The 113,665-nt window shown below is 69.8% G+C and carries 112 protein-coding genes (1 of these 112 only partly in view); 41 read left to right on the top strand and 71 right to left on the bottom strand.

Translation table 11 applies throughout. The annotated features are described in order from the left end of the window. Positions 1 to 59 carry the 3' portion of a peptide-methionine (R)-S-oxide reductase MsrB gene (gene msrB, locus IU450_RS07455; RefSeq protein WP_195149036.1) on the top strand. It extends 385 nt beyond the left edge of the window, so only the last 59 of its 444 coding nucleotides appear in the window; its start codon lies beyond the left edge, outside the window; the stop codon is at positions 57 to 59. 279 nt (positions 60 to 338) lie between these two features. On the opposite strand, the gene hemQ is transcribed toward msrB, so the two are convergent. The 3 genes from hemQ to hemE all read right to left on the bottom strand — a co-directional run bounded on the left by hemQ (position 339) and on the right by hemE (position 3,769). Next, the gene (gene hemQ, locus IU450_RS07460; protein WP_043694486.1) at positions 339 to 1,034 is read right to left on the bottom strand and encodes a hydrogen peroxide-dependent heme synthase; all 696 of its coding nucleotides are present in this window, start codon (positions 1,032 to 1,034) and stop codon (positions 339 to 341) included. A gap of 243 nt (positions 1,035 to 1,277) precedes the next feature. After that, positions 1,278 to 2,639: a protoporphyrinogen oxidase gene (locus tag IU450_RS07465; protein ID WP_195149037.1), complete on the bottom strand. Its 1,362-nt coding sequence runs from the start codon at positions 2,637 to 2,639 to the stop codon at positions 1,278 to 1,280. Positions 2,640 to 2,713: 74 nt separating this feature from the next. After that, complete coding sequence (hemE, locus tag IU450_RS07470) at positions 2,714 to 3,769, bottom strand: uroporphyrinogen decarboxylase (protein ID WP_228834174.1); 1,056 nt, start codon at positions 3,767 to 3,769, stop codon at positions 2,714 to 2,716. Positions 3,770 to 3,901: 132 nt separating this feature from the next. Here hemE and IU450_RS07475 point away from each other — a divergent pair, with 132 nt between their 5' ends. Together IU450_RS07475 and IU450_RS07480 are read left to right on the top strand one after the other, a co-directional pair. Continuing rightward, positions 3,902 to 4,540, top strand: coding sequence for a DUF3000 domain-containing protein (locus tag IU450_RS07475; protein WP_195032673.1), 639 nt, complete (start codon positions 3,902 to 3,904; stop codon positions 4,538 to 4,540). 137 nt (positions 4,541 to 4,677) lie between these two features. Then, entirely contained in the window at positions 4,678 to 5,916 is a 1,239-nt protein-coding gene (locus tag IU450_RS07480; RefSeq protein ID WP_195149038.1) for a ribonuclease D, read from the top strand. A gap of 28 nt (positions 5,917 to 5,944) precedes the next feature. Here the strand turns inward: IU450_RS07480 and dxs are convergent, their stop codons facing one another. Beyond that, positions 5,945 to 7,843 carry a 1-deoxy-D-xylulose-5-phosphate synthase gene (gene dxs, locus IU450_RS07485; protein ID WP_195149039.1) on the bottom strand — a complete coding sequence of 633 codons (1,899 nt, stop codon included), beginning with the start codon at positions 7,841 to 7,843 and terminating at the stop codon, positions 5,945 to 5,947. Positions 7,844 to 7,989: 146 nt separating this feature from the next. Here dxs and glsA point away from each other — a divergent pair, with 146 nt between their 5' ends. Both glsA and IU450_RS07495 read left to right on the top strand, forming a co-directional pair. After that, positions 7,990 to 9,855: a glutaminase A gene (glsA, locus tag IU450_RS07490; protein ID WP_195149040.1), complete on the top strand. Its 1,866-nt coding sequence runs from the start codon at positions 7,990 to 7,992 to the stop codon at positions 9,853 to 9,855. Between the two features lie 65 nt (positions 9,856 to 9,920). Then, the gene (locus tag IU450_RS07495; RefSeq protein WP_228834175.1) at positions 9,921 to 10,595 is read left to right on the top strand and encodes an SIMPL domain-containing protein; all 675 of its coding nucleotides are present in this window, start codon (positions 9,921 to 9,923) and stop codon (positions 10,593 to 10,595) included. A 221-nt stretch (positions 10,596 to 10,816) separates the two neighbouring features. Here the strand turns inward: IU450_RS07495 and IU450_RS07500 are convergent, their stop codons facing one another. Further along, the gene (locus IU450_RS07500) at positions 10,817 to 11,116 is read right to left on the bottom strand and encodes a DUF1330 domain-containing protein (protein ID WP_195149042.1); all 300 of its coding nucleotides are present in this window, start codon (positions 11,114 to 11,116) and stop codon (positions 10,817 to 10,819) included. 89 nt (positions 11,117 to 11,205) lie between these two features. Here IU450_RS07500 and IU450_RS07505 point away from each other — a divergent pair, with 89 nt between their 5' ends. Next, entirely contained in the window at positions 11,206 to 12,009 is an 804-nt protein-coding gene (locus IU450_RS07505) for an enoyl-CoA hydratase (RefSeq protein WP_195149043.1), read from the top strand. Between the two features lie 4 nt (positions 12,010 to 12,013). On the opposite strand, the gene IU450_RS07510 is transcribed toward IU450_RS07505, so the two are convergent. Together IU450_RS07510 and IU450_RS07515 are read right to left on the bottom strand one after the other, a co-directional pair. Next, positions 12,014 to 13,462 carry a class I SAM-dependent RNA methyltransferase gene (locus tag IU450_RS07510; protein ID WP_195149044.1) on the bottom strand — a complete coding sequence of 483 codons (1,449 nt, stop codon included), beginning with the start codon at positions 13,460 to 13,462 and terminating at the stop codon, positions 12,014 to 12,016. A gap of 19 nt (positions 13,463 to 13,481) precedes the next feature. After that, positions 13,482 to 15,470 carry an APC family permease gene (locus tag IU450_RS07515; protein WP_195149045.1) on the bottom strand — a complete coding sequence of 663 codons (1,989 nt, stop codon included), beginning with the start codon at positions 15,468 to 15,470 and terminating at the stop codon, positions 13,482 to 13,484. Positions 15,471 to 15,631: 161 nt separating this feature from the next. On the opposite strand from IU450_RS07515, the gene IU450_RS07520 reads away from it, so the two are divergent. Together IU450_RS07520 and IU450_RS07525 are read left to right on the top strand one after the other, a co-directional pair. Next, complete coding sequence (locus IU450_RS07520) at positions 15,632 to 16,297, top strand: potassium channel family protein (RefSeq protein ID WP_195149046.1); 666 nt, start codon at positions 15,632 to 15,634, stop codon at positions 16,295 to 16,297. A gap of 2 nt (positions 16,298 to 16,299) precedes the next feature. Continuing rightward, complete coding sequence (locus IU450_RS07525; protein ID WP_043694450.1) at positions 16,300 to 16,971, top strand: potassium channel family protein; 672 nt, start codon at positions 16,300 to 16,302, stop codon at positions 16,969 to 16,971. A 51-nt stretch (positions 16,972 to 17,022) separates the two neighbouring features. On the opposite strand, the gene IU450_RS07530 is transcribed toward IU450_RS07525, so the two are convergent. The 3 genes from IU450_RS07530 to IU450_RS07540 all read right to left on the bottom strand — a co-directional run bounded on the left by IU450_RS07530 (position 17,023) and on the right by IU450_RS07540 (position 18,901). Then, a complete protein-coding gene (locus IU450_RS07530; protein WP_195149047.1) occupies positions 17,023 to 17,649 on the bottom strand; it encodes a sigma-70 family RNA polymerase sigma factor in 627 nt (208 codons plus the stop codon). Positions 17,650 to 17,815: 166 nt separating this feature from the next. After that, the gene (locus IU450_RS07535) at positions 17,816 to 18,520 is read right to left on the bottom strand and encodes a DUF3159 domain-containing protein (protein ID WP_195149048.1); all 705 of its coding nucleotides are present in this window, start codon (positions 18,518 to 18,520) and stop codon (positions 17,816 to 17,818) included. Between the two features lie 3 nt (positions 18,521 to 18,523). Beyond that, a complete protein-coding gene (locus tag IU450_RS07540; RefSeq protein ID WP_043694454.1) occupies positions 18,524 to 18,901 on the bottom strand; it encodes an OB-fold nucleic acid binding domain-containing protein in 378 nt (125 codons plus the stop codon). Between the two features lie 132 nt (positions 18,902 to 19,033). Here IU450_RS07540 and IU450_RS07545 point away from each other — a divergent pair, with 132 nt between their 5' ends. Next, the gene (locus IU450_RS07545) at positions 19,034 to 19,729 is read left to right on the top strand and encodes an alpha/beta fold hydrolase (protein WP_195149049.1); all 696 of its coding nucleotides are present in this window, start codon (positions 19,034 to 19,036) and stop codon (positions 19,727 to 19,729) included. Between the two features lie 10 nt (positions 19,730 to 19,739). Here IU450_RS07545 and IU450_RS07550 read toward each other — a convergent pair whose 3' ends face one another. Both IU450_RS07550 and dut read right to left on the bottom strand, forming a co-directional pair. Next, entirely contained in the window at positions 19,740 to 20,624 is an 885-nt protein-coding gene (locus IU450_RS07550) for a DUF3710 domain-containing protein (protein ID WP_195149050.1), read from the bottom strand. A gap of 5 nt (positions 20,625 to 20,629) precedes the next feature. Then, positions 20,630 to 21,130, bottom strand: a complete 501-nt coding sequence (gene dut / locus IU450_RS07555; protein WP_195149051.1) for a dUTP diphosphatase — start codon at positions 21,128 to 21,130, stop codon at positions 20,630 to 20,632. A gap of 73 nt (positions 21,131 to 21,203) precedes the next feature. On the opposite strand from dut, the gene IU450_RS07560 reads away from it, so the two are divergent. Beyond that, positions 21,204 to 21,695, top strand: a complete 492-nt coding sequence (locus tag IU450_RS07560) for a DUF3093 domain-containing protein (RefSeq protein ID WP_195149568.1) — start codon at positions 21,204 to 21,206, stop codon at positions 21,693 to 21,695. A 23-nt stretch (positions 21,696 to 21,718) separates the two neighbouring features. Here IU450_RS07560 and IU450_RS07565 read toward each other — a convergent pair whose 3' ends face one another. Next, positions 21,719 to 22,021 carry a DUF4193 domain-containing protein gene (locus IU450_RS07565; protein WP_039799153.1) on the bottom strand — a complete coding sequence of 101 codons (303 nt, stop codon included), beginning with the start codon at positions 22,019 to 22,021 and terminating at the stop codon, positions 21,719 to 21,721. A 376-nt stretch (positions 22,022 to 22,397) separates the two neighbouring features. On the opposite strand from IU450_RS07565, the gene cei reads away from it, so the two are divergent. After that, positions 22,398 to 23,075: an envelope integrity protein Cei gene (cei, locus tag IU450_RS07570; RefSeq protein WP_195149052.1), complete on the top strand. Its 678-nt coding sequence runs from the start codon at positions 22,398 to 22,400 to the stop codon at positions 23,073 to 23,075. Here the strand turns inward: cei and IU450_RS07575 are convergent, their stop codons facing one another. Next, complete coding sequence (locus tag IU450_RS07575; RefSeq protein WP_324197578.1) at positions 23,076 to 23,978, bottom strand: inositol monophosphatase family protein; 903 nt, start codon at positions 23,976 to 23,978, stop codon at positions 23,076 to 23,078. Positions 23,979 to 24,176: 198 nt separating this feature from the next. Between IU450_RS07575 and ppgK the strand changes: the two genes are divergently transcribed. The 3 genes from ppgK to IU450_RS07590 all read left to right on the top strand — a co-directional run bounded on the left by ppgK (position 24,177) and on the right by IU450_RS07590 (position 27,537). After that, entirely contained in the window at positions 24,177 to 24,935 is a 759-nt protein-coding gene (gene ppgK, locus IU450_RS07580; RefSeq protein ID WP_195149054.1) for a polyphosphate--glucose phosphotransferase, read from the top strand. Between the two features lie 192 nt (positions 24,936 to 25,127). Continuing rightward, positions 25,128 to 26,507: an RNA polymerase sigma factor gene (locus IU450_RS07585; RefSeq protein WP_195149055.1), complete on the top strand. Its 1,380-nt coding sequence runs from the start codon at positions 25,128 to 25,130 to the stop codon at positions 26,505 to 26,507. A gap of 277 nt (positions 26,508 to 26,784) precedes the next feature. Beyond that, positions 26,785 to 27,537 (top strand): rhomboid-like protein, encoded by a 753-nt coding sequence (locus IU450_RS07590; RefSeq protein ID WP_324197579.1) that lies wholly within the window; start codon positions 26,785 to 26,787, stop codon positions 27,535 to 27,537. On the opposite strand, the gene IU450_RS07595 is transcribed toward IU450_RS07590, so the two are convergent. Continuing rightward, positions 27,538 to 28,722 (bottom strand): cation:proton antiporter, encoded by a 1,185-nt coding sequence (locus IU450_RS07595; protein ID WP_195149056.1) that lies wholly within the window; start codon positions 28,720 to 28,722, stop codon positions 27,538 to 27,540. A 4-nt stretch (positions 28,723 to 28,726) separates the two neighbouring features. Continuing rightward, complete coding sequence (locus IU450_RS07600) at positions 28,727 to 29,209, bottom strand: cation:proton antiporter regulatory subunit (protein ID WP_043694470.1); 483 nt, start codon at positions 29,207 to 29,209, stop codon at positions 28,727 to 28,729. A 93-nt stretch (positions 29,210 to 29,302) separates the two neighbouring features. On the opposite strand from IU450_RS07600, the gene IU450_RS07605 reads away from it, so the two are divergent. Then, positions 29,303 to 30,493, top strand: a complete 1,191-nt coding sequence (locus IU450_RS07605; RefSeq protein WP_195149057.1) for a sensor histidine kinase — start codon at positions 29,303 to 29,305, stop codon at positions 30,491 to 30,493. Then, on the top strand, positions 30,490 to 31,137 hold the full coding sequence (locus IU450_RS07610; protein ID WP_195149058.1) for a response regulator transcription factor: 648 nt from the start codon (positions 30,490 to 30,492) through the stop codon (positions 31,135 to 31,137). The genes IU450_RS07605 and IU450_RS07610 overlap by 4 nt, the downstream gene beginning before the upstream one ends. On the opposite strand, the gene IU450_RS07615 is transcribed toward IU450_RS07610, so the two are convergent. Further along, positions 31,138 to 31,497: a DUF952 domain-containing protein gene (locus IU450_RS07615; protein WP_195149059.1), complete on the bottom strand. Its 360-nt coding sequence runs from the start codon at positions 31,495 to 31,497 to the stop codon at positions 31,138 to 31,140. It abuts the gene before it with no gap. Positions 31,498 to 31,773: 276 nt separating this feature from the next. Here IU450_RS07615 and IU450_RS07620 point away from each other — a divergent pair, with 276 nt between their 5' ends. Further along, positions 31,774 to 31,968 (top strand): DUF7455 domain-containing protein, encoded by a 195-nt coding sequence (locus IU450_RS07620; RefSeq protein ID WP_036538000.1) that lies wholly within the window; start codon positions 31,774 to 31,776, stop codon positions 31,966 to 31,968. Positions 31,969 to 32,077: 109 nt separating this feature from the next. On the opposite strand, the gene IU450_RS07625 is transcribed toward IU450_RS07620, so the two are convergent. Further along, the gene (locus tag IU450_RS07625; RefSeq protein WP_195149570.1) at positions 32,078 to 32,794 is read right to left on the bottom strand and encodes a TetR/AcrR family transcriptional regulator; all 717 of its coding nucleotides are present in this window, start codon (positions 32,792 to 32,794) and stop codon (positions 32,078 to 32,080) included. Positions 32,795 to 32,950: 156 nt separating this feature from the next. On the opposite strand from IU450_RS07625, the gene IU450_RS07630 reads away from it, so the two are divergent. From IU450_RS07630 to IU450_RS40530, 3 genes are all read left to right on the top strand, one after another. Continuing rightward, positions 32,951 to 34,717 carry a DEAD/DEAH box helicase gene (locus tag IU450_RS07630; protein ID WP_195149060.1) on the top strand — a complete coding sequence of 589 codons (1,767 nt, stop codon included), beginning with the start codon at positions 32,951 to 32,953 and terminating at the stop codon, positions 34,715 to 34,717. Beyond that, positions 34,717 to 35,271: an SWIM zinc finger family protein gene (locus IU450_RS07635; RefSeq protein ID WP_195149061.1), complete on the top strand. Its 555-nt coding sequence runs from the start codon at positions 34,717 to 34,719 to the stop codon at positions 35,269 to 35,271. The genes IU450_RS07630 and IU450_RS07635 overlap by 1 nt, the downstream gene beginning before the upstream one ends. 171 nt (positions 35,272 to 35,442) lie before the next feature. Further along, positions 35,443 to 35,895 (top strand): helix-turn-helix transcriptional regulator, encoded by a 453-nt coding sequence (locus IU450_RS40530; protein ID WP_324197580.1) that lies wholly within the window; start codon positions 35,443 to 35,445, stop codon positions 35,893 to 35,895. Here IU450_RS40530 and IU450_RS07645 read toward each other — a convergent pair whose 3' ends face one another. After that, the gene (locus IU450_RS07645) at positions 35,896 to 36,636 is read right to left on the bottom strand and encodes an SDR family NAD(P)-dependent oxidoreductase (protein WP_195149062.1); all 741 of its coding nucleotides are present in this window, start codon (positions 36,634 to 36,636) and stop codon (positions 35,896 to 35,898) included. Positions 36,637 to 36,740: 104 nt separating this feature from the next. On the opposite strand from IU450_RS07645, the gene IU450_RS07650 reads away from it, so the two are divergent. Further along, on the top strand, positions 36,741 to 37,343 hold the full coding sequence (locus IU450_RS07650) for a TetR/AcrR family transcriptional regulator (protein WP_195149063.1): 603 nt from the start codon (positions 36,741 to 36,743) through the stop codon (positions 37,341 to 37,343). A 6-nt stretch (positions 37,344 to 37,349) separates the two neighbouring features. Here the strand turns inward: IU450_RS07650 and IU450_RS07655 are convergent, their stop codons facing one another. Continuing rightward, positions 37,350 to 39,101: a DEAD/DEAH box helicase gene (locus IU450_RS07655; protein WP_195149571.1), complete on the bottom strand. Its 1,752-nt coding sequence runs from the start codon at positions 39,099 to 39,101 to the stop codon at positions 37,350 to 37,352. 191 nt (positions 39,102 to 39,292) lie between these two features. Here IU450_RS07655 and IU450_RS07660 point away from each other — a divergent pair, with 191 nt between their 5' ends. Next, on the top strand, positions 39,293 to 40,471 hold the full coding sequence (locus IU450_RS07660) for a YihY/virulence factor BrkB family protein (RefSeq protein WP_195149064.1): 1,179 nt from the start codon (positions 39,293 to 39,295) through the stop codon (positions 40,469 to 40,471). On the opposite strand, the gene IU450_RS07665 is transcribed toward IU450_RS07660, so the two are convergent. Next, positions 40,444 to 40,680 carry a DUF3039 domain-containing protein gene (locus tag IU450_RS07665; protein ID WP_043694533.1) on the bottom strand — a complete coding sequence of 79 codons (237 nt, stop codon included), beginning with the start codon at positions 40,678 to 40,680 and terminating at the stop codon, positions 40,444 to 40,446. The genes IU450_RS07660 and IU450_RS07665 overlap by 28 nt on opposite strands. Before the next feature lie 218 nt (positions 40,681 to 40,898). Here IU450_RS07665 and IU450_RS07670 point away from each other — a divergent pair, with 218 nt between their 5' ends. After that, positions 40,899 to 41,318, top strand: coding sequence for a DUF3099 domain-containing protein (locus IU450_RS07670; protein ID WP_195149065.1), 420 nt, complete (start codon positions 40,899 to 40,901; stop codon positions 41,316 to 41,318). Between the two features lie 460 nt (positions 41,319 to 41,778). Here the strand turns inward: IU450_RS07670 and IU450_RS07675 are convergent, their stop codons facing one another. Beyond that, entirely contained in the window at positions 41,779 to 43,089 is a 1,311-nt protein-coding gene (locus tag IU450_RS07675; RefSeq protein WP_195149066.1) for an MFS transporter, read from the bottom strand. 179 nt (positions 43,090 to 43,268) lie between these two features. On the opposite strand from IU450_RS07675, the gene IU450_RS07680 reads away from it, so the two are divergent. The 3 genes from IU450_RS07680 (at position 43,269) to IU450_RS07690 (ending at position 47,089) form a co-directional block, all read left to right on the top strand. Then, the gene (locus tag IU450_RS07680) at positions 43,269 to 44,012 is read left to right on the top strand and encodes a VOC family protein (RefSeq protein ID WP_195149067.1); all 744 of its coding nucleotides are present in this window, start codon (positions 43,269 to 43,271) and stop codon (positions 44,010 to 44,012) included. A 396-nt stretch (positions 44,013 to 44,408) separates the two neighbouring features. Further along, positions 44,409 to 45,926, top strand: coding sequence for a DUF7059 domain-containing protein (locus tag IU450_RS07685; RefSeq protein WP_195149068.1), 1,518 nt, complete (start codon positions 44,409 to 44,411; stop codon positions 45,924 to 45,926). A gap of 194 nt (positions 45,927 to 46,120) precedes the next feature. After that, positions 46,121 to 47,089, top strand: coding sequence for a sigma-70 family RNA polymerase sigma factor (locus tag IU450_RS07690; protein ID WP_174186797.1), 969 nt, complete (start codon positions 46,121 to 46,123; stop codon positions 47,087 to 47,089). Positions 47,090 to 47,255: 166 nt separating this feature from the next. Here the strand turns inward: IU450_RS07690 and IU450_RS07695 are convergent, their stop codons facing one another. The 3 genes from IU450_RS07695 to IU450_RS07705 form a co-directional block, all read right to left on the bottom strand. Next, positions 47,256 to 47,558: a DUF4333 domain-containing protein gene (locus IU450_RS07695; protein WP_195149069.1), complete on the bottom strand. Its 303-nt coding sequence runs from the start codon at positions 47,556 to 47,558 to the stop codon at positions 47,256 to 47,258. A 156-nt stretch (positions 47,559 to 47,714) separates the two neighbouring features. Then, positions 47,715 to 50,387, bottom strand: coding sequence for a GNAT family N-acetyltransferase (locus IU450_RS07700; RefSeq protein WP_195149070.1), 2,673 nt, complete (start codon positions 50,385 to 50,387; stop codon positions 47,715 to 47,717). Beyond that, the gene (locus IU450_RS07705; RefSeq protein WP_195149071.1) at positions 50,380 to 51,651 is read right to left on the bottom strand and encodes an acetoin utilization protein AcuC; all 1,272 of its coding nucleotides are present in this window, start codon (positions 51,649 to 51,651) and stop codon (positions 50,380 to 50,382) included. Before IU450_RS07705 ends, IU450_RS07700 begins: the two co-directional genes overlap by 8 nt. A gap of 208 nt (positions 51,652 to 51,859) precedes the next feature. On the opposite strand from IU450_RS07705, the gene IU450_RS07710 reads away from it, so the two are divergent. Then, complete coding sequence (locus tag IU450_RS07710; RefSeq protein ID WP_195149072.1) at positions 51,860 to 52,546, top strand: metal-dependent transcriptional regulator; 687 nt, start codon at positions 51,860 to 51,862, stop codon at positions 52,544 to 52,546. 3 nt (positions 52,547 to 52,549) lie between these two features. Further along, positions 52,550 to 53,530 (top strand): UDP-glucose 4-epimerase GalE, encoded by a 981-nt coding sequence (gene galE / locus IU450_RS07715; RefSeq protein WP_195149073.1) that lies wholly within the window; start codon positions 52,550 to 52,552, stop codon positions 53,528 to 53,530. 191 nt (positions 53,531 to 53,721) lie between these two features. Here galE and IU450_RS07720 read toward each other — a convergent pair whose 3' ends face one another. Beyond that, positions 53,722 to 54,801, bottom strand: a complete 1,080-nt coding sequence (locus tag IU450_RS07720; RefSeq protein ID WP_324197581.1) for a DUF4192 domain-containing protein — start codon at positions 54,799 to 54,801, stop codon at positions 53,722 to 53,724. A 452-nt stretch (positions 54,802 to 55,253) separates the two neighbouring features. Continuing rightward, positions 55,254 to 55,958 (bottom strand): sensor domain-containing protein, encoded by a 705-nt coding sequence (locus IU450_RS07725; RefSeq protein ID WP_324197582.1) that lies wholly within the window; start codon positions 55,956 to 55,958, stop codon positions 55,254 to 55,256. A 273-nt stretch (positions 55,959 to 56,231) separates the two neighbouring features. Between IU450_RS07725 and IU450_RS07730 the strand changes: the two genes are divergently transcribed. The 4 genes from IU450_RS07730 to speD all read left to right on the top strand — a co-directional run bounded on the left by IU450_RS07730 (position 56,232) and on the right by speD (position 62,222). Next, a complete protein-coding gene (locus IU450_RS07730; protein ID WP_195149075.1) occupies positions 56,232 to 57,176 on the top strand; it encodes a proteasome assembly chaperone family protein in 945 nt (314 codons plus the stop codon). A gap of 57 nt (positions 57,177 to 57,233) precedes the next feature. After that, positions 57,234 to 59,732: a DEAD/DEAH box helicase gene (locus tag IU450_RS07735; RefSeq protein WP_195149076.1), complete on the top strand. Its 2,499-nt coding sequence runs from the start codon at positions 57,234 to 57,236 to the stop codon at positions 59,730 to 59,732. A gap of 163 nt (positions 59,733 to 59,895) precedes the next feature. Next, positions 59,896 to 61,011, top strand: coding sequence for a type III PLP-dependent enzyme (locus IU450_RS07740; protein ID WP_195149077.1), 1,116 nt, complete (start codon positions 59,896 to 59,898; stop codon positions 61,009 to 61,011). Positions 61,012 to 61,019: 8 nt separating this feature from the next. Then, on the top strand, positions 61,020 to 62,222 hold the full coding sequence (speD, locus tag IU450_RS07745; RefSeq protein ID WP_195149078.1) for an adenosylmethionine decarboxylase: 1,203 nt from the start codon (positions 61,020 to 61,022) through the stop codon (positions 62,220 to 62,222). A gap of 59 nt (positions 62,223 to 62,281) precedes the next feature. Here the strand turns inward: speD and IU450_RS07750 are convergent, their stop codons facing one another. The 6 genes from IU450_RS07750 to IU450_RS07775 all read right to left on the bottom strand — a co-directional run bounded on the left by IU450_RS07750 (position 62,282) and on the right by IU450_RS07775 (position 66,949). After that, positions 62,282 to 63,661, bottom strand: coding sequence for a cation:proton antiporter (locus IU450_RS07750; RefSeq protein ID WP_195149079.1), 1,380 nt, complete (start codon positions 63,659 to 63,661; stop codon positions 62,282 to 62,284). A gap of 160 nt (positions 63,662 to 63,821) precedes the next feature. Next, positions 63,822 to 64,028, bottom strand: a complete 207-nt coding sequence (locus IU450_RS07755; RefSeq protein ID WP_195149080.1) for a tautomerase family protein — start codon at positions 64,026 to 64,028, stop codon at positions 63,822 to 63,824. 1 nt (position 64,029) lies between these two features. Further along, positions 64,030 to 64,764, bottom strand: coding sequence for an SDR family NAD(P)-dependent oxidoreductase (locus IU450_RS07760; protein WP_195149081.1), 735 nt, complete (start codon positions 64,762 to 64,764; stop codon positions 64,030 to 64,032). Positions 64,765 to 64,839: 75 nt separating this feature from the next. Then, the gene (locus IU450_RS07765) at positions 64,840 to 65,430 is read right to left on the bottom strand and encodes a TetR/AcrR family transcriptional regulator (protein WP_195149082.1); all 591 of its coding nucleotides are present in this window, start codon (positions 65,428 to 65,430) and stop codon (positions 64,840 to 64,842) included. Positions 65,431 to 65,491: 61 nt separating this feature from the next. After that, on the bottom strand, positions 65,492 to 65,986 hold the full coding sequence (locus tag IU450_RS07770) for a gamma-glutamylcyclotransferase family protein (RefSeq protein ID WP_324197583.1): 495 nt from the start codon (positions 65,984 to 65,986) through the stop codon (positions 65,492 to 65,494). Positions 65,987 to 66,040: 54 nt separating this feature from the next. After that, the gene (locus tag IU450_RS07775; RefSeq protein WP_195149083.1) at positions 66,041 to 66,949 is read right to left on the bottom strand and encodes a hydrogen peroxide-inducible genes activator; all 909 of its coding nucleotides are present in this window, start codon (positions 66,947 to 66,949) and stop codon (positions 66,041 to 66,043) included. 178 nt (positions 66,950 to 67,127) lie between these two features. Here IU450_RS07775 and IU450_RS07780 point away from each other — a divergent pair, with 178 nt between their 5' ends. From IU450_RS07780 to IU450_RS07790, 3 genes are all read left to right on the top strand, one after another. Next, on the top strand, positions 67,128 to 67,715 hold the full coding sequence (locus IU450_RS07780) for a peroxiredoxin (RefSeq protein ID WP_195149084.1): 588 nt from the start codon (positions 67,128 to 67,130) through the stop codon (positions 67,713 to 67,715). 97 nt (positions 67,716 to 67,812) lie between these two features. Next, positions 67,813 to 68,352 carry an alkyl hydroperoxide reductase gene (locus IU450_RS07785; RefSeq protein WP_181725421.1) on the top strand — a complete coding sequence of 180 codons (540 nt, stop codon included), beginning with the start codon at positions 67,813 to 67,815 and terminating at the stop codon, positions 68,350 to 68,352. A gap of 106 nt (positions 68,353 to 68,458) precedes the next feature. After that, complete coding sequence (locus IU450_RS07790; RefSeq protein WP_195149085.1) at positions 68,459 to 69,133, top strand: PhzF family phenazine biosynthesis protein; 675 nt, start codon at positions 68,459 to 68,461, stop codon at positions 69,131 to 69,133. Between the two features lie 7 nt (positions 69,134 to 69,140). Here the strand turns inward: IU450_RS07790 and IU450_RS07795 are convergent, their stop codons facing one another. The 4 genes from IU450_RS07795 to IU450_RS07810 all read right to left on the bottom strand — a co-directional run bounded on the left by IU450_RS07795 (position 69,141) and on the right by IU450_RS07810 (position 72,972). Then, a complete protein-coding gene (locus tag IU450_RS07795) occupies positions 69,141 to 69,872 on the bottom strand; it encodes an anti-sigma factor (RefSeq protein ID WP_195149086.1) in 732 nt (243 codons plus the stop codon). After that, on the bottom strand, positions 69,865 to 70,551 hold the full coding sequence (sigK, locus tag IU450_RS07800; RefSeq protein WP_228834178.1) for an ECF RNA polymerase sigma factor SigK: 687 nt from the start codon (positions 70,549 to 70,551) through the stop codon (positions 69,865 to 69,867). Before sigK ends, IU450_RS07795 begins: the two co-directional genes overlap by 8 nt. Positions 70,552 to 70,615: 64 nt before the next feature. After that, entirely contained in the window at positions 70,616 to 71,290 is a 675-nt protein-coding gene (locus IU450_RS07805; RefSeq protein ID WP_195149088.1) for a DUF5134 domain-containing protein, read from the bottom strand. 452 nt (positions 71,291 to 71,742) lie between these two features. Further along, positions 71,743 to 72,972, bottom strand: coding sequence for an aspartate aminotransferase family protein (locus IU450_RS07810; protein ID WP_195149089.1), 1,230 nt, complete (start codon positions 72,970 to 72,972; stop codon positions 71,743 to 71,745). Between the two features lie 129 nt (positions 72,973 to 73,101). On the opposite strand from IU450_RS07810, the gene hrpA reads away from it, so the two are divergent. Then, positions 73,102 to 77,226 carry an ATP-dependent RNA helicase HrpA gene (gene hrpA / locus IU450_RS07815; RefSeq protein WP_195149090.1) on the top strand — a complete coding sequence of 1,375 codons (4,125 nt, stop codon included), beginning with the start codon at positions 73,102 to 73,104 and terminating at the stop codon, positions 77,224 to 77,226. A 1-nt stretch (position 77,227) separates the two neighbouring features. Here the strand turns inward: hrpA and nrdR are convergent, their stop codons facing one another. The 3 genes from nrdR to IU450_RS07830 form a co-directional block, all read right to left on the bottom strand. Beyond that, the gene (gene nrdR / locus IU450_RS07820; RefSeq protein WP_181725428.1) at positions 77,228 to 77,698 is read right to left on the bottom strand and encodes a transcriptional regulator NrdR; all 471 of its coding nucleotides are present in this window, start codon (positions 77,696 to 77,698) and stop codon (positions 77,228 to 77,230) included. A gap of 223 nt (positions 77,699 to 77,921) precedes the next feature. Beyond that, positions 77,922 to 79,175: a hypothetical protein gene (locus IU450_RS07825; RefSeq protein WP_195149091.1), complete on the bottom strand. Its 1,254-nt coding sequence runs from the start codon at positions 79,173 to 79,175 to the stop codon at positions 77,922 to 77,924. A 124-nt stretch (positions 79,176 to 79,299) separates the two neighbouring features. After that, positions 79,300 to 79,767 carry a hypothetical protein gene (locus IU450_RS07830; RefSeq protein ID WP_195149092.1) on the bottom strand — a complete coding sequence of 156 codons (468 nt, stop codon included), beginning with the start codon at positions 79,765 to 79,767 and terminating at the stop codon, positions 79,300 to 79,302. A gap of 334 nt (positions 79,768 to 80,101) precedes the next feature. Here IU450_RS07830 and lexA point away from each other — a divergent pair, with 334 nt between their 5' ends. Then, the gene (lexA, locus tag IU450_RS07835; RefSeq protein WP_195149093.1) at positions 80,102 to 80,830 is read left to right on the top strand and encodes a transcriptional repressor LexA; all 729 of its coding nucleotides are present in this window, start codon (positions 80,102 to 80,104) and stop codon (positions 80,828 to 80,830) included. A 68-nt stretch (positions 80,831 to 80,898) separates the two neighbouring features. Here lexA and IU450_RS07840 read toward each other — a convergent pair whose 3' ends face one another. The 21 genes from IU450_RS07840 to IU450_RS07935 form a co-directional block, all read right to left on the bottom strand. Then, on the bottom strand, positions 80,899 to 81,312 hold the full coding sequence (locus tag IU450_RS07840; RefSeq protein WP_195149094.1) for a hypothetical protein: 414 nt from the start codon (positions 81,310 to 81,312) through the stop codon (positions 80,899 to 80,901). A gap of 28 nt (positions 81,313 to 81,340) precedes the next feature. Further along, positions 81,341 to 81,850: a DUF2231 domain-containing protein gene (locus tag IU450_RS07845; RefSeq protein ID WP_195149095.1), complete on the bottom strand. Its 510-nt coding sequence runs from the start codon at positions 81,848 to 81,850 to the stop codon at positions 81,341 to 81,343. An 841-nt stretch (positions 81,851 to 82,691) separates the two neighbouring features. Beyond that, positions 82,692 to 83,435: a DUF6390 family protein gene (locus IU450_RS07850; protein WP_228834180.1), complete on the bottom strand. Its 744-nt coding sequence runs from the start codon at positions 83,433 to 83,435 to the stop codon at positions 82,692 to 82,694. Then, the gene (locus IU450_RS07855; protein ID WP_228834316.1) at positions 83,435 to 84,502 is read right to left on the bottom strand and encodes a HoxN/HupN/NixA family nickel/cobalt transporter; all 1,068 of its coding nucleotides are present in this window, start codon (positions 84,500 to 84,502) and stop codon (positions 83,435 to 83,437) included. The genes IU450_RS07850 and IU450_RS07855 overlap by 1 nt, the downstream gene beginning before the upstream one ends. Positions 84,503 to 84,599: 97 nt before the next feature. Continuing rightward, positions 84,600 to 85,676, bottom strand: coding sequence for a hydrogenase expression/formation protein HypE (hypE, locus tag IU450_RS07860; protein WP_195149097.1), 1,077 nt, complete (start codon positions 85,674 to 85,676; stop codon positions 84,600 to 84,602). Continuing rightward, entirely contained in the window at positions 85,669 to 86,781 is a 1,113-nt protein-coding gene (hypD, locus tag IU450_RS07865) for a hydrogenase formation protein HypD (protein ID WP_195149098.1), read from the bottom strand. The genes hypE and hypD overlap by 8 nt, the downstream gene beginning before the upstream one ends. Then, on the bottom strand, positions 86,778 to 87,104 hold the full coding sequence (locus IU450_RS07870; protein WP_195149099.1) for a HypC/HybG/HupF family hydrogenase formation chaperone: 327 nt from the start codon (positions 87,102 to 87,104) through the stop codon (positions 86,778 to 86,780). The genes hypD and IU450_RS07870 overlap by 4 nt, the downstream gene beginning before the upstream one ends. 16 nt (positions 87,105 to 87,120) lie before the next feature. Continuing rightward, entirely contained in the window at positions 87,121 to 89,502 is a 2,382-nt protein-coding gene (locus IU450_RS07875) for a carbamoyltransferase HypF (RefSeq protein WP_195149100.1), read from the bottom strand. Beyond that, entirely contained in the window at positions 89,499 to 89,741 is a 243-nt protein-coding gene (locus IU450_RS07880; protein ID WP_195149101.1) for a HypC/HybG/HupF family hydrogenase formation chaperone, read from the bottom strand. The genes IU450_RS07875 and IU450_RS07880 overlap by 4 nt, the downstream gene beginning before the upstream one ends. A gap of 3 nt (positions 89,742 to 89,744) precedes the next feature. Next, positions 89,745 to 90,251: a hydrogenase maturation protease gene (locus IU450_RS07885; RefSeq protein WP_324197584.1), complete on the bottom strand. Its 507-nt coding sequence runs from the start codon at positions 90,249 to 90,251 to the stop codon at positions 89,745 to 89,747. A 13-nt stretch (positions 90,252 to 90,264) separates the two neighbouring features. Beyond that, a complete protein-coding gene (locus IU450_RS07890; RefSeq protein WP_195149103.1) occupies positions 90,265 to 90,582 on the bottom strand; it encodes a hypothetical protein in 318 nt (105 codons plus the stop codon). Positions 90,583 to 90,604: 22 nt separating this feature from the next. Then, the gene (locus IU450_RS41270) at positions 90,605 to 90,724 is read right to left on the bottom strand and encodes a DUF6893 family small protein (protein WP_086006670.1); all 120 of its coding nucleotides are present in this window, start codon (positions 90,722 to 90,724) and stop codon (positions 90,605 to 90,607) included. Between the two features lie 16 nt (positions 90,725 to 90,740). After that, positions 90,741 to 92,066, bottom strand: a complete 1,326-nt coding sequence (locus IU450_RS07895; protein ID WP_195149104.1) for a hypothetical protein — start codon at positions 92,064 to 92,066, stop codon at positions 90,741 to 90,743. Then, entirely contained in the window at positions 92,063 to 92,710 is a 648-nt protein-coding gene (locus IU450_RS07900; RefSeq protein WP_195149105.1) for a DUF6084 family protein, read from the bottom strand. The genes IU450_RS07895 and IU450_RS07900 overlap by 4 nt, the downstream gene beginning before the upstream one ends. Further along, positions 92,707 to 93,342, bottom strand: coding sequence for a DUF5947 family protein (locus IU450_RS07905; RefSeq protein ID WP_195149106.1), 636 nt, complete (start codon positions 93,340 to 93,342; stop codon positions 92,707 to 92,709). Before IU450_RS07905 ends, IU450_RS07900 begins: the two co-directional genes overlap by 4 nt. Then, positions 93,339 to 94,253: a NifU family protein gene (locus tag IU450_RS07910; protein ID WP_195149575.1), complete on the bottom strand. Its 915-nt coding sequence runs from the start codon at positions 94,251 to 94,253 to the stop codon at positions 93,339 to 93,341. The genes IU450_RS07905 and IU450_RS07910 overlap by 4 nt, the downstream gene beginning before the upstream one ends. 32 nt (positions 94,254 to 94,285) lie before the next feature. Continuing rightward, positions 94,286 to 96,082 carry a nickel-dependent hydrogenase large subunit gene (locus IU450_RS07915; RefSeq protein WP_195149107.1) on the bottom strand — a complete coding sequence of 599 codons (1,797 nt, stop codon included), beginning with the start codon at positions 96,080 to 96,082 and terminating at the stop codon, positions 94,286 to 94,288. Positions 96,083 to 96,093: 11 nt separating this feature from the next. Beyond that, positions 96,094 to 97,149, bottom strand: a complete 1,056-nt coding sequence (locus IU450_RS07920) for a hydrogenase expression protein HypE (RefSeq protein ID WP_195149108.1) — start codon at positions 97,147 to 97,149, stop codon at positions 96,094 to 96,096. A gap of 94 nt (positions 97,150 to 97,243) precedes the next feature. Next, on the bottom strand, positions 97,244 to 98,104 hold the full coding sequence (hypB, locus tag IU450_RS07925) for a hydrogenase nickel incorporation protein HypB (RefSeq protein ID WP_195064404.1): 861 nt from the start codon (positions 98,102 to 98,104) through the stop codon (positions 97,244 to 97,246). Further along, on the bottom strand, positions 98,062 to 98,436 hold the full coding sequence (locus IU450_RS07930) for a hydrogenase maturation nickel metallochaperone HypA (RefSeq protein ID WP_195149109.1): 375 nt from the start codon (positions 98,434 to 98,436) through the stop codon (positions 98,062 to 98,064). Before IU450_RS07930 ends, hypB begins: the two co-directional genes overlap by 43 nt. Before the next feature lie 251 nt (positions 98,437 to 98,687). Then, positions 98,688 to 99,062, bottom strand: a complete 375-nt coding sequence (locus IU450_RS07935; RefSeq protein ID WP_195149110.1) for a PepSY domain-containing protein — start codon at positions 99,060 to 99,062, stop codon at positions 98,688 to 98,690. 116 nt (positions 99,063 to 99,178) lie between these two features. Between IU450_RS07935 and IU450_RS07940 the strand changes: the two genes are divergently transcribed. Together IU450_RS07940 and IU450_RS40875 are read left to right on the top strand one after the other, a co-directional pair. After that, positions 99,179 to 99,856, top strand: a complete 678-nt coding sequence (locus tag IU450_RS07940; protein WP_195149111.1) for a response regulator transcription factor — start codon at positions 99,179 to 99,181, stop codon at positions 99,854 to 99,856. Next, positions 99,849 to 101,342, top strand: a complete 1,494-nt coding sequence (locus IU450_RS40875) for a sensor histidine kinase (RefSeq protein WP_195149112.1) — start codon at positions 99,849 to 99,851, stop codon at positions 101,340 to 101,342. Before IU450_RS07940 ends, IU450_RS40875 begins: the two co-directional genes overlap by 8 nt. Before the next feature lie 80 nt (positions 101,343 to 101,422). Here the strand turns inward: IU450_RS40875 and IU450_RS07950 are convergent, their stop codons facing one another. The 5 genes from IU450_RS07950 to IU450_RS07970 form a co-directional block, all read right to left on the bottom strand. Continuing rightward, a complete protein-coding gene (locus tag IU450_RS07950; protein WP_195149113.1) occupies positions 101,423 to 102,325 on the bottom strand; it encodes an alpha/beta hydrolase fold domain-containing protein in 903 nt (300 codons plus the stop codon). Positions 102,326 to 102,478: 153 nt separating this feature from the next. After that, a complete protein-coding gene (locus tag IU450_RS07955; RefSeq protein WP_195149114.1) occupies positions 102,479 to 103,624 on the bottom strand; it encodes an acyl-CoA dehydrogenase family protein in 1,146 nt (381 codons plus the stop codon). A 453-nt stretch (positions 103,625 to 104,077) separates the two neighbouring features. Beyond that, a complete protein-coding gene (locus IU450_RS07960) occupies positions 104,078 to 104,215 on the bottom strand; it encodes a hypothetical protein (RefSeq protein WP_195149115.1) in 138 nt (45 codons plus the stop codon). 118 nt (positions 104,216 to 104,333) lie between these two features. After that, positions 104,334 to 105,230: a lysophospholipid acyltransferase family protein gene (locus IU450_RS07965; protein ID WP_195149116.1), complete on the bottom strand. Its 897-nt coding sequence runs from the start codon at positions 105,228 to 105,230 to the stop codon at positions 104,334 to 104,336. Positions 105,231 to 105,572: 342 nt separating this feature from the next. Next, positions 105,573 to 105,980, bottom strand: a complete 408-nt coding sequence (locus IU450_RS07970; protein ID WP_195149117.1) for a MerR family transcriptional regulator — start codon at positions 105,978 to 105,980, stop codon at positions 105,573 to 105,575. Between the two features lie 49 nt (positions 105,981 to 106,029). Between IU450_RS07970 and IU450_RS07975 the strand changes: the two genes are divergently transcribed. Continuing rightward, positions 106,030 to 106,914 (top strand): NAD(P)-dependent oxidoreductase, encoded by an 885-nt coding sequence (locus IU450_RS07975; RefSeq protein ID WP_195149118.1) that lies wholly within the window; start codon positions 106,030 to 106,032, stop codon positions 106,912 to 106,914. A gap of 48 nt (positions 106,915 to 106,962) precedes the next feature. Here IU450_RS07975 and hflX read toward each other — a convergent pair whose 3' ends face one another. The 5 genes from hflX to IU450_RS08000 form a co-directional block, all read right to left on the bottom strand. Beyond that, complete coding sequence (gene hflX, locus IU450_RS07980; protein ID WP_195149576.1) at positions 106,963 to 108,387, bottom strand: GTPase HflX; 1,425 nt, start codon at positions 108,385 to 108,387, stop codon at positions 106,963 to 106,965. 192 nt (positions 108,388 to 108,579) lie between these two features. Continuing rightward, on the bottom strand, positions 108,580 to 109,461 hold the full coding sequence (gene dapF / locus IU450_RS07985; RefSeq protein WP_195149577.1) for a diaminopimelate epimerase: 882 nt from the start codon (positions 109,459 to 109,461) through the stop codon (positions 108,580 to 108,582). A gap of 33 nt (positions 109,462 to 109,494) precedes the next feature. Then, entirely contained in the window at positions 109,495 to 110,331 is an 837-nt protein-coding gene (locus IU450_RS07990; RefSeq protein ID WP_195149119.1) for a TrmH family RNA methyltransferase, read from the bottom strand. Then, positions 110,328 to 111,266 (bottom strand): tRNA (adenosine(37)-N6)-dimethylallyltransferase MiaA, encoded by a 939-nt coding sequence (miaA, locus tag IU450_RS07995; RefSeq protein WP_324197585.1) that lies wholly within the window; start codon positions 111,264 to 111,266, stop codon positions 110,328 to 110,330. The genes IU450_RS07990 and miaA overlap by 4 nt, the downstream gene beginning before the upstream one ends. Further along, positions 111,263 to 112,027, bottom strand: a complete 765-nt coding sequence (locus tag IU450_RS08000) for a hypothetical protein (RefSeq protein WP_195149120.1) — start codon at positions 112,025 to 112,027, stop codon at positions 111,263 to 111,265. The genes miaA and IU450_RS08000 overlap by 4 nt, the downstream gene beginning before the upstream one ends. A gap of 240 nt (positions 112,028 to 112,267) precedes the next feature. Between IU450_RS08000 and IU450_RS08005 the strand changes: the two genes are divergently transcribed. Continuing rightward, entirely contained in the window at positions 112,268 to 113,644 is a 1,377-nt protein-coding gene (locus IU450_RS08005; protein WP_195149121.1) for a DUF349 domain-containing protein, read from the top strand. The last annotated feature ends 21 nt before the right edge of the window (positions 113,645 to 113,665 follow it).

The following is a 113,665-nucleotide window of genomic DNA, read 5'->3' on the forward strand; positions in this document are numbered from 1 at the left end:
GCTACTGCATCAACTCCATCGCCCTGCGGCTGCACCCCTCGGACAGCGCAGCGGAGTAACAGCCCGACGCTCACCGGCAGCGTACGGAAGTTCCAGCGCACGGCGCATGCCCCGAAAACTCTGGGCAAGCGGCCTCGGGGGCAACAAGCCCTCCCTGCCGCGATGGCGCGCGAGACTCAGCGCGTCAGCCGCCGACCAGGTGGAAGCCGGTCGGGCGAGTCGGCTAGCCGAGCCGGGCGAACCGATCTACCGCGCCCGGAGTTCGCGCCGACATCGGCGGCCGCAATCGCCGGCCCTTCGACCGGCAATCGAGCGCGACGAGAGGAATGCCCAGTGAATCAGGGCAGGGCGGCGATCAGTTTCTCGATCTCCACGCGGGGGCCGGTGAAGAACGGGATCTCTTCGCGCACGTGCTTGCGGGCGTCGGTGGCCCGCAGATCACGCATCAGGTCGACGATGCGGTGCAGTTCGGGCGCCTCGAAGGCCAGGATCCACTCGTAGTCGCCGAGCGCGAACGAGCTGACGGTGTTGGCGCGCACGTCCGGATATCCCCGCGCGGCCTTGCCGTGTTCGGCCAGCATCCGGCGGCGCTCCTCGTCGGGCAGCAGGTACCACTCGTAGGACCGCACGAACGGGTACACGCAGATGTAGGCGCCTGGGTCCTCACCGGCCAGGAACGCCGGGATGTGGCTCTTGTTGAACTCGGCCGGACGGTGCAGCGCCGCATTGCTCCAAACCGGCGCGCTGGCCCGGCCGAGTTCGGTGGTGCGGCGGAAATCGGCGTAGGCCGCCTGCAGGTCCTCGACGCGTTCGGCGTGCGTCCAGATCATGAAATCGGCGTCGGCGCGCATCCCCGCCACGTCGTAGATGCCGCGCACCACGACGTCGCGATCGGCGAGACCGTCGAAGAACGCCTTGGCTTCCTTGGTCGCGGCGTCCCGGTCCTCGCCCAGCACTCCGGGCTGTACCTGGAAGACCGAGAACATCAGGTAGCGGATGGTGGAGTTGAGAGCCTCATAGTCGAGTCGCGCCATAGCACCATCGTGCCACTCGCCCGGCGCCAGGTGATCCGCCGGGCAGGCACCGGAACGCAGGCGCGCACTCGCGAGGTCGCGGCGCTCGGCTGAGCGCATGCGACTTCAGGCGAATTCCCGGGAACGCCGACCCTCGGCGTGGGATCGGGCAGCGATCACGGAGTTTCGGCGCGCGATGGATTCGGTGCCGTCTGTGGCCGCACCGGGCCGTGAGTATTCGTCCGGGGCAGCGGCCGAAGTAGCTCAGCGCACGGTGTTCGCGCCGACTCGCGCGACGATCCGGCTCGCCGCGGCCGCGCCGGAGGCGACGCACGCGGGTACGCCGACGCCGTGCAGGTACGCACCGGCCACGGCCAAGCCGTCGAGCGTCGCGACCTCGGCTTCGACGGCCGCGATGCGGGCGGGATGGCCGGGCGCGTACTGGGCGAGCCCGCCCGGCCAGCGCTGCACGACCGCCGCGACCGGCTCGATGGCGACTCCGGTGACCGTGGCCAGGTCCTCGGTGGCGGCGGCGACGAGTTCGGAATCGGGCCACGACAGCGGGGAGTCGTCCCCGAACTTGCCGAAGGAGACTCGGACGAGGGCTGTCGCGCGCTGCGCGAGATGCGTCCATTTGCGGCTGGAGAGGGTGAACGCTTTGGCGCGCAGCGGCTCTCCGGTGGCCACCAAGATGCCGGAGTTGCGCGGCAAGGCGGTCTCGCGTGGCAGTGCCAACGCGACAACGACCGACGAGGACAGTTCGACGCCGGCCAGTTCCGCCGCCGCGGCGGGGGCGACGGCCTTCAGCAGCCGTGCGGTCACCGGCGCCGGGGTGGCGAGCACTACCGCGTCGACCGCGCCGATCGGGTCGACCACCCAGCCACGCAGCCCCTTGGCCAGGCGGGTGCCCGGTGTCGCGGTGACGAATCTGGCACCGGAGCGTTCGGCGAGTGCCTCGAGCAGCACCCGGTAGCCATCGCGGATTCCGCCGAAGACCGGCGCGTTCGACGGCGGCGGCAACGCGGCCCCGACGGCGGCGGTGAGGCTGGGCGCACCGTTGTCCAGCGCCGCGGCCAGCGTGGGCAGCGCGGCGCGGACACCGATGGAACGGGAACTGCCCGCGTACACGCCGCCGAGCAGCGGATCCACGCTGCGCTCGGCGACCTGCGCGCCGAACCGGTCGGCGACCAGGCGGTAGACGTCGACGTCGGAACCGGGCTCCCAGGTCAGCGGCCGGCCGGGCTCGGCGGCGATCCGGGCCAGCGTGGCCTCGTCGACCAGTCCGCGCATCGACTCGGCATTCGCCGGGACACCCATCAGGGTGCCTTCCGGCATCGGATGCGCCGATCCGGACGACCACACCAGCGGCCGCAGCCCGGCGGGGGTCACCAGCTGCGACTCGAGCCCCAGCTCACCGAGCAGCGCGGGCACTTCCGGCCGCCGCCCGACGAACGCTTCGGCTCCGAGATCCAGTGGCTCCCCGGCCAGTTCACCGGTGTAGAGGATGCCGCCGACCCGCTCCGCCCGATCGAGCACGAGCACGTCGGCTTCCGGTCCGAGCGCGGTCCGCAACCGATACGCGGCCACCAGCCCGCTGATGCCGCCGCCGACCACCGCGATACGCATGCTTCGACCGTATCGTGTGCCGCGACCGCGACCATCGAACGGCCCACGATGACGTGGGCCACATTCGCGCCGCTCTACAGTTCGTGGACGAGTTCCACCAGGGCGGTCAGCACGCCCGGATCGGTCTCCGGGAGCACCCCGTGGCCGAGGTTGAAGATGTGCCCGGTCGCGCCGAGCGTGATCGCCTCGTCCGCTTCGCGCGCGATCCGCCTGGCCTGCGCCTCGACCGCCTCGGGCCCGGCGAACAGCACGGCGGGATCGAGATTGCCCTGCAACGCTTTTCCGGGCCCGACGCGGCGGACGGCATCGGTCAGCGGCACCCGCCAGTCGACGCCGACCACGTCGGCGCCCGCCTCACCCATGGCGCCGAGCAGCTCGCCGGTGCCCACACCGAAGTGGATCCGCGGCACCCCGGCGTCGGCGATCTCGGCGAACACCCGCTCCGAATGCGGAAGCACGAAATTGCGGTAGTCGGCCAGTGAGAGCGCGCCCGCCCAGGAGTCGAACAGCTGTACCGCGTCGACGCCCGCCGCCAGCTGGGCCTGCAGGAACGCGATCGTGATGTCGGTGAGCACGCCGAGCAGCGCGTGCCAGGTCTGCGGGTCGGCGTACATCATCGCTTTGGTGCGCTCGTGGTTCTTGCTCGGACCGCCCTCCACCAGGTAGGAGGCGAGGGTGAACGGCGCCCCCGCGAACCCGATCAGCGGCGTCTCCCCCAGCGCGTCGAGCAGCAGGCGCACACCGTCGGTGACCGCCCCGACTTCTTCGGGCCGCAACCGGGGCAGTGCGCGCACGTCGTCGACGGTCCGCACCGGCGCGGCGACCACCGGCCCCACGCCCGGCACGATGTCCAGATCGATTCCGGCCGCTTTGAGCGGAACGACGATGTCGGAGAACAGGATTGCGGCGTCGACCCGGTGCCTGCGGATCGGCTGCAGGGTGATCTCGCACACCAGCTCCGGATCGAAGCAGGACTCGAGCATCCCGACGCCCGCCCGCACCTCGCGGTATTCGGGCAGCGAGCGTCCGGCCTGGCGCATGAACCACACCGGACGCCTGCTGGGCGTCGCGCCGGTAGCGGCGGCCAGGAACGGGGCATCGGTCAACCGGCGGCGGGTATGAGTGCTCATCACGGCTATCGTATGCGGGCCCGCTCGCAGGGGCGGACGCGGAGGCGGCAGAGATGACCGCACAGTCGCCGCATCGCCTGTAGCGGCGCGCCTCCGACTGCGCCGGGTGCACAAGGTCTACCGTCAGCATTCGTGACACCGCTCGACTTCCGCGACGGCGCCGCACCGACCGAAGGACCTCATGGCGAGCCAGCTCAGTTTCGCGCCGCGGTCGAGGCGATGGGCACCGCTACCGTGCACCCTCGGATCGAGCTCGCGCCCATCCGGCCACCGCAACGACTCGCACCGTACTCCTACGCCATCGGCGCGGAGGTCGCACATCCGGAAACCCCTGTGGTACCGGCAGATTCCGAAGGCGACGCGTTCGGCAGGCTGATCCTGCTGCACGACCCGGACGGCGACGACACCTGGCACGGCACCCTACGTCTGGTCGCCTACATCCAGGCCGACATCGACGCCGCGCTCGCCACCGACCCCCTGCTGCCCGAGGTGGCGTGGAGCTGGCTGGTGGACGCGCTGGAGTCGCGGACCGAACCGTTCACCGCGCTCGGCGGCACGGTGACCTCGACCAGCTCGGTGCGCTACGGGGATATCGCCGGTCCACCGCGCGCCCACCAGCTGGAGCTACGCGCCTCGTGGACGCCCGTCACCACCGATCTGCGCCCGCACCTCGAGGCGTTCTGCGAGGTGCTGGCCTACGCGGCGGGGCTGCCACCGGCCGGGGTGACCCAACTGCAGGTGCCACCCGGGCTGTCCGGCGATCACCCCTGAGCACGTCCCCGGCATGACGTGACCTGCGCCGGAACAGCGGTTGCCCGGTCCGGCGGCCTGTCGCACCCGATCCGCCGACACACTTATGCGGTGATAGGACGGCGGCGCCGTGGAGTCGGCACGTAAAGTTCATCACCATGTCCGTACCAGACGAATCCGAAGCCTCGGCCGCGACGCCCCTGCTCGCGCCGGTGGAGGGCGTGCCACCGGTACTGGACACCGCCGCCGAGATCAGCGCGGCCGCCGCCCGGCTGATCGCGGGCACCGGTCCGCTGGCCGTGGACGCCGAGCGCGCCTCCGGATTCCGCTACTCGGCGCGCGCGTACCTGATCCAATTGCGCCGCGCGGGCGCGGGCACGTTCCTCATCGATCCCATTCCGGTCACCGACGCCCTCGCCCCACTGGCCGAGGCGATCAACGGACTCGAATGGGTCCTGCACTCCGCGGACCAGGACCTGCCCGGTCTGGCCGAGCTCGGTTTGCGTCCGGCCCGGCTGTTCGACACCGAATTGGGCGGGCGCCTGGCGGGTTTCGAACGCGTCGGGCTGGCCGCGATGGTGGAGCGGCTGCTGGGCCGTGCGCTGCGCAAGGGGCACGGGGCAGCCGACTGGTCCACTCGGCCGCTGCCCGCCGACTGGTTGAATTACGCCGCCCTGGACGTGGAGTTGTTGCTGGAACTGCGCGACTCCGTGGCCGACGCTCTCGATGAGCAGGGTAAATCGGATTGGGCCGCACAGGAATTCGAGCACATTCGCACCCTGGATCCGCCCGCGCCGAAGGCCGAGCGCTGGCGGCGCACCTCGGGCATCCATACGCTGCGCCGCACCAGGCAACTCGCGGTGGTGCGCGAGCTGTGGACCACCCGGGACGCGCTGGCCCGCGCCCGTGACGTGGCGCCCGCCCGCATCCTTCCCGACGCCGCGATCATCGCCGCGGCGACCTCGGAACCGAAGTCCATCGCGCAATTGCGCACCCTGCCGGTGTTCGGCGGTCCGCGGCAGCGCCGGTACTCCCGCGAATGGCTCGCGGCGATCGAGCGCGGCCGCACGTTGCCGGACAGCGAGCTGCCGCCGCTCACCCAGCCGTTCGACGGTCCGCCGCCGGTCAACCGCTGGGAGCGCCGCGACCCGGCCGCGGCGGCCCGCCTGACCAGGGCGCGAGCCGCCATGGGCGAGCTGTCGGCCGAGCACTCGATCCCGGTGGAGAATTTGCTCGCGCCGGACCTGGTCCGCCGCCTGTGCTGGGACGGGCTGCCCGACTACGACGTGGCCGAACCCTCCGCGGTCGACGGGTTCCTGAAGTCGGGGGGCGCCCGGCCCTGGCAACGGGAACTCGCGGTACCGCGGCTGGCCGTGGCGCTGCGGCCGGCGGACTAGTACCCGGTCCGGCGGTTCGGCCGCGGCGTCAGCGGGCGGCCAGCCATCCGCTGATCCGCCGGGCGATGTCGGGGCCGGTGAGGCCGAGTTCGGTGTGCACCTCGCCGCGCGAGGCATGCTCCAGGAACTGTTGCGGCACACCGAGATCGCGGGTGGGGACGTCCAGCCCGGAGTTGCGCAGGCGAGCCGACACCGTCGAGCCGATGCCGCCGTGCAACCCACCGTCTTCGAGCGTGACGACGAGCCGGTAGTTCTCCGCGAGCTTCAGCAGGGTGTCGGAGACCGGCAGGACCCAGCGCGGGTCGATGACGGTGACCGAAATACCTTCGGAATCCAGCAGATTCGCCGCCTCCATGGCCGCACCCGCGAACGATCCCACCGCGACGAGCAGGACATCGCCGTGCACCGCCTGCACCGAGCCGCCCTCCGGCTCGGCCATCCGCAGCACATCGATGCCGTCCAGCCGTTCGACCGCGGAGATGTCCTCGGCGACACTGCCTTTCGGGAAACGCAGCGCGGTGGGCCCGTCGTTGACGGCCAACGCCTCGGCCAGCTCCTCCCGCAGGGTCGCGGCGTCGCGCGGAGCGGCCACCCGGATGCCGGGGATGATCCCGAGGACCGACAGATCCCACATTCCGTTGTGGCTGGCGCCGTCGGAGCCGGTGATGCCCGCACGGTCCAGCACCACGGTGACCGGTTGCTTCAGCAGCGCCACGTCCATCAGCAACTGGTCGAAAGCCCGGTTGAGGAACGTGGAGTAGATCGCCACCACCGGATGCATGCCGCCGAGCGCGAGCCCCGCCGCCGAGGCCATGGCGTGCTGTTCGGCGATGCCGACGTCGAACATCCGGTCGGGGAAACGCTCCCCGAACGCGGCCAGCCCGGTCGGGCCCGGCATCGCCGCGGTGATGGCGACGATGTCGGCGCGGCGCTCGGCGTGCGCGATCAGCTCTTCGGAGAACACCGACGTCCAGCCGCGCGCCTTCGGACCGCCGACGGGGACGCCGGTCAGCGGATCGATGGGGTCGCAGGCGTGCATCTGGTCGGCGACGTGATTCTCGGCAGGCGCGTAGCCGCGACCCTTCTGCGTCACCGCGTGCACCACGACGGGGCCGCCGAACTCCTTGGCTCGGCGCAGCGCCGCCTCCAAGGCGACCACGTCGTGGCCGTCCACCGGCCCGACGTACTTGAGGCCGAGGTCGCTGAACAGCTCCTGCGGGCTGACCGCATCTTTGATGCCCGCCTTCACCGCGTGCACCATCGAGTACGCCGACTCGCCCACCCGAGGGATGCTCTTCAAGATGCGCTTGCCCGCGTCCAGCGCGTGCTCGTAGGCGGGCTGGGTGCGCAGCGCCGTGAGCCGCTCGGCCAGGCCGCCGATGGTGGGCGCGTAGGAGCGGCCGTTGTCGTTGACCACGACGACCACCGGGCGGTCCGGGGCGGCGGCGATGTTGTTGAGCGCCTCCCAGCACATGCCGCCGGTGAGCGCACCGTCGCCGACGACCGCGACCACGTGCCGGTCCTGCCCGCTCAGCGCGAACGCCTTCGCCAGGCCGTCCGCGTAGGACAGCGCCGCCGAGGCGTGCGAGGACTCCACCCAGTCGTGGGCGCTCTCGGCGCGGCTCGGGTAGCCGGACAGGCCGCCCTGCTTGCGCAGCGAGTCGAACTGGTCCTTGCGCCCGGTCAGGATCTTGTGCACGTAGGCCTGGTGCCCGGTGTCGAAGATCAACGGGTCGGCCGGCGAGTCGAAGATCCGGTGTAGCGCGATGGTGAGCTCGACCACACCGAGGTTGGGGCCGAGGTGCCCACCGGTCGCGGCGACTTTGCGCACCAGGAACTCGCGGATCTCCTCCGCCAGCTCGCGCACTTGCGGCACGGTCAGCCGGCGCAGATCATCGGGCGTGTCGACCCGGGAAAGCACTCCCACCTGAACTAGCTCCCTCCGGATAGCGCATCTGATCCAGATCAGTCTACGGAGCGGCGGCCGACGCTCCCGCACGAGAACGGTCACACCGACCGACTGGAGGTCGGAATGTGAGCCTCGACATACGGTACCCGGCCTAGAGTGACAGGGTGGGCCGGCCCGAGCAAGTGGTCTCGCGGACAATCGAACCCGGCGTCGTCGCTCGGATCGTCGACGACGTCCACCAGCGGTGCCGGGGTGACAGTTCCGGAACCCCGGCCGATTACATTCCCGAACTGGCTGCGGTACAACCGGATTCGTTCGCCGTCTGCCTGGCCACCGTCGACGGCCGGATCTACGGTGCGGGCGATGTCGCGACCGGATTCACCATCCAGTCCATCTCCAAGCCGTTCACCTACGCCCTCGCGCTGGCCGACCGTGGACCCGACGCGGTCGCCGAGCGCATCGACGTCGAGCCGTCCGGGGAGCCGTTCAACGAGATCAGCCTGGATCCGGTGACCGCGCGACCGCGCAACCCGATGATCAACGCGGGAGCCATCGCCGCCGCCTCGCTGATCGCAGGCCGCGACCCCGCCGATCGCTTCGAGCGGGTCCGGCGCTACTACTCGCGTTTCGCCGGACGGGAGTTGAGCGTGAACGACGCGGTCTACGCCTCCGAGGCGCGCACCGGATACCGCAATCGCGCCATCGGCTACATGCTGCGCTCGTTCGGCATCCTCGATACCGACCCCGACGAGGCGGTCGATCGATATTTCCGGCAGTGCTCGATCACCGTCACCTGCCGCGATCTGGCCCTGATGGCCGCGACGCTGGCGAACAACGGGCGCAATCCGGCGACCGGGGAGCAAGCCGCCTCGGCCTGGTCGACCGAGCAGGTCCTCAGTGTCATGACCACTTGCGGCATGTACAACGCGGCGGGCGACTGGGTGACCACCGTCGGGCTGCCCGCCAAGAGCGGCGTCGGTGGCGGGATCGTGGCTGTGCTGCCAGGGCAGATCGGGATCGCCGTGTACTCCCCGCGCTTGGACCGGCACGGCAACAGCGTCCGCGGTGTGGCCGCATGCCGCGAGTTGTCGCGGCAGCTCGAGCTGCACTTTCTGCACGTGACGCGGGCCGCGCGGGCCGCCATCCGCGCCGCCTACTCGGTGGCCGAGGTGCCGTCCCGACTGCGCCGCCCGACCGAGGAGATCGCCGCGCTGGCCGCGCACGGGCACCGGGCGCGGATCTACGAACTGCACGGCGACCTGTTGTTCGCGGGTGCGGAGCGCACCGTGCGGACCATCGAAGAGCAGGCGGGCGAACTGGAAGCGCTGGCGATCGATGTGCGCCGGGTCGGCGAGGTGAGCGCGGTCGCGGTGCGGATGATCGATGATCTGCGACACGAATTGTTCTCGATGGGTGTCCGGGTGGCGCTGGTCGACCCGGACGGGCGGCTCGGGCACCCGGCCTCCCGGATCGATCCGGACGATCCCAGCGGCCGGGTGTTCGTCGATCGCGACACCGCGACCGAATGGTGCGAAGACATCGTGCTGGCCCACCACCGCCCCGCCGACGAGCCGCCGCGCGCCGCGATCACCGCGGCGAATCACCCCGCGCTCGCCGGACTCGCCGCGAGCGACCGCTTCGGTCTGGCACAGCAGTTCCAGGTGTGCGCCTTCGCTCGCGGCGCCGTGATCGCCGAACGCGGCAGTGCGCGCTCGGGGCTCTATCTGATTCTCGAGGGACGAGTGCGCCTGGCCTTCGAGGGAACCGACGGCCGCACGCATCGGCTGCTCAGCCTGTCGGCCGGAATGTCGTTCGGAGAGATTCCGATGCTGGTCGGCACGCCGTTCGGGAACGAGGTGCGGGCGGAGACCGGCGTACGGGTCGCGGTGCTGAGCCCGGAACGGTTCGACCGGCTCACCGCGCAGGCGCCCGAGAGGAAGCTCGCGCTGCTCGAACAGCTGGCCGCCGAGGCCTTCGCTCAGATCGACGCGGCCGTGCGGGCGATCGCGGCCCGCGGCGGCGACTACTGAAGGCGACTGCCGGAACGGGCACGATGGTGCGGTACGGATCGACAGCGATCGACGAGGAGAGTCCGTTGAGCAAGAAGAACGATTCCCGTGCGGGCACCGTCACGACCTACGGGCACGGCACCGCCCGCGCCACTCCGGACCTGATGCGGGTGACGATCTCCGTCGAGTCGCGGGCGAGCAAGGTCGCGCTCGCCTACAGCCAGGCCGGTGCGCGCGTCGCCGCGGTCGCGCGGTCGCTGCGATCCGACGGCGTCGACGGCGCGGACATCGCCACCAGCGGACTGTCGGTACAGACCGAAACGGTGTGGACCGAGGGCCAGGGCAACCGCATCACGGGATATCTCGCCACCACGTCGCTGACGGTCGCGCTGCGCGACATCGGCGAGGATGCCGATCCCGCGCCGGGTACCGTCATCGCCAATTGCGTCGATGCGGGCGGCGACGACGTCCGTCTCGGCGGTCTCGTCCTCACCTTCGCCGATCAGGAGTCCTTGCTCACCCGGGCCCGCGATGCCGCATGGGAGAACGCCATGGCCAAGGCCGAGCAGTACGCGCGGCGCGCGGAACGCTCGCTCGGCAAGGTCGTGGAGATCACCGAGAACACCGCCGCCGCGCCGCCCGTCCCACGCGCGCAGTCCATGTCCGCTCCGATGGAGGCCTACCGCGCCGCCGCCATCCCGGTCGAACTGGGCGAGAGCGAGATCTCCGCGGGCATCCGCATCACCTGGCAGTTGGACTGAGGACCGGTCGTCCCGGTGCGGCAGCCCGCGGCGACCGTACGCCGGGTGCCCGAAGTACGCCGGTCCACCGAGGTACGCCGGTCCACCGGGTATCAGTCGGCCAGGAACTCCACCCGGTTGCTCACCGCGTCGTGAGTGTGGAAACCGCGCTGCCGGTCCTCCGCACCTGCGGGCCAACACAATTGACGTGATGGATCACCGTTTCATCATGCCGCGACGCCTCACGACCCGTGGCCGAGCCCTCGCACCAGCAGGCTGACCGTGTCCGCTCCGGCATGACGATCCTTCGAGATCTCCTGATACTCCGGCGATTCGGACCACGCGCGGAAGGACGGCTCGTCCGGGAAGGACATCAGCACCACCTTCTCGCGGTCGGTGACGCCTTCGACGGTCTGCGGGGCTTCGTCGGCGGCCAGCAGTGTGCCGGAGTACCGGAGGAAGATGTCCAGGAATCGTGCCTGGTAGCGATCGTAGGCGCCGCGATCGGTGAACTTCAGTTGTGCAATTACATACACGGTCATGTCAGTGACTCTAATTGGACGTCCGCGCGAATTCGCCGCCACTGCGGGCCGGGCTGCCTATATTGAGGTCGCCACCGATCGGAGGTCGTATGTCGTTCGTGCTCATCGACACGCCGCGGCCGCATGTCGCCCTGCTGACGCTCAACCGGCCCGAACGGATGAACGCGATGGCGTTCGACGTGATGATCCCGCTGCGCGAGGCGCTCGAGCAGGTGCGCGCCGACAACGACATCCGCGTCGTCGTGCTCACCGGCGCGGGACCAGGTTTCTGCTCCGGCGCCGACCTGACCAGCGCGGGAAAGGTGCCGAACGTCGACGGGCTGACCGTCGCCAGCGTCGCGCGACGCTCGATGGATCTGCTCAACGACGTGATGATCACGCTGCGTCGGATGCACCAGCCGGTGATCGCCGCGGTCAACGGCGCGGCCATCGGCGGCGGGTTCTGCCTGGCCGTCGGCGCCGATATCCGGATCGCCGCCGCGGACGCGTATTTCCGCGCCGCAGGCATCAACAACGGGCTCACCTCCGCCGAACTCGGCATCAGCTATCTGCTGCCGCGGGCCGTCGGCGCGTCCAGGGCCTTCGAGATCATGCTGTCCGGTCGCGACGTGGACGCGGCCGAAGCCGAACGCATCGGCCTGGTCTCCCGCACGGTCGCGGCGGCCGAACTGCTGGACACCTGCTACGACCTGGCCGAACGCATCATCGGCTTCAGCCGGGTGGGCACCGAGCTCACCAAGCGCATGCTGTGGAGCGGCATCGAGGCGGGCGGATTCGAATCGCACATGCAGCACGAGGGCATGGCCCAGCTCTACGTCCGCCTCACCACCGGCAATTTCGACGAAGCGATCCGCGCCCGCCGCGACCGCAGGCCGCCGGTCTACGAGGACTGATCGCTCAACGCTCCAGCAGGGCGAGGCATTCGACGTGGTGCGTCGCGGGGAACGCGTCGAAGGCGCGCAGGTCGGCGAGCCGGTAGCCCGCGGCCTGATACAGGCCGAGATCGCGGGCGAACGCGGCGGGATCGCAGCCGACGTGGATGATCCGGGTCGGCCCGCCCGCGGTGACCGCACCGACCACCTCCTTGCCCGCGCCCGCGCGCGGCGGATCGAGCACGACGACGTCCGGGGCGGCCGCGCCGACGTGCTCGAGCACCCAGCGCTCAACCCGCTGGGTGCGCAGCTGGACCCACGGCAGATCGCGCAGCGCGGCGGCGCCGTCGGCCACCGCGGACCGGGCGGATTCCACCGCGAGCACCGCACCGGTGCGCCCGGCCTGCTCGGCGAGGCGCGCCGCGAAGACCCCCGCACCGCTGTAGAGGTCCCAGGCCCGGCCGCCGGGCCCGAGACCGGACCACTCCGCGACCAGGTCCGAATAACATTGCGCCGCACCGTGATGCGCCTGCCAGAAGCCCGTCGCCGCGACCTCCCACCGGCGGCCGGCCACGTACTCGGCCGCGCGTCCGGTGCCCTCGAACACCCACTCGTCGCGCGCCGCGTGCGCCGCGGCACGGCGCGCCGAGGCGTCGCGCCTTTCGTCACGCCGAGTGAACTCCCCCGCGGTCCACTCCCCACCGCGCCGATCGCCGCCGCCGCCGTGCCGTCCGCCGCGGCTATCACGGCTGTGCGGCCGTTCGCGGCGGCCGCTTCCGGCCCGCCGGTCCCGGCCACCCGGCTCGGAGCGCCGCCCACTCCCGCCCGGCCCGCGCCGATCCGCGCCGCGGCTGCCCGGCTCGGCCTCCACGGCGGGCGCCAACTCGACGATGTGCCGGACCCCGTCACCGTCCACCGCGATCACCAGGTCGGCCCCGGGCGTCCACAGCCGGTCCGCGACGCCCTCCAGCGCCCCCGCGACCGGTTGCGGGCACCGGAGATCCGCGATCACGTCGCTGCTGCGATAACGGTGCACACCGGCACGTCCGTGCGCGTCTACCGCGAGTCGCACCCGAGTGCGCCACCCGCCGATCGCGTCCCCCGGCCCGATCGTCTCCACCAGCACTTCCCGCTCGATCCCGGCCACCCGCCGCAACTGTTCGGCCACCACCGTGGCCTTCACCGCGCGCTGGGCCACCGGCGTGGCGAACGAGAAATCACAGCACCCGGCGCCACCGGGACCGGACACCGGGCACGTGGCGGGCACCCGGTCCGGCGAAGCCTCGAGCACCTCGATCGCGTCGGCCCGGCAGAACGAGCCGCCGCGATCCTCGGTGACCCTCACCCGCACCAGCTCGCCGGGCAGCCCGTGCCGGACGAACACCACCCGTCCCTCGTGCCGTCCGACGCAGAAGCCGCCGTGCCCCGGTGGACCGAGCCGCACCTCGAACGTGCTTGTCCGCCAATCGCTCATCCCGCATGCTCCGTCGGCGTCATGTCCGGTCCCCGTACCCGCGCCGCACCGCGCCGGGAGCGTTCACCACGCCGGGCGTCTTCGCCCGCGCGGACGAGCTCAGCTGCCACGGCACGCTGGTCACCATCACGCCGGGCTCGAAGAGCAATCTGCCCTTCAACCGCAGCGCGCTCTGGTTGTGCAGCACCTGCTCCCACCAGTGGCCCACCACGTACTCGGGGATGAACACGGTCACCACGTCGCGCGGAGCGTCCTTGCGCACCCGCTTCACGTAATCGAGCACCGGCTTGGTGATCTCGCGGTAAGGCGATTCGATCACCTTGAGCGGCACCGTGATGTCGCTGTTCTCCCATTCCCGTACCAGAGCCCTGGTGTCGGCCTCGTCGACGTTGACCGTCACCGCCTCCAGCGTGTCGGGGCGGCTGGCGCGCGCGTAGGCCAGCGCGCGGCGGGTCGGCAGGTGCAGCCGGGAAACCAGCACGATGGAGTGCGAACGACTGGGCAGCACACCGTCCCACTCGTGCTCGTCCAGCTCACGCGCGACCGAATCGTAGTGTCGCCGAATCAGCTTCATGACCACGAAGATCGCGACCATGGTGAAGATGGCGATGTAGGCACCCGCGAAGAACTTGGTGATCAGCACGATCACCAGCACCGCCCCGGTCGCGGTGAGGCCGACCGCGTTGATCACCCGTGACCGCTTCATCCGCGCGCGCTGCGCCGAGTCGGTCTCGGTGCGCAACAGGCGGGTCCAGTGCCGCAGCATGCCGGTCTGGCTGAGCACGAACGAGACGAACACACCGACGATGTACAGCTGGATCAGCTTGGTCACCTCGGCGCCGAACAGCACCACGAACGCGATGGCCGCGCCGGACAGGAACAGGATGCCGTTGCTGAACGCGAGCCGATCGCCTCTGGTGTGCAGCTGGCGCGGCAGGTAGCGGTCCTGCGCCAGGATCGAGCCGAGCACGGGGAACCCGTTGAACGCGGTGTTCGCGGCGAGCACGAGGATCAGCGCGGTCACCGTCGTGATGAAGAAGAACCCGATCGGGAACCCGTCGAACACCGCTTCGGCGAGCTGGGCGATCAGCGTCTTCTGGTGATAGTCCGGCGGCGCGCCGGTCAGGTCATCGACGTTGTGCGCGTACACGACGCCGATCTTCTGGGCGAGGATGATGATGCCCATCAGCAACACGATCGCGATCGTCCCCAGCATCAGCAAGGTGGTGGCGGCGTTGCGCGACTTGGGTTTGCGGAAGGCGGGCACGCCGTTGCTGATCGCCTCCACACCGGTCAGCGCGGCGCAGCCGGAGGAGAACGCGCGCGCGATGAGGAAGGCGAACGCCAGACCGTAGAGGTGCTCGTGCTCGGCGTTCAACCCGAAGCCGGCCGATTCGGCCCGTATTTCCTCGCCGAGCCCGAAGATCCGGAACAGGCCCCAGCCGAGCATCAGGAACATGCCGATGATGAACGCGTAGGTCGGAACGGCGAACGTGGTGCCCGATTCCCGCACGCCGCGCAGGTTCATCGCGGTGAGCACCGCGATCGCCACGACGGCGAACAACACCTTGTGGGTGGCCACGAACGGGATGGCCGAGCCGATGTTGGACGCGGCCGAGGAGATCGACACCGCGACGGTGAGCACGTAGTCGACCAGCAGCGCGCTGCCTACGGTGAGGCCCGCGTTCGGTCCGAGGTTGGTGGTGGCGACCTCGTAGTCGCCGCCACCGGACGGGTAGGCGTGCACGTTCTGCCGGTAGCTGGCCACCACCACGGCCATGACGAAGGCGACCGCCAATCCGACCCACGGCGCGTAGAGATACGCCCCGATCCCGGCCGCCGACAGGACGAGGAAGATCTCTTCGGGGGCGTAGGCGACCGACGACATGGCATCGGAGGCGAACACCGGGAGCGCGATTCGCTTCGGCAGCAGCGTGTGGCCCAGCGAGTCGCTACGGAAAGGCCTGCCCAGCAGCACTCGCTTCGCTGCCGTCGTCAACTTGGACACTGGAGCGAGCATAGGCCCCCGCACGGTGGATCGCGCGCGTGGCTCGCAGGTTTGCTCGCCCGCTGGAGGGGGAACGTGGCCGGTGGAATCATTCGACGGGTAGCGTTCGACCGAACAGCAGAGCAGACCCAACACCATGGTTCCAGGAACGAGGTTGCACGGTGTACGTAGTGATCATGGGGTGCGGGCGTGTCGGCTCGTCGCTGGCCCACGCCCTGGTCCGCGTGGGTCACGAAGTCACCGTGATCGATCGGGACTCCAGTTCCTTCCTCCGCCTGGGATCCGATTTCCCGGGTGAGCGGGTGACGGGCGTCGGATTCGATCGAGATGTGCTGATAAAGGCGGGAATCGAGCGGGCGGACGCGTTCGCGGCGGTCTCCTCCGGCGACAACTCGAACATCATCTCCGCACGCGTGGCCAGGGAGATGTTCGGAGTGGAGCGGGTGGTCGCCCGCATCTACGACGCCAAGCGCGCGGCCGTCTACGAGCGGCTCGGCATCCCGACCATCGCGACGGTCCCCTGGACCACCGACCGCTTCCTGCGCGCGCTCATCGGCGACACCGGCACCACCACATGGCGCGACCCGACCGGAACGGTTGCTGTGACGCAGCTGACGCTGCACGAAGAGTGGTATGGGCGCACGGTGCGCGACCTGGAGCAAACCGTCGCGGCCAAGGTGGCGTTCATCATCCGGTTCGGCCAGGCGCTGCTCCCCGACAGCAAGACCATCATCCAGGCCGACGACATCGTCTATGTGGCCGCCGCGTCCGGCACCGTGGGCGAGAGCGTCGCCATGGCCGCGAAGCCCCCAGCGAGCGAGGACTGAACATGAAAGTGGCCATCGCCGGAGCAGGCGCTGTCGGCCGATCGATCGCCAGGGAACTCCTGCGCGGCGGGCACCGGGTCATGCTGCTGGAGCGTCAGCTCGAGCACATCGAGTCCGCCGCGATCCCGGACGCGGTCTGGGTGCACGCCGACGCGTGTGAACTGGCGCTGCTGGAGCAGGCCGGGCTGGAGACCTACGAGGTGGTCATCGCGGCCACCGGTGACGACAAGGCGAACCTGGTGCACAGCCTGCTGGCCAAGACCGAGTTCGGAGTCCGCCGGGTGGTGGCGCGGGTGAACGACCCGCGCAACGAATGGCTCTTCGACGGTTCCTGGGGTGTGGACGTCGCGGTGTCCACACCCCGGCTGCTCGCCTCCCTGGTCGAGGAGGCGGTGTCCGTCGGAGATCTGGTGCGCCTGATGACGCTGCGTCAGGGCCAGGCGAACCTGGTGGAGATGACGCTGCCCGCGGACACCGCGCTGGCGGGCAAGCCGGTGCGCACCCTGACCCTGCCGCGCGACGCCGCCTTGGTGACCATCCTGCGCGGCGGGCGGGTGATCGTGCCGCAGCCGGACGACGCGCTGGAAGGCGACGACGAGCTGCTGTTCGTGACTTCGGTGGAGGCCGAGGAAGACCTCCGGGTGGAACTCGCCAATCACGGCATCAGACCGTAACTCCCCGTACACGGCCGGACGCGCGTTCTCGTGCGCGGCACCACCCGGGGATCACGCGGCCAGTTTCAGCTCCGCGCGCAGCTTGTTCAGCGCGCGATGCTGCATCACGCGGACCACGCCCGGGCTGGTGCCGATGGCTTCCGCGGTCTGTGCCGCCGACCAGCCCAGCACGATGCGCATCACCAGCACCTCGCGGTGCGCCGGCGCCAGGACTTTCATCAGTTCCCTTGTGGCGGAGCGCCGTTCGGAGGCCAATGCCCACTCCTCCGGCCCGGCGGCGGAGGACGCGTAGTCCGGGACGTCGGCCATCGGGTAGGCGGGGTGCTGCTGCGAGCGGCGGAACGCGTCGGCGACCTTGTTGGCCGCGATGCCGTAGACGAACGCCAGGAACGACTTGCCCTGGTCGCGGTAGCGCGGGATGGCGTTGACGGTGGCCAGCAGGATCTCCTGCACCACATCGTCGGCGGTGACCTGCAAGTGGGCCGTGTTGCCCAGGCGCGCACCGCAGTAGCGGCGCACCAGCGGGTGCACGATCCGGATGATCTCGGTGACCGCCTGGCGGTCGCCCGCGGCCGCCGGACCGATCAGCTTGTCCAGCTCGGCCGATACCCGCCTGCTCTCCGAGAGAGCGGGGTGGTGGTTCTTGGGCAGTGCCGCGGTGTTGTGCTCGGTAGCCACGTCCGAGTCCTTTCTTGCCGATCAGTGCGTGTTTTCGGTACGCATAGATCGTCTGATGAACTCGGGGCGGCAACCAGGCACCCCAGGGTGGGGAAGCACCCACCTCGGCGGTGGGACTCCTCCCACCCCTGTGGTTTTCGCCGAGTGACGGCGGAGGGTTAACGGCTCAGGCGGGCCCGGTCGCGGCCATCGACTTGGTGGGCAGGTGACCGGCCCTGCGCACCGCCCAGACGGTGACGCCCAGCGCCACCGCGGTCAGCGGCCAGCCCATCGCGATGCGGGTGAAAGCCAGCCAGCCGGTCCGGTCGGTGTCGTAGAGCTGCGACTGCACCAGATAGCGGGCGCCGAACACCACGATCCACGCGGTGGTGGCCAGATCGTAGAGGCGCACCGCGCGCGGATCGGACCGCCAGTCCGAGCCGTGGCCGTTCAGCACGCCCCAGATGACGCCGACCAGCGGCCGGCGCACCAGGATGGACCCGAGGAACACCGCAGCGTACAGGAGGCTGGTGTAGATGCCGAAGAGGAAGAAACCCTTCGCCTCGCCCATCCGGTAGGCGATGAAGGCGCAGATGCCGACGCCGAAGAAGCCGGAGATGGCGGGCTGGATGGGATCGCGCCGCACCAGACGCCAGATCAGGATGGCGGCGGCCACCCCGAGGGCCGACCAGATCGCGGCGGTCAGCCCGGCGACGCTGTTCACGGGAACGAACACGACAACGGGGAGGGTCGAGTAGATCAGGCCGCTGAAGCCGCCGAGTTGTTCGAGGAGGGTCTGCTCGGCACGTTCCTCGTCACGGTCGGGGTCACGGTCGGGCCGGTCCAGCCCGGTGCGGTCGTCCGATCCTGCGTTGTCGTCGCTCAATGGCATACGTCAGCTGTTCCCGCGCAATTCGTAGTAGGGGTTGAAGATCACTTTGCGGCCGTCGCGGTCGCCCACCCGGCCACGGACCAGGATGCGCCGCCCCGGCTCGATGCCGGGAATGCGCCTGCGCCCGATCCAGACCAGCGTAATCGCGTCCGTGCCGTCGAAGAACTCGGCCTGGACGCTGGCACCGGCCGACTTGGGACACGCCTCGACACTGCGAAGCCTACCGAGCATGGTGGCCTCGTCACCGCGCCGACACTCCGACGCGCGACACGCTCCTGAGGCCTCGGATGTCTCGGCCAGCTCTTCGGCGTCGAGCTGATCGATGTCTTCGGTCAGTTTGCGGCCCAGACGTCGGAAATATCCTGAGGCTGCGGATGACATTGTGCACGCTCTCCTGCATAGAGCAGATGGCGTGGGTCGCACACCATCGTGGGGGATCCGATCCGCACGACCTGTCGAGGCCGTACAACGCCACTGTAGATGGGCCGGGCCACCCCCGCTACGCTCGGACCGATGTTCGACTCCCCACATTCCGCGCGCGTCGTGGCGCTGCCCGGCACCGGATCCGACGCCGATTTCGCCAGGCGCGCCTTCGGGCCCGCCAGCGCCGCGCGCGGTCTGGATTTCGTCGCCGTGGAACCGGATCCGCGGCGCGTGGTCGCGAGCTGCCGGGCCGCGCTGGCCGTGGCGGCGGAGGAGGGCCCGGTGCTGGCGGCCGGCATCTCGCTCGGCGCCGCGATCGCACTGGAGTGGGCGGCCGAGCACCCAGCCGACGTCGTCGGAGTGGTGGCGGCGCTGCCCGCCTGGACCGGATCCGACACCGCCGCGTGCCCGGCTGCGCTCAGCGCGGCGGCCACCGCGGCGCAGCTGCGTGCCGACGGTCTGGCGGCCGTGATCGACCGGATGCGGGCGAGCAGCCCGCGGTGGCTGGCGGACGCGCTGACCCAGTCGTGGCGCGCGCAGTGGCCGGACCTGCCGCGGGCGCTGGACGAAGCCGCCGACTACAAGTGGCCGGACGCCGAGCGCCTGGCCACCTTCGAGTTGCCGATCGTGGTCGTGACCGCGGTCGACGACCCGGTCCATCCGGTGGCCGTGGCCGAAGAGTGGGCAGCGCTGGCCCCTCGCTCGCAGCTGCACCGCGTCACCTTGGACGAACTCGGCGCCGATCCCGCGATCCTGGGACGCGCGGGGCTCGGCGCCTTCGGGTGAGTTCGGTCGCTCAGTTCAGGCCGAGCTGCTGCATGGCCGACCCGTCCGCACCGCGCCGCGGTCCCTGCGGCATCCGCGGCACCACCGGCTGCGCACCGGTCTGCGCCGCGGCCTGCGCGGCCATCGCCTGCTGCTGAGCTTCCACCTGCTGCTGATGCGCCGCGGCCAGCTGCTCGGACAATTGCTGCGGCAGCACCACGGGCAGCGGCTCCCGCACCGGCAGCGGATCCTCGCCACGCCGTACCACCGTCTCGCTCAGGATCGCGCGCGCGGCTTTGACCAGCGGGCTGCCGTCGTTCGCCGCGCCCGAGGGGCCCGCGGCGACCAAACGCACCATCCAGCGATAGCCGTCCACGCCGATGAAACGCAGATCCGCGCCCTCGGTCAGCGCCAGCAACTCCCGGCCCCACGGCCCGTTCTCGATCGAGACCCTGGCGCCGTCCTTGCGCAGCGAGTCGGCGAGGTCCGCGGCGACCAGACGCCATTGGCCCGAAGTCTTGGGCGCGGCGTAGGCCGCCACGGTGATCCGGCCGTGCTCGGTGGCCAGGTGCACCGCCTGCGGCTGGCCCTCCGGGGTCATCTCGACCTGCAACTGGCCACCGGGCGGGACCGGCAACAGCACCGAACCGAGGTCGAGCCGCTGCTCGGACACCGTCTCCAGCAGCTCGGCGACCTCGTCGTAGTCGTACGGGCCCGGTTTGCCCTGCGGCCGGTCCACGGTCAAGTCCACGCCCTCGTACGAGCGCTCGTCGGTGGGCGCGTCGTCGTAGAACTCGTCGTCGTACTCGGGCGCCGCGTACCCCGCCTCGTACTCGGGCTCGTAGTCGGCGTAGTCGTCCGCGTCGTCGTACCGGTCGTCCGCGGCCCGGCCGGACTTCTTTCTCTTTCCGAACATTCCCGTCATGCCTCCTTGCCGGTCGCCCGGCCCGCCCCGTTCGTCTGCGCGGTCAGGCTCGCGTGGCCGCCGCTGGAGCCGTATCCCCCCGCTCCCCGGGTGGTCTCGTCGAGCGAGTCGACCTCCACGAAATCCACCAGTTCCACTCGCTGCACCAGCAGTTGCGCGATCCGGTCGCCGCGACGCAGCTCGATCGGCGTGCGCGGGTCGTGGTTGATCAGGCACACCTTGATCTCGCCCCGGTACCCCGCGTCGACCGTGCCCGGCGTGTTCACCACCGATAGTCCGGTCTTGGCCGCCAGACCCGAGCGCGGATGGATCAGGCCGACCGTGCCGACCGGCAGGGCCACGGCGACACCGGTGCCGACCAGAGCCCGCTCCCCCGGCTCCAGGATGACGTCTTGCGTGGTGCACAGATCCACGCCCGCGTCGCCCGCATGGGCACGCGTGGGCACGGGGATGCCGGGGTCCAGCCGCAGCAAGGGTATGGGTGAAAGTGCGCTCACGTTGGACGAGCCTACGCGTAGGCTGTTTGCCCTCGTGACTTAGTGTTGACTCGTGTCGGACCAGCCCAATCCCATGACCACGGACGAGAAAAAGCAGCCAGCGCACCTGTATCGGGAGCGCCTGTGGGTGCCGCTGTGGTGGTGGCCGGTGGCCTTCGCCATCACCGGGTTGCTCGCGGCGGAGATCCACATGGGCGCGCCCGGGTTACGCGCGTGGCTGCCCTATGCGCTGTTGTTCCCGGTGCCGGTCTGGGTGCTGCTGTGGCTGAGCCGCCACCGCGTCGAAGTGGCGCGGGACGCGAGCGGCACACCGGAGCTGCGCGCCGATCGCGCACATCTGCCGGTGAATTTCGTGGCCCGTGCGGCCGCTGTCGCTCCCACCGCGAAAAGCGCGGCGCTGGGCCGCCAGCTCGACCCCGCCGCCTATGTCCAGCATCGCCCCTGGGTCGGGCCGATGGTCTTGCTCGTGCTCGACGACCCCGACGATCCGACGCCGTACTGGCTGGTCAGTACGCGACGGCCCGAACGGGTCCTTGCCGCGCTCGGTGTTCCGAGCGCGGGCTGACACTGTCTTCGATCTCGTCGAGATCAGGCGGCGCAATCCATGCAGATCATCTGGCCGCCCTTCTCACTGGCCAGCCTGCTCCGGTGATGTACCAGGAAACAGCTGGAACAGGTGAACTCGTCGGCCTGCTTCGGGATCACCCGAACCGTCAGCACTTCCTCGGACAGGTCGGCGCCGGGAAGCTCGAACGACTCCGCGGTATCGGATTCGTCGATATCCACGACGGCGGACTGTGCCTCGTTACGACGAGCCTTCAGCTCCTCCAGCGAATCCTCCGACACATCGTCGGATTCGGTGCGCCTCGGTGCGTCATAGTCGGTTGCCATGTCGTCTTCCCCTCGTCCTAACTCCGTATATCCCGGACCGGTCCGCTCACACCCGATTCCTGCCGGAACCGCCGCGACCGGTACCGCCCCGCCGGTGGTGCACGTCACACGTACACCGGTCGCCTATCAGGGCAGATCGTGTCGATCCACTCCCGATAGCGCTGGGTAAACGCAGGACATGCCCTTCTTGTTCCCGCGACCGACCACTGATTTCCGCACCGGTGATTCGATCTGGGCCGCCAGACAATAGCGGACCCCGGAGGAAAAGTCGCAATCAAAACACAGCCGAGTCGAAAATGAGGGGCAATCGACACCGTCCAGGGAACGCACCGAGACCTTGCGCCGCCACCCCGCCACATTTTCGTAGAGTGTGCTGGTGGTTTCACTGATCACCGAAGGTACCTCGACGGATCCGCAAGGTCGTCCGTTCCTGCGTCGCCGACCCCAGCCCTGGCTCGTCATGCTCGGCGTTCTCGCTCTGATCTGCGGGATCGTCTGGATCAAAGCCCTCACGACGCACGACACCGACTACACCGCGATGGCGTGCAACTCGCCGAGCCCGGCCTCGGATCCCGGTGCGCCGCAACCGACTCCGCTCGGCCAGCGGGTCGGGTCGGGCCGGTTGCAGGACGTGGAACCCGCGCCGCTGGCGGCGAGCAGGGTGCGCGTGCTGAACGCGAACAACCAGCGCGGTCAGGCCGCGCACGTCGCCGCCCAGCTCGGCGACCTCGGTTTCGCGAGCGCGCCCGGCACGCAATACGGCAACGATTCGGTATACGTCAACGGCGACCTGGAATGCACCGGGCAGATCCGCTTCGGCGTGAACGGCCGTCCGGCCGCCGCGGCCGTGCAGCTGGTCGCGCCGTGCGCCGAGCTGATCGAGGATCAGCGCGGCGACGAGACGGTCGATCTGGTGCTCGGCTCGTTGTTCCGGGACATCCGGCCCAGCAACGACGCCGAGGAGGTGCTGCGTTCGCTGAAGAACCCGGCGCCGGGCAACTCCACCTCGATCGATATCAAGTTGCTCGACGCCGCGCGGCAAGCCCGCTGCTGATCAGCGGTCCGGGATCGGCTCGGTAGCGCCGACCCGGGCCAGTAGCTGCCCGAGTTCGTCGGCGATGCCGGGCGCGGCGGCCACCACCAGGTCGCCGTCGGCGCCCGGCGCCGTCGCGGGCGGAAGCGTCAGCCGCGCCCCGGCCTCCGCGGCGATCAGCGCGCCCGCGCCCCAGTCCCAGGCGTTCAATCCGTGCTCGTAGTAGGCGTCCACCCGGCCCGCCGCGACGTGGCACAGATCCAGCGCCGCCGCGCCGAAGCGGCGGATGTCGCGCACGTGCGGCAGCACCTGCGCGACCAGTTCCGCCTGCCTGCTCCTGCGGTGCCTGCCGTAGGCGAATCCGGTGGCGACCAACGACATCGCGACCGTTTCGACGGGGGTGCAGCTGAGGTGCTCCACCACGCCGTCGGCGTCCACACGCAGCGCACCGAGCCCGAGCCCGGCGCTGTAGGTGGCCGCCCGCGCGACGTCGACCACGGCGCCCGCGACCGGTCGCCCGCCGCGCAGCGCCGCCACCGACACGGCGTAGCCCGGAATGCCGTAGAGGAAGTTGACCGTGCCGTCGATCGGGTCCACCACCCAGTGGACGGTGTCCGCGCTCGCGTCATCGATGCTGCCGCCGCCCTCCTCGCCGAGGATCGGGTCGCCGGGGCGCTGTTCGGCGAGCAGGATTCGGATCAGTTCTTCGGTCTCGGTGTCCACGATGGTCACCGGGTCGGTCGCGTGGCTCTTGGACTGCACGGCGCCTTCGGCGTGCGCGCCCGCGGGCCCGAACACCTCGGGGCGGCGGGCGCGGACGTGCGCGGCGGCCGTCTCGGCGATGTCGACCGCGACGCGGCGCAGGTCGGCTTCGTCGCCACGCGCGACGATCGAGACGAACGAGTCGGAGGTGTAGTCGGACACTGACGATGAGGTTTCCGGCACGCCTTCCATCGCATCACATATCCTCGCCGAACGCCCAGCCTCACAGTCCGATTACTCTTGTCGTGCACGACACAGCGCCGTCGTCGGGCATCCCACTCGCAGCGCCCCGCCGTGGCGTCGTGGGCCCCGTGCAGCGCTGTCATCACACCGGCCAGCACAGGGAACGAGGGGTTAGTCATGTCCGCTCGGGGGCACGCATTCGGCATCGATATCGGCGGCAGCGGAGTCAAAGGCGCCGTGGTCGATCTGGCCACCGGCGAATTGGTCCACGAGCGGATCAAGATCGCCACGCCGCACCCCGCGACACCGCAGGCCGTGGCCGAGGCGGTGGCCGAACTGGTCGCCGAGGCCGGATGGACCGGACCGGTCGGGCTCACCCTGCCCGCCGTGGTGATCGGCGGTGTGGCACGCACCGCGGCCAACATCGACAAGTCCTGGATCGGCACCGACGCGCGGGCGCTGTTCTCCGCCGCGCTCGGCGGCCGTCCGGTCACCGTGCTCAACGACGCGGACGCCGCGGGCATGGCCGAGGACCACTACGGCGCGGCGAGAAGTTTCGCAGGGCTGGTCATGCTGCTGACCTTCGGCACCGGCATCGGCTCCGCGCTGCTCTACCACGGCACGCTGGTACCCAATACCGAACTCGGCCACCTGGAGATCCAGGGCATGGAGAGCGAGCACCGCGCGGCTGCCTCGGTGAAGGAACGCGACGACCTGACCTATGCGCAGTGGGCCGCGCAGGTCAGCCTGGTCCTGACCACCCTGGAGAACCTGTTCTTCCCGGTCGTCTTCGTCGCGGGCGGGGGCATCAGCAGGGACGCCGAGCAGTGGATCCCGTTGCTCACCAACCGGACACCCGTCATCCCGGCGCGCCTCAGGAACACCGCGGGCATCGTCGGCGCGGCCATGGCGATCGCCGGGGGTGTCGCGCCCTGAGGCGCGCGGGTACCGCGAGGATGCCGTTCCCGGCATCGTGCCGTAGGTACCCTGGTTAGATCGTTACAATGGAACGTGCCCGGCTGAGCCGGAGAAACCCCGACCGGCCCTCCGCCGGTGAAACCCGACAGATCGCTCCGCCGGAAACCACTCTGGCGTGACGCCGCACGAGACCGTCACGAAAGGGCGTACGTGGTAGCCACGAATACCCGTCAGACCGCCGAATCGGCCGATGCCGACTCCGCAGATGTAACCGCAGCACGGCCGGTCCGTAAGGCTGCCGCGAAGAAGGCTCCGGCGAAGAAGGCCGCCGCCAAGAAGGCGCCTGCCAAGAAGGCCGCGAAAGCGGCCAAGGCTCCTGCGAAGAAGGCCGGCACCAAGAAGGCGGGACCGGACGGCGAGCCCGGCGCCGACGAGGCGATCGAGGACGAGTCGCTGGACCTCGACGATCTCGGCGATCTGGAAGTCTCCGAAGAAGACCTCACCGAGGGCGACGAACTCGTCGACGTCGCCGAAGAGGCCGAGACCGAGGAAGCCGAGACCGCGGAAGCCGACGAACCCACGGCGGCGGACAAGGCCTCCGGCGATTTCGTCTGGGACGAAGAGGAGTCCGAGGCGCTGCGCCAGGCCCGCAAGGACGCCGAGCTCACCGCCTCGGCCGACTCGGTCCGCGCCTACCTCAAGCAGATCGGCAAGGTCGCGCTGCTCAACGCCGAGGAGGAGGTCGAGCTCGCCAAGCGCATCGAGGCAGGCCTCTACGCGGCGGAGAAGGTGCGCGAGTTCGCCGAGCAGGGCGAGAAGCTGCCGGTCGCGATGCGCCGCGACTACAACTGGATCGTCCGCGACGGCAACCGGGCCAAGAACCATCTGCTCGAGGCCAACCTGCGTCTGGTCGTCTCGCTCGCCAAGCGCTACACCGGCCGCGGCATGGCCTTCCTCGACCTGATCCAGGAGGGCAACCTGGGTCTGATCCGCGCGGTGGAGAAGTTCGACTACACCAAGGGCTACAAGTTCTCCACGTACGCCACCTGGTGGATCCGGCAGGCCATCACCCGCGCCATGGCCGACCAGGCCCGCACCATCCGCATCCCCGTGCACATGGTGGAGGTCATCAACAAGCTCGGCCGCATCCAGCGCGAGCTGCTCCAGGACCTCGGCCGCGAGCCGACGCCGGAGGAGCTGGCCAAGGAAATGGACATCACGCCGGAGAAGGTGCTGGAGATCCAGCAGTACGCGCGTGAGCCCATCTCGCTGGACCAGACCATCGGCGACGAGGGCGACAGCCAGCTCGGCGACTTCATCGAGGACTCCGAGGCCGTGGTCGCGGTGGACGCGGTGAGCTTCACCCTGCTGCAGGATCAGCTGCAGTCGGTGCTGGAGACGCTGTCGGAGCGCGAGGCGGGCGTGGTCCGGCTGCGCTTCGGTCTCACCGACGGCCAGCCCCGCACCCTCGACGAGATCGGCCAGGTCTACGGGGTCACCCGGGAACGCATCCGCCAGATCGAGTCCAAGACCATGAGCAAGCTGCGCCACCCCAGCCGCTCGCAGGTCCTGCGCGACTACCTCGACTAGGTCGCATCGCCTCGACGCCCGCATTCGTCGTGCCGCTCGATATTTCCAGCGGCCGGTGAATGCGGGCGTCGCGCATTCCGGCGGAAGTTCGCGCCGCGTCGCCCACCTCCTCGGCGGCCTGCTGCGCCTCGGGTGCGCTACTACCGCTGGGAGTCGATCACAGCGTCGGCCGCCCCCGGGTGTGCCCAACGGAGCTGTTGCCGCGGCGCCGGTCCCGTGACGGGGCGCACAGGGCCCCTTTCGGCGGGTGTGAGTTCGCACCGGGCAGACTGCGGGGGTGGTTGCCCCCACTTCGATGCTGAGCCTGCCCCCGTCGCCGTGGACGCAGACCGCCGAACTGCGCGATATCTGGTCCCGGCTGCGCCGTCCCGGCTCGCCGCGGCGGATCCCGCCCGCGATCCGGGCGCATCTGGGAGCCGCGCCCGCGAGCACCGCGTACGCGTTCACGCTGTTCGTCACCTGGTGGACGCTGCGCGGCGTCGGCGACTCGGTCGAGCGCAGGCTGATCTTCTCGGCGTCGACCAACCTCTACAACATGCGGCACGACCCCGTGCAGGTGCTGGTCGCGTCCGCGTTCTGGACCGAGGGCGGGTTCCCCTGGACGACCATCGCCGGATTCCTGGTCGTGATGGCCTATGCGGAGCGCTGGCTGGGCACCGCGCGCTGGATTCTGCTGTTCGCGACCGGGCACATCGGCGCGACCTTGCTGACCGTCACCGCCGTCTCACACGCCATCGACCGTGGCCTCATACCGCTGCGGGTGGCCGTCGCCGCGGACGTGGGGACCAGCTACGGCTTTTCGGCTGTCCTGGCGGCCCTCGCGCTCCGGTTCCGTGGCGCGGTGCGCCTGATATGGGCCGGGTCGATCATCGTGGCGCTCGGCGCGGCGCTGTGGATCGAACCGACGTTCACCGACTACGGCCATCTGTGCGCGGCGGTGATCGGGCTGGCGGTCGGGGCGACCGCGAGCCTGTTCCGGCACCGGCTGGAACGGAGGGCCGCGCGTGAGTCCGGCTCCGCGCAGGACTGATCAGGAGACCACAGGCTCGGGGCGGCCACGGTGCTGCAGCAGCCCGACCATCGGCTCCACCACCCGCGCCGCGATCGGCCCGAGCACCGCCATCAGCAGGACGTAAGTCGACGCGAGAGCGGTGAGCTGCCCGTCCATCGCACCCGCGCTGACCGCCAGTCCCGCGATGACGATGGAGAATTCACCCCGGGCGACCAGGGCCGCGCCCGCCCTGGCCCGCCCCATGGGACGGATGCCCTCGCGCGCCGCGGCCCACCATCCGGTCGCCATCTTCGTCATGAGGGTTACCGCCGCCAGCGCGATCGCCCAGCCGAGCACCGGCGGGATCGCTCGCGGATCGGTGCTCAACCCGAACGCCACGAAGAAGATGGCCGCGAACAGATCCCGCAGCGGCTCGAGCAGCTTCGCCGCCGCATGCGCGGTCGAGCCGGAGATGGCGATGCCGAGCAGGAACGCGCCCACCGCCGCGGACACGCTCAGCGCCGAGGAGACACCGGCCACCAGCAGCGCCGCGCCGAGCAGGGTGAGCAGGAAGACCTCGCGGTCGGCGCTGTCCACCACCGACGACACATAGCGCCCGTAGCGCAGGGCCACCACGAGCACCAGCGTGATGGTGATCAGGGCCAGTGCCAGGGCGCGCAGCCCGCTGACCCAGCTCAGCCCGGCCAGCACCGTGGTGAGAATGGGCAGGTAGACCGCCATCGCCAGATCCTCGAACACGAGGATGGACAGGATCACCGGCGTCTCCCGGTTACCCAGGCGGCCGAGGTCGTCGAGCACCTTCGCCACGATGCCCGAGGAGGAGATGTAGGTGACGCCCGCCAGCGTGATCGCGCCGTTGACACCCCAGCCCAGCATCAGCGCCACCACCGCGCCCGGCGACGCGTTGACCACGATGTCCACCAGGCCGGCCGGCCACGACCGGCGCAGCCCGGTCACCAGCTCCGCCGCGGTGTACTCCAGGCCGAGCAGCAACAGCAACAGCACCACACCGATCTCACCGGCGACGTGGCCGAAGTCGTAGGCGGCCCCGAGCTGGATGACACCGCCCTGGCCGAAGGCGACGCCACCCAACAGGTACAGCGGGATCGGTGACATTCCGACACGACCCGCGACACGCCCCAGCATGCCGAGAACGAAAAGAACCGCTCCGAGCTCGATCAGGGCGAGCGCGGTGTCCGTCACGTGCTCAGCCGTGCGTCATGATCTTCGCAGCGGCATCCAAGCCCTCCGGAGTGCCGACCACCACGAGCAGGTCGCCCGCGGTGAAGGTGAAATCGGGGCCCGGCGAGGGATGCAGCTGGCCGGCCCGCATGACCGCCACAATGGAGACCTTCGTGCGGGTGCGCATCTCGGTCTCGCCGAGAGTGCGACCGTCGTACGGTGAGTCGTCGCCGATCGGAAGCTGGCGGGTGGTGATCCCGGGCAGGTCCCGATGGTCGTCGTTGAGCTTCGCGACCAGTTGCGGCGCGCCGAGCAGATTGGCGAGGACTGCCGCTTCGTCGGTGGTCAGCGGGATCTGCGCGGCACAGGCGTCCGGATCGTCGAGCTTGGAGACGATCAGGTCGATATCACCGTCGCGGTGGGCGACCACGCCGATTCGGCGACCGGAACGCACCTCGAAGTCCTTGCGGACACCGATTCCGGGTAGTGCGGTGACGTCGACGTTCACGCCCTCCAGATTAGCCGGATGCGGGCGGCGATAAACGGATCGGTCATCACTTCGGCGGATGGCGCGTCGCGGGCGCTGTGTTGTGATGGAGGCGTGCGGCGGTGGTCGGAATTGCCGGAGCGGGCGCGGGATGCGCTGGGTGCGGTCCTCGCGTTCACCGGCGGCGGCGCGCTGTACTCCACCGGCCTGTCCACGATGACCGATCACGGCGTGCACCTGCCGCTGTGGGTGCGCTTCGGTGTGCTGGCCGCATTGTGCGTGGCCACGTTCTTCCGTCGCCGGTATCCGATCACGGCCATGCTGTACGGCTTGCTTCCGCTGGCGATGGACATCTGGCTGGGCGCCACGGTGCCGGTCTGGATCATCTACGCCGACCTGATCTACTCGGCCGTGCTGTACGCGGGGCGGCGGGCCTCACGCATCACAGCTCTGGGCTGGTGGGTGTTCTCCGGCATCGCCGTGGCGCTCACGCTGGCGGGGACCGGCGACCTGCGGGCGGTCGCGCTGGCCCTGGTGGCGGTGTTCAGTTTCGTGGCGACCCCGATCTGGTGGGCGAACTCGGTACGCACGCACAAGGAGGTGGCGGTCGCCGAGCGCACCCGCGCGCAGGCACTGACGCTGGTCGCGGAGCTCGACCGCCGCGCGGCCATCGCCGACGAGCGCACCACCATGGCCCGCGACCTGCACGACGTGATCGCCGGGCACCTGTCGGCCATCGCCCTACAGTCCGAGGCGGCGCTCGGGGTGCTCGGCCGCGGCGACGCCGACCCCGCGGTGGCCGGGATCATGCGGTCCATCCGCGCCAACAGTGTCAGCGCGCTGCACGAGATGCGCACGATGATCGGCTTGCTGAGCAGCGACGCCGCGACGGAGACCGCCGCGCCGCGCACGCTCGCCCAGTTGTCGATTCTGGTGGATGCCGCACGCGCGGCCGGGATCTCGGTGCGGGCGCGTACGGCGCTGGACGGCGCCGCGCTGCCCAGCGCGGTCGACCAAGCCGCCTACCGCATCGTCCAGGAGGCGTTGACCAACGCCATGAAACACGCCCCGGGACAGGAGGTCTTCATCGACGTGCGGGCAGAGCAAGAGATGCTGAACATTTCCGTTCGCAATCCGGCCATGCCCGCACGGCCGTCCGACGCCAGGGCGGAAACCGGGCGCCGCGGCCTGGTGAACATGCGCGAGCGGGCCGCCGCGCTCGGCGGAAATCTGCGCGCCGGACCGGATTCCGGCTGCTGGGAAGTCCTGGCCAGCCTGCCGCTCGGCTCCGCAGGTGCCGCATGACGATTCGAGTGGTGATCGCCGACGACCACGCGGCGATCCGCGCGGGCCTGCGGATGATCCTGGACGTCGAGCACGATATCGAGGTGGTGGGCGAGGCGGCCGACGGCGACGTCGCGGTGGCGCAGGCCAAAGCGCTGCGGCCGCAGGTGGTGCTGATGGACATCCGGATGCCCGGGGTGGACGGGCTCACCGCTACCGAGCGGATCATCGCCGACGGCCTGGCCAAGGTGCTCGTCCTGACCACATTCGACTTGGACGAGTACGTGTTTCGCGCGCTGCGCGCGGGCGCCTCGGGGTTCGTCCTGAAATCCGCGTCGGGACAGTCGTTGGTCGAGGCGGTGCGCACGGTCGCGGCGGGCGACGGCGTGCTGGCTCCGGAAGTCACCCGGGCGGTGATCGCGGCGTTCGCCGCCACGAATCAGGCTGCCGCGCAACCGGCTCCGGCCGGGCTCGGCGAACTCACCGAACGGGAACGCGAAGTGCTCGACTGTCTGGGCGACGGCCTGTCCAACGCGCAGATCGCGGGCCGGCTGTTCATCGGCGAGACGACCGTCAAGACGCACGTCTCCCGAGTGCTCACGAAACTCGGTGTGCGGTCGCGGGTTCAAGCCGCCATCCTGGCGCGCGAGATCCGCGACCGGTAGTCACGCCGCGAGGGGAGCGAATATCCCGTCCGCGCCGGGCAGATACTCCTCCACCCCCGTGACCGCGATCACCGGCAGGGGGCCGTACAGGTGCGGGAAGAGCATCGACTCCGGATCGGTCGGGACACCGGGCTCCCACTCGATCGGCGACCCTACCCGGCGCGCGTCGATGCGCAGCACGACCAGATCGCGCCGTCCCGCGAACAAACGGTTCGCGGGCAGGTGGACCTGCTGCGGCGAGGAGAGGTGGATGAACCCCGTCTCGGCGAGCGAGGGCGCACGGTACTCCCCCGTTTGCCGAGCGGAAAGCCATTCCACCGAAGTGCATAGGTGAACTAGCGTGTGAGTGTCATAGGTCACGGGTAATCTCCCGGTAGACAACTGGATCGGTCGATCGAGGGTGTGACCCAGTACACATCGACGGCATGACCTGTGGCGTTCGCCCGTAGCGAAATCCCTGGTCGTGTTATCGAAAACACACTGATTCACGCGCGGGAACAAAGTCCCCCGTCCCGAACGTCTGACAGAGTAGTCATACCCCTGCTGGGAAGTAGCGGTAGCGAGCTCGTGGTGAGTGACCACGGGCCCCACACCAGGTGAACGGTCGTCGGGACCGGGAGCCAGGACGGAGGAGTCATGCCAGGAACCCTGACAAGCACCCCACTGACCGCGGTCGATCGTTGCGACCGCTGCGGGGCGGCTGCCCGAGTGCGTGCCGTACTGCCCGCGGGTGGAGAGTTGCTCTTCTGCCAGCACCACGCGAACGAACACATGGATCGCCTGCGTGAGCTGGACGCCGTTATCGACACGGAGTCCGCTCCCGCGCTCTGATCCGCTCCTCGCGTCCTGACACAACAGCATCGGACAACAGAACACCGTTTCCACCGGCAGCGGGCGACCCACAGGTCGCCCGCTGTCGGCGTGTCCGGGGGCGGCCCGGTCAGTTTCCGGACGCCGTGCCCGAGATGCCGTCCAGCAGCCTGGCCAGGCCGTATTCGAACGCACCGTCCGGGTCGGCGGGGGCCTGGTACAGCTCACCGACCGCCGCCCCCACTCGCGAGGACAGGGGGAACCGGCTCGGTGCCATGACCTCCTCCAGCAGCGGGCCGTGCACTTCCCACCAGCGCGCGTCGCTGATCCGGCCGGTCTCGCGGGCCGCGGCGATCGCCATCCGCGCATTCCCGGTGGCGAACTCCGACAGCACGGCGATCACCCGATCCATCTCCACGTCCGGTAGGCCGAGCCCATCGAGCGCGGCGAGCTGCCGCTCGTAACGCCGCATCCGCCCCGGGCCGAGCACCAGCCGCCAGGGCGACACCTCGAGCAGCCAGGGGTGCGCGAGAAGTTCGTTTCGGACCTGGCGAGCCACGGAGGCAAGGCGTTCGCGCGGCGGCAGAGCAGCGGAAATGGGCGCGTCCTCGTCCGCCACCGCGTCGGCCATGAGGACCGCCAGCGCGTCCTTGCTCGGCACATACGTGTAGAGACTCATCGGCCGCAGCCCCAACTCGGCGGCGACGGCCCGGATGGACACCTTCTCGTAGCCCTCTCGATCGGCCAGCCCTACCGCGGCGTCGACCACCGCGTCGACGCTGACCGTCTGCTTCGGACCGCGTCCACCGGGACGCGGCGGACGTTCGTGCCGCCACAGCAGGCTCATCAGCCGCCGGGCCTGGTCGGTGCTGAGTTCGTCGCTCACTGGCTCCTCGGAACAAATCCAGTACGGTGTACGTTGTCAGACTACTCCGTACGCCATACGTTGATTTAGGGGTTCGCTCTGCCCAGCACACACGCCACTTATCTACCGGACCGGCACATGTTCGCACTCTGGAGCTGGAACGGTGACGGCGCCGGCCCCGCGCCGCGCGGCCAGGGTGACCGCGAGACCCTCGCGCTGGCCGTCCCTGCCGCCATGTACGGGGCGCTCGAAGTCGCCGACGTCGACGCCACCCTGGTGGACCCGCGGACTTTCGCGGACTCGACGGTCGAGCACCCGGGCGAGTCGATCCTGGCCTGGCAACGGCTCGTGCGCGCCGTCCTCGCCGAACCCGCCGCGCAACCGTCCGACGCGGACGCCGACGATCTGCCCATCGCCGCCCATGCGGTGCCGGATGCGTCCGGCACGGCGATCGTCTCGGCGCGACGCGCGCTGGGCGTCCTGCACGACACCGAGGCCGTCACCGCCGGGCTGCACGGGACGCTGACGGCGCGGCTGCGGCCCTACCAGGCACGTGGGATCGCCTGGCTGCGCGAAACCGTGGCCGCGCACGGCGGGGCGGTGCTCGCCGACGAGATGGGGCTCGGCAAGACCGTGCAGACCATCGGCTTCCTGCTCGACCGCGCCGAGTCCGGAGCACAGCTGGTGGTGTGCCCGACCTCGCTGGTCGGCAACTGGGCCCACGAGATCGGCAGGTTCGCTCCGGGGCTGCGGGTGGTCGTCTGGCGAGGCGGCGACCTGGACGCCGACGCCGCGACGGTCGTCGTCACGGGCTACCCGACGCTGCGGCTGCACGGACAGCGGGTGGCGCAGCGGCGCTGGGCGACGGCCGTCTTCGACGAGGCGCAGGCGCTGAAGAACCCCCGCACCCAGGTCGCGAAGGCCGCGCGCGCGATCGATGCGGCCGCGACCGTCGCCCTGACCGGAACGCCGGTGGAGAACCATCTCGACGAGCTGTGGGCCCTGCTGCACCTGGTGGCGCCCCGGCTGTTCGGGCACCGGACGCAGTTCCGGCGGCGCTTCGTGCGGCCGATCCACGAGGGTTCGGCGGCCGCCGCGGCGCGGTTGCGCGACGCCATCGAACCGGTCGTGCTGGCACGCACGAAGAGACAGGTCGCCGCGACACTGCCCGCGAAGATCCACAGCGACCTGCTCTGCGACCTCACCGCCGAGCAGGAGCGGCTCTACGACCAGTTGCTCGACCGTGCCATCGACGACGGATTCGGCGCGGGCATCGAGCGCCACGGCCGCGTGCTGGCCGCGCTGACCGCACTACGGCAGGTGTGCAACCACCCGGGGCTGATCACCGGCGAGCTCGACGAGTTGGCCGGCCGCTCCGGAAAACTGGACCTGTGCACCGACATCGTCGCCACCAACCTGGAAACGGCCAGTCCCACCCTGGTTTTCACCCAGTACCGCCAGACCGGTGAGCTTCTGGTCCGGCATTTCGCCGAACAGTTCGGGGTGTCCGCGCCGTTCTTCCACGGCGGGCTCACCCAGACCGAGCGCGCCGCGATCGTCACCCGGTTCCAATCCGAGGACGGACCGCCGGTGCTGGTGCTCAGCCTGCGCGCGGCGGGCACCGGGCTCACACTGACCCGCGCCGCCGATGTCGTCCACTTCGATCGCTGGTGGAACCCCGCGGTGGAGGCGCAGGCCTCCGATCGGGTGCACCGGATCGGCCAGACCCGCACGGTCACCGTCACCACGCTCACCTCGACCACCACCGTGGAGGAGCACATCGCGGCCATGCACCACCGCAAGGCGGCGCTGCGCGACCTCGGTGACGCGGCGGGCATCGCGGCGCTGGCCGCGCTGGACGACGACCAGTTGATCGAGGTCCTGCGCCGCAAGAGGGAGAGCTGATGGCGGACAACGAATTCGGCTACACCGCGTGGGGCATGGACTGGGTGCGCCTGGCCGAGCCGCTGCGCCAGACCCGGCCGGACCCGATGCTGCCCCGCGCGCGCAGCATCGCCCGCAACAACGGCGTGCAGGCCGTCGTCGAGGGACAGGTGGTGCGCGCCACCATCCACCGCGGCGGCCAGGCCTCGCTGACGCACGTGGAGGTGGCGCCACTGTCTCGCAAGACGATCACCGCGATCGCCGGGATCGTGCCGGACCCGACCGTGCTGACCGACGACGCCCATCGCGCGCTCGGCGCGGCAGGCGTCTCGCTCGCGCCGCGGCTCGCGGGCACCGACTGCTCGTGCACGGCACGCTCGCCGCGGTGCGTCCACGTTCTCGCCGTCTACTACGAGATGGCGCGGCAGGTCGACGAGAACCCGCGGCTCGCCTTGGCGATCCAGGGCTATTTCGCCGCCGCGCCGGAGGATTGCGACGAGTCGGCGCCCGCGGCGCGGTGGACGCCGATCAGCGCGCTCGACCCGCGGCGATTCTTCACGACGACGCCCAGCTGAACGACCGGACGACATCCACGCGTCCTCCGACGGGTCCGGGCCCACTCGCCCCGCCCACCGCCGCTGCTAGGCGGGCCCACTCGTCCCGCCCACGACCGCTGGGCGGGACCTCACTGCGGCCGCCGGGCCCGGAAGCGGAAACTCGAAGCGCCGGTATCGATCTCCACGTCGGTGAAGCCGATCCGGAGCAGCCGGTCGGCGGCGGTCTCCTCCACCCACGACACCGCTCAGCCGCGGCGCGAGCGCGCCGAGGCGGTGGTGTTCGATCTGCTCGAGCCCGTCGAGGTGATCCCGATCGGCGCGCATCCGCCCACCGATCCACGAGCGCGGCAGGTGGCCGACGCGCTCGCCGCCGATCCGGCCGACCCGCGCACGCTCGCGGAGTTCGCCGCGCACGTCGCCGCCAGCCCGCGCACGCTGGCCCGCTTGTTCGTCGCCGAGACCGGGCTCGGCTTCGGCCAGTGGCGCACGCAGATCCGGCTGGCGGCCTCCCTGCCGCTGCTCGCCGCGGGGCTGCCGATCGCCCGGGTCGCGGGCCGGGTCGGCTACGCGACGCCGAGCGCTTACGTCGCGGCGTTCCGCCGGGCGGTCGGGGTGTCGCCCGGGCGGTATTTCACCGGCTGATCAGGCGTTGGTGCCGCTGTCCACGGTGAGGAACGCGCCGGTGACGCTGCGGCCGGACGGACCGGCCAGGAAGGCCACCGTGGCCGCGACATCGTCGGCGGCGCCGAAACGGCCGAGCGCGGTCAGGTCGCGCTGCCGCTGCGCGTGAGCGCCGTCGCCGGGGTTCATGTCGGTGTCGGTGGAACCCGGCTGCACGAGGTTCACCGTGATCGCGCGCGGGCCGAGTTCACGCGCCAGCGCCTTGGTGAAGCCGTTGAGAGCCGACTTGCTGAGGTTGTAGAGCGCCAGACCGTCGAACGGCGCGTGGTCGGTCAGGTTGGTGCCGATGCTGATGATCCGCCCGCCGTCGGTCATGTGCGCGATCGCGGCCTGCGCACCGACGAACGCGGCGCGGGCGTGCACGTTGAGCGCGTTGTCGATCTCCTCGACGGTGAACTCCTCGAACGGCTTCGCCGGGAAGATTCCCGCGTTGTTGACCAGGATGTCCAGCCCGCCGAGTTCGGACGCGGTGCGGTCGACCGCCGCGCGCACCGCTGCGGCGTCGGCGCTGTCGGCCTGGATCGCGACGGCTCGGCGTCCGAGCGCTTCGACCGCGTCGACCACCGTTTTCGCCTGCCCCTCGGCGTGCTGGTAGGTCATCGCTACGTCCGCGCCCGCCGCGGCGAGGCGGCGCGCGATCGCCGCTCCGATACCGCGACTGCCGCCGGTCACCAGCGCGACCTTGCCCGTGAGGTCCGACATCGGTACTCCTTTATTTTTGTGCCGATCAATACATAAATAGCCAAGCGCATCGGCCACGGCGCTGTCAAGAGGTATATTTAACGATCGACACAGAAAGGTGTGGCATGGCTGGACGGGGACGACCGCGCGCCTTCGACCGGACCGAGGCGTTGCACCGCGCGATGGAGGTCTTCTGGGAGCACGGCTACGAGGGCGCCTCGATGAGCGACCTCACCGCCGCGATGGGTATCAACTCCCCCAGCCTGTACGCCGCGTTCGGCGGCAAAGAGGAGCTGTTCCGCGCGGCCGTCGAACTCTACGGCCGCACCGACGGCGGTTACACCGACCGCGCGCTGCGCGAAGAACCGACCGCGCGGGCGGGCATCGAGGCGATGCTGCGGGACAACGCGATCGCCTACACCGAGGAGAACAAGCCGCACGGCTGCATGGTCGTGCTCGCCGGCTCCACCTACACCACGCGCAATACGAGCATCCGCGACTTCCTGATCGAGAAGCGCCGCGAGACGACCGAGGACATCCGGCGCAGGCTCGATCGCGGCGTCGCCGAGGGCGATCTGCCGGAAGGCACCGACACCGCGGCGCTGGCCGGTTTCTACACCACGGTCCTCTACGGCCTGTCCATCCAGGCACGGGACGGCGCGTCACTGGCGGACCTCACCGCGTCCATCGACTGCGCCATGGCCGCCTGGCCCGCCACGGCCGGTTGACCCGGGCTATTTCCGGCGCAGCGCGGCGATGCGCTCACCGAGTTGGTCGGCCGAGGCCAGCGCGGTCGGCGGCCCGCCGCATTCCCGGCGCAGCTCCCCGTGGATCACGCCGTGCGGTTTGCCGGTGCGGTGGTGATGCATCGCCACCAGGCTGTTGAGCTCGCGCCGCAGTTCGCCGAGCCGATCGGCCGTCGCGACCCGCTCCGCGGCGTTCGCCACCTGCGGACCGGGATCGGGGGCGGGCGCGGGCATACTCCGATCGGAGACCTGCTTGGCCTGCCGCTCGCGCAGCAGTGCGCGCATCTGCTCGGCGTCCAGCAGCCCCGGAATCCCCAGATAGTCGGCTTCCTCGTCGCTGCCTGCGAAAGTCGCGGTGCCGAAGGAGGATCCGTCGTAGATCACCTGGTCGAGTTCGGCGTCGGCGGCCAGCGCGACGAAGGACTTCTCCTGCTCGCCCGGCTCGTCCTGCTGCTTGTTCGCCTCGATCAGCAGGTCGTCTTCGAGGCCGTTCTTCTCGCGGTGCGGTTTGCCGATGACGTGGTCGCGCTGCAACTCCAGCTGCGCGGCCAGATCGAGCAGCACCGGCACCGAGGGCAGGAACACGGTCGCGGTTTCGCCCGGCTTGCGGGCACGCACGAACCGCCCGATCGCCTGCGCGAAGTACAACGGGGTGGAAGCGCTGGTCGCGTACACCCCGACGGCCAGGCGCGGCACGTCGACGCCTTCGGACACCATGCGCACCGCGACCATCCAGGGCTGCGTGCTGTTGCTGAACTCGGCGATGCGACTGGAGGAGGCCGGGTCGTCGGAGAGCACCAGCGCGGGCTTCTCGCCCGAAATGTGCTCCAGCAGTTCGGCGTAATCGCGGGCGCGGTCCTGGTCGGTGGCGATCACGAGGCCGCCCGCGTCGGGCATGCCGGAGGCGCGCTTCTGGCGCAGCCGGATGTCGGCGGCGCGCAGTACGGCGGATATCCAGTCGCCCGCCGGGTCCAACGCGGTCCGCCAGGCGCGGGCGGTCTGCTCGGCGTTCAGCGGCTCACCGAGGCGCGCGGAATACTCCTCGCCCGCGCTGTCGCGCCAGTGCGCCTCACCCGAGTAGGCCAGGAAGACCACCGGCCGCACCACACCGTCGGCGAGGGCCTCGGCATAGCCGTAGGTGTGATCGGCGCGGGACTTCGGGAAACCGGACTCGTCGGGTTCGTAGACGACGAACGGAATCTGGCTGTCGTCGCTGCGGAACGGGGTACCGGTCAGCGCGAGGCGGCGGGTGGCGTCGCCGAACGCCTCGGCGGTCGCATCGCCCCAGCTCTTGGCATCTCCCGCGTGGTGGATCTCGTCGAGCACGACGAGCGTCCTGCGGTTTTCGGTGCGCACGCGATGACGGAAGGGATGTGCGGCGACCTGCGCGTACGTGACGACGACACCGTGGTAGTCGCCCGAAGTGCCGCCGGTGGAATTGGAGAACCGCGAGTCGAGCGCGATTCCGGCGCGCGCCGCGGACTGCGCCCACTGGTGCTTGAGGTGTTCGGTCGGCGCGACGACGGTGACCTGGTCCACGGTGCGGTCGGCCAGCAGTTCGGCGGCCACGCGCAGCGCGAACGTGGTCTTTCCCGCACCAGGGGTGGCCACGGCGAGGAAGTCCCGCGGCTTGGTGGCCAGATACTTCGTCAGGGCACGTCGCTGCCAGGCGCGCAGGGCGCCGCCGGCGGGGGTGCCCACTGCTTTCGAATCGCCCGGCGTCTCTGCTTCTCCCGCCACAGCGGCGCCACCGGACCCAGTCACGCAGACGACCCTAGCGGCCCGGCCCGGCGTGTCGCCAAACCGACGCGAGGTGGGCGACGGGCATCACAGCCCACCGGCCGAGACGCTGGGAGTTCACCCGATGCCCACCGACACGTCGTGTCCGCACGCCGATACGGATCGCCGAAGTGCGCGATGCTGTAAGCACGATGACAGATCACCGCGCCCGCCCGGGCGATCCGCCGCGGATCGACGCACCGTCGCCCCGCGGCACCGCCGTGCGTACCAGGACGTGGGCCGACCGGGCGGGCGCGCGGACGGCGGTGGCGGGCAGGCGGGCAGGCACCCTGATCGTGCGGGTGGCGGAGAAGGCCTGGGCGGATTCCATCTTCGCCAAGTCGGCCGCGGCGGCGTTCTGGCAGACGCTCTCGCTGGCGCCGCTGTTGCTCGGGGTGCTCGGCAGCCTCGGTTACGTCGGCGGATGGTTCGGCCCGGACACGGTGCAGATCGTCGAGTCGAAGATCATCGCGTTCTGCCAGGAACTGTTCAGCGCGAGCGTGGTCACCGACCTCATCGAGCCGACGGTGCGGGACGTACTCGGCCGCGGGCGCGGCGCGGTGGTCTCGGTGGGCTTCGTGCTGTCGTTGTGGGCCGGGTCGTCGGCGATGGCCACCTTCGTCGACTCCATCGTCGAGGCCCACGACCAGCAGGACGCCCGTCACCCGGTGTGGCAGCGCATCTTCGCGCTGTTGCTCTACGTGCTGTTCCTGGTGGCGGCGGTGTTCATCCTGCCGCTGGTGGCGCTGGGGCCGACGCTGATCGGCCGGGTACTGCCCGCCCCCTGGCGGGCGACCGGCCTGCAACTGCTGGATTTCTTCTACTACCCGGGCGTCGGCCTGCTGCTGATCGTCGGGCTCACCACCCTGTACAAGCTGGCGCTGCACACCTCGCTGCCCTGGCACCGGCTCTTCGGCGGGGCACTGGTGGCGGGCGTCTTCTTCATGGCGGCCAGCGACGTGCTGCGCCGCTACCTCTCGTGGGTCACCCGCACCGGCGTCACCTATGGTGCGCTGGCGACGCCGATCGCGTTCCTGCTCTTCACGTTCTTCCTGGGCTTCGCGGTGATCCTGGGCGCGGAGTTCAACGCGGCCGTGCAGGAGTTCTGGCCCGCGCGTGCGACGCGCATGGAACAGGTGAAGGAGTGGATCGCCAATCAGGTCCGCGGCGAGGGCGGCGCCGAGGAGGACACGGCGGACCGCGACGAGGGCGCCCCGCCCGCGGGCGACGCCGCGTCCGAGCCCGCGCAGGCCGCGTTCGACCTGCGAAAGACGTCGCCCTCCTCCGGCGAACTATCCGCGTCTCACTCGCCCTTGCGTAGGCCGTCGTAGACCTTCTTGCACTCCGGGCACACCGGAGAGCCGGGCTTGGGCGAACGGGTCACCGGGAAGACCTCTCCGCACAGCGCGACCACGTGGGTGCCCATCACGGCGCTCTCGGCGATCTTGTCCTTCTTCACGTAGTGGAAGAATTTCGGGGTGTCGTCGCCCGTCGTCTCGTCGGTCGTCGTATCCGGGCGAACGATGGTGTCGGTGCTCACGCATTCCATGATGCCGCATCGCGAGAGACGGGCCACCACGGTGTCGCATCCGAGGTGACCACTGTCTCGGATCGGGAGCTGACCACGGATCGAAGCGAAGGTGGCGGCGTTGTCGGCACAGAAGCCGACTGCCGTATCCCGTCAGCGGTGACCACAGTTCCGGCACAGAGCTGACCACGGCATGTGCGCGGCGCGACCACGAGTGGAAGACTCAGGGTATGCAGCAGAACGGCGATTCCCCATCCGCCGACGGCCGCGACCGCGAAGAGCACCCCGACGTGACGATGCCGACGCAGCCCCGCCGTTCCCCCGGATACTTCCCCGGCAATGACGACAGACACCCGGCGCTGATCACCGAGGCCGCGCCCTCGCTGGAGGACCAGCACCGCGCTCGCGTGCGCCGGTACACGATCATCATGGCGTTCCGCATACCTTGCCTGGTTCTCGCCGCGATCGCCTACAGCGCGTTCGGTAATCCGCTGGTGTCCATCCTGATCATCGTCGCGTCCATTCCGCTGCCCTGGATCGCGGTGCTGATCGCCAACGATCGCCCGCCCCGCCGCAAGGACGAGCCCAGCCGCTGGGATCGTCAGCGCACGGCCATCGAGTCCCGATCGCACAACGCCATCGACGGCTGAACTTCCGCCCGCCCCCAGGGGTCTGCGGTCGGGTCGCGCCTGCGACGGCTGGTCACATCGGCGGCGACCAACGCGTCATCGCACGTGGGAGGGGTGCCGATGAACCGGCCGAACGACCGATTCGCCGCGAGAACAGATGGCCCGCCTGCACCGCGATGCACGGCAGCGGTAGGAGGCACGCCCACCGACACCACGGCGCACAACAGCCGTCGGAGGCACGCCCACCGACACCACGGCGCACAACAGCCGTCGGAGGCACGCCCACCGACACCACGGCGCACAACAGCCGTCGGAGGCACGCCCACCGACACCACGGTGTACAGCCGCGTGGGTGCATGACGCCGACCCGTCCCTACGTGCCGAGCGCGCAGCCGACAGCGCGCGACAGCCAGCGTCCGTGCGCTGACTTGTTTCCGGGCACGGCCGTCGGCCCACCACGAGCGCGCTCGGGGGAGTGCGTTCAGTCCGAACCGTGCGCCCCGACGAAGGCCGGTGCGCGGCGGATGACGGCCGACATCACGGCAGCGGCGGCGCACAACCCGCCGGCCAGGTACCAGGCGAGGTCGTAGCTGCCCTGGGCATCACGGATGACGCCCGCCCCGGTGGCCGCCACCGCCGAACCGATCTGGTGGGAGGCGAACACCCAGCCGAAGGCGACCGGGCCGTCGGCGCCGAACAGTTCGCGGCACAGCGCGACCGTCGGCGGCACGGTGGCCACCCAGTCCAGGCCGTAGAAGACGATGAACACCCACAGGCTCGGTTTCGTGTCCGGACCGAGCAGCGCGGGAAGGATCAGCAGCGACAGTCCGCGTAGCGTGTAGTACCCGATCAGCAGGTAGCGCGGGTCGATCCGGTCGGTCAGCCAGCCCGACGCGATGGTGCCCGCCACGTCGAAGACGCCGACGACGGCCAGCAGGCTCGCCGCGGCGGTCGGCGGCATGCCGTGATCGTGGGCCGCGCTGACGAAATGGGTCCCGACCAGCCCGTTTGTCGACGCGCCGCAGACCGCGAACCCCCCTGCGAGCAGCCAGAATCCGGGTCGGCGCGCGATCGCGCCGAGCACGGTCAGCGCGCGCGACGCCCCACCGGCGGCCGGCGCCCGCATCCCCACCGTGCTGTCCGGCGCCGCGCCGTAGGCCCGCACCCCGAGGTCGCTCGGATAGTCCCGGATGAACAGCAGCACCAGCGGCGCCACGGCCAGCGCCGCGCCCGCGACGATCAGCGACGGCAGTCGCCAGCCGTGTGCGTTCGCCAGCGCCGATACCAGCGGCAGGAAGATCAGCTGTCCGGTCGCGCCCGCCGCGGTGAGCACGCCGGTCACCAGACCGCGCTGACGCACGAACCATCGGCCGGTGATCGTGGCGACGAACGGCATCGACATCGATCCGACGCCGATCCCGACCAGCAGGCCCCAGGTCAGCACCAGGTGCCACGGCTGGGACATGAACACCGTCAGTCCGCTGCCCCCGGCGACCAGCAGCAGCGCGCAGGCCACCACCCGGCGTATGCCGAAGCGATCCATCAGCGCCGCGGCGAACGGCGAGATCAGCCCGTAGAGCAGGAGATTCAGCGAGACGGCCGCTCCGATGGTGCCGTGCGACCAGCCGAATTCCTGCTGCAGCGGGTCCATCAGCACGCTGGGCACGGATCGGAAGGCGGCCGCGCCGAGCAGCGCGACGAAGCCGACGCCCGCGACCAGCCACGCCGGGTGCAAGCGCCGACGCGGCGTGGAGCGCAGCGGAACCGGGGTCGGCGTCTGAAGTTCGGTCACCGGCTGAGCCTGCCGGAACTATGCCCACGCAACGAGTGGCTGGAATGCCACATATCATCAAATTCGTGCCATTCGCGGCAGCCCCGGTATCTTCTCGACAAGGCGGGCACGCGTCCCTAGGGTCGCAGGGAGCCTGCGGCACCACGATCACCGTTGCGGGTCACAAGACAGGAGTGAACATGATTCGGTGGATCTGGGTCTTCCTGGACCGGCCGACCCAACGCTTCGACGATTGCGCGAAATTCTGGTCCACGGTCACCGGCACCCAGCTCTCCGCTCGGCGCGGCGCGAACGACGAGTTCCTCACCTTGTTGCCGGACCCGGCGCTGTTCGCCGCGGCGAGTGTGAAGATGCAGGCGGTGACCGGCCTCGGCGGTGTGCACCTCGACTTGGACGTCGACGACATCCCCTCCGCCGTTCGCACCGCGCTCGATTTGGGTGCCGGGCTGGTCGCCAACCACCCGGACTACGCCGTGCTGCGGTCCCCCGGCGGTCAGACGTTCTGCCTGACCCCCAGCGGCCGCGCCACGAGCACTCCCGCACCCGCCGTCCGGGCGCCGGACGGCACCCTGTCGCGCCTGGACCAGGTGTGCCTCGACATCGGCCCCGACGACCACGAGGTGGAGACCCGTTTCTGGACCTCGCTGACCGGCTGGACGTACCGGCCCGGCAGGCGGCCGGAATTCGCCCTGCTGCACTCCGCACAACGTCGGCTCCCCACGCAGTTGCTGCTGCAGCGCCTCGGCGAGAACCGTCCGACCAGCGCACACGTCGATCTGGCCGCCGGCGACATCGAAGCCACCGCCGCCTGGCACGAGTCGCTCGGCGCGACCGTGGTGCAGCGCCACGAGCACTGGATCGTCCTGTGCGACCCGAGCGACGCGCTGTACTGCGTCACCGCCCGCGACCCCAACGGGGTCTGACCCGTCCGGCGCCGCGCGACTGGCCACACAGCCTCGAGGAGCGGCCGCCCCGCACTCGGCCGGGTAGTGCCAAGCGACGCGCTGTACTGCATCACCGCCCGCGACCCCAACGGGTCTGACCTTCGTCCGGCTCCCTGCGACTGGCCACACAGCCTCAGGGAGCCGCCGCCCCGCACTCGGCCTGGTAGTGCAGGTCGGCGGCACCAAGACCGGACGCCGTCGAGGTCACTGGTGATCGGCCTGCTCGGTAGCGGCCGGGTACGTCGGGTTCCAGGTCTCCGCAGCGAAGCCGCACCTGAGCGCGTCGTGGGTCCGTGTAGCCGGTCCCACCGCTGGACACGGTGACACAGCGGGCACCTGATCTCCGCCCGGGAGCGGCGGTGGCAGAGTACCGGTGTGCCTACGAACCGACCGACCACCACCGGATCGCTGCTCACCGCGCTGTGCCCGGACCTGCGGACCGCGCTCACGAGGGTGGGTTACGACGCCGACACCTTGCTCGAGGCACTCGGTGACGCGCACGCGGCGCTGAGCCGGTCGGAGCCGGTCCCCGTGCGCCGAGCGGCGCGCGAGGCGGGCGAACTGGGCACGCTCGTCCGCCTGCTGCTGCTCGGCGACGCCCTCCCGGAGCGAGAGGTGGCCGCGGCGCTCGCGCCCGTGGCGATCGACAGCGCGGTCGCCGCCGGCCTGCTGGACCGCGACGGCGACCAGGTGCGTGCGGCGCTGGACCTGCGTCCGCTCGACGCGGGCGCGGGCACGCGGTGGATCCTGTCCGACCTCGACGATTCGATGCGGCGGCGCACGCTCACCGAAGACCACGTCCTGGGCGTGGGCCACGCCTCCCTCTCGCTGCTGCGCGCCACCCCCACCCGCCCGGTCGGCACGGTGCTCGATCTCGGCACCGGCTGCGGCGTGCAGGCGGTGCACGCCGCCTCCTATGCGCAGCGCGTCACCGGCACCGACGTCAACCCCCGCGCGTTGTGGCTGGCCGAGGCGACCGCGGCGCTCAACGGCCTGGACATCGAACTGGTGGAGGGCTCCTGGTTCGAGCCGGTCCGGAGCAGGCGCTTCGACCAGGTGGTGGCCAATCCGCCGTTCGTGGTCGGCCCCGCGCGCGTCGAGCACACCTACCGCGATTCCGGCCTCGCGCTCGACGGCGCAAGCGAATTGGTGATCGCACAGGCCGCGGATCTGCTCGCACCTGGTGGCACCGCCGCGATGCTCGCCGCCTGGGTGCATGCCGAGGACGAGGACTGGCGCGGGCGCGTCTCGTCCTGGCTGCCCGCCTACGGTGTGGACGCCTGGGTGGTCCAGCGCGACGTCGCCGACCCCGCGCTCTACGTGGGCACCTGGTTGCGTGACGCGGGCGCCGACCCGCGTGACCCATCCGCCCAGGCTCGCGCAGAACGATGGCTGGACGCCTTCGAGGCGGCGCGCGTCGAGGGAATCGGGTTCGGTTTCGTGTATCTGCGCGCCATCGACGGACCGACCGAATTGCTCGCGGAGGATCTCACCCACGGCTTCGACGATCCGCTCGGCGACGAGGCCGTCCGGTATTTCGAGCGCTCGGCCTGGCTGCGCGCGGTCGCCGGTGACGAAAGTCTCGCGTGGTCTTCACGTTTCGTCGTAGACCCGGCGACCGCGCTCGAACGGGTGTATCTCCCTGGCGCCGACGGCTGGGCTCCCGAAGTGGCACGGCTGCATCGTGGCGACGGACCGCGCTGGCAGCACGAAGTGGATGAGGCCACAGTCTCGCTGCTGGCGGGAATGCACGCCGACGGCCTGCCGTTATACGAGCTGATCGAGCTGCTGGCGCTCGCGCACGGATCCGAGGAGGTGAGTGCCCAGTTCGCGGCCGACGCGTTGTCCGTGGTCACCGGATTGGTACGGCACGGACTCATCCGGCCCGTGTGACTGCACGGCAGCGGTGCGCCGGTCGGTGCAGGTCCTGGCCGGAGATCGTCCCCGGCTGCGGTGCTTCTCAGGAACTTCTCAGACGAGAGGGGCGAAAACCGCTGCTCAGAGCGGTTTATGCCAGCCGTAACGGGGAACTTTCTTCCTGTCGGGTCCGTTGATCGGAGTGAGACACCACCGACAGGAGGCAAGTCATGACAAGCCCCGCCACCACTCGTGTGCGCATCAGCGATTCGGACCTCGACGCTCAGAGCCCTGCCGCCGACCTGGTACGTGTGTACCTGAACGGGATCGGTCGCACCGCGCTGCTCACCGCTGCCGACGAGGTCGAGCTGGCCAAGCGCATCGAGGCGGGCCTCTACGCGCAACACCTGCTGGAAACCGGCAAGCGACTGTCGGCCACCCGCAAGCGTGATCTCGCGATCATCGTGCGCGACGGTCAAGCCGCCCGGTCGCATCTGCTGGAAGCCAACCTGCGCCTTGTTGTCTCGCTCGCCAAGCGTTACACCGGTCGCGGCATGCCGCTGCTCGACCTCATCCAGGAGGGCAACCTCGGCCTGATCCGGGCTATGGAGAAGTTCGACTACGCCAAGGGCTTCAAGTTCTCCACGTATGCCACCTGGTGGATCCGGCAGGCCATCACCCGCGGCATGGCCGACCAGAGCCGCACCATCCGCCTGCCCGTCCACCTCGTGGAGCAGGTGAACAAGCTGGCCAGGATCAAGCGCGAACTGCACCAGCAGTTGGGCCGGGAGGCCACCGATCAGGAACTGGCCACCGAATCCGGCATCCCGGTCGACAAGATCTCCGATCTGCTCGACCACAGCCGTGACCCGGTGAGCCTGGACATGCCGGTCGGCAACGACGAAGAGGCCCCGCTGGGTGATTTCATCGAGGATTCCGAGGCCACTTCGGCCGAGTCCGCGGTTATCGCGGGTCTGCTGCACCACGATGTGCGCAGCGTCCTCGCCACCCTGGACGAGCGCGAACAGCAGGTCATCCGGCTGCGGTTCGGCCTGGACGACGGCCAGCCGCGCACCTTGGACCAGATCGGCAAGCTCTTCGGTCTCTCCCGCGAGCGGGTGCGTCAGATCGAGCGTGAGGTTATGGCGAAGCTGCGCAAAGGCGAGCGGGCCGACCGGCTCCGCGCCTACGCCAGCTGATCATCCCCCGGCGCCGGCCGCTCCGAGACAGCTCCGGCGTTCGGCTCGGTGACCCCTCCCGCCGGGTCGCCTTCCCGCGCCGACCGGTGACCGCGCGTACCCGTCCCCTCCGGGTGACGCGCGAGCCGGTCGGCGGTGTCGTACTCCCCCCTTTTTTCGGGCGGGTTCAGCCCTGCTCCACCTCGATGTCGTATTTGACGGTGTCGCCTTCCACCGAGGTCACCTTCAACCTCACGCCCAGCGTGTCGGATCCCGCGGTCAGCGTGCAGCGCATGGTGGTCCCCTCCTTGCCGGTGAGATCGCCGGGGCAATCGATCGAATCGGGTTCCTGGCCGACCTTTTCGGTGAGCGAGTCCTTGACCGATTTCTCCAGATCCGCCTCCTGGACCTTCGGCGTGCCGACGCTGACGGAACACGCGGTGAGTGTCGCGGCGAGCAGCGACAGCAGAGCAACACTTCGGATCTTCATGGCGAGCGGGCCTTTCTTTCGGACGAACTTGGCATCCCCACATCGCGGCAGGAGCGATCGTCCGTTATCGGACATCCCGCGCGTGACGTATGCGAGCCGACGTCGCAGCCGCGCCATCTCGCCGGCCGCCAACTCGTCCGGCAAACCTCCTGGTGCTCAACCCAGCCGCCGCGGACCGGTGTCGAAACGGCTCGGCTGCGGGCCGATACGGCCGCGCGCGTAGATGATTTCCGCCGAGGTCGGCGAGGCCAGCACCGGGTCGAAGGCCAGTTCCCGCATTTCCGGCAGGTCGTCGAACAGGGCCGAAATGCGCTGAGCGAGTTCGGCGAGAGCTGCCTTGTCCACGCGCGGACTCGCCGGGGTACCGGACAGCAGAGGCGCGGCGCGCGGCGCGTCGATCAGAGCCGTGGCCTCGTCGGCGGTCAACGGCAGTGCCCGATAGGCACGATCACCGAGCAATTCGATGATCAGTCCGGACAGGCCGAACTCGATCACCGAGCCGAACGAGGGGTCGTCCTGCACGCGCAGGATGCATCCGACGCCCTTGGTGGCCATCTTCTGGATGTGCAACACAGGGTCACCGCACAACTCCGCCAGATCCGCGTATCCCTGCCGCACCGCTTCCGGCCGCCACAGATCGAGCCGGACACCGGTGAGATCCGGTCTGCGCCGCCACAATTCGCCGGTCGCCTTGGCCGCCACCGGGTAGCCGAGTTCCTCCGCGGCCGCGACCGCCTCGTCCGCGCTGCGCACCTCGCGGAATTCCACGACCGAAATGCCGTAGCAGGCAAGCAGTTCCACCGTCTCGAGATCGGTGAGCCTGCGGCCACCCGCCCCGGCCATCCAGTCCGCCACCAATTGGCGCGCGCGATCGGTGTCGATGCCCTGCGGACGCACCACGGGCGAGACGGGCCTGGTGCGCCATTCGGCGTATCGCCGAACTCGGGCCAGCGCCCGTGCGGCGCGTTCGGGATCGGGATACGACGGAATCGACCCGTGTACCGCCGCCGCGCCCGGACCGCGCACCGCGAGCAGGTTCGGGATCCCTTGCTCGGCGACGAACGTGGTGAGGATCGGCTTCCCCGCCTCGGGCACGGCGGCCGCCGCCGCCCTGATCGCGTCGGCGAAGCCTGCGGTCGGCAGCGGCACCGGCGGCGCGAAAACGACGATCACCGCGTCCGTCTCGTCCGACCGCAGGGCCGCGACCAGTGCGTCCAGATACGCGCCCGGCGTCGCCTGCGGGCCGAGGTTGACCGGCTCGCCCACCGTGAGGCCCTCGCCGCGCGCCGCGTCGAGGGCCAGCCAGTTCAGCGCCGTGCTGTTGCCGACCACCGCCAGCCGCTGACCCCGCGGCAACGGCTGATAACCCAGCAGAGCCGCGCAGTCGAAGAGTTCGGAAATCGAGTCGACCTGGATGATGCCCGCCTGAGCGAACAGATCCCGCACGATCGACCGGTCCATGTCCCCCGCGGGCTGGGCGGCGGAGCGTCCGCTGCTCACCGCGACGATCGGTTTGGTCCGGGCCACCCGGCGCGCGATCCGGGAGAACTTGCGCGGATTGCCGAAGCTCTCCAGATACAGCAGCACCACATCGGTGTCCGGGTCGCTGTCCCAGTACTGCAGCAGGTCGTTGCCGGAGACGTCGGCGCGATTACCCGCGGACACGAACGTGGACAAGCCGAGGTTGCGCGCCGCCGCCTCGCCCAGGATCGCCGCGCCCAAGGGCCCGGACTGGCAGAAGAATCCCATCCGCCCGCGACCGGGCAGCACCGGGGCCAGTGTCGCGTTCATGGCGACCGCCGGGTCGGTGTTCGCGATGCCGAGTGCGCTCGGCCCCACCACGCGCATGCCGTGACCACGTGCGGCGGCCACGAGTTCACGTTCGGCCGCCAGGCCCCCCTCCCCGGTCTCGCCGAAGCCCGCGGTCAACACCACGAGCCCTTTGACGCCCTTGGCCATACAGTCGTCGAGCACCGACCCGATCGCCGCGGGCGGCACCGCGACCACGGCGAGGTCGACCTCGTCGGGGATTTCCCGGACCGTCGCGTATGCCCGCACCCCGCGCACCGACTTGCGGTTCGGGTTCACCGGGAACACCGGCCCTTGGAACAGACCCGACAGCAGATTCGCCAGCAGCGCGCCGCCGACGCGCCCCGTCGCGGGGGTGGCGCCGATCACCGCGACCGACCGCGGGGCCAGCAGATTGCCCACGCTGCGCGCCTCCGAGGCGCGTTCGCGCGAATCACGCACCGACAGCAGCGCTTCGGTGGGATCGATGGCGAACTCGAGATGCAGGACCGATCCGTCCCTGCTGCGCTCGACCTGATAGCCCGCGTCCCGGAAAACCGTCACCATCACGGTGTTCTCCGCGAGCACCTCGGCGACGAAGGTCTCGATCTTGTTCTCGGCGGCGGCGCCGGCCAGGTGCTCCAGCAGGATCGAGCCGAGCCCGCGGCCCTGATGCCCGTCGGCCACCACGAACGCGACCTCCGCTGCCCGCGGCCCGTCTCGCTCCAGCAGTTCGTAGCGGCCCACCGCGACGATCGCCTCACCCAGTTCCAGCACCAGCCCCACCCGGTCGTGATAGTCCACGTGTGTGGTGCGGTACAGGTCTTTGGGAGAGATCCGCGGGTAGGGCCCGAAATACCGTAGGTACCTGGTGCGATCGGACAGCGCGCTGTGGAACTCCTGCAGCGGCTCGGCGTCGGCGGGGGTGATCGGGCGCAGTCGCACGACGCCGCCGTCGGAGGCCAGCACATCGGCGAACCAGTGCTGCGGTGGTGGCGGCGGCGTGGTGGGAGCGTCCGTGGTGTCGGGGAAGTCAGTCACGAGGGTCCTCCGGGTCGAGTCCTAGCAACCCGAAAGTCGCTCGGCGGGTGGCCAGCACGGCCATGTCTACGGCACGTTGGGCACGGTCGACCCGCACGTCACCGGTCTCCCCGGTACCGCCGGGGCCGTCCCAGGGACGGTAGGCCACGTCACCGCCGTCGCCCATGGTGTGCGGCGGGTCCGCCTGCGGCGCCGCCGCGCGGATCGTCTCGATCCAGTCCTGCGGAATCGGCGTCGCGGGGTCGACGGTGCGATCCAGCGCGGTGGCCAGCAGATGCGTCCAGGCCCGCGGCACCACCCGGATCAGGCCGTATCCGCCGCCGCCGACGGCGAGCCAGCGTCCTTCGGCATACCGGTCGGCGAGTTCCCGCATGGCGCGGAACGCGGCTCGCTGGCCGTCCACGGTGAGTTCCAAATCGGCCAAGGGGTCTTCGCGATGTGTGTCCACCCCGCACTGGCTGACCACGATCTGCGGACCGAACGCCGCCACCGCGCCCGGCACCACGGCGTGGAAGCCGCGCAACCATTGCGCATCCCGGGTACCGGGCAGCAGCGGCAGGTTGATCGATGTGCCCTCCGCCGCGCCCGCGCCGGTCTCCTCCGGCCACCCCGTGTTCGGCCACAGCGTGGCCGGATGCTGGTGCAGCGAAATGGTCAGCACCCGGGGATCGCCGTAGAAAGCACGCTGCACGCCGTCGCCGTGGTGCACGTCCACATCGATGTAGGCGATCCGGTCGAAACCGTGATCCAGCAGCCAGGAGATGGCCACCGCCGGGTCGTTGTACACGCAGAAGCCGGACGCCGAATCCGACATCGCGTGATGCATGCCACCGCCGATGCTCACCGCTCGCCTGGTGCGTCCCTCCGCGATCTCCCTGGCCGCGGCCAGGGTGCCGCCGACGATCGTGGACGCGGCCTGGTGCATCCGTGGAAACACCGGGTTGTCCGGGGAACCGAGACCGTAGGGCGGTGCGGCGGGCGAACCGACCGGCGGCACGGCGCGTTCGACCGCGTCGAGATAGTCGGGGGTGTGGATACGCAGCAGGTCCGGACGTCCCGCGGCGGCGGGTTCGAGTAGCTCGACACCCTCGAGCAGTCCGAGACTTTCCGCCAGCGCCATGGTGAACTTCAGTCGCGCCGGCTTCATCGGATGCTCCGGCGTCCAGGCGTAATCCAGGAACCGCTCGGTCCAGACGACGGTTCCGGACCGGCTCGTCCCGGGCGAGATCGGCGCCCGAGGTTCGCCGCGCGGTGCAGTGGCCATGATCGCAACGCTAGCGGGAAGCAAGGAACCCCGCGAAACGTTCCTATGCAGTACAAATACAAGAAAGACGCTCACGGCCGCCTGCCGTGCGCCGATCGGGTTGCCGCAGTGCCGCCGGAGACGTCGTGCGCAACGTGGAGCGACGCGATCCGGCACACGGGGGTGCCGTCGTGCGTGGGTAGAATTCGTGCCGACGAAGGGGTAACAGGTGAAGGATCTGGTCGACACCACGGAGATGTATCTCCGTACCATCTACGACCTCGAGGAGGAGGGCGTGGTGCCCCTGCGCGCCCGGATCGCCGAGCGCCTCGAACAGAGCGGCCCCACCGTCAGCCAGACCGTCGCGCGGATGGAACGCGACGGGTTGCTGCTGGTCGCCGGAGACCGTCATCTGGAGCTGACCGAGAAGGGGCGCAGCATGGCCGTCGCGGTCATGCGCAAGCATCGGCTGGCCGAACGGCTGCTCGTCGACATCATCGGTCTCGACTGGCAGAACGTGCACGCGGAGGCTTGTCGCTGGGAGCACGTGATGAGCGAGGACGTCGAGCGCCGTCTGGTCGAAGTGCTCAACCACCCCACCACCTCCCCCTACGGCAACCCCATTCCCGGCCTGGACGAGTTGGGCATCATCCCGCCCGCCGCCGCCGACGAGAAACTGCTGCGTCTGTCGGATCTGCCGCACGGCCAGCTGCACGCTGTCGTGGTGCGCAGGCTCGCCGAGCACATCCAGACCGATCCCGAGGTGATCGGCCGTCTGCGGGAGGCGGGCGTGGTACCCGACGCCCGCGTCACGGTGGAGACGAAGGCGGGTTCGGTCGTCATCACCGTGCCCGGCCACGACGGTTTCGAATTGCCCGACGAGATGGCGCACGCCGTCCAAGTGAAGCTGGCTTGATACGTGAAACTCCTGGTCACAGGTGGCGCGGGCTACGTCGGTGGCGTGTGCGCACAGGTTCTGCTGGAAGCGGGCCACGAGGTGGTCGTGCTCGATGATCTGTCCACCGGCAATGCCGACGGCGTCCCTTCCGCCGCGCGGTTCGTCGAGGGGGACATCGCGGCCGCCGCGCCCGAACTGCTGGCCGCCGAGACCTTCGACGGTGTCCTGCATTTCGCGGCGCAGTCGCTGGTGGGCGAGTCGGTGCAGCAGCCGGAGAAGTACTGGCAGGGCAATGTCGTGAAGACGTTCGAACTGCTGGAGGCGATGCGGCGCGCGGGAACGCCGCGCCTGGTGTTCTCCTCCACCGCGGCGGTGTACGGGGAGCCGGAGCAGGTACCGATCACCGAGGACGCCCCGACCCGTCCGACCAATCCCTACGGCGCGTCGAAACTGGCCATCGACCACGCCATCACCTCGTACGCGGTCGCCCACGGGCTCGCGGCGACCAGTCTGCGGTATTTCAACGTCGCGGGCGCCTACGGCGGTCTCGGCGAAAACCGAGTGGTGGAAACGCATCTCATCCCACTGGTGCTGCAGGTCGCGGCCGGACATCGTAAGGCGATCTCGGTCTTCGGCACCGATTGGCCCACGCACGACGGCACCGCGGTCCGTGACTACATCCACATCCGCGACCTCGCGCAGGCCCATGTGCTGGCCCTGGCGACCGCGGAAGCCGGCACCCACCGGATCTACAACCTCGGCAGCGGCACCGGCTTCTCCGTGCGCGAAGTGATCTCGGCCTGCGAGCGAGTCACCGGCCTGCCGATCACCGCGCAGGACGCTCCCCGCCGTCCCGGCGACCCGGCGACCCTGATCGCGTCCAGTGCGCGCGCCATCGCCGAACTGGGCTGGCATCCCGAGCACAACGACCTCGACGAAATCGTCACGGACGCCTGGAATTTCCTCCAGTCGCTCGGGCCGCGCGCGCACAGCGCGAAGTAACCGCCCCCGCAGTGCCCGAGTCGGCCACTCACCGACCCGGGCCGACCCGCTCGCACCAGCCCACCGACGTGGAGATCGCCGCCGCATGGTGTAGCCGGACGAAGCGGTGCGCGCCTCGGAATCGCCGGAGCTGGGTACAGATTCATCCGGCTGCGCACCGCCGGGGCGGTCACCGGCCCGGGATTCCGGTTTCACGACGCCGACCAATCGAGGTCGACGCCGAGGCCCGCGGCGGTGCGGTAGCCGCTGTGCGCGAGGCGACGCAACTGTTCCGGACGCATGCCCAGGCGCAGCGAGGTATCGAGCAGCATCGCCATCGGATGTCCCGGATCCGCCTCCAACGCGGCCTCCAGCGCGATGCCCGCCAACGGTCCGTCGCCGCGGACGTAGGCGCTGTAGCCGAGCAGGGCGGCGGCTTCGGCGCGATCGGTACCGGACAATGCGCGGGTCAGCGCGGCCCAGACCGCCTCGGCCGCGTCGGCGTGATCGCCGACCGCCAGCGCGAACATCGTGTCCCGCACGGCTCGATCACGGAGAGCGACAACGATTTTGGCGAACTCGGGCGCCATCGGCGCGGCGCCCGACGCGGTGTTGGCGATCTGCCACAGCACGTAGTCGAGCGCTTGCCTGCTGTATCCGATCGGATCACCGCGCCGCGCGGCCCGCGCGGCGCGCTCACGGGCTTGGACGAGCGCGTCCTCCATGTGCGCGGCCACCTCGGCCCGAGCGAGGGGATCCATCGCGACCAGAGCGGTGAGTTCGGAACGCGAACCGCGGATCGGCCTGCCGTCGAGCACGTGGGTCAGCGCCACGAGGGAGGCCGCCGGATCCCGGAGCACCCCGCGTCGCTCGGGTCCCGCCAACGTCCACCAGCGCTGTCCAGCGGCGATCGCACGCACCGCCCATACCCCGCCGAGCGCGATGTCCCCGGCAGCCAATCGCCTGCCGAGCGAACCGACCAGCACGTCGAAACGGCCGCCCGCGCAGCCATGTAGGTCGGCGCCTGCTTCCGGTTCCACGGCGCGATCGTCGACGACGACCGCCAGCACCTCGGCTGCCTCGTCATGGGCGCAGATCCGCGCGACCGCGGCGGCCAGTGTGGCGCCTCGCACGCGCCTGCCGCCGGGCGAATCCAGATCGAACCGCACCACCGCGTCGACTATCCCCCCGTCGGCGGTCCCGGGCCGCAGCACGAGCACGACCACCGATCGTTCCGGAGTGAATCCCAGCATCGCGGGCACGGCAGCGATCAGCTCTCCCGGATCGTCCACGCGCACCGCGTGATCCGGCGTGCCACGGAACGGCGGAGGATCGTCGCGACACCGGGCGTGCCGAGCCGGTCCCTCCGCATTTCCCGTGCTCGGCTCGCCTTCGATCGAGTACGGAGCCGACCTTCGCGCGGCGACGCCGGGTTGGACTCGCCCCGCGGCCTGGGTAGCGCGGCCGGGTGCGCGATTACCGCGGTGGCACAGCCGGGATGCATCGTTCTTACCTGCATACCCGTCATCGACCGGTTCAGGGGTCGAAGACGGGGTGGCGGAAGTGGTCATGCCTCGACCATGCGGCTCGGCGGTCTCCGCCCTCCGACACCGACCTGGCGATTCGTCCGGCCTGGGGAATTCGTCTCGCGCTGTGCACGACTCGCCTCGCAGGTCTCTCGCATCGCGATCGATGTCGGTAGCCCCTGCTACGGTGCCGCCGGTGCCCGCCGTCTACCGCGCCCTTATCGCTCCCGCACCTTGCGAACAGCGGTCGCGAACAGCGCATCCAGTGCCGCGCTGTCCGGTTCGCCCTCGGCGAACGACATGTAGGTCACCGCGATTCGCACGTCGCCGATCTGCCCGATGTGGGTGCGCATGGACTGGGTCAAACCCGCGCCCCTGGACTCGGGCCGCACGGTCCTGCGCAACGAGAGGGCATCGTCGGCGTCTACCGGCGGTGGCGAATCCGGTTCGGTCGTCACGGTCGTGGTGGCGCCCGCCCGGCTCACCCGGACCGACCCGCACTGCTGCGTCCTGGCGCGCAGCGACGTCAACGGCTCGCCGGTGCGAGTCAATTCGACGGTCAGGGTGGCGCGCGTGGCGTCGTCCGTGCCAACCGCCATCGCCGTGCGATCGGGTCCGAAGTCCTGGTGCGGCGGCACACACCGGCCGGGCTGCACGTCGGCGCCGCGGCCCATCCCGTCCAGATCGCCCGCCGCCTGGGCCACGGCCTCCTGGGGCAGCACCACCGCCGCGTAGGGCGGGGGGAACTGGGCCGGATCCGGCAGCAGCGTCGGTAGTTCGGCGCTCACGTGCCGGGTCACCGTGGTCGGCGCAGGCGTGGCCGGGCGCCCCGGCACCGTCGACCCGCATCCTGCGAGCAGCACCGCGCAGGCGACGGGCACCACACAGCCGAGCCGCATACGCGTCGAATCCGCCACGGTCACACACCCACTGTGCCAAACTCCCCGTGCCCAGCCCGCGATGCCACGCCGCCGAGCCGGGAATGCACGGGCCGCCGATGCTGTTGCCTCGGAGTACGGGTCGGTGTCCGGCCGTGCGCGAACCGCCATCGACATGGGGGACAATGGACGGTATTCCCGGGTTCGGACAACTGCTTGTCGCACACCACCAGGGGTGGCGAACGATCGGACAGCCAACCACACTGGCGCGTGCGGTGCGCGTCCGGGCCGCAGGAACCGCGCAGGAAGGAGTACGCGATGGACTACGAGTCGCGAATGTACGAATTGGAGTTCCCCGCTCCGCAGCTGTCGTCCGCCGACGGCGCGGGCCCGGTCCTGGTCCACGGACTGGAAGGTTTCACCGACGCCGGGCACGCCGTACGCCTGGCGACGACGCACCTGCGCGAGAGCCTCGAAAGCGAACTGGTCGCCTCGTTCGACGTGGACGAGCTGCTGGACTACCGATCGCGGCGTCCGCTCATGACGTTCAAGACCGATCACTTCTCCGATTACGCCGAACCGGAGCTCAATCTCTGGGCGTTGCGCGACACCGCGGGGACCCCGTTCCTGTTGCTCGCGGGTCTGGAGCCCGACCTGCGCTGGGAGAAGTTCACCACCGCGGTCCGCTTGCTCGCCGAACAGCTCGGCGTGCGCCGCAGCATCGGGTTGAGCGCGATTCCGATGGCGATTCCGCACACCCGCCCGCTCGGCGTGACAGCGCATTCCTCCGACCGCGACCTGATCTCCGACCATCAGCGGTGGCCGGGTGAGCTGCAGGTACCCGGCAGCGCCTCGTCGCTGCTGGAGTTCCGCATGGCGCAGCACGGTCACGAGTCGGTGGGCTTCTCGGTGCACGTCCCGCACTACCTGGCGCAGACCGCCTATCCGGAAGCCGCGCAAACGCTGCTGGAGAACGTCGCCGACAACGCGGGCTTGGAGTTCCCGCTGGCCGCACTCGGCGAGGCCGCGGCACGAGTGCGCGAGCAGGTCAACGAGCACATCGCGGGCAATGCCGAGGTGGAGACCGTGGTGCATGCCCTGGAGCGGCAGTACGACAGTTTCGTCACCGCGCAGGAACGGCAGTCCAGCCTGCTGGTCGGCGACGGCGAACTGCCCAGCGGCGACGAACTGGGCGCCGAGTTCGAGAAATTCCTCGCCGAGCAAGGCCGCTACAACGGCGACGACGAAGGCGAGCAGGACTGATTTCGCGGCGGTCGGGCCCCCGATCACCCCTGCACGCGAGGCCGTAGGGTGGTCGGAGTGGATCTGACCGAACTGCTCGACATCCCGGGAACCGACGCCGACGCGCTGTACGAGTCGTTCGGGATGTGGGCCGCCGAGCAGGGCACCCCGCTCTACCCGGCGCAGGACGAGGCGCTGCTCGAGCTGGCATCCGGTTCCAACGTCATCCTCGCCACCCCGACCGGTTCCGGAAAGTCACTGGTCGCCGTCGGCGCACATCTGTTCGCCCTCACTCAGGGGCTGCGCACCTACTACACCGCCCCGATCAAGGCGCTGGTGAGCGAGAAATTCTTCGCTCTCTGCGAGGTGTTCGGGGCCGAGCGCGTCGGTATGGTCACCGGCGACGCCGCGGTGAACCCGGACGCGCCGATCATCTGCGCGACCGCGGAGATCCTGGCCAATCTGGCGCTGCGCGAGGGCGCGGACGCCGACGTGGGCCAGGTCGTGATGGACGAGTTCCACTTCTACGCCGACCCCGATCGCGGCTGGGCATGGCAGGTCCCGTTGCTGGAGCTGTCCCGCGCGCAGTTCCTGCTCATGTCGGCCACACTCGGCGAAGTCGACTTCTTCGCACGCGATCTGAAGCGCCGGACCGGCCGCTCCACCGCCGTCGTGGCGGGCACCGAGCGCCCCGTGCCGCTGACCTTCTCCTACGCCCGCACTCCGATCACCGAGACCCTCGAAGAACTCGTCACCACCCACCAGGCCCCGGTCTACGTCGTGCACTTCACCCAGGCCGCCGCCCTCGAGCGCGCGCAGGCGCTGACCAGTGTGAATTTCGCAACGCGCGCGGAGAAGGACGCGATCGCCGAGGCGCTGGGCGGGTTCCGGTTCGCCGCGGGATTCGGCAAGACCCTGTCCCGGCTGATCCGGCACGGCATCGGGGTGCATCACGCGGGCATGCTGCCGAAGTACCGGCGCCTGGTGGAGCGCCTCGCCCAGGACGGCCTGCTGAAGGTGGTCTGCGGCACCGACACTCTCGGCGTCGGCATCAACGTGCCCATCCGCACGGTGCTGCTCACCGGTCTGACCAAGTTCGACGGCGTGCGCACCCGCAGGCTGAAGGCCAGGGAGTTCCATCAGATCGCCGGCCGAGCCGGCCGGGCGGGTTACGACACCATGGGCACCGTCGTCGTGCAGGCCCCCGAACACGAGGTGGAGAACACCCGCCTGCTGGCCAAGGCGGGCGACGATCCCAAGAAGCAGCGCAAGGTGCAGCGGCGCAAACCGCCGGAAGGCTTCGTCTCCTGGAGCGAGGAGACCTTCGACCGCTTGGTCGCCGCGCAGCCGGAGCCGATGGTGTCGCGCTTCACGGTCACCAACGCCATGCTGCTGAACGTGATCGCCCGGCCGGGCAACTGCTTCACCGCCATGCGTCACCTGCTCGAGGACAACCACGAGCCGCGCCCGGCCCAGCGCAGGCACATCCTGCGCGCCATCCGGCTCTATCGCGCGCTGCGCGACGCGGGGGTGGTGCAGCAACTGCCGGAACCGGACGAGCAGGGCCGCCGCGCCCGCCTGACCGTCGACCTGCAGCGCGACTTCGCCCTCGACCAGCCGCTGTCGCCGTTCGCACTGGCCGCGCTGGACCTGCTGGACAAAACGTCCCCGAGTTATACCCTCGACGTGGTGTCGCTCATCGAATCCACGTTGGAGGACCCGCGCCAGTTGCTGATGGCCCAGCAGCACAAAGCGCGCGGCGAGGCGATCGCGGAGATGAAGGCCGACGGCATCGACTACGACGAGCGGATGGAGCTGCTCGAAGAGGTGACCTGGCCCAAGCCGCTGGCCGAGCTGATCGAACCGGCCTACGAGACCTACCGCGCCGGGCACCCGTGGGTGTCGGAGTTCGCGCCAGCGCCCAAGTCCGTCGTGCGCGACATGATCGAGCGCGCCATGACCTTCGCGGAGCTGATCTCCTTCTACGAGCTGGCCCGCTCCGAGGGCGTGGTGCTGCGCTACCTCGCCGACGCCTACCGCGCGCTTCGGCGCACGGTGCCCGAGTCGGCCCGCACCGAGGACCTCGATGACATCACCGAATGGCTCGGCGAACTCATTCGCCAAGTGGATTCCAGCCTGCTCGATGAGTGGGAGCAACTGACCAACCCCGGCGCGGAGACCGACGCCGACCAGGTCGCCTTCGGCGCGGAGACGGTGCGCCCGATCTCCGCCAACGAGCGCGCCTTCCGGGTGATGGTCCGCAACGCGATGTTCCGCCGCGTCGAACTGGCCGCGCTGCGGCGCTGGGACGATCTCGCCGAGCTCGGCCCCGGCCCCGATTGGGCGGCGGCGCTCGCGGACTATTACGCGGAGTACGAGCGGATCGGCACGGGCCCCGACGCCAGAGGCCCGCAGCTGTTCCAGGTGGAACGAAGACCCGGATTCTGGCAGGTGCGGCAGGTCCTGGAGGACCCGGCCGGCGACCACGGCTGGTCGATCGTCGGGGTGGTCGATCTGGCCGAGTCCGACGCCGCGGGCGAGGTCGTCTTCGACGACGTCACCGTGTCCGCAGGCTGAGCCCGCACCGCCTGACGGTCCCGCATCAACGCAGGTCAGCAGCTCCGTCGCGACAGAAGGACAGGGTTGCGCGACTTCGTGGCGAACCCAGGTTTGGACGGATTCGTTCCTGGGTACGGGCCGCTGATACTCTCTCCCCCGCTGCCCAAGCGAAAGATCAACTATGCCCGAATCGCCGTACCTTGTCATCCATCCCGAGCGTGTCCGCCGGAATTACCGCGCGCTCGACGCCGCCCTGTCCACCGGCAGCGGCGCCGCGACGAGGATCCGTTTCGCCGTGAAGGCGAGCCCGGTGCCGGAGATCGTGCGCCTGCTCGACGAGGAAGGCGCGGAATTCGACGTCGCCAGCATCGGCGAGATCGATCTGTGCCTCGGGCTGGGCGTGGCGCCGGACCGGTTGTGCTACGGCAACCCGATCAAGAAGACCGCCCACATCGCCAGGGCCCATGCTCTGGGGGTGCGCCGGTTCGCCTTCGACACCGAGGACGACCTGCTGCGCATCGCCGAGCACGCACCCGGCTCCGAGGTGGAGTGCCGCTTCCTCGCCTCGGCGCCGGAGTCGCGCACCCCGTTCGGCACGAAGTTCGGCTGCGCCCCGGGCGAGGCGTTCCGGTTGCTGGTCCGGGCCAGGGATCTCGGGCTCGTCGTCGCCGGACCGTACTTCCACGTCGGCTCCCAGCAGCTGGACCCCACCTCATGGCGGATCGGCATCGAACAGGCGGGCCGCATCGTGGAAGCCTTGGCGGACAAGGATATTCCGGTCAGCTCGGTGAACATCGGTGGCGGGCTGCCGATCCCCTATGCCGACCCGGCGCCCTCGCTGGCCGAGATCGCCGCGGTGGTCAAGCATGCGGCGGCCGAATTCCTTTCCGGGGAAACCGGATTGGTCGTCGAACCGGGCCGGGCACTGGTCGGTTCGGCGGGCACGATCCACGCCGAGGTCATCGGCGTTCGCACCGCGCCGGACGGCCGGCGCTGGGTGTATCTCGACATCGGCCGCTACAACGGAATGGCCGAGACCGAGAACGAGTACATCGCCTACCGGTTCGTCACCGACCGGGACGGCGACCCCGTCGACGAGGCGGTGGTGGCCGGTCCGACCTGCGACGGCGACGATGTACTGTATCAACGCACGCGAGTCCTCCTACCGACCACGTTGCGAGCCGGTGATCGCGTTCGAATCCTCGACACCGGTGCCTATACCGCGAGCTATTCGTCGGTGTCCTTCAATGGTTTTCCGCCCTTGACCGTTCATGTCTCGGGCGCTGAGCGAGAGTGAGTTTGCCCATGACGGCGGAATTCACCGGTTGGCATGTGCTGGCCGAGTTCGGTGGTGTCGACGCAGCCCTTTGCGACGATCTCGAACGACTCGAATCGGCGTTGCGTGAGTCTCTGATCGCGGCGGGCGTCACCATCTGCGATGTCGTACACAAGAAGTTCGAACCGCAGGGGGTGACCGTCCTCGCGCTGTTGTCGGAGTCCCACGCCTCGATTCACACCTATCCGGAGTCCGGCGAGATCTTCGTCGACGTCTTCACCTGCGGCAGTATCGGCGCAGGCGCGTCGAAAGCGGTCGAGCTGCTGCGGGACGCGTTGTCGCCCAAAGATGTTCGCATGCAGGTCATCCGCAGGGGACACGGCAGTCAACGGATCGAGGAACCGGTGGGCGCGGGCCTGACCCGCATCTGGGACCTGCACGAGGTGATCGTCGACACGCACACGCCGTTCCAGCACATGGTCATCGCGCGGACCGAGCAGGGCATCAGCCTGTTCTCCGACGACGACCGCCAGTCCACCGAGTTCTCCCAGCTGACCTACCACGAGGCGATGATGGTTCCCGCCTTCGCCCTGGCCGAGAAGCTGGACAGGGTGCTCATCATCGGCTCCGGCGAGGGCGTGGCCAGTCAGATGTCGGTCGCCGCGGGCGCCACCCACGTCGATCACGTCGACATCGACCAGCTCGAGGTCGAGTTGTGCGCCCGGCACCTGCCCTACGGCTACACCAGCGACGAGCTGGCCGCCGCGGTGGCGGGCGAGGGGCCGATCACGGTGCACTACGCCGACGGCTGGGACTTCCTGGCAGGCGCCGCGAAGTCCGGCACCCGCTACGACGTCATCGTGATCGACCTGCCGGACGAGCGCGTCGAGGACGCGCAGCACAACCGGCTCTACGAGGCGGAGTTCCTGTCCCGATGTCGCGCGCTGCTCGCGCCCGGCGGCGTGCTGAGCGCGCAGGCAGGCTGCGCGACGATGTGGCGCAACGAGACGCTGAAGCGGTCCTGGGAGCGTTTCCACGATCAGTTCGGCACCGTGGTGCACTACGGCAGCGACGAGCACGAGTGGTCGTTCCTGTTCGGTCTGGTGGACTCGATCGACGACCCGGTCGAGGCCATGACCGAGCGCCTGGCGCGACTGCCCTACAAGCCCGAAACCATCGACGCGCGAGCGCTGGTGCGCGGCGCGATCGAACCGCACGCCCTGCGGGTCTAGACGACGCGCCGAATGCGCCGGTCCCGTTGGGACCGGCGCATTCGGCGTTCGTCACCCGGTCACAACCGTGCTGGGTCCGCGGGCGGCTGTTGCGGCCGTTGCGGCGCTGTCGCTTCCTTCGGCTCCTCGCCGCCGGGCCCGAACACCATGCCGTTCTTCCACGCGCTGCGCTCGAACATCCGCTGCAGCGGGGTCGCGAGGCAGGTGGTGACCGTTGTCATGATGGCCAGCACGGTGTACAGCTCCGAAGTGATCAGTCCGGCTGTGAGCCCGACGTTCAGCAGGACCAGCTCCATGAGTCCGCGCGCGTTGGCCAGCGCGCCCATCGCGCCCGCCTCGCGCCAGCCCATGCCCTGTGTGCGGGCGACCAGCCCGACCGCGCCGAACTTGCCCACGAACGACACCACGAGCACCACCGCGGTCACCAGCAGCACCGTCGGATCGAAGATCAGGCTCAGCTTGGTGTTCAGACCGGTGTAGATGAAGAAGACCGGCAGCAACAGATATCCGACCAGCGGCTCGAAACGCGCACGGATCCGGTCCAGCAGCTCGCCGCGCGGCATCACGATGCCCGCGACGAACGCACCGAGCACGGAATGGATCCCGACGAAGTCGGTGACGGCGGCGGCCAGCAGCACCACCAACAGGACCACGGTGAGCTGCCCGACCGGCAATCCGCCCGCGGTTTCGGAGTCACCGCGGCGCGGCGCCCAGGTGTGCAGCCGAGCCAGCCAACGGCGCGCGACGAAGAACATGAACAGCAGGTAGGCCGCTCCGCCGCCCACCGCGAGGTAGACACCGCCCGGACTGTCCTTCGCCGTGGCGACGACCACTGCGAGCAGCACCCACGCGCACAGGTCGTCCACGGCGGCGACAGCCATCGCCATCGTGCCGAGGCGGGTGTTCATGAGCCCGGAGTCGTAGACGATCCAGGCCAGGATCGGGAATGCGGTGACCGCGACCGCCGCGGCCAGGAAGAGCGCACCTTGCCAGTTCACCACTCCGCCGGTGAAGAACTTCCCTTGACCGACCAGCCACCAGCCGACCACGCCGCCCAGCACCATGGGCACCGCTACGCCGGTCATCGAGGTGGCCCCCGCCTGGCGCACGTGCTTGCCGAAGATGTCGAGCTGGAACGAGCTGCCGACCAGGAACATGTACAACACCAGGCCGAGCTGGCCCACCACGTAGATGGCGGTGAGGTTCGGGTGGACGATGCTCGTCTCGCCCACCATCAGCTTCGTGGGGAACAACCATTCCTGGGCCTGCGGCCACGCCCAGCCGAACACCGACGGCCCGAGCAGGAAGCCGGCGATCATGATGACCACCACCTGTACCTGGCCGAGCCGCCGGAACAGCGGCCAGAGCAGACGGTAGGTCACGAGAATGACCACGATCTGCAGGAATAAGTGGGTGGATATTTCGAGCAGTGTTGGCACCGCAGCTCCCCTCCGTCGAGCTGTTCCGTCCTACCAGGATCTCGGCTGCGCGTGGAAACGTAACTGCTTTCGCGTGACTTTTTCGTGACGAGTTCGGGCGGACGCCCCGACGGAGACGCGCCGACGCCCGAACCGCCTGTCCGCGAGAGTATCTCGCGATTCAGGGGCGCTGCTGCTCGCGCCACCGCTCGACGTCGACCCCGCCGACGCCCCAATTCGACAGGGCGACCTCATCGATCACGACGTACGTGCTGGCGGGCGTCTTGCCGAGCACGTCGTGCAGCAGATCCGTGACGCCCGCGATCAGCCGCGCCTTCTGCTCGCGGGTGACGCCTTCGTCGGTGACTTTGATGTTCACGTATGGCATTTCAGGCTGCCCTTCCCGAGATGAATCCGCCGTCGACGGGCAAGATATGTCCGGTCGTGAAGGCGGCGTCGGCGAGATACAGCACCGCGGCCGTGGTCTCGTCGACCTCCCCTACCCGGTTCAGCAGGGCGAGCCTGCCGGAGGACTCTTCGTCGCCGTCGCCGAACAGCGGGGTGCGGATGATGCCGGGGGCCACCGCGTTGACCCGGATACCGTCGGCGGCGAGTTCGGCGGCGAGGCTGATCGTCAGCGCGTGCACCCCGCCCTTGCTGACCAGGGGCGCCGAGGCGGGCAGCCCCGCGAGGGCGTGGTCGATCAGCACCGTGCCGATGTTCACGATGCTGCCGCCCCGCCCCTGCGTCAGCAATCGCCGCACCACGGCCTGGGTGGTGAAGTAGGTGCCTTTCAGGTTTCCGTTCAGGTAGCCGTCGAGGTCCTGCTCGGTGACCTCGACGAACGGTTTGGCTCCGAAGATGCCCGCGTTGTTGACCAGCACGTCCACGCCGCCGAACCGCTCGACGGCGAGATCCACCAGGGTCGTCCCGGTAGCGGCGGCGCCGATATCGCCCGCCACCGTGGCCACCCGTTCCGGCGCGCCGAGATCGCCGGCCACCCGCGTCAGCTTCTCCGCGTCCCGCCCGTTGAGCACGACGTTGTCGCCGCGTTCTACGAACGCCCTCGCGATATCGCGGCCGATCCCACTGGAGGAACCGGTCACGATGACCGTCTTCGTCATAACTTTTCCTTCCTTGATACGACCGGTCGTCTTCTAATTGGCACACGAAGACACCGGACAGATGGTTGCCCCGACTCAGGGCAGGAAATAGTCGCCGAGCAGGCGATCCAGGCACTTGTGCAGCGGCGCGAGGGTGCGATCGATCTTCATTCTGATCACCGCGCCCTCCCAGGATTCGAGCAGCAGATCGGCCAGTTCGTCCGCCTCGATGTCAAAGCGGATCATGCCGAGGCGCTGCCCGCGCGCGAGCTGCTCGGCCACGCGATCGCGCCACGCGCCCCATGCCGCCGACAGCGATTCCCGCAGCAGTTCACTGCCTTCGAGTTCGCCGCCCAGGTTCGCGATGAGGCAGCCGCCGGTGAAGTCGGCCGCGACGAAATCGTCCATCAGCCGCGCGAAGAACGCCCGCAGGCCGCTCACCGGGTCCGCAGCGGCGTCGAACGCTTCGGTCAGATTCCGCTGCACGCACCGGGAGTGATACTCGATGATCGCGCGACCGAAACTCTCCTTGCTGTCGAAGTAGTTGTAGAACGAGCCCTTCGGCACACCGACCTTGTCCAGAATCTGTTTGATCCCGGTGCCGTGGTAACCGTTGGTCAGAAACCCCGTGGCGCCCGCTTCGACCAGCAGCCGCCGGGTGTCCTCACTGCGTCGAGGTCGCGCCATACGCCGAATATACGACCGGTCGTCTTGGAATGGCAACTCGAAGCGCGCGAGCCGCTCCGCCTCACGCCTCCGGACCCGCCCATCCGGGCTCGGCGGAATCCGAGAAGGTCGCGGGATCGCGGCGCCACCGCGCGGAGCGAGCGGCGAAACGCGCGAGGTGCTCGGCGGCGAACCGATCCCGTTGCCAGTCCGCCGGATCCGCCGTCACCGTCCAGACGTAGGTCCACACCGGAACGCCGCCTGCCTCGAGTCGCACCCGGCGCAGGTCGTATTCGTCGTCCTCGAACGCGTCGAGAACCACCCACTCCGGCGCGGTGAGACCGCTCAGCACGGCGCCACGGGTCAGCCCGTGCGTCGCGGCGACCAGTCCCGGGTAGATCCGCCGCGGCAGCGCGGCGGCACGCCAACCGGTCAGCTCGGCCGGTTCGAGCGGCGGGACGCGGCCGAGCAGCGTCTGCAGCACCTCGGGAAACTGCAGCGTGCCGTAGACGAACAGCGCATGATCCAAGCCGAACAGGCGGCCCAGCCGCCCCGATCCCAGCACCGCGGATTCCACTTCCCGCTCCTCTCGCCCTGCCCCCACTGTGCCCGTCCCGCCCGATGGGCGCAGCTACATCGGCCGCTGAGCACGAACAATGGCGGCCAGATATTCGTAATCGTCGGCGCGAGCGCTGGAATTGCGAAAGACCAAACCGATGGTGCGGCCGGGCGCGGGGGCCGAGAAGTGCGCGACATCCAATGTGCCCCGGGCGGTTTCCGAAGCGACGGCCATCTGCGGGATCAGCGTCACGCCGAGCCCGCCCGCCACGCACTGCACCACCGTCGAGAGGGAGGCGGCTCTGGTGTCGCCGACAGCGGCCGGGTGCACATCGGCCGAACGGCACGCCTCGAGCGTCTGGTCGCGCAGGCAGTGCCCCTCGTCCAGCAACAGCAGCGGCTGGGCGTCCAGCACCGACGCCACGAGGTCGGTACGCCCGGCCAGCTCGTGACCGCGCGGCGTGACCAGCACGAATTCCTCCGCGTAGAGCGGGATCTCGACCAAGCCGGGCATCTCGGTGGGCACCGCGAGCAGCGCGACGTCGAGCACGCCGGTGCGCAGCCCGTCCAGCAACCGGTCGGTCTGGTCTTCGATGATCTGTGGGCGCAACTCGGGCAGCCGCTTGCGCAACTCGGGCAGCAACCCGGGCAGCACATAGGGGGCTACCGTCGGGATGATGCCCATCCGCAGGGTGCCGCCGAGTGCGTCGCCGGTGGCGGACGCGACGAAGCGGTCGGCGGCTTCCAACGTCGCCATCGCCTTGGGCAGCAAGCGCATCCCCGCCGCGGTCACCAGCACCCGCCGGGTGCTCCGTTCGATCAGCTGCAGCCCGAGCCCGTGTTCCAGAGCCGCGAGCGCCTGCGATAGCGTGGGCTGACTCACACCGAGGCGGGCGGCCGCGGTGCCGAAATGGCGGTATTCCGCGATCGCCACGAACGCACGCAGCTGTGACAGGGTGGGCTGATAAGTCTGATCAGTCACGCCTATCAGTGTAGTGCGACTGATCACCTTTACCTTTCACGCACCCTTGGGCAAGATCGCCGGTGAGCTTTTCACCCGCGGTGTGAGTGCCCGGTCCGAGGCGGTGGTTCGCGTGACCGCGACGGGCCCGCAATACCGCAGAACACAGGTAGCAAACCAACTTGACGAGGAGACGAGCATGGCCCTGCTGACCATCGGCGACCAATTCCCGGCATACAACCTCACCGCGGTCATCGGCGGTGATCTGTCGAAGGTCGACGCTCAGCAGCCTGACGACTACTTCACCCGGATCACCAGCGACGACCACGCGGGCAAGTGGCGGATCATCTTCTTCTGGCCGAAGGACTTCACCTTCGTGTGCCCGACGGAGATCGCCGCGTTCGGCAAGCTGAACGACGAGTTCGAGGACCGGGACGCGCAGGTGCTCGGCGCGTCGGTGGACAACGAGTTCGTGCACTTCCAGTGGCGCGCACAGCACGAGGACCTCAAGACCCTCCCCTTCCCCATGCTCTCGGACCTCAAGCGCGAACTGGCCGCGGCCACCGGCGTGCTGAACGCCGACGGTGTCGCCGACCGCGCCACCTTCATCGTCGACCCGAACAACGAGATCCAGTTCGTCTCGGTCACCGCGGGTTCGGTGGGCCGCAACGTCGACGAGGTGCTGCGCGTACTGGACGCGCTGCAGTCCGACGAGCTGTGCGCCTGCAACTGGAAGAAGGGCGACCCCACCATCAACGCCGGCGAGCTCCTGGCCGCCAGCGTCTGAAAACCGCCGTCGCACCCGGGTTTCCGGGTGCGCCACCCCATCACCGAGAAACGACCCGGTCCTCGCACGGGACCGAATCGAGCAGAGGAATCGCCGCATGAGCATTGAGAACCTGAAGAACTCCCTCCCCGAGTACGCCAAGGACCTCAAGCTCAATCTGTCATCCATCGCGCGCAGCACAGTGCTGAACGAGCAGCAACTGTGGGGCACCCTGCTGGCGTCGGCGGCCGCGACCCGGTCGACCACCACCCTGCGCGAGATCGCCGAGGCAGCCGCCGACGTGCTGTCGGCGGAGGCGTACAACGCCGCGCTCGGCGCCGCCTCGATCATGGGCATGAACAACGTGTTCTACCGGGGCAAGGCGTTCCTCGACGGCCGCTACGACGACCTGCGGGCCGGGCTGCGCATGCAGATCATCGGTACGCCGGGGGTCGACAAGGCCGATTTCGAACTCTGGTCGTTCGCGGTGTCCTCGATCAACGGCTGCGCGCACTGCCTCGAGGCGCACGAGCACACGCTGCGCGAGGCGGGCGTTTCCCGCGAAGTGATCTTCGAATCGCTGCGCGCCGCCGCCATCGTGGCCGGCGTCGGCCAAGCGGTGCAGTCGACCGAGGCCCTCAGCACCGCCACGATCTGATTTCTCCGCAAAAGAGGCCCCTGTCCTGCGACGGGGGCCTCTTTCGCGTTCCCATGTGGTCCGGACGACAGCTCGGCGCCGGCGTACCCGGGTAGGCTCGGGGAGCATGAGCACACAGGTTGATGTGGTGCGAGTGTTCACCGACGCGGCGGGCCGGTTCGGCAACGAGCTCGGTATCGCGCGGGCGGCCGACGTAGCCGCGGTCGATCGGCAGGCGCTGGCGGCGAAAGCCGGATACAGCGAGACCGTCGTGGTCGAGGAACCGGTGGACGGCACCGTCGCGGTGCGGATCTACACCCCCCTGATGGAACTCCCCTTCGCCGGGCACCCGTCCGTGGGCACCGCCTGGTGGTTCGCGGCCCAGGGCGTTCCGGTGCGGGTGCTGGACGTCCCGGCGGGCCCGGTGACGGTGGAACTCACCGAGGGATTGACCTGGATCACCGCGCGCGGCGAATGGGCGCCCACGTTCACCTTCCATCAGCTGGAGGACGCCGAGGAGCTGGCCGCGCTGCATCCGGACGAGTTCCCCGGTGGCCCGCACTACCTGTGGGCCTGGACCGATGAGCATCGCGCCGCGCTGCGTTCGCGCATGTTCGCGCCGACCATGGGCGTTGCGGAGGACGAGGCGACCGGAGCCGCTGCCGTGGCCTTGACAGCGTTACTGCGCAAAGGCTTGGTCATCACCCAGGGCAAGGGCTCGCAATTGTTCACTCAGTGGGACTCCGACGGCTGGGTGCACCTCGGCGGCCGCGTCGTCGCAGATCAGCCGGTGGAGATCTAGGCCGGACTCACGGCAGCGTCACGCCGACGACCGGATCGCCGCTGGGCGCGTCCGAGCCGCCGTCCGGTTCGACGCTCACCGCGAGCACCTCGCCCGACCGGAATCCGGTCACGAACGGCCGCTCGGTCGAGGGCACGTCGCTCAGCACACCGACCGAGCGGGGCTGCCCGTCGGAGCCGACCAGCCACACCTGATAGACCCGCCCCAGCGGTGGTGGCGCCACCCGGTCGAACACGACGATCGCGCGGCCGAGTTCGGGCGAAGCGTCGACGACCAGCAGACCGCCGCCGTCGAACGCGCCGTTGACCGTCCGCATCCCCGGCTGCCCGGGCACCTCGCTGGCGGCGACCGGATCCGAGGACGAGCCGGTGAACTGGACGGCCACCAGGCTTCCGCCGACCACCAGGCACGCGGCCGCCGCGATCGGCACCGCCCAGCGCAGCGGCCGTCGCCACGACGAGATCCGCGTGACCGATCGTTCCTCGCGCAAGTCCGGCAGCGCCGCCAGAATGCGGCGTTCCAGTTCCGGCGGCGGTGCGAGCTCGTCGAGCACGGCCAGTCGGCCCATCACGTCGCGCGCCTGCCAGACGGCGTCGGAGAAGGCCCGCCGCACGTCGGGGTCCGCGGCCGCCAGACGGGCATCGATATGCCTGCGTTCGATATCGGCGACCGCGTCCAGCGCGCACGGGTAGGCGAGGTCGATGAGATCCGCGTCCGACCGCGGCGAGGTGTCAACCATCGGTGCGTTCCCCGGACAAACACTTCTCCAATCGTTTCAGCCCGTCCCGGATGCGGGTCTTGATCGTGGGCAGCGGAACCGACAGATGGTCGGCGACCTCTCGGTAGGTCCGCCCGCTGTAATAGGCCAGCGCGATCGCTTCGCGCTGGGTGGGGGTCAAGGTCTCCAAGCAACCTGCCACCTGTTGCTCTTCGATGCGCTGGGCGACCGATTCGGCGACCACGTCGTGGTCTCGTCCCAGATGCTCGTGCGCGTAGACCAGATCCCGGCTGGTGGCCGAGCTCTCCGAGCGCACCCGGTCCACCGCCCGCCGGTGGGCGAGCATCATGATCCAGCCGACCGGACTGGCCAGCGTGGCATCGTAGCGATCGGCCATCGACCACACCTGGAGGTAGACCTCCTGGGTCACCTCCTCCGCGGCGGCGTGACTGCGCAGGATCCGCACCGTCAACCCGAACACCCGCGGACTGGTCAGCTGATAGAACTCGGTGAACGCGCCGCGATCGCCCGCTCCCGCGGCGGCGAGCAACGCCGCGAGCTCGCGGCTCGCGAGGGTGGCCTGCGAGCGGCCGTGGCGGGAGGGCAGCGGGCACGCGAGCGCGGAGTCGCCGGGTTCCTCCCGCACCCGCGCCGGGTCGCCGGATCGATGGGATGAAGCAGAACCGTGTTCGTTGCTCATGGCCGAATCCCGTGCCTGCATGAACAGGGGTTCGGTATGCAGGGGGAACCGGATTGGTCCCTGGTCAACGAGCGATCATGGCCACCAGCATGTACGCGGTACCGGCATCCATCACCACGTGCGGCACCGCCGCCCAGGGTTTCGCGGGACCGGTGAGTGCGGCGACACATCCCCCGGAACGCGCCAGCAGCCGCAGCGGACCCGGCAGCTGCGCATGCACCCAGCCGGTACGGGCGGCGAAGACGACCAGCAGTGCGTCGAGCAGGAACAGGGCGGCGAGACCGAGCGCGGGGCCGGGAGCCGGACCGCCCATGTGTCCGGAGGCCGTATGCCCGGACATCGCGTAGAGCATCGCCGCGGCGGCCACGATGTGGTAGCCGAGCGGGACCAGCCGGTCGATCGGCAGCGGCCGCCCCTGGGTGGCGTACTCCGCCGCGCGGATCATCAGCAGGCCGGCGAAGACCACGGTCATCGCCGTGAGCACGCCACGCAGCGCGTGCGGGCTCGCTCCTGAGGGGAACAACAGCATGCCGAGCATGACCAGGCACATCACCAGGTGCGCCGCATCGGATTCGGCATGCTCGCCCGAAGCATCCGGTGGCCCGGACGTTTCCGGGACCGAATCGGCCCACGACGCCACGGGCGCCGTCACTCGCGTCAGCACGATCCCCGCCGCGATCACGAACGCGGCCACCACCATCCACCGCAATACCGCATAGTCCTGCACGAACTGCGCCACACCCCACCACCTCTCAGCACGGCGACCACGGTCGTCGCCCTTCCATGCTCGCATCCCGGAGCGGTCGGGGTGCCCTTTTCGATTGCGCTACATCGTCGATCGGGCCGGCCACAGCGATCGCCCAGCGCTCTTCGGGCATACGTGCGCGCGGGGTGGCCTCGGTCACCGGGCTGTTCGTTCCGGGCACCGGATCCTCGCGGCATCCCGGCCGGATCCGGAGGGCCGGGCTTCGCGACTTCCTCAGTGCGAGTGCGGTTTTGCTATGCCGAGGCGATCCATGAGACGAGCACTTCGCTCCAGCGATGCCGAGACCGTCTGTCGGGCAGGAGAATCTCGGAGTTGCGTCGCCTCGACAAACTCATGCGCATCGGCAACCGCTTCGAAGAAAGTCGGCAGCGTACCGCCGCGACACATCAACGACGCGGCGTCGCGCCGGCCGATCACGTGGCAAATCACACGTCGTTCAGTGCGCGGGTGAATCCGTCGACGAGTTCGGCGACCTGGTCGTCGGTCATGACGAACGCCGGGGACACCTGCATGGCGCCTTGCCCCGCGGCGCGACCGGAGATGCCGTGCGAGCGCAACGCCTTGACCAGTGCGGGTCCTTCGGCGGGATCGGCCAGCTGGATCGCGGCGACGGCACCGAGGCCGCTGCGCACCTCGGCGACCCTGGGATGTGCGGCGAGCACCGACAGCTGCTCGTGCAGGCTGGACTCCAGGCGCAGGGCCTCATCGAGCAGGCCTTCCCGCTCGACGATGTCGAGGTTCGCCAGTGCGGCGGCCGCGGCGCCCGCGTGGCCGCCATAGGTGTAGCCGTGCCGCCACCACACCCCGCCCGCGAAGAACGGCTCCGCCACGTGCGGTGCGGCGAAGACCGCGCCCATTGGGAGATAGCCGGAGGTCAGCCCTTTCGCGGTGGTCATCAGGTCGGGTTCGAGCGCGAATCGCGACGACGCGAACCAGGCTCCGCCGATCCGGCCGAAACCGGTCACGACCTCGTCGGCGACGAACAGGATGTCGTGGTCGCGGCAGATGCGCCGCACCTCGGCGAGGTAGCCCTCCGGCGGTGGATACACACCACCCGCGCCGATCACGGGTTCGCAGAAGAACGCGGCGATCCGCTCGGCGCCGACCTCCTCGATCAGGGCGAGCAGGGCTTTCGCGTCGTCCCACTCGACGGTCCGCGCCGCGGGCATCAGCTCGCCGTAACCCTCGCGGTTCCCCGGTATGCCCGCCAGCGCCGTGCCCGCCACGTGCATGCCGTGATAAGCCATCCGTCGCCCCACCACGATCGTCTTGCCCGGGCGACCGAGTTCGTGCCAGTAGCGGCGGGCGAGCTTGGCCGCGGTGTCGACGGAGTCGGAGCCACCCGAGGTGAAGAAGATCTTGCTGCCCCGCACCGGAGCGAGGCGGGCGAGCCGCTCGGCGAGCTCCTGGGTGGCGGGTTCGGTGATGTCGCCGAAATTGGAGTAGTGCGCGATCCTGCGCAACTGGGCGGCCACCGCGTCGGCGATCTCCCCGCGGCCGTGGCCCACATTGGCGAACCACAGACCCGCGGTCGCGTCCAAGTAGCGATTGCCCGCCGGGTCGAAAACGTAGGCGCCCTCGCCGCGAGCGACCACGAACGCGCCGTCGCGCTCGACGGCGCCCATGTCGGCAAAGCCGTGCCATAGCGCGTTCATACCTCCACCTTTACCGGATCCCGATCCGCGCCGCTCCCGCGAGCGCCCCGCCGTCAGCTCCCCCCAGCTACCAGGGCGTGGGCCTGGCGGGAAAATTCGCTGGCCGCTTTCGCTAGGCTGGTCGATGCAATGACCAGGACAGCCGCCACCGACTCCCGTGAACTTCGCACCCGTCTGGCGAATCTTTCCCTTCGCGACGAACACCGGTTGCGGCGCAAACTCGACAAAGCGCGCGGCGGCGACCTGGGCGACGTGGAAGCCGAGATCGCGGCGGCCGAACTGCGGGTGGCGGCGCGGCGCGCCGCCGTGCCGGAGATTCGCTATCCGGAGCAGCTGCCGGTCACCGCCCGCCGCGCGGACATCGCCGCGGCCATCGCCGAGCATCAGGTGGTGATCGTCGCCGGCGAGACCGGCTCGGGCAAGACCACCCAGATTCCGAAGATCTGTCTGGAACTCGGGCGCGGCATCCGCGGCACCATCGGGCACACCCAGCCGCGCAGGCTGGCAGCGCGCACCGTGGCCGAGCGCATCGCCGAAGAGCTGGGCACCGAACTCGGCGACGTCGTCGGCTACACGGTGCGGTTCACCGACCATGCCTCCGAGCACACTCTGGTCAAGCTGATGACCGACGGCATCCTGCTCGCCGAGATCCAGCGCGACCGGCTGCTGCGCCGCTACGACACGATCATCATCGATGAGGCGCACGAACGCAGCCTCAACATCGACTTCCTGCTCGGCTACCTCGCGCAGCTGCTCCCCCGCAGGCCCGACCTCAAGGTGATCATCACCTCGGCGACCATCGATCCCGAGCTGTTCGCCCGGCACTTCGCGGACGAGGCGGGCAACCCCGCCCCGATCGTCGAAGTCTCCGGCCGCTCGTACCCGGTGGAGATCCGCTACCGGCCGCTCGCGCTGGAGTTGCCGGGCGCCGCAGGAGACGAGGACGACGAGGACACCCGCGTCGTCGACCGGGATCCGGTGGACGCGATCGGTGACGCCGTGACCGAGCTGTTCGAGGCGGGCGACGGCGACGTGCTGGTCTTCCTGTCCGGCGAACGCGAGATCCGCGACACCGCCGACGCCCTGCGCGATCTGAAGCTGCCGCGCACCGAGATCCTTCCGCTGTACGCCCGGCTGTCCACCGCCGAGCAGCACCGCGTCTTCGCCCCGCACAGCGGGCGCCGGGTGGTGCTGGCGACGAACGTCGCGGAGACCTCGCTCACGGTGCCCGGCATCCGGTACGTCGTCGACCCGGGCACAGCGCGGATCTCGCGCTATTCCATGCGGACCAAGGTGCAGCGGTTGCCGATCGAACCGGTGTCCCAGGCATCGGCGCGGCAGCGATCCGGCCGGTGCGGCCGCGTCGCGGACGGCATCTGCATCCGGCTGTACTCCGAGGACGATTTCGAATCCCGGCCCACTTTCACCGAACCCGAGATCCTGCGCACCAACCTGGCCGCGGTCATCCTGCAGATGACCGCGCTCGGGCTCGGTGACATCGAGAACTTCCCGTTCGTGGAGGCGCCGGATCGCCGCGCCATCCGCGACGGCATCGGCCTGCTCGAAGAGCTGGGCGCCCTCGCCCGGCGTGACGGCGGTTCCGCCGCCCGGGCAGGTGGCGACACCGACGCCGCGCTCTCGCTGACGCCGATCGGCCGGGAGATGGCCCAGCTGCCGGTCGATCCCCGGATGGCGCGGATGCTGGTGGAGGCCAACCGCAACGGCTGCCTGGCGGACGTGCTGGTCATCGTCGCGGCACTGTCGATCCAGGATGTCCGGGAGCGTCCCGCCGAACAGCAGCAGGCAGCCGACACCAAACACGCGCGCTTCACGGTCGAGGGCTCCGACTTCCTGGCCTACCTGCGACTATGGGAATACCTCGGCGGTCAGCGCAAGTCGTTGTCGTCCAATCAATTCCGGCGGTTGTGCCGGGAGGAGTTCCTGCACTACCTGCGGATCCGGGAGTGGCAGGACCTGCACGGGCAACTGCGCACGATCACCAAAGGCCTCGGATGGTCGACCCGGACGGACGAGCCGGCCGACGGCGCGCGATCGGCCGGAGCCGACGAGGCGACGCCGGATCGCAAGTCCGGCAACAGAACACGCCGAAACGGCCCGGCGCGCCGCCGGGGCGACGGGCGATCCGGCGCCGACCGGGACCGCTCCGCCATCGCGGCGGCGGCCGTGGACGACGGGATGCCCTGGGATTCCACCGCCATCCACCAGGCGCTGCTGGCGGGCATGCTGTCGCACATCGGGCTCAGGGAGGCGGAATCCCGGGAATTCCTCGGCGCCCGCAACGCCAAGTTCATGATCTTCCCCGGATCGTCGCTGGCCAAGAAGCCGCCGCGGTGGGTGATGGCCGCCGAGCTGGTCGAGACCTCGCGGCTGTGGGGCCGGATGGCCGCGAAGATCGAGCCCGAATGGGCCGAACGACTCGCGGGCGACCTCGTCAAACGCACGTACTCCGAACCGCACTGGTCGTCCAAGCGGGGTGCGGCGCGCGCCTACGAGCGGGTCACGTTGTACGGGATCCCGCTGGTCACCGGCCGAGCCGTGGACTACGGCCGCATCGATGCCGAATTGTCGCGCGAGCTGTTCATCAGGCATGCCCTGGTGCAGGGCGAGTGGCAGACCCGGCACGAGTTCTTCCATCGCAATCGCGCCCTGCTCGACGACGTCGCCGACCTGGAGCACCGCGCCCGCCGCCGGGACATCCTGGTCGACGACGAGGTGCTGTTCGAGTTCTACGACAAGCGCCTGCCCGCCGACATCGTCTCGGTGCGGCATTTCGACAGCTGGTGGCGTTCCGCACGACGAGAAGATCCCGAGCTGCTGGACTTCTCCACCTCCACCGTGGTCAACGAAGGCGCGGCCGCGCTGGATCCGGCGGCCTTCCCCGACTCCTGGCGCCAGGGCGAGCTCAGCTTCCCGCTCTCCTACCAGTTCGAGCCCGGCACCGAGGAGGACGGCGTCACCGTGCGCATTCCGGTGGAGCAGCTGGCCCACGTCCGCGCCGTCGGCTTCGACTGGCTGGTGCCCGGCATGCGCGACGAACTGGCCGCCGCGCTGATCAAGACCTTGCCGAAGGCATTGCGCCGCAGCGTAGTTCCCGCTCCCGACTTCGCGGCCGCCGCACTGGCGGCGCTGCCCCCGCGTGCCGAGCCGCTGCGCGCCGGACTGGCGCGCGAGTTGTCGCGGCTGGGTTCGGTGTCGATCGCCCCCACCGACTTCGACCTCTCCGCGCTGCCCGATCACCTGCGCATGACCTTCGCGGCCGTCGGCGCGGACGGCGCCACGCTCGCACGGGGAAAGAGCCTCGCCGCGTTGAAAACCCAGCTCGCCGAGCAGGTTTCCGCCTCGGTCGCCCGGGCCACCGCAGGGGCGGAACGCCCGCCTGCCACGGTGTGGACCTCCGAATCGCTCGGCACCATCGCGCCGACGGTGCGGCGCGAGGTGGCCGGGCAGACCGTCACCGGATACCCCGCGCTCGTCGCCGAGGGCGACGGCGTGGCGGTCCGGGTGCTCAGCTCCGCCGCGGAGCAGGCCGCCGCGATGCGCCTGGGCACCAGAGCCCTGCTGCTGCGCGCGCTGCCCGCCTCGGCCCGCACCGCCACCGCGGGCCTGTCGCCCTCGGATCGCCTTGCCCTGAGCCAGAATCCGTACGGCTCGCTGGAGGCACTGCTCGACGACTGCCGCGCGGCCGCCGCCGACGAGTTGCTCGCCGCCGCGGGCGGTCCGGTGCACGCCCCGGCGGAGTTCGAGGCACTTCTCGCCCGAATCCGTCCGGACTTCGCCTCCGCCGTCGCGCGTTACGTGCGCCTGGTCGTGCCGGTTCTCGCCGGCGCCCATCAGGTTTCCGCCGTCCTCGCGCGAACCAGCGAGCGCGACATCGCCGATGACGTCCGCCATCAGCTCGACAACCTGGTGTTCCGCGGCTTCGTGTCCGAGACGGGCGCGGCCAGGCTGCGCGAACTGCCCCGCTATCTCCAGGCGGCGGTGGTGCGACTGGAGGCGCTGCCCGGCTCGGCCGTTCGCGACCGGCAGGGCATGGCCGAACTCGATCGGGTGCTCGGCGCTTACAGCCGCTTCGTCGAGTCGCTACCGGCGAACCGCAGACATGCGCCCGCGGTCACCGAGATCTGGTGGATGATCGAGGAATTGCGCGTCAGCCTGTTCGCGCAGAAGCTCGGCACCCCGTTCCCGGTGTCCGCCAAGCGAATCGAGAAGGCGATCGCCGCGGTCCGGCGCTGAGTCAGTCCGCGGCCGACAGCGCCTCGGCGCGCGCCCGGCGCATGTCCCTGATCTCGCGTTCGAAATCCTCGGCCGAGGTGAACGACCGGTAGACCGAGGCGAACCGCAGGTAGGCCACCTCGTCCAGGTCGCGCAGCGGGCCCAGGATGGCCAGCCCCACCTCGTGACTGGGCACCTCGGGAGAACCCTTGGCGCGCACCGCGTCCTCCACCTGCTGCGCGAGCAGGTTCAGCGCGTCGTCGTCGACTTCCCGGCCTTGGCAGGCCCGGCGCACGCCGCGGATGACCTTCTCGCGACTGAACGGCTCGGTGACGCCGCTGCGCTTCACCACCGACAGGATGGCGGTCTCCACCGTGGTGAACCGCCGCCCACACTGCGGGCACGCGCGGCGGCGGCGGATGGCCGCGCCTTCGTCGGCCTCACGCGAGTCCACCACCCGGGAGTCGGGGTGTCGGCAGAACGGGCAATGCATCCGAGAAATCCTTCGTCGATGCGCGTGCTCGCGTCCGGACCGGGCGCCGATGGCGGCGATCGGTCCGGCGAGCCCGTGTACAGAGGTCTATACCCCGGCACCAGGCATACACCGTGCGACACGCGGAATGGTGCGACACGCGGAATGCCTGCATAACACTTCGAGGATACCCGTCCGGGTCCCCGGATCGTCGCACTCACCCCAGGCAACCGGACCGGCTCGCTCATCCGGTGATCTGCCAGTGGGCGGTCAGGTCGGCGAGGATGTCCGGCAAACGGGCGGCGAGGCGGCCACGGGCCAGCTTGCCCCAGAACGCCTCGCCGAGTACGGCGGCGGCCAGCACGGGGTCGGTCTCCAGATCGATGTGCCGGGGTACCAGGTCACCGGTGATGTAGTCCCATCGCGTCTCGCGATCGGCCCAGTTGAAGGCGGGCAGTGGCACGCGCAGCGCGAGGCTGCGGCCTCCGACATCGGCGTTGACCACGGCCGGTGCGAACACGCCAGGGGCGCGGACGCCGGGGACGGCGGGTTTGCCCGCGAGGGTGCTGACGTAGGTGAGAACGCGGCCGATCGGCGCACGCCCCGCCGAGGTTTCGTCCCACTGGTCGGCGACGACGTGATTCTGCTCCCGGTCGGTCATCCGGATCAGCGCGTCGACGTAACCGTCCCGGGTGCCCGCGGCGATCGACCGCCAGGCGGCGCGGATGTCGTCGTCGAGCACGCCCGCCGCGTACATCTCCTCGATTCCGCGCATGCCGAGCGCGAGGTAGGCCTCGTGCATCGGTACCAGATCGGTGAAGATGTGCTTCTGCATGATCATCAGGCGCGTCTGGTACCAGGCTACGTCCGCGGCACTCAGGCGGGAGCCCTCGGTGGCGAGCAGACGGATGTCCTCCGGCAGCGCACGCACCAGTTCCGGCGGGGTCGCGCGCAGGAGGTCGGCGACCGCGGCGCCGAGCTGATGGATGCCCGGCACGTCCAAGACGACGCCCACGTCGCTCATGTCGAAGAAGCCGGAGGCGAACGATCCGCCCGCGATCCCGGCCAGCCCGGCCCAGTAGAACTCCGGATGCTGGGTGGCCAGCCGCAGATAGTTGACGTACACCTGGTTGAACGTGCGTTCGTTCGCACGGGGGCCGCGCCCGGGATCCCAAGCCGCCACATCGATGTCGGCGTTACGGGTGGCGATGACCAGCCAGTACTGGTGGAGCAACGTCGCGTACCGGCGCGGCGCCACCGAGTCGGCCCGCGCCTGCCGCAATGCCTCCGCGAGGTCCGCTTCGTCCAGCGGCAGCAGGGGATTGAGCCCACCCGCCCCCGTACCGTCACCGTTGACGGAGGGGAGATCGAGATACGCGGCGTAGGCCGGTTCCGCGTGGGCGGTGGCCGCCGCGCCCATGCCGAAAACCAGGCAGAAGGACAGGGCGGCCGCGCGGGCGAGCAGGCCGACCGAGCGGCCTGCGGTGAGGAGTGTCATGTGCTGAAAGGTCCCGACATCGTTCGGGCTGTGTTGCCCGGATCACGTTTTCAGCACGGTAGCAACACGTTCTAGTTTGTCGATCAATAATTTCGGCCGCCCGCGATGGCCGATTTCCTTGCCCTCAGCGGGGATAGGCGCCCTCAGACGCACCGGAGTCGTGCACCATCGCCGGTACCGACCCACCGGGTCCGCCGCCCCACTCACCGGCCCGCACATGCGCCAGGGCGATCAGACCCACCACCACGAGGGCGGTGAGCAACGCGGTGACGGCGAGCGCCGCGAAACCGATCCGAGCCTGCTCGACCCGGCGCATCGGGTGCTCGCCATAGGCGCGCCGGCGCGTGAAAGTTCTTGCGCCACGGTCGTAATCGACCATGCCGCCACCCGGGCGAGCGCCGAGCGGCCGCCGATCGACCGCGGACCGGCGCGCGGGCGTCAGCGCCCGTGCGCGCGCACCGCCGGGCAACAACCGCCGAGCGGTCTCGTATCCGAGATCGTCCTCTGCCTGGTCGAGACCGGCGACGCCGCGATCGAGTTCCGCAGCCGTCGCGTCGATGGATGGGGTGCTATCGCTGAGCGCAGTGCGCATCGGACAAACCTCCGTGTGGGTGCTCCGTCGCCATTCGAGCCGGAGTCGCCATTCGAGCCGGACTCCGCTGTGTTCGCTGTGTTCGCTGTGTTCGCCGTGTTCGCCGTGTTCGAACACATGTGCAATCCTCATTCGCTCATGTGTTCGAAGAACTGGTGTTCGATTTCTACCACGGTCCGGTGACAAAGTCAGCAGAAACGCCCGACATGCGTCGAACAGATGTTTGATCGAGCGACGCGACCGGACTAGATTCGAAGAACCGAAGACAGGACAGGTCATGCAGACACAAGCCGGGCACACCAACCGCCTGGCACGGCAGGAAAGGGCGGTTGCGGTGAGGCACACGGACGACACGGGCGACGAGACCGACAGCGGCGCCGACACGGCGGGTAGCGGGGCGGATCTCACCGTGCGTCAGCGCAAAGTGCTGGAGGTGATCCGCACCTCGGTGAGCGAGCGCGGCTACCCGCCGAGCATCCGGGAGATCGGCGACGCCGTGGGACTCACGTCCACCTCGTCGGTCGCCCATCAACTACGCGCGCTGGAGCGCAAGGGCTATCTGCGCCGGGATCCGAATCGGCCGCGCGCAGTGGACGTCCGGGGTTTGGACGAGGTGGTGCGGTCGGTGACCAGCCTGCCGGTGGCCGCGGTGGACGACGGTGAGGTGACCGTCGACGTCGACCGGCCCGTCCCCACGTTCGTCCCGGTGCTCGGCCGGATCGCCGCCGGTGGCCCGATTCTGGCCGAACAGGCCGTGGAGGACGTCTTCCCGCTGCCGCGCGAACTGGTCGGCGACGGTTCGCTGTTCCTGCTGAAGGTCGTCGGCCAGTCCATGATCGACGCGGCGATCTGTGACGGTGACTGGGTGGTCGTGCGGCAGCAGAACGTCGCCGACAACGGCGACATCGTCGCGGCGATGATCGATGGCGAGGCCACGGTGAAGACGTTCAAGCGCACGGGCAAGGACGTCTGGCTGATGCCGCACAACCCGGTCTTCGAACCGATCCCCGGCAACGACGCGCAGATCCTGGGCAAGGTCGTCACGGTCATCCGCAAGATCTGACGCCGCGCCCATAGTTCGATGGCCGCGCGGAAACCCGCGCGGCCATCGCTCGTCACGGGTTCGGGCGATCAGCTCTCGCCGACGCCGAGTGCGGTCAAGAGCACCAGCACGACGGTCACCACGGCCAGGACGCCGTGGCCCGCTACGACGGCGACAGGAAAGTGCCCTTCCGGGGGTCCGGCCGTACCCGCGGACCGGGCGCGGTAGGTGGGGATCCAGCGCAGCAGCATCGCGAATCCGAGCAGCGCGACCGGGATCAGCAATGCGAACGCGACCCACGCCAGCGATTCGGTGTCGACGAAGAGGTACACGATCCAGAGAATCAATCCGGCCACGGCGAGCGCGAAGTGACCGAAGACGACCGGCGCGGGCAACTGGGTCGAGTTCGGTTGCCGTGCACCGCCCCGCGCGATCCACGTGCCGAGCAGGAAGAAGCCGCCGCCCGCGGTGAGCAACCAGAAAACCAACGCGGCGATGCCCATGTGTGCCTCCTGACGGATGAGAAGGGATTCAGTGCGTGAAGCCGCCGGCCTGGGTGGCTTCGTCGGCGACGCGCACGCCATAGCGATAGGCGAGCTTGCCGCCGAGATACCCGGAGACGGCCAACGCCCCCAGCGCTACCACCGACAGCGCGAGCGGCCCGGCCGCGACCGGGACCCGCGTATCGGCGCCCTGCCGCCACACGAAGCCGACGGCATAGGCGAGGGTCACCAGCAGGTTGAGGGTCATGTGCAGCAAGCCGGTGCGGAAGGCAGGGGTGCCGGTCGGAATCGCGAGCAGATCGAGGAATCCGATCGTTGCCGCGACCAAGGCGCCGAGGACGCCGATCGCGATCAGCCACACCGATCCCTTGACCAGGAACTCCGGATCGTCGACGAACCGGGACGCGAGGTCGAACACGAGACTGGCGACCCACGCGCCGATCGGGACCGTGACCAGAATCGGATGGAACGGATGCCCGTACGGACCGGCCAGCACGGCGCTCACCGGCCGCTTCCCCTGCCGCAGATCTCCGCTCATCGCATACCTCCGCCGAGGTCGATTACATTGTCATCCCGCCGACCACGACCGAGCCGGATTCCGTCCCGGCTTGCCCAGGCCGCTCACTCTCGCATGGACATCGAGCCGGGACCGATAGCCCGCCACTCCTCGTGCGTGCGGATGGTGGATTTATTACGGTCGAATACGATAAACGCGTACCCGCCGCGCAGGACATCACACCCCGCATCGGTAGATGAATATCGACGTTTGTGGCGATTTTGCGGCCAGTCGAATGGTCGGCGAGTGACGCTCCGTTTCGGTCGCCGGTATGGTGACCGAAACATCACCGGCACGCCTCACCGCGGGATCATCAATTCCTTTTTTTCCTACCTGTGGGCGGCTACGGCATCATCGGCATCATCGGCATCGGCATGCCGGGGAACATGCGATTCCACCAGTCACGTGCCATCCCCATCATCTGGTCCATCACGGTAGTTCACCTCCCTTCGAGCAGGACTGGAACGCGAATCCGCTCATCGGGCACGAAGGCGAGGGAACGCTACGATACGCCGTGAGAATCACCGGGAACAATTTTTGGGTGCAATGAATTTTTTCGCCCTGGCAACCATCGGCGAATCCACGCGTCGCTCCTCGAGGTCGGGCTCGACAGCCATATACATCATACTCCGCACACCGGTTGCCGAAACACGCCGACGATCTCCGGAATTTCGCCGAACCGTCGAGTTCGGAGCAATTCCGAAGATCGGACCCGTCCGCCCGGACCGGAGCGATCGCTATCGGCGCGCTGACGGTGACGGGCTCGATGGTCTGCCGTCGAAGCTCGCCCGGGCTCGGCGTGCGCGATCGGCAGCGCAGCTCGTCAGGTCGCCGGGCTCCGATGTGCGGCCAGTCGCCGATTGGTGACTTCCAGTTGGCGGACCGTCCCCGCCTCCAGAGCGTTCGCCTGGGCATCGTCCAGCCGCCCGCACAGCCGCCCCCAATGCACCGCCACCTGCTCCCCCGCCACCACGTCCGGCACCGCCGCATACCCGTCCACCCGGATCGGCACCGACCGCTCCGTCTGCGTCGACAGCGCGAGACGCTCGCCGTCCCAGTCGAGCCCGCGACAGCGCAGCACGACCTCGCCGCCGGTGCGGTCGAGCACCGTTCCCCAGGTGATCCGGCAGCTGTCGAGCACGTACAGGGGATGGTCGTTGCCGTGCCGGAGCAATCGGGACCACGGGTAGACGCCGAAGACGTGGAAGCAGTGGTTGGCCGCGGCCTCCTCGGCCAGCCGGGGGGTCAGGTGCGTCCAATACCCGCCCGCGACCGGGCCGAGCAGGCCGAGCAGCTCCGCGGTGAACTCCCGCGGGTCCAGGTCCGCGCCGATTCCGCCACCCAGCCAGTAGGACTCGACGAGCCGGTGGTCCAGCGGGTCGGCGAGACCGGTCATCCGCGCCATCACCTGCAGGTAGGGCCATGCGCCGGTGAACCGGCTCGCCACCGCGCGCACCTGCTCGTCCGAGCCGTCTCGCAGGGCGGCCGAATCGGGCGGCCCGCAGTAGCCGAGCCGATTGGGGGCGTAGGCGTACCGGGCGAACATCTCCGCTCCGCTGCCCGCCATCAGCAAGGCCTTTCGTCGGCGCGCCCTGGAGTCCACCGCTGCTCGAGCCGGCCGAATCGCCACACCGCGACGGCCACCGCCCAGGTGAGCACGAACAGCCCGACGATGAGGAAGCCCATCGCACCGAGGTCCAGGCCGCCGACCCAGGCCAGTGGGCCATGGGCGATGCCGAACTCGTCGGCGAGCAGCGCGATCATCTCTTGTGCGCCGATCAACAGGGCCACGGCGACCGACAGAGCCGTGACGACGATGTTGTAGTAGACGGTGCGCAGCGGCCCGGCGAACGCCCACCCGTAGGCGTAGTTCATGAACGCTCCGTCCAGTGCGTCGAACAGGGTCATACCGGCCGAGAACAGCACGGGCAGCACCAGAATCGCGTACCACGGCAGGTCGGTCGCCGCCGCGCCGCCCGCGATGACCAGCAGGCTCACCTCGGTGACGGTGTCGAAGCCGAGGCCGAACAGCAGCCCGACCGGATACATCTGCCACGGTGCGCGCACGGCCCGGGTCAGCGGTCCGATCACGCGTTGCAAGGCGCCGCGGTCGTTCAACTTCTGCCGCAGCGCGGCTTCGTCGTAGGTCCCGCGGCGCATCCCGCGGAAGACCCGCCAGATCCCGATCAGCGAGGCCAGGTTCAACAGGCCGATCGCGAGCAGGAAGGTGCCCGAGATTCCGGTGCCGAACACGCCGGTCCACCGTTGCAGCCCGGAGTTCTCGTCGCGCAGGTTGCCCGCGAGCGCCTTGACACCGAACGCCAGCAGCGCGACGAGGACGAAGACGATGGTGGAGTGCCCGAGGGAGAACCAGAACCCGACCGACAGCGGCTTACGTCCGTCCGCGACCAGCTTGCGGGTGGTGTTGTCGATCGCGGCGATGTGATCGGCGTCGAACGCGTGCCGCATCCCGAGGGTGTAGGCCGTGACCCCGAGACCGACGCCGAACACCGCCCCGTCCACCACGTACCCGCCGGGGACCACGAGCAACAGCAGCGCCGACCAGCCGAGGACGTGCAGCGCGACGACGACCGACGCCATCCCCGCCACGCCGCGCCGCTGCCGCCCGTCCAGCCGGGCCAGCGGGCCGCGCGGCGCCGCGGGAGTATCGGCGATCCGAACGATGACGCACCACCTCGCCTTCTCGCTGCGGACCGGTTCGGGTCCGCCGTCAGCAGATTCGCGGCAGCTGCTCGCCCGCGGGCAGATCCACCACGCGCGTGCCGCCGAGCGCCGTGCGGGCCACCACCATCCCGGGATGCTCGGCGACGCACCGGCCGATCGCCGCGGCCTGCGCGCCCAGCGGATGTTCCCGCATCGCCGCGAGCACGCGGTCGGCGTCCTCGGGCGGGACGAACGCCAGCAGCTTGCCCTCGTTGGCCACGTACATCGGGTCCAGGCCGAGCAGTCCGCACGCGTCGCGCACGCCGTCGGGCACCGGGAGCTGCCGCTCGTCCAGCGCCACCCCGACGTTCGCGGTGCGGGCGATCTCGTTGAGCGAGGCCGCGACCCCGCCGCGGGTGGGATCGCGCAGCACGTGCACGTCGGCGCCGGTCGCGAGCATCGCCGCGACCAGACCGTGCAGCGGCGCGGTGTCGCTGAGCACGGTGGTGCCGAACTCCAGGCCCTCGCGGCAGCTGAGCACCGCGACACCGTGCACACCGATGTCGCCGCTGACCAGCACGACGTCACCCGGCGTGGCGCGCTGCGGCCGGATGTCGACGCCTGGGCCGACCACACCGATCCCTGCGGTGTTGATATAGATCCCGTCACCGTGCCCGGCGTCGACGACCTTCGTGTCGCCGGTGACCAGCTGGACCTCCGCCGCGAGTGCGGCGGTGCCGACCGCCTGCGCGATCCGCGCGATGTCGGCCAGCGCGGTGCCCTCCTCCAGGATGAACGCGGTGGACAGCACCATCGGCCGCGCACCGGACATGGCCAGGTCGTTCACCGTGCCGTTGACCGCGAGTTCGCCGATCGTGCCTCCGGGGAACACGATCGGCTTGACCACGAACGAATCGGTGGAGAACGCCAATCGCGCACCGTCGAGCGTGACGACCGCGGAGTCGGTCAGATCCCCGGTGGCGGCCGAGCCGAACGCGGGCAGGAACAGATGCTCGATCAGCTCGCCGGACATCGCGCCGCCGCCGCCGTGACCCATCACGATGTTCGGCGAATCCCGCAGCGGCATCGGACAGACCCAGCCCTCCATGTCGATCGTCGCGGGGGAGGCGCCTTCCTCACGCATGTGCCACCTCCGCGGGCAGATCGAGACGCCGGTACAGGTAATAGGCGGCGCACGCGCCCTCGGAGGACACCATGGTGGCGCCCAACGGATTACGCGGCGTGCACTGCTTGCCGAAGGCGGCGCACTCGTTCGGTTTGATCAAACCCTGCAGCACCTCGCCGGAGCGGCAGATCGTCGACTCGGCGGTGTGCATGTCGCCCACGGCGAAACGGTGTTCTGCGTCGAACTCGCGATAGCGATCCGACAGCCGCCAGCCGCTGCGCGGGATCACGCCGATGCCGCGCCAGCCCCGGTCGGTGACCTCGAACACGTCCTGCAGCATGGCTTTGGCCGCGGGGTTTCCCGCCGCGGACACCGCGCGCGGATACGCGTTCTCCAGTTCGTGCCTGCCCGCCTCCAGCTGCAGCACGGTGCGCCGGATGCCCTCCAGGATGTCCAGCGGCTCGAATCCGGTGACCACCATCGGGACCCGGTATCGCTCGGCCAGCGGCGGGTACTCGTCGGTGCCCATCACGGTGCAGACGTGCCCGGCCGCGAGGAACCCCTGCACCCGGCAGGTCGGCGACTCCATGATCGCGGCGATGGCCGGCGGGACCAGCACATGCGACACCAGCAGCGAGAAGTTCCGGATGCCGAGCCGCTGGGCCTGGTACACCGTCATGGCATTGGCCGGTGCGGTGGTCTCGAAACCGATGCCGAAGAACACCACTTCGCGATCGGGGTTCTCCTTGGCGAGGTCGAGCGCGTCCAGCGGGGAGTACACGACCCGCACGTCACCGCCCTCGCTCTTGACCCGGAACAGGTCCTTCGAGCTGCCGGGCACACGCAGCATGTCGCCGAAGGAGCAGAAGATCACGCCCGGCTGCGCGGCGATCTCCAGCGCCTTGTCGATCACGTCGAGCGGGGTGACGCAGACCGGGCAGCCGGGGCCGTGGATCATCTCGATCTGATCGGGCAGCAGCTGGTCGATGCCGTGGCGGATGATCGAATGGGTCTGGCCGCCGCAGACTTCCATGATCGCCCAGCGCCGGCTGGTCGCGGCGCGGATCCGATCGAGCAGGTGCTGGGCCAGCTCGGGGTTGCTGAATTCGTCCAGGTACTTCATGACGTCGCCTCCGGTTGCTCGCGTGGTGGCTCGGCGGCGGGATTGTCCACACCCGCCTGCTTGGCGGCGATCTCGAAGCCGTCGCCGAATTCCTCGTTCAGTACACCGAGGTGCTCGAACTCGGCCAGGGTGCGCAGCGCGGACTCCTCGTCCAGCCGCTGGATCGCGAAGCCGACGTGGACCACGACGTAGTCACCGACCGCCGCGTCCGGGATGTATTGCAGGCACACGTCCTTGTGCACGCCGCCGAAGTCGACGACCGACATCAGCGTGCCGTCCCGCTCGTGCAGGCTGAGCACTTTGCCTGGTACCGCAAGACACATCGTTGCTCTCCTTCGCTCATCCCTCGCTGCACGCGAGGAGTTGCCCGAACGCGAGGCCGCCGTCGTTGGGCGGCAGTCGGCGGTGGGTGATCACGGTGAACCCGCTGTCGCGCAGCAGCGCACACGATCGCGCGAGCAGCAGGGCGTTCTGGAAGACTCCGCCGGACAGCGCGACGACCGTCGTCGGGGCGGCGTAGCGGAGCGCGAGGTCGAGGACCAGCCCGGCGAGAGCCGCGTGGAACCGGGCGCCCACCACCGATGCGGGCGTGCCCGCGCGAACGTCGGCCACCACGGCCGCCAATACCGGCGCCGGATCGATCACGGCGGGATCGCCGTCCGCCAGTGGGAACCGGTAGGCGGTGGCGCCTTCCGCGCCGGCGCGGGAAAGTCCTTCCAATTCGATCGCCGCCTGGGCTTCGTAGTCGACCACGTGGCGGACGCCGCACAGCGACGACACCGCGTCGAACAACCGGCCCATGCTCGACGTGGGTGCGCAGCCCAGTCCGGTCCGGAACTGGTGGGCCAGCACCGATCGCTCGGCGGGCGGGCACGCGGCGACCGCGGGAATGCCCTCGTCCCAGCCGATCCCGGCCGCCTGCAGATGCGCCAGCGCCATGCGATAGGGCCTGCGCACGGCGAGATCGCCGCCCGCAAGCGGCACGTACTTCAGGTGCGCCAGACGCCGGTAGCCCTTGTAGCCCGCCAGCAGAACCTCGCCGCCCCATACCGCGCCGTCGGGACCGAACCCGGTGCCGTCGAAGGCGATCCCGACCACCTGCTCGGTGGCGCCGAGCCCGTGCTCGCCCATGACGGCGGCGATGTGCGCGTGGTGGTGCTGCACGGTGTACACGGCGCGCTCGCCGGCGTTCCTGCGCGCCCACGCGGTGGAGCGGTAACCGGGGTGTGCGTCGGCGACCAGCTGCGCCGGGCGTACCCCGGTGAGTTCCCCGAGGTGCCGCTGCGCGGCGTCGAAGGAGCGCAGCGTCGCCAGGTCGTCCATGTCGCCGATGTGCTGGCTCAGCCAGGCGTAGCGGCCCTCGGCCATCGCGCAGGTGTTCTTGAGGTCGGCGCCGACGGCGAGGGTGGGCGGCAACGGAACCGGCAGCAGCAGCGGCAGCGGCGCGTAACCGCGCGAGCGCCGCACGGGCAGTTCGCTGCCGTCGAGCGAGCGCACCACCGAGTCGTCGCAGGGCACCAGGATGCGCCGGTTGTGCGACAGCCAGCCGTCGGCGAGCCCCGCGAGGCGGGTGCGGGCGTCGTCGTCCCGGTAGCAGATCGGCTCGCCGCCGAGATTGCCCGAGGTCATCACCAGCACCTGCGGGCCGGGCGGGTCGCCGGGCAGGCCGAACAGCAACAGATGCAGCGGGGTGTAGGCGATCATCACGCCCAGATCCGGGTTGCCCGGGGCCACCGATGGGGCCGGGATCGGGGGCGATCCGGCAGTGTCGTCTTCGAGCACGGCGATCGCCGAGGCCGCACCTTCGACCGGTCCAGCGGTAACGCCATCCGCGCCGACGACCGAACGGGCGTCTCCCGGCGCGGACCGGCGAGCGAGCAGCACTATCGGCCGAGCCGGGCCGGTCAGCAGCGGCGCGGCGGCGGCGTCGACCGCGACGATGGCCCGCGCCGTGGCGAGGTCCGGGACCATCACGGCGAAAGGCTTGTCGCCGCGGCGTTTGCGCCTGCGCAGCTCCGCGACGGCCGACTCGTTGGTGGCATCGCAGGCGAGGTGGTATCCGCCGATGCCTTTTACCGCCAGGATGCCGCCCGAGCGCAGCAGCCGCCGCGCGGCCGTCAGCGGCGCACCGGCTCCCGGACCCGTATACGCGAGCGTGGGACCGCAGTCGGGGCAGGCGATCGGCTGGGCGTGGAAGCGCCGGTCGGCGGGATCGGCGTACTCCCGCGCGCACCGGTCGCACATGGCGAAGTCGGCCATCGACGTCCGCTCGCGGTCGTAGGGCAGGCTCGCGATGATGGTGAAACGCGGACCGCAGTTGGTGCAGTTCACGAACGGATGGCGATAGCGGCGATCGCCGGGATCGCGCAACTCGCGTTCGCAGTCCGCACAGATCGCGACGTCGGGTGAGGCCAGCGTGCGCCCGCCGCCGTCGCGCGTGGTGTCCGCGATGTGGAATCCGGTGCCGCCGCGCACCGGGATGTCGGCCTGCTCGACCGATTCGACCACTGCCAGCGGGGGCGGCCGCAGGCGCAGCCGCTCGGCGAACTCGTCCAGACCCGTCGGCGCGCCCTCGATTTCGATGACGACTCCGCTGCTGTCGTTGCTCACGCTGCCGGACAGGGCCAGTTCGGCGGCGGTGGTGTAGACGAACGGGCGGAACCCGACGCCCTGGACCACGCCGCGCACCAGGAGCCGCCGCCGCAGCCGCTCGGTGGTCACGGCAGGTCTCCGCGTTGCAGCAGCCGCAGTCCGTCCAGCGCCGCCGCGGCGCCCGCCTCGTCGGTCTTCTCCACCGCGAAGCCCATGTGGATGATCACCCAGTCCCCCGGCCGCGCCGGATCCTCGTCCAGCAGGCCGATGTTCACCCTCCGCTGCTCGCCGGACACGTCGACCAGCGCGATCTGCTCGTGGTAGCCGTCGGGGATCTCCATCACCCGCCCGGGGATGCCGAGACACATCGGTCAGTCCTCCTGTCGCGCTGTGGCCGGTGGAAGCGGCGCGGCAGCCTCTGCGGCGCCGGCCTGCAGTAGGTCTGCGAGCACACCGCCGACGGCGGCGACCGCCTCGTCCACCGCGGCGGCGACCGGGGCGGACAGGCCGATGCCCTCGTCCACGCAGGCGACCTGACAGCCGATCACCACGGTCGGCGGCAGCACGCCGCCCAGGGCGCGCACCCCGGCGAAGACGGCGTCCGGGCTCATCGCGTGCGCGTCGAGTTGCGCGGCGGCGGTGTCCTCCTGCGCGGCGCCGAACACCTCGACCCGGCCGGGCGCGCCGCGACCGGGCACCGCGTCGACCAGCACCAAAGCGTCCCAGGAATCGAGCAGGTCGTAGGCGAGGTGCATGCCGCGGATGCCGTAGTCCACGACGCGCACGCCGGGGTCGGGGTGGCGCGGCAGCCGCCGCACCACCTCAGGTCCGAATCCGTCGTCGCCGAGGAAGATGTTGCCGATCCCGGCGATCAGCACCGCGGCCGTGGATTCACCCCTCTTCCTCGGTGGGCGCCGTCGCGCCGCCCACGCGCGCGTCGTCGACCTTTCCGGTCGCCGTCTCGCCGGGGGCGTTGGCGGTCTGCTTGCGCTCGCCATAGGGCGGCGCCGCCGATTCGGTGCCGGACGGTGCCTGCGAGGTGAACTCGGTCTCCTTCTTGGCGTCCTGCGAGTGCGCCGAGGTCGTCTCCTCGTGCCCGATGTCCCCGGGCTCCCGGTCCGCCGGTCCTCCGGCCGCTACGTTGGCGCCGGTGTCGCGCGAACCCGGCGCGCCCCGTGCCGATTGCGGCTCTTCGCGATGCTCAGCCATGATGCTCCTTTCCGGTCGGCCGCTACATGTGCCGGATCTTCAGGTATCGCCGGAGATCCGGTATCGACCGCACGCCGAGGTACAGCCCCGCCGCCACCAGCACGGCGACGACAGTCGTCGAGACCACTCCTACGGTTTCCATAGCGGACTTCCTTTCACTACTCGGGGCCGTCGAGCGGCTCCAGTTCGTCGGGTGCGAAATACAGGTAGCGGCCGTACCATTCGTGCAGTTCGGCCGCTGGGTCGTCGTCGAGCACGACCCCGACGTGCGCCTGCCCGTCCACGTCGGCGTGGACCGAGACGACCCGGGCGCGGCGGCCGTCGAAGAACAGATCCTGGGCGTCGGCCCGCCGCGCGGGATGCAGCCGGACGCTGCTGCCCTTGCGCACCAACACGCCCGCGACCGGCACCGCGTCGGAGTCCGGGCGGACGGCGGCGTCGGCCAGCGGGTCCCACCAATCGATGCCCTCGGGGATCTCCGGTATCAGCCGGGGGCGATCGGCGTACGGGTCGCGCAGAACGCCGTGCAACTGCCGCATTGCGTCGGGTGTCATGGCCTCGCAGCGGTCGATGATCTCCGCCGCGCGCGGATCGGTGGCCCGCGCCTGCGCCTTCTCGGCGTCGGTCATCGTCAGCACCCGCAGCGTGAGGATCTCGTCGATCTCGGTGGAGTCGAACAGCGCGCCTTCGCTCTGCTCGGCGATCTCCGGGTGGTCGTAGAGGATGATCGGCGAGATCAGCAGCATGCTGTAGTCGCCGGGCGGACCGGCGAGCACCGGGAAGCACCGGTACCGGTCGCAGCGGGCGGCCGCGGCCACCGCGCCGGGCGGCGGCTCCAGCAGCGAGACGAACTCACCGCCGGTGACCTCCGCGATGACGTGCGCGCCGATCAGCGAGCGGGCGATGGCGTCGCGTGCGTCGGCCGCGGGCCCGCCCACGTTGCGCAGGACGACCGTCAGCCGTAAGAAGCCGTCGTCCCGGTCGGCCGCGAGTTCGAGTTCGCCCGCCAGCGGCAGCCGGGTCCGCACGAAGGCGCCGTCGGCGGGGGCGGATGCGGTGGTGATTTCCTCGGTGTCGGCACCGCCCGGGATGTCCAGCGGCCGGACCAGACGCCCGGGCGTGACCGGGCCGACGACGACCTCCCGTTCGACCGCCTCGTCCCAGGACAGCCACGACCGGTCGCCATCGGTCAGTTCCGGGACGGGCGTACCGTCGCCGTTCACCACTTGGCGGCGCTGCAGCTGAAGGAACCGGACGGTGAGGGTGAGCTGGGGATTCTCGCCCGGATCGAGCAGGCACTGCGCGGACAGGATCGATTCCTCGCCGAAGCCCGCCGCGGCGGCCCCCTCCGGCCCCAGCACGCCGAACTGCCATCGCGACTGGTTCTTCCGTGCGTCGGCACGGTAGGGGTAGAGCAAGTAGCCCTCGTAGAGCACCGCGTCGGCCACCGCGCGAGCGCGGGCGCGGGATTCGGCGGAGGTCACGACGCCTCCTCGGAGCTGGTCAGCAGCCGGGTCACCGCGTCGTCGAAGCCGAGCAGGCCGTGGCCGGATTTGTAGGCGGCGAGCGCTTGCAGAGTGTCGTTGTGCAGGCGCACCCACCCGGAATTGGGGAAATGCGCGGCCATCAGGTCCTGCCAGACCGAGACCGGCATGTCGAACTTGTCCTCGCGGTCCCACGGAATCTGCTGCACGGCGAAACCCGAACTGCCCCGGATGAAGACCGTCCCGCTGAACAGGAACAGCAGCGGAACCACGCCCTCGCGCAACGCGTGCAGGTACTTCGATCCGGTCACCTCGAAGTCGTAGGTGCACGGCATCGGCAGATCCACTTCGGCGCCACCGGTGAAACCCGGAACCATGGTGGCGCAATGCATCCAGAGGAACGAACGCTGGGTCTCGTGCCACCGCTCGCGCGGGCCGAACAGGTCGACCAGCCCCGCGCCCTCCTCGTCGGAGTAGCCGCGGCGGAACGGCTCGATGCGTACCTGCGCGCGCAGGGCGATGGCGTGCACGGGTTCCTCCGCCAGCGCGGCGATGCCGACGCGCGCGGACAGGATCGGCGCGACCGCGTACGGCTCGGGTTTCATCTCGAGCACGGCGAACGTCGTCGAATACACCGGACTCATGCCGCACCACCGGAGGTCGCGCGCGCCGACGCCTCGGCGAAGAACTGCTCGAGATATCGCCGCACGTCCTGACCGCCGTCGAACCCGCGCCACAGCAGCCGCATCCGGCCGACGAACTCGTAACACGCGTCGATCGGCAGCAGCAGGCAGGCCGCCCGCTCGGTCCGGCGGTCGGGCACCCGGATGAGCAGTGCCTCCACGTCGGGGGCGAGCACGTCCAGCTCCGGATGCCGCTGCAGGATCGCGTTCCACTGCTCCAGCGGCAATTCCGATTCCGTCGCGCCCGCAGGCCCCGGATAGAACGCCACGGTCCGGTTCAGCGCGGAGTTGCGGAAGAAGAACGCCAGGCTCACCGGGATCTCCAGCGCATCCCATTCCGCCTGGCTGATCGTGAAATCAGGGAACGCGAGATACCGATCCGGCACCGCGCGATAGCGCAGCGCCGCGTTCTGGTCGACGAACAGCAGATAGCAGGCGCGGCACACGCACATCAGCTGCCTGCCTTCGACGTTCACGACGTGCTGATGCTCGTCGGCGATCGGCTCCGCGCACATCTCACACCGTTCGCCGGGGCGGGCCTGCGGCCTGCGATCTGCGGCGATCCGTTGTAACGCGCGGAACGGCGTGCTCACCCGTGCACCCCCACGGGCACCGCCACCGACAGTTCGCCGGAACGCACGAGCACCGGAAGCGGCTCGAGGTGCCCTTCGCCGTCGACCCGGGCGCCCGCGTGCACCACGTCGTAGTGCGCCCGGCAGCTCGGGCACCGCAGTACCGCGTCACCGACCGGGAATCCCACGCGGCGCTCCAGTGCCGCGCCCGCGAGGGAGCGGTCGCATCCCGGACAGTGGTCCCGGTAGGCGTACAGCTCCTCGCCGACCCGGCAGGCCAGCACGGTCAGTCCGGCGACGTCGAACCCGCCGACCTCGCCCGCGCTCAGCTCGGCCAGCTCGGGGACCGCGACCCAATTGCCGGGACGGCGGTCCTCCGTGTGCACGCGCGAGAACAGCGAGTCGGCGGAGATCACCCCCGCCGACTCCGTCTGCGCGGCGACGACTTCGATGGACTCGATCTCCGGCGCCGCGGCCCGCACCGCGTCCTCCACGGCCAGCTCGAGCGTCACCGACGAGGACGGGCAGCTCTTGCAACTGCCCGCCAGCTCCAAGCGGACCACGCCGTCGACGATGTCGACCAGGTGCACGTCGCCGCCGTGCGAGCCCAGGTACGGGCGCACGCTGTCCAGCGCGTTGCGCACCCGGGTGTCCACGTCGTGCGGGTGCAAGCCGTGCACGAGCAGCAGACTCGCGACCAGATCGTCGCGGGCCAGCTGCTCGACCGCCGCGGTGTCGAGCAGCCCGACCATGCGGGTCAGCCCGGCGCCGTAGAGTTCGACGAGTTCGCGCACCAATTGCTCGGCGCGCTCGCGGGCGAGCGCACCGCCCGCCGAACTCGCCTCGAGCAAAGTCTCGATGCGATCGCCGGCTTCGCGCCACCGGGATTCACCGAGCGTTGCGTCGTCCTGGTCGTGCGGGCGATCCTCCACCGTCACCTCCGGTCGTTTCGCCCGACGCGGACTCACTCGGGGGTGAGCGTCTGCGTCGGTGAGTGCAGTTTCTCCAGCGTCTTTCCCTTGCCGAGGTACATGTGCACGCCACAGGGCAGGCACGGATCGAAACTGCGCACGGTGCGCATGATGTCGATGCCCTTGAAGTGCTCGCGGTCGTTCTCCTCGAAGATCGGCTGGCCCTGCACCGCGTCCTCGTAGGGTCCCGGTGTGCCGAAGCTGTCGCGCGGGCTGGCGTTCCACGGCGTCGGCGGATACGGGTGGTAGTTCGCGATCTTGCCGTCCCGGATCACCATGTGATGCGACAGCACGCCGCGCACCGCCTCGGTGAAGCCGCAGCCGATGCCTTCTTCGGGGACCTCGAATTTCTCCCAGGTCTTGGTGTGGCCGGCCCGGATCTCCGCCATCGCCTTCTCCGCGAAGTGCAGCGCGCAGGCCGCCGCGTACGCCTGGAAATACGTGCGCGCGCGGTTGCGCTCGATGGTGTTGCTGCCGTGCACCGGGATCTTCCACTCCAGCGTGACCGGGCCTTTGAGGGCGGTCTTGGGCAGGTTGATCTGCACGCTGTTCCCGGTGGCCTTCACGTATCCGATGTCGATCAGGTTGGCCAGCGCCGTCGCCCACAGCCGGGCCAGCGGGCCGCCGCCGGTGTCCAGGGCGAGGTGGTCGGTGCCGTCGAACCAGCGCGGCGACATCACCCAGCTGTACTTCTCGTCCAGGTCGCGCTTCTGCGGCCGCGGGTTGGTGTGCTGGTTCCAGGGGTGGCGCCGGTCCACCGGGTTGCCCAGCGGATCGGTCTTGACGAACATCTCCTGATCGGTCCAGTCCTCGTAGTACGAGCTGCCCAGCAGGATGCGCAGGCCCAGGTTGATGTCGACCAGGGAGGTGGTCAGCAGCTTTCCGTCGACCACGACGCCCGGGGTGACGAACATCTTGCGGCCCCAGTCCTCCATGTCCTTGTACTCGAAGTTGCAGAATTCAGGGTCCTGGAACGAGCCCCAGCACCCGAGCAGCGTGCGCCGCAGACCGACCTTCTCGTAGCCGGGCAGGGCCTCGTAGAAGAAGTCGAACAGGTCGTCGTGCATCGGCACGACCTTCTTCATGAACTCCACGTAGCGCATCAGCCGCGACATGTAGTCGGTCATCAACTGGATCGTCGCGACCGTGCCCGGTCCGCCGGGATACAGCGTGGACGGGTGGACGTGCCTGCCTTCCATCAGGCAGAACATCTCCCGGGTGATCCGGCTGACCTGCAGCGCCTCCCGGTAGAACTCACCGGTGAACGGGTTGAGCGCCCGCATGATGTCGGCGATCGTGCGATACCCGTGCTCGCCGGCGTGCGGCGCCTCGGTGTTCTCCGCCCTGGCCAGCACGCCAGGGTTGGTCTCGGCGACCATCTTCTCGCAGTAGTCCACGCCGACCAGGTTCTCCTGGAAGATGTTGTGGTCGAACATGTACTCGGCGGCCTCGCCGAGGTTGACCACCCACTCGCCCAGGTGCGGCGGCCGCACGCCGTAGGCCATGTTCTGGCAGTAGCAGGAACAGGTGGCGTGGTTGTCGCCGCAGATGCCGCAGATGCGGCTGGTGATGAAGTGCGCGTCGCGCGGGTCCTTGCCCTTCATGAAGATCGAGTAGCCGCGGAAGATGGACGAGGTGCTGTGACACTCGACCACTTCGCGATTCTCGAAGTCGATCTTGGTGTAGATGCCGAGGCTGCCGACGATGCGAGTGATCGGGTCCCACGCCATCTCGACGAGACGGTCGGGCTCGATCGTTCGGTGCGACGGCTCCGGGATGATCTGTGTCATCAGAGATCCTCCTACCAGGTGCGGGTCGCGCCGGTCTCCAGCTTCTGGCCCCGGTGCCGCCAGTGCGGCTCCTTGTCGACCGTGCGTCCGGTGATGTGACGGAGACTGCGGATCACCGATCCGTAGAGCCCCGATGCGGTGGACGAGAACTTTCCGCCGGGCGGTTCGTCCATGAACGGCATGAACTTGTCCGGGAATCCCGGCATGGTGCAGCCGATGCAGATGCCGCCCACGTTCGGGCAGCCGCCTACGCCGTTGATCCAGCCACGCTTGGGCACGTTGCATTTGACGACCGGACCCCAGCAGCCCAGCTTGACAATGCATTTCGGCGAACCGTACTCGGTGGCGAACTCACCCTGCTCGTAGTAGCCCGCGCGGTCGCAACCCTCGTGCACGGTGGCGCCGAACAGCCACTTGGGCCGCAGCGCCTCGTCGAGCGGGATCATCGGCGCCTGCCCGGTGGCCATGTAGAGCAGATAGGTCAACGTCTCCGACAGGTTGTCGGGCTGGATCGGGCAGCCGGGCACGCAGACGATCGGGATGCCCGCTTTGCTCTTCCAGGTCCAGCCGAGATAGTCCGGTACGCCCATCGCACCGGTCGGGTTGCCCGCCATGGCGTGGATGCCGCCGTAGGTCGCGCAGGTGCCCGCCGCCACGATGGCGGTGGCCTTGGGCGCGAGGCGGTCCAGCCATTCGCTGGTCGTCATGGGCTGACCGGTGGCGGGGTTGTTGCCGAAGCCGCACCAGTAGCCCTCTTCCTTGAGTTGTTCGTTCGGGATCGAGCCCTCGACCACGAGCACGAACGGTTCGAGCTCCCCGCGGTCGGCCTTGAAGAACCACTCCAGGAAATCGTCGGCGCCGCCGTTGGGGCCGCACTCGAAGTCGATGAGCGGCCAGTGCACGGCGATCTTCGGCAGACCAGGGAGGGAACCGAGGGCGATTTCTTCGATGCTCGGCTGAGTGGCCGCCGTCAAGGCGACCGAATCACCGTCACAACTGAGTCCCGCGTTGATCCAGAGAACGTGGATCAGCGTCTCTTCGGCTCGTACTGCTTCCTGAGTGGGCATATGTCGCCACCTTCCGCAGCGGACCACCGGGGGCCGAATCTCACCTTTCTCGAAGAAGGGGTCACCCCGTGAATGTGATCCTGATCACTTCACTTTAAGCGCGCCCGGCGGCATCCTCAAGAGCCGCCGGACCGGCCGCGCAACGCTGCTCGGCCAGCCAGTCGTACCAGGTAGACAGGCCTGCACCGCTGCTGACGGACAGCGGCAGGACCTCGACGCCGGGATGTATCGAATGGATGTACTCCCGGCATCGGTCCATGTCGAAATCGACATAGGGCAGCAGATCGATCTTGTTCACCAGCACCAGTCCCGCCGCCTGGAACATGTGCGGATACTTCAGCGGTTTGTCGGTTCCCTCGGTCACCGAGACGACCACCACTTTCTGCCGCTCCCCCAGGTCGAACAGGGCCGGGCAGACCAGGTTTCCGACGTTCTCGACGAACAGCAGGGTGCCCGGCGCTGGATCGAGCGCCTCCAGCGCGCGGTAGGTCATCTCGGCGTCCAGGTGACATCCCGCGCCGGTGTTGACCTGCACGACGCGGCACCCGGTGGCCTTGATCCGCTCGGCGTCGAGCAAGGTGGCCTGGTCACCCTCGATCACCGCGATCGGGGTGCGGCCGGATTCGCGGATGGTGCGTTCCAGCAGGGTGGTCTTGCCCGCCCCCGGCGAGCTGGTCATGTTCAGCGCGAGGATGTCGCGCTCGGCCAGCCAGGCTCGGTTGCGCTGCGCCAGATCGTCGTTCTTGGCCAGGACCTTCAGTTCCAGACTGACCGTCTCGGTGGCGGGCGGGTGGACGTGGTCGGCATCCGGGCCGTGCGCGTGCTCGTGCGGGTGGTGGTGCTCGTGCTGATGCTCGGCCGGATGGGCGTGGTCGTGCCCGTCGGCGTGCTGGTGGTCGTGCGGTATGCGAATCAGCGCGGCGGCGTCGTCGCCGCAGCCGCAGGTTGCGCACATGCCTCACTCACCTCCATGGATCGGATACGCAGCTCGCGCCCGGAGCGGATCTCGACATCGGCGCTGCCGCAGGGACACAGCAGGATCGGGTCCGGCAGCCGGAACTCGGCGCCGCAGGTCCGGCACGCCGCGACGCCCGGAATCTCCACCAGGATCAGTTCCGCGTCTTCTGCGACGGTGGTCTCGGTCGCGACTTCGAAACAGAATCGCATGGCGTCGGGCACGACCGCGCACAGCGCGCCGACCTCGACGGTGACCGCGTGCACCCGCCTGCCCTCCGCGTGCTCGCAGACCGCGTCGACGACACTCTGCGTGATAGCCATCTCGTGCATCGCGACCTCGATTCCGTCGAGCGGACAATCTTGAGGCTACTCCCGGGCAAACCGGCCGCGGGAGAAATCTTCGGATGCTCCGTGCACACTCCGACAGGCCGTTACTCCCGGGAAACGGGCGGAGCCTCGGTGCGGGCGAAGCCGCGGCCGAGATCTCCCTCCAGATCTCGGCCGGCCGACAGCAAACACCTCGGGGCTTACCCACTCGCCCGGCTTGTCACACGTGCGTGGCCCGCGACCACGCGACCCGCTCAGTCGTGGTCGGCGACGGTGCGCACCTCACCGCTGTTCGCGTCGATCGTCACGTCGTACTCGGCCCCCTCCGGCGTGCCCAGCTCGACCTCCCACACCGGGGTGCCACGATCCATATCGAACTCGGTGGACAGGACCCGGCCGCCGGGCACGGACGCCACCGCCTTGTCGATGGCCTGCTGCCTGCTGATCCCGGTGTCGGCCACCAGCGACCAGTCCCCGGCGACCGAGCTGAAGGCGACGGTGTGATCCTCCGGGCCGCCGGTGGCGACGGCAGCCAGGACGGCACTCGAACCGACGACCGCGGCCGCGACGGCCGTGCCGACGATGAGCCAGCGGAGACCGGCGTAGGCGCGGCGGAAAACGGTGTTCATGGGAAACCTCCTGCGGGAGTGCTGATCTCGAATGCGTCCACTGTGGCGGACGCCGGCTGAAGGTGAGCTGAAGGTACCTGAAGACGGTTTCAGGATCCTTCTGCCACTCTTGGTGGATGCGTCTGCTGATCGTGGAGGACGAGAAACGTCTGGCTCTCACGCTGGCAAAAGGGTTGTCGGCCGAGGGATTTGCCGTGGATGTGGTGCACGACGGCGCCGAGGGCCTGCACCTGGCGACCACCACCGACTACGACTTGATCATTCTCGACATCATGCTGCCCGGCATGAACGGCTACCGGGTCTGCGCCACGCTGCGCGCCGCGGGTCACGAAACGCCCGTGCTCATGCTGACCGCGAAAGACGGCGAATACGACGAGGCCGAGGGCCTGGACACCGGAGCCGACGACTACCTCAGCAAGCCGTTCTCCTACCTGGTGCTGCTGGCCCGCATTCGCGCCCTGCTACGACGCCGAACCCGAGGCGGCGCAAGGGTTCTGCGCGTCGGTGACCTGATCGTGGATCCGGGCACCCGCACCTGCCGCCGCGGCGCGCAGGAGGTCACTCTGACCGCCAAGGAGTTCGCCGTCCTCGAGCACTTGGCCGTCCGCGCCGGTGAAGTGGTGTCCAAATCCGACATCCTGCAGCATGTTTGGGACTTCGCCTACGACGGCGACCCGAACATCGTCGAGGTCTACATCAGCACGCTGCGGCGCAAGATCGACGCGCCGTTCGGGCGTCGATCGATCACCACCGTCCGCGGCGCGGGCTACCGGCTGGCAGCCGAGCGTGACTGAGCGCCGGCGGAAGGCCTGGTGGCGTTCGGTACGCGCGCGCACCACGGTGGCGGCGACCGTGGTGGTCGCGGTGGCGCTCACGGCCGCGGGGCTGGCGGTGCTGGCGGTGCTGCGCCACAACCTGGTGGAGAGCGCCGAACTGCAGGCGGAGACCACAGCGCGCGACGTGGCGACCCAGCTCGCGGCAGACGCCGATCCCGGGCGCCTGACGTTTCCCGATGCCGAAAGCCAACCGGTACAGATCGTTTCGGCCGACCGCCGGGTCCTGGCAGCCGCCGACGACCTCGCGGGGAAGCCACCGATGGCCGACTTCGGACCGCACTCGAAAGGTCCCGATGACGAAGAGGACGAGGACGACTTAGACGGGGAAGACGACCAGGAAGAAGACGCCGAAGACGAGGCGGACGACGAAGACTCCCCTTCCTCGGCCGCGACGCCCGCGACGGCCGAAGTCGAATTCCGCGACATATGGCTGACCGTGGAGCAAGAAGACGGACCGCACCCCTACCGGGTGGCCGCGCTGGCGGTAACCGTCGCCGGCGGCCGGCCCGCCACCGTCTACGCGGGCTCCTCCCTGGAGACCGCCGACAGCGCGGTGGCCGACGCACGGCAGGCGATGCTGATCGGCTTGACGCCGCTGCTCGCGGTGGTGGCCGCGGTGACCTGGCTGGTCACCCGGCGGGCGCTGCGTCCGGTGGAGGCGATCCGCAGACAGCTCGCCGAGATCATGGACGGCGATCTGTCCCGGCGCGTCCCCGAGCCGGGCTCCCGCGACGAGATCGCCCGGCTGGCGAGCACCACGAACGCCACGCTCGCCGCGCTGGAGGAATCCGCGGAGCGGCAGCGCCGGTTCATCGCCGACGCCGCACACGAACTGCGCAGCCCCATCGCGAGTCTGCGCACCCAACTCGAAGTCGCGCAGGCGCACCCGAAACTGCTGGAACTGGACGGACTGATCGGCGACACCATCCGCCTGGAGCATCTCGCGGCCGACCTCTTGCTCCTTGCCCGGCTCGACGCGGGCGAGCAACCGCGGTCGGATCGCGTGGACCTGGCCGCCCTGGTGCACGAGGAACTGGAACACCGCATCGGCGACCGGGTCGCCGTGCAGGTCGCGGTACCGGAGCAGACCGTGGCGGTCATCGGAAGCCGGACCCAGCTCGCCCGGGTCCTGGGCAACCTGGTCGACAACGCGCAGCGGCATGCCGCGAGCACCGTGCGCGTCGCCGTGGAGCGCGGCGCCGACGCGCGGGTGGTGCTGTCGGTCGCCGACGACGGCCCGGGCGTGCCACACGCCGATCGCGACCGCATCTTCCAGCGATTCGTCCGCCTGGACGACGCGCGCACCCGCGACGAGGGCGGCGCGGGTCTCGGCTTGGCGATCGTCCGTGATGTCGTCGAACGCCACGGGGGCACCATCCGCGTCATCGATGGCGCGCCCGGCGGCGCCTGCTTCGTGGTAACCCTGCCCGTGGCCGGTGCCTGAACCGGAGTCCGGCTATCAATCCTCGGAATCGAGTCCGGAACGGCCGACCGCAACCGATCTCCACCGGTTCCGGCGGTCGATCAATCGGCGAGGGCTTTGCGCAGCCTGTCGATGACGACCCGGCGGGCGGCCCGCCCTTCGGGAGTCGGCGTCAGTGGATAGACGTGCGGCAACCCCGGACCCTCGTGATAGTCCACCGTGACTCCGGCGCCGCGCGCCGCGTCGACCAGCAGGCGGCTGTCCGGATGCAGGATGTCGTCGGTACCGCAGAAGATCGTCAGCGGCCCGAGTCCGCCCAGGTCGGCGGCGAGCGGGCTGACCCGCGGGTCCCCGATCCCGAGTTCGCCCCGCCAGTGCTCGATGAGCACCCGGGTCCCCGCGACGCCCAGCCAGGGGTCGCGCGGCTGCACGATCGGTATCGCCGGATTGCTCAGGGATAGATCCAGGGCGGGCGCGATCAGCACGGTGTCCGGCAGACGCACCCGATGGTCGTCACGCAGGACCACCGCGGCCGACAGGGCGATCTGTCCCCCGGCCGAATCCCCTGCCAGGCAGACGTTTTCGTAGGTCGACCGATTGGCGAGCACCAGATCCACGAAGCCCGGAACGACCTGCCCCGCGGTACCGAACGGAATCAGCGGATAGATCGGCACCGTCACGACCACATCGGCTTCCGCCGCGACGGCAGCGCAGAGCGCCCAGTGCTGCGGCGCGATCTCGTGCACCCAACCGCCGCCGTGCGCGTACACGACGTTTCCTCGTGCCCGGCCGCCACGCGGGGTGAGGGTATAGACCGACCAACCGCCGCGGCGCTCCACGGTGATCGCCACATCCGCACGCAGCCGCCGTGGCGGACCGTAGTTCCGGGGCCGGACGCTCAACTGCCGGATCCGCTCCTGCGCGGCTGCGGCGTCGACGAACACGCGATTGGCGCGTGTGGCTCGCAGATAACCACGTACGACCTGGTTCGCGAAGCTCGCCACCGCATCTCCTCCACTCCGGGCACTCGACGACCGCCGAGCCCTCCCGCACCTCAGGAGGCGACAGTGTCGCACGGGAACCCGGCGATACGCCACGCCGACCGCTCGGCCGACGACGCGACAACCGCCGTCGGCCCGAGCGGGAACCGCCGGTGGTCAGGAGAGTTTCAGGCTGCGCCCGACGATCTCCTTCATGATCTCCGTGGTGCCGCCGTAGATGGTCTGGATGCGCGCGTCCATGTAGGCCTTGGCGATCGGGTATTCCTTCATGTACCCGTATCCGCCGTGCAACTGCAGGCAGCGGTTGATCAGGTCGAGCTGCTCCTCGGTGCTCCACCATTTGGCCATGGCGGCTTCCTCGGCGCTGAGCTTGCCCTCGTTGAGCAGCTCGATGAACTTGTCCACCATCAGGCGCACCGCGGTGGTCTTGGTGGCCAGCTCGGCGAGCACGAAGCGGGTGTTCTGCAGCGCGCCGATCGGCTTGCCGAACGCCTTGCGGTCGCGGACGTACTGGATGGTCATGTCCAGGCAGGACTCCATCGCCGCAGCGGCCATGACCGCGATCGAGAGGCGTTCCTGCGGCAGGTTGTGCATGAGGTGGATGAAGCCCATCCCCTCCGTGCCGAGCAGGTTCTTGCCGGGCACGCGCACGTCGTTGAAGCTCAGCTCCGCGGTGTCCTGGGCTTTGAGGCCCAGCTTGTCCAGGTTGCGGCCCCGCTCGAAGCCGGGCATGCCGCGCTCGACCACGAACAGGCTGAAGCCCATCGCGCCCTTCTCCGGGTCGGTCTGCGCCACCACGATCACGATGTCGGAGTTGATGCCGTTGGTGATGAAGGTCTTGGCGCCGTTGAGGATCCAATCGTCCCCGTCGCGCACCGCGCGCGTCTTGATGCCCTGCAGATCCGAACCGGTGCCCGGTTCGGTCATGGCGATCGCGGTGATGATCTCGCCGGAACAGAAGCCCGGCAACCAGCGCTGCTTCTGCTCCTCGTTGGCCAGCTCGAGCAGATAAGGCGCGATCACATCGTTGTGCAGCGTGAAGCCGAGACCGGAGTACTGGCCGCGCACCGACTCCTCCGAGACGATGGCGTTGTAGCGGAAATCCTTCACCCCGCCGCCGCCGTACTGCTCCGGCATGGCCATGCCGAGGAAGCCCTGCTTGCCCGCCTCCAGCCAGACCTCACGGTCGACGATGCCCTGGTCCTCCCACTTCGCGTGGTTCGGCGCGACGTGCTGATCGAGAAACTTGCGGAACGACTCCCGGAACAGTTCGTGTTCGGGTTCGAACAGTGTGCGTTCCACGCCAACCTCCTAGTGACCACACCGGCCGATCCACACCGACCAGTCGTTGCCCCATACCGTACCCGGAAGGAGAATCCCTGTTCACTTCTGGGGCCATAATCATGGTCTCACCAGGAGCGGCGTATCCGGTCGAGATCAGCGGGCGAGATTCCCGGCAAACGGGCGAGCATTGCTGACCTGGCCGGGGCCGTCACGCGAGCAACGAGCAAGGAGCCCCCCGATGCGCGGGCGGGAAACCCGGCCGCCCACCGCGATGTCTGTCGTGCGCACCGAGCACCGAGCACCGAGCACCGAGCACCGAGCACCGAGGCCAGGATCCATCGACGCGGCGACGATGGCGACCGACGGCTAAGTCGAAGGCGTCCCGCGATGACGCGAGCGACCGGCCGCTAAGACGAGGGCGACCCGCCGATGACGAGAGCGACCCGCCGATGAGTAGTCCACTCGCCTCGGCTATCCGACGCCGAGTACGGGAGCGAGTGCGCCGACTACGTCGGCCACACCGTCGAACGGGCGGACCACGGCGACCGCGCCGTCGCTCAGCGCACCGCGCGTCCGCCTGCGCCCGATCCGGGCCGTCGCCGCGTCCACGGCGACGGTGTCGGCATCGTGCTCGTCCGTCTACGACGCTGGATCGGCTCGCTGATCATCGAACTGCCACGATCAGCCGGGATTCGGCCCTCGCGGTGGGCCGGAACGCACAGGACTGTCAGCGTTTCAGCCAGCCGCGCACGCGACCCATCAGGGTGCGCCCTTCGTCGCGCGCCCGTTCGGCGAAGAGGAAGTTCATTTCCTCTTCCAGCGCCTTGCGCACCACATCACGGAACTCTGTCGCGGCGGCATGCATGTCACCGGCGTTGCGCCATGGCGCCGGGTCGATGGGCGCGCCCGCGGAGAAGTAGAAGCGTTCCGGACGTGGGATGACGGTGGGGCCGACGCCACGGATGAGCGGCGGGGTGAGGTCGCGGCTGAGCCCGAGCGCTTGCACGGTCCAGCGCAGCGGTCGCAGGATCGGGTGGTCGCCGTCCACAACGATGTCGTACGCGTCGTCCACGCCGATCATCGCGACCGGGACGATCGGCGCGCCGGCCTCGATGGCCATGCGCGCGAAGCCGCTGCGGCCTTCCCATTTCAGCAGGTACTTCTCGTTCTTGCGGCGAACCGCCTCCCGGCCGCCGCCCGGGAACACCATCACGGCCTCGCCGCGCCGCAGCAGCGCAAGGCAATTGGACCTGGTGCCGCGCACCGCGCCGTAGTGGTGCAGCAGGTGACGCACGCCGGGGACGTTGATGAGCACATTCTCGGCGAGACCGCGGATCAGGCGGCCACGGCGGCGCAGCACCTCGGGCAGCAGCATCGGCGCGTCGATGCCGCCCAGCAGGTTGTGGTTACCGACCAGCAGCACGGGGCCGTCGGCAGGGATGTTCTCCAAGCCGTAGAAGCGCGGGCTGGTCCACGCGCGCAGCGGCGCGAGCAGGGTGTCGATCAGCCGCAGATCGGTGTCGGTCAGCGAAACCGACAGCGGCGCACCGTCGCTGAGCACCGGCTCGGCGCTGTTCGCGGCGCCGGAGCGCCGAGTGCGGGAATCGGAGCGGGCGTCCGACATGAACCCTCCTGATGTCGATTCGATGACGATAGCGCAACGAAATCGACTGCGTCGCACCGGATGTGCACAGCACACCGCGACACGCCCGATCCGGTCGTTCGACTGATTCACTCGGCGCCTCGGCAAGCCTGTCGCGAACCAGCACGTCACCGCCTTGCGCGGGCAAAAACACCGGCCGCGGCACCCGGGTGCGCTGTGAGCACGCCCACACCGCACCGGATATCGACGGGGCCCTCCGGCCCGATTGCCTCCTCCGAAGGGACCTTGCCGCCGCTCTCGGTCCGGTACGACGGCGAGCACGTGTACCGCCATACCCGGGCCGTAGCCGGGCACCCCGGCTGTTCAGGCGGGGACCGGCTCCAGGCCGGCGCCGTCGAAGGGTGGATAGCTCTTCCTGCCCGTTCGCTCGGCTGCCTCGATGTAGTCGGCGAGAGCGTCGCGGGATCGAGCGAGCCTGTCCATCTGCTCGTCCAGGCGCCGCAGCCGCGACCGCATCGCGGCCAGCAACTCGGGACACCCGAGCAGCTCCGGAGCCTCTCCCACCGCGCAGGGCAACAGGTACGCGATGTCCTCGGAGGAGAGACCGGCGCCGAGCAGGTGCCGGATCTGCTGCACCCGCAGCACCGCGTCCTCGGCGTACTCGCGGTAACCGTTCGCGCCGCGGTCGGCCTGCAGCAGTCCCTGGGCTTCGTAGTAACGCAACTGATGGGCGTTGACGCCCGTCCGCCGACTCAGTTCCCCGATCCGCATCGAAACCTCGCTTGACCTTCACACCGGTATCAACGTTGACGATGTTGCCATGAACGACACGACCACTACCTCCGTGACAGTCATCGGACTCGGATTGATGGGCCGGGCGCTGGCCGGCGCGTTTCTGCGAGCCGGGCATCCCACCACCGTGTGGAACCGCACGACATCCAAGGCCGATCAGTTGGTGGCCGAGGGCGCGCGATTGGCGCCGACGGTCGGCGAAGCGCTCGAAGCAGGATCCCTGACGATCATCTGTCTCACCGACTACCAGGCCGTGCACGAGTTGCTCGGCGCGAGCGAGATCGAACTGCGCGGCAAGACGTTGATCAACCTGACCTCGGGCGACTCGGCCCAGGCTCGGGAAGCCGCTCGATGGGCCGGGCAGCGCGGAGCCCGCTACCTGGACGGCGCCATCATGGCCGTCCCGCCCGCGATCGGGACCGCCGAGGCGGTGATTCTGCACAGCGGGCCGCAGGCGGACTTCGAGGCACACAAGTCGACACTCGACGCCCTCGGCACCGTCACCTACCTCGGCGCCGATCACGGCCTGGCGTCCCTGTACGACGTGGCCGGCCTGACCATGATGTGGAGCGTCCTGAACGCCTGGCTCCAGGGCACTGCTCTCCTCAGGACAGCCGGTGTCGACGCAGCGACGTATGCGCCGTTCGCGCGCCAGATAGCCGCCGGTGTGGCCGAATGGCTGCCCGGGTATGCCGAGCAGATCGACCGCGGTTCCTTCCCGGCCGAGGTCTCGGCCCTGGAGACCGACGCGCGGGCGATGGCGCATCTGATCGAGGAGAGCGAGGCGGTGGGGGTCAACGCCGAACTGCCGAAGCTGATCAAGGCGATGGCCGACCGCTCGATCGCGGCCGGACACGGTGGGGAGCAGTATCCCGTGCTGATCGAAGAGTTCAGCAAACCAGGCAACGACTGATCGACGCCGGCGCCGGCGCAGGCGCCGGCCGCAGAGTCGGCCGGCGCCTTATTCGTCGGCGGCCGTGCCCGCGTGCGCGTACTCCGACAACGCGGCCGCGAGAGCATGCGGGACGCGCGCGTGGACCCGCGTTCCGCCCTCCTCGTGGTGCGAACTCAGAATGCGGCCGTCGGCGTGGATGCGAGCGAGCAGGTCGCCACGTGTGTACGGCAGCAGCACGCTGATCTCCACGTCCAAACCGCCGAGCAGCTCGGCGAGCCGCTGGCGCAGCGCTTCGATGCCCTGGCCGTTGTGCGCGGAGACGAACGACGCATCCGGCAGCAGCGCGCGCAGGTTGGTCAGCTCCGTCGGGCCCATCGCGTCGGTCTTGTTCACCACCAGCAGTTCGGGCGGGGCAGGCGTGCCGGATTCCTTGATCACGTCCGTGACCACCTCGCGGACGGCCTTGATCTGCTCGACCGGCAGCGCGTCGGAGCCGTCCACCACGTGCAGCAGCAGGTCGGCGCCGGTGACCTCTTCCAAGGTGGAGCGGAACGCCTCGACCAGCTGGGTCGGCAGATGTCGCACGAAGCCGACGGTGTCGGTGAAGACGACCTCGCGCCCGTCGTCCAGGTCGCCCCGGCGGGTGGTCGGGTCGAGGGTGGCGAACAGCGCGTCCTGCACCAGCAGGCCGGAGCCGGTGAGGGTGTTCATCAGGCTCGACTTGCCCGCGTTGGTGTAGCCGACGATCGCGACCGACGGAATGCCGCTGGAGTTTCGGCGCGCCCGCATGGTGTCGCGGGCGGTCTTCATCTCCCGGATCTCCCGGCGCAGCTTGGCCATGCGCTCGCGGATGCGACGACGATCGGTTTCGATCTTGGTCTCACCGGGACCACGCAGACCGACGCCGCCGTTGCTGCCCGCTCGGCCACCGGCCTGCCGGGACATCGACTCACCCCAACCGCGCAGCCGCGGCAGCATGTATTCCATCTGGGCCAGCGAGACCTGAGCCTTGCCCTCCCTGGAGGTGGCGTGCTGGGCGAAGATGTCCAGGATCAGCGCGGTCCGGTCGATCACCTTGACCTTGACCACCTTCTCCAGGGCGGTCAGCTGCGCGGGGGTCAGTTCACCGTCACAGATGACGGTGTCGGCGCCGGTTTCCAGCACCACGGTGCGCAACTCGTCGGCCTTGCCGGAGCCGATGTAGGTGGCCGGATCGGGCCGATCGCGGCGCTGGATCAGCGCCTCCAGCACCTCGGAGCCCGCGGTCTCGGCGAGCGCGGCCAGCTCGGCCATGCTCGCCTCGGCCTGCGCGGCGGTCCCCGCGGTCCAGACGCCGACCAGCACGACGCGCTCGAGGCGCAACTGCCGGTACTCGACCTCGGTGATGTCGGTGAGCTCGGTGGACAGGCCCGCCACGCGGCGCAGCGAGCTGCGGTCCTCCAACTGCAGCTCACCCACGGTGGGATCGGCCGACCAGCCCGATCGCTTCATCCGGGCGGCGTGCTCGGCGACGACGTCGCCGGTCACCGCGTCTTCGCCGGACACCGCGTCGTCAGCCGGCTCGTCGGCGCGGTCGCCGTCATCCGCCGGAGTGAATTCATACGTCTTTGCTTTACTCATACGCCATCCATGCTGCCACGACATCACCGCAGTACGCACCCGGTTATTCGAGGGCGGTACCGCTCAGGGAGCCGCCCACCAGGATTCCGCGAGGCGGCCGGTGGCCACCAGGACCGACGGGCCGCGCAGCCACGCCGAGCCGCGCTCGAGCCCGACGGTCAGTTCGCCGCCCGGCACCCGGACCGTCACCCGGCCGGTGTCCTCGGCGATGCGGAAGCCGTCGGCGGCCAACGCCGCGGCCGCGGCGGCGACGGTTCCCGTTCCGCAAGAACGGGTTTCGCCCACGCCGCGCTCGTAGACCCGCATGTCGACCGTCCCCTCGGCGTCCAGCGCGGTGACGATCTCGACGTTGACCCCGTGCGGGAACAGGTCCGGATCGAAGCCGGGCGGCACGGTCAGGTCGAGCTTGCCGAGCGCGTCCACGGACATTCCGGGATCGACGCAGGCCAGATGCGGATTGCCGACATCGATCCCGATCCCGGACAGCGCCCAGCCCGCGATGGTCGCGGTGGACTCCCCGAGTTCGCGCACCCGGCCCATACCGACGGTGACGTCCCCCGTGACCGCGTCACCGGCATGCACTGTGACCGGGCGCGCCCCGGCGCGGCTGCCGACGACGAAGCTGTCGCGGGTCTCCAGCCCCGACGCGTGCAGGTAGTGGGCGAACACGCGTACGCCGTTGCCGCACATCTCCGCGATCGAGCCGTCGGCGTTGCGGTAGTCCATGAACCAGTCCTCGGCGCCGACACCCTCCGGGATCTCGGTGAGCACGCCGGCCGCCCGCAGCGCACCGGCCCGCGCGACCCGCAGCACGCCGTCGGCGCCGAGCCCGCGCCTGCGATCACACAGCGCGCCGACCTGCGCCGCGGTCAGCGCCAAACCGGCCTGCGGATCGGGCAGCACCACGAAATCGTTCTGGGTGCCGTGGCCCTTGGTGAACTCGATGTCCGGCACGTGCGATGTCTCCCTGTCTCGTCGTCACTTGGCAAACGTCCGGCGCTGCCGGGAAATTTCGTAGAGCGCGACCGCGGCCGCCGAGGGCGCGCCCAGCGAGCTGGCCGTGCCACCCATCGGGATGTGCACCAGGTCGTCGCAGGCCGCCTGCCAGGCGGTGCTCATCCCGCTTGTCTCGTTGCCGACGACGAGGACGGTCGCTTCGGTGAAGTCGTAGTCGTAGGCGGCGTGCCTGCCGTGCTCGTCGGTCCCCACGATCCGGGTCGGAATCCCGCGGCGCAGCTGCCGATTGCGGAACTCCAGTACCTGCGCGGGTCCGGCGGCGCGGAACACCGGCACGGCGAACAGCGAACCGGTCGAAGCGCGCACGGCCTGCGGGTCGTACTGGTCGGCGCCGTGCCCGGTCACGATGACACCGCTGGCGCCGAACGCGTCGGCCGAGCGGATCAGCGTGCCCAGGTTGCCCGGCGAGTTGGGCCGGTCGAACACCACGACCACCGGGGCGTCCTCCCCCGGCTCACCGGGCTCGAAGGTCTCCAGCTCGAGCTGGCGTGACTCCGCGACCGCCACCAATTCCGGGATCCCGGCGGATTTCTCGCCGAGTTCGGCCATCAGCTCCGGCACCAAACCGACCTGCGGCACACCGCTGGTGTCCAGCACCTCACGCGCCCAGCTCGACAGTTCCGGGCCGCCGAGGCGGTACAGCAGCGTCTCCAGCGGCCAGTCGTTGGCCACGGCCTGCGTGATCGGACGGACCCCTTGCACCAGGAAACGGCCGTCACGATGACGCTTGGTGCGATTGTTGAGGTAGGCCTGCCACACCTGGACGGAGGCGTTGCGTGTGCTGACACGTCGGGTCACTGCGTAGTCCGTTCTTTCTCTTTCTCGTCGAGCAGGGCCAGCACGGTCGCGACCGGATCGGAGGCGGCGCCGTCCACCCACCGCACCCGAGAATCGCGCCGGAACCAGGAGCGCTGCCTGCGCACGTAGCGCCGGGTGCCGATCAGAGTGCGTTCCTGAGCGTGGTTCAGGTCGTATTCGTTGTCCAGATAGGCCAGGACTTGTGCGTACCCGATGGCGCGCCGCGCCGTGACGCCCGCCCGCAGGCCGCGCTCGATCAGGCCCCGTACCTCCTCGACCAGTCCGCCCTCGAACATCGCGGCGGTGCGCCGCTCGATGCGCGCGTCCAGTGCGGCGGTGTCCCGGTCGACGCCGATGATCACCGTGCCCCAGCGCGGCCGCCCGATGGTCGGCGCCGACGCGGCGAACGGCCGTCCGGTCAGTTCCACGACCTCGAGCGCTCGCACCATTCGCCGTCCGTCGGTGGGCAGGATGGTGGCCGCGGCCACCGGGTCGGCCTCGCGCAGTGCCGTGTGCACGGCGGCGACACCGCCCTCGGCGAGCACCGCTTCCCAGCGCGCCCGGACGGCCGGATCGGTGGCCGGGAACTCCCACTCGTCCAGTAGCGCCTGGACGTACATCATCGAGCCGCCCACGATGACCGGCACCCGGCCGCGCCCCATGATCGCGCGAACGTCCGCGCTCGCCGCCGCCTGATAGGCGGCCACCGACGCGGTGTCGGTCACCTCGAGCACGTCGAGCTGGTGGTGCGGAATGCCGCGGCGCTGGGCGACGGGCAGCTTCGCGGTGCCGATGTCCATGCCGCGGTAGAGCTGCATGGCGTCGATGTTCACGATCTCGCCGCCGAGCCGTTCGGCCAGGTCCAGCGCGAGATCGGATTTGCCGGTGGCGGTGGGACCGACGACCGCGATCGGAGTGATGCCCGAATCCGTCACGGCGCATCGTCTCCGGTGGGCCGCCAGAGGCTCACGTGGTAACCGACGCCGAACGGGGCGTCGCAATAGCGCGTGTCCACCAGGGGGTCGGCGCGGAACAGCCCGGCCAGCACCTGATAGGCCGCGCGGCCCGCGAGCGCGAGTTCGGCGCACAGCCCCGGGTCCAGTGCCCGCAGGGCGGCGCGGTCACCCGTGGTCAGGGCGTGGTCCAGCCGGTCCTGCACCGGCCGGGCACGTTCGTCGAGGTAGCCGGGGGCCTTGACGGACAGGGTGGCCGCGCCGTCGGCGACGACCAGCACACCGTGCGGCGCGGCGTCGCCGTCCAGTTCGGCACGTAGCTTCGCCCCGATCTCGAGGCAGTGCTCCGGGGTCGCGTCCGCCGGCACGATGCGCGCCTCGGCGACCGCGTCCGGGGCTACCTGCCCGCGTAGCCAGCCGCCGATCAGCACGGCCAGCGGTAGGTCGGCATCGGCTCGCTCCGCTGCGGCGACCGCCGCGGCGGACAGACCGACCCGCACGTCCGCCCCGAAGCCGCGGAAGGTGCCGACGGTCTGCGGACCCAGTGTACGGTCGCCGGGCCCTACCCCGATCACGGTCCACCGGTCGGTCCCCGCCGCGAAAGCGCGGACGGCCTCGAGCACGGCGGTCCGCAACACCGCGCGGGGGTCGGTTTCCGCTGCTCCCGCCGCGTCCGCCACGCCGCCGCACAGCTCTGGGATCAGGACGGGCGGCGACGGAACGAGGGCGGCGACGGAGAACACGTCGTAACCGTAGTCGTTGCCGGGACCACCGGTACCGCCCGGCTTCGAGTGTCTCTGCCGGAAACACCGCCGGGATTGATAGTGTTCGAGGAGCTACAACCCAGGTCATCAGGGGTTGGAATCCCCGGGATTCCTCCGCGGGAAGGCATGGATCGATGGTCTCGAGGGCTCGGACCGGGTTGAATGGGATGAGCTAGGGCGTAACCAGGCAGCCGTGACGCGCGGCAGGGACGAGGAAAAATGACCGACAGCAACGGAACCGCGAAAGCCGGCCCCGGCAAGATGCCGCGTTCTTCCGGTGCCCCGAAACCGGGCAGCTCGATTCAACCGCCCAAGCCGCACGCGGTCAAACCGGCGCCGGGCCCGGCTCAGCAGCATCCCCATCCCGTCGTCGTTCCCACCGTCTCCGATCCGAGCCGCTGGGGCCGGGTCGACGAGGACGGCACCGCGTGGGTGAAGACCGCCGAGGGCGAGCGTCAGGTCGGTTCCTGGCAGGCCGGCGACGCCGCCGAGGGCCTGGCGCATTTCGGCCGTCGGTTCGACGACCTGGCCACCGAGGTCGCCCTGCTGGAGGCCCGGCTGGCTGCGGGCGCCGACGCGCGCAAGACCAAGGCCGCCGCCGTCGCGCTGGCCGAGTCGCTGCCGACCGCCGCCGTCATCGGCGACATCGAGGGCCTGGGCCGACGCCTGCAGGCCATCACCGAGCATTCCGAAGAGGCCGCCGCGCACGCCAAGGAAGAGAAGGAACGCGCCCGCCACGAGCACACCGAACGCAAGGAGGCGCTCGCCGCGGAGGCGGAGAAGATCGCCGCCGAGTCCACCCAGTGGAAGGCCGCGGGTGATCGGTTGCGCGAGATCCTCGACGAATGGAAGTCCATTCGGGGCGTGGACCGCAAGGTCGACGACGCCCTGTGGAAGCGCTACTCCAAGGCGCGCGAGGCGTTCAACCGCCGCCGCGGCGCGCACTTCGCCGAGCTGGATCGCGAACGCGCCGCCGCGAAAGCGCGCAAGGAAGAGCTGTGCGTGCAGGCCGAGGAGCTGTCCGGCTCCACCGAGTGGGTGGCCACCGCGGGCATCTTCCGTGACCTGCTCTCCGAGTGGAAGGCCGCCGGACGCGCGCCGCGCGAAGCCGACGAGGCGCTGTGGCGGCGCTTCAAGAGCGCGCAGGACGTCTTTTTCGCCGCCCGCAACGCCGCCGTCTCCGAGCGCGACGCGGAGTTCGAGCAGAACGCCGCCGCCAAGGAGGAGTTGCTGCGCGCCTACGCCTTCATCGATCCGTCGGCCGACCTGGAAGCGGCCCGCAGCGGGCTGCGCGAGCTCCAGGACAAGTGGGACGCCGTCGGCAAGGTGCCGCGCGAGCGTATGCAGGAGCTGGAAGGCAAGCTGCGTGCGATCGAGAAGCGCGTCCGCGACGCCGTCGACGCGCAGTGGCGGCGCACCGACCCGGAGGCGATGGCACGCGCCGCCCAGTTCCGGGAGCGCGTCGCGCAGTTCGAGGAGCAGGCCGCGAAGGCGCAGGCCGCGGGCAACGCCCGCGACGCGGAGAAGGCGCTGGAGCAGGCTAAGCAGTGGCGGGAGTGGGCCGAGGCAGCCGAAGGCGCCGTCAGCAACCGCTGAGGCAGGTAATAGACTGAAGCG

Source organism: Nocardia abscessus (assembly GCF_015477775.1).
In the GTDB taxonomy this organism is placed as follows: Bacteria; Actinomycetota; Actinomycetes; order Mycobacteriales; family Mycobacteriaceae; genus Nocardia; species Nocardia abscessus_A.

What these genes read in the sequence shown, in the direction of transcription:
- IU450_RS07510 (WP_195149044.1), bottom strand. Translation starts at nt 13,462, where the DNA reads ATGAGCGATTGGCGGACAAGCACGTTCGAGGTGCGGCTCGGTCCACCG.
- IU450_RS07975 (WP_195149118.1), top strand. Translation starts at nt 106,030, where the DNA reads ATGAACGACACGACCACTACCTCCGTGACAGTCATCGGACTCGGATTG.
- IU450_RS07965 (WP_195149116.1), bottom strand. Translation starts at nt 105,230, where the DNA reads ATGTCGGACGCCCGCTCCGATTCCCGCACTCGGCGCTCCGGCGCCGCG.
- IU450_RS07630 (WP_195149060.1), top strand. Translation starts at nt 32,951, where the DNA reads ATGTTCGCACTCTGGAGCTGGAACGGTGACGGCGCCGGCCCCGCGCCG.
- IU450_RS07970 (WP_195149117.1), bottom strand. Translation starts at nt 105,980, where the DNA reads ATGCGGATCGGGGAACTGAGTCGGCGGACGGGCGTCAACGCCCATCAG.
- IU450_RS07650 (WP_195149063.1), top strand. Translation starts at nt 36,741, where the DNA reads ATGGCTGGACGGGGACGACCGCGCGCCTTCGACCGGACCGAGGCGTTG.
- IU450_RS07535 (WP_195149048.1), bottom strand. Translation starts at nt 18,520, where the DNA reads ATGCCATTGAGCGACGACAACGCAGGATCGGACGACCGCACCGGGCTG.
- IU450_RS07810 (WP_195149089.1), bottom strand. Translation starts at nt 72,972, where the DNA reads ATGAACGCGCTATGGCACGGCTTTGCCGACATGGGCGCCGTCGAGCGC.
- IU450_RS07695 (WP_195149069.1), bottom strand. Translation starts at nt 47,558, where the DNA reads ATGAAGATCCGAAGTGTTGCTCTGCTGTCGCTGCTCGCCGCGACACTC.
- IU450_RS07620 (WP_036538000.1), top strand. Translation starts at nt 31,774, where the DNA reads ATGCCAGGAACCCTGACAAGCACCCCACTGACCGCGGTCGATCGTTGC.
- IU450_RS07545 (WP_195149049.1), top strand. Translation starts at nt 19,034, where the DNA reads ATGTTCGACTCCCCACATTCCGCGCGCGTCGTGGCGCTGCCCGGCACC.
- IU450_RS07940 (WP_195149111.1), top strand. Translation starts at nt 99,179, where the DNA reads ATGCGTCTGCTGATCGTGGAGGACGAGAAACGTCTGGCTCTCACGCTG.
- IU450_RS07880 (WP_195149101.1), bottom strand. Translation starts at nt 89,741, where the DNA reads ATGTGTCTCGGCATCCCCGGGCGGGTGATGGAGATCCCCGACGGCTAC.
- IU450_RS07705 (WP_195149071.1), bottom strand. Translation starts at nt 51,651, where the DNA reads ATGGCCACTGCACCGCGCGGCGAACCTCGGGCGCCGATCTCGCCCGGG.
- IU450_RS07785 (WP_181725421.1), top strand. Translation starts at nt 67,813, where the DNA reads ATGAGCATTGAGAACCTGAAGAACTCCCTCCCCGAGTACGCCAAGGAC.
- IU450_RS07900 (WP_195149105.1), bottom strand. Translation starts at nt 92,710, where the DNA reads ATGAGTCCGGTGTATTCGACGACGTTCGCCGTGCTCGAGATGAAACCC.
- IU450_RS07540 (WP_043694454.1), bottom strand. Translation starts at nt 18,901, where the DNA reads ATGTCATCCGCAGCCTCAGGATATTTCCGACGTCTGGGCCGCAAACTG.
- IU450_RS07920 (WP_195149108.1), bottom strand. Translation starts at nt 97,149, where the DNA reads ATGCCCACTCAGGAAGCAGTACGAGCCGAAGAGACGCTGATCCACGTT.
- hflX (WP_195149576.1), bottom strand. Translation starts at nt 108,387, where the DNA reads ATGAAGCGATCGGGCTGGTCGGCCGATCCCACCGTGGGTGAGCTGCAG.
- ppgK (WP_195149054.1), top strand. Translation starts at nt 24,177, where the DNA reads ATGTCCGCTCGGGGGCACGCATTCGGCATCGATATCGGCGGCAGCGGA.
- IU450_RS07795 (WP_195149086.1), bottom strand. Translation starts at nt 69,872, where the DNA reads ATGGTTGACACCTCGCCGCGGTCGGACGCGGATCTCATCGACCTCGCC.
- IU450_RS07670 (WP_195149065.1), top strand. Translation starts at nt 40,899, where the DNA reads ATGCAGCAGAACGGCGATTCCCCATCCGCCGACGGCCGCGACCGCGAA.
- IU450_RS07755 (WP_195149080.1), bottom strand. Translation starts at nt 64,028, where the DNA reads ATGCCATACGTGAACATCAAAGTCACCGACGAAGGCGTCACCCGCGAG.
- IU450_RS07635 (WP_195149061.1), top strand. Translation starts at nt 34,717, where the DNA reads ATGGCGGACAACGAATTCGGCTACACCGCGTGGGGCATGGACTGGGTG.
- IU450_RS07870 (WP_195149099.1), bottom strand. Translation starts at nt 87,104, where the DNA reads ATGTGTCTTGCGGTACCAGGCAAAGTGCTCAGCCTGCACGAGCGGGAC.
- IU450_RS07560 (WP_195149568.1), top strand. Translation starts at nt 21,204, where the DNA reads ATGACCACGGACGAGAAAAAGCAGCCAGCGCACCTGTATCGGGAGCGC.
- sigK (WP_228834178.1), bottom strand. Translation starts at nt 70,551, where the DNA reads ATGAGCAACGAACACGGTTCTGCTTCATCCCATCGATCCGGCGACCCG.
- IU450_RS07890 (WP_195149103.1), bottom strand. Translation starts at nt 90,582, where the DNA reads ATGGCTGAGCATCGCGAAGAGCCGCAATCGGCACGGGGCGCGCCGGGT.
- hypB (WP_195064404.1), bottom strand. Translation starts at nt 98,104, where the DNA reads ATGTGCGCAACCTGCGGCTGCGGCGACGACGCCGCCGCGCTGATTCGC.
- IU450_RS07930 (WP_195149109.1), bottom strand. Translation starts at nt 98,436, where the DNA reads ATGCACGAGATGGCTATCACGCAGAGTGTCGTCGACGCGGTCTGCGAG.
- IU450_RS07935 (WP_195149110.1), bottom strand. Translation starts at nt 99,062, where the DNA reads ATGAACACCGTTTTCCGCCGCGCCTACGCCGGTCTCCGCTGGCTCATC.
- IU450_RS07610 (WP_195149058.1), top strand. Translation starts at nt 30,490, where the DNA reads ATGACGATTCGAGTGGTGATCGCCGACGACCACGCGGCGATCCGCGCG.
- IU450_RS07625 (WP_195149570.1), bottom strand. Translation starts at nt 32,794, where the DNA reads ATGAGCCTGCTGTGGCGGCACGAACGTCCGCCGCGTCCCGGTGGACGC.
- IU450_RS07760 (WP_195149081.1), bottom strand. Translation starts at nt 64,764, where the DNA reads ATGACGAAGACGGTCATCGTGACCGGTTCCTCCAGTGGGATCGGCCGC.
- IU450_RS07465 (WP_195149037.1), bottom strand. Translation starts at nt 2,639, where the DNA reads ATGCGTATCGCGGTGGTCGGCGGCGGCATCAGCGGGCTGGTGGCCGCG.
- IU450_RS07565 (WP_039799153.1), bottom strand. Translation starts at nt 22,021, where the DNA reads ATGGCAACCGACTATGACGCACCGAGGCGCACCGAATCCGACGATGTG.
- hypE (WP_195149097.1), bottom strand. Translation starts at nt 85,676, where the DNA reads ATGCGTGAGGAAGGCGCCTCCCCCGCGACGATCGACATGGAGGGCTGG.
- IU450_RS07505 (WP_195149043.1), top strand. Translation starts at nt 11,206, where the DNA reads ATGTCGTTCGTGCTCATCGACACGCCGCGGCCGCATGTCGCCCTGCTG.
- IU450_RS07830 (WP_195149092.1), bottom strand. Translation starts at nt 79,767, where the DNA reads ATGCGCACTGCGCTCAGCGATAGCACCCCATCCATCGACGCGACGGCT.
- IU450_RS07500 (WP_195149042.1), bottom strand. Translation starts at nt 11,116, where the DNA reads ATGACCGTGTATGTAATTGCACAACTGAAGTTCACCGATCGCGGCGCC.
- IU450_RS07740 (WP_195149077.1), top strand. Translation starts at nt 59,896, where the DNA reads ATGCCCGAATCGCCGTACCTTGTCATCCATCCCGAGCGTGTCCGCCGG.
- IU450_RS07840 (WP_195149094.1), bottom strand. Translation starts at nt 81,312, where the DNA reads ATGGGCATCGCCGCGTTGGTTTTCTGGTTGCTCACCGCGGGCGGCGGC.
- IU450_RS07780 (WP_195149084.1), top strand. Translation starts at nt 67,128, where the DNA reads ATGGCCCTGCTGACCATCGGCGACCAATTCCCGGCATACAACCTCACC.
- IU450_RS41270 (WP_086006670.1), bottom strand. Translation starts at nt 90,724, where the DNA reads ATGGAAACCGTAGGAGTGGTCTCGACGACTGTCGTCGCCGTGCTGGTG.
- IU450_RS07645 (WP_195149062.1), bottom strand. Translation starts at nt 36,636, where the DNA reads ATGTCGGACCTCACGGGCAAGGTCGCGCTGGTGACCGGCGGCAGTCGC.
- nrdR (WP_181725428.1), bottom strand. Translation starts at nt 77,698, where the DNA reads ATGCATTGCCCGTTCTGCCGACACCCCGACTCCCGGGTGGTGGACTCG.
- IU450_RS08005 (WP_195149121.1), top strand. Translation starts at nt 112,268, where the DNA reads ATGACCGACAGCAACGGAACCGCGAAAGCCGGCCCCGGCAAGATGCCG.
- IU450_RS07845 (WP_195149095.1), bottom strand. Translation starts at nt 81,850, where the DNA reads ATGAGCGGAGATCTGCGGCAGGGGAAGCGGCCGGTGAGCGCCGTGCTG.
- hrpA (WP_195149090.1), top strand. Translation starts at nt 73,102, where the DNA reads ATGACCAGGACAGCCGCCACCGACTCCCGTGAACTTCGCACCCGTCTG.
- IU450_RS07680 (WP_195149067.1), top strand. Translation starts at nt 43,269, where the DNA reads ATGATTCGGTGGATCTGGGTCTTCCTGGACCGGCCGACCCAACGCTTC.
- IU450_RS07525 (WP_043694450.1), top strand. Translation starts at nt 16,300, where the DNA reads ATGAAAGTGGCCATCGCCGGAGCAGGCGCTGTCGGCCGATCGATCGCC.
- hemQ (WP_043694486.1), bottom strand. Translation starts at nt 1,034, where the DNA reads ATGGCGCGACTCGACTATGAGGCTCTCAACTCCACCATCCGCTACCTG.
- IU450_RS07790 (WP_195149085.1), top strand. Translation starts at nt 68,459, where the DNA reads ATGAGCACACAGGTTGATGTGGTGCGAGTGTTCACCGACGCGGCGGGC.
- hypD (WP_195149098.1), bottom strand. Translation starts at nt 86,781, where the DNA reads ATGAAGTACCTGGACGAATTCAGCAACCCCGAGCTGGCCCAGCACCTG.
- IU450_RS07915 (WP_195149107.1), bottom strand. Translation starts at nt 96,082, where the DNA reads ATGACACAGATCATCCCGGAGCCGTCGCACCGAACGATCGAGCCCGAC.
- IU450_RS07690 (WP_174186797.1), top strand. Translation starts at nt 46,121, where the DNA reads ATGACAAGCCCCGCCACCACTCGTGTGCGCATCAGCGATTCGGACCTC.
- IU450_RS07850 (WP_228834180.1), bottom strand. Translation starts at nt 83,435, where the DNA reads ATGGCGGGCAGCGGAGCGGAGATGTTCGCCCGGTACGCCTACGCCCCC.
- IU450_RS07825 (WP_195149091.1), bottom strand. Translation starts at nt 79,175, where the DNA reads ATGACACTCCTCACCGCAGGCCGCTCGGTCGGCCTGCTCGCCCGCGCG.
- hemE (WP_228834174.1), bottom strand. Translation starts at nt 3,769, where the DNA reads ATGAGCACTCATACCCGCCGCCGGTTGACCGATGCCCCGTTCCTGGCC.
- IU450_RS07765 (WP_195149082.1), bottom strand. Translation starts at nt 65,430, where the DNA reads ATGGCGCGACCTCGACGCAGTGAGGACACCCGGCGGCTGCTGGTCGAA.
- IU450_RS07730 (WP_195149075.1), top strand. Translation starts at nt 56,232, where the DNA reads ATGGACTACGAGTCGCGAATGTACGAATTGGAGTTCCCCGCTCCGCAG.
- speD (WP_195149078.1), top strand. Translation starts at nt 61,020, where the DNA reads ATGACGGCGGAATTCACCGGTTGGCATGTGCTGGCCGAGTTCGGTGGT.
- IU450_RS07550 (WP_195149050.1), bottom strand. Translation starts at nt 20,624, where the DNA reads ATGTTCGGAAAGAGAAAGAAGTCCGGCCGGGCCGCGGACGACCGGTAC.
- IU450_RS07480 (WP_195149038.1), top strand. Translation starts at nt 4,678, where the DNA reads ATGTCCGTACCAGACGAATCCGAAGCCTCGGCCGCGACGCCCCTGCTC.
- IU450_RS07660 (WP_195149064.1), top strand. Translation starts at nt 39,293, where the DNA reads ATGACAGATCACCGCGCCCGCCCGGGCGATCCGCCGCGGATCGACGCA.